Source organism: Rikenella microfusus DSM 15922 (assembly GCF_000427365.1).
Taxonomy (GTDB): Bacteria; Bacteroidota; Bacteroidia; order Bacteroidales; family Rikenellaceae; genus Rikenella; species Rikenella microfusus.
Genome location: NZ_KE386488.1, coordinates 2,260,623 through 2,375,965, shown reverse-complemented (window position 1 = coordinate 2,375,965; position 115,343 = coordinate 2,260,623). Strand labels below are relative to the sequence as shown.

Genomic DNA, 115,343 nt, shown 5'->3' with positions numbered 1-115,343 from the left:
TTGAGACCAATCTTAAGTTTAGTATCCAAGACCAGCTCTGGAACTGACAGTGCAAAAGATAAAAAATAGACTATATTCCTTTTACAAAGGATATCATCAAAGCCCGATTACATACTTTGATATACCCCAACCTATGCGGCGGTAATTTCCTCTCAACGCCGGTGAAAATAGTTGATAGATCAAAGTATATAATGGGACATCCAAGAATTGCAAAGTAAGTTTATTACACATGAAACTCCGACACTAGCCGAGCTTCGACTTCTACAGAAAGAAGAAAATGCATTATATAAATACGAATAAAAATTCCGCCTCCGGGGAGAAAACGAGCCGGATACGGCGGCGGACCCGACATGCAGCAAAATTCGGGACCGAAGCCTGACAGACCGGAACCGGTCTGTCAGGCAATTCATGTCTCCAGTCTCAAACCGTTCCCCGCCGCACAGCGTCCTCGCATGTTCCCGGCCTCACCGGGCTATAAATCATCCTTCAGCGCCGTACTTTTGGCATAAGCGGTGCTTTTGGCCTCGAAAAAATCGGTTTTGACCATATTGGCATTGGCATACTGCGATACCCACCGCATGCTTTCCGGTTCGGTACGGTTGTCCTCGAACAGGTCTCCGAATCCGAGGCTGTTCCAGCGCAAATTGCCCAGATAACGGATATAATCGGAGACCATCTGCCGCGTCAGCCCCGGTATGTCGTCCCCGATCACATACTGTCCCCATTCGATCTCCTGCCGGACCCCCTCGCGCATCATCTCCTCGTAAACCGCCACCCGGTCCGGCGTGAACAGTTCCGGCTCCTCCTTCTTCAACTCCAGGATCATATTGCGGAACAACCACAGGTGGGTATTCTCGTCCCGATTGATATAGCGGATCTCCTGCGCCGACCCCGGCATCTTTCCGTTGCGGCTCAGATTATAGAAAAACATGAAACCGCTGTAAAAATAGATCCCCTCCAGAATATAATTGGCGATGACCGTCTTCATCAGCGTGGAACCGGTCTGGTGCCGCTGGAAATCGTTGTAACAATCGCCGATAAACTGGTTGCGGCGCAGCAGATGCCCGTCCGTCTTCCACTGATACAGAATGTCGTTGCGCTCTTCAGGGCTGCATATCGTATCGAGCATATAGCTGTAACTCTGGCTGTGGACACACTCCTGGAAAGCCTGGATGTGCAGGCAGAGGTTCACCTCGTTGGCCGTCACGTATTCGCTCACGGTCGGCAGGTTGTTGCTTTGCAGGGAATCCAGAAAAACCAGAAAACTCAGAATCTTGTCGTAAGCCGTCCGTTCGGCCCGCGTGAGCAGCGGGTAATCCTTCGTGTCCTGCGTGAGGTTGATCTCTTCCGGTATCCAGAAATTATTCATCGCCTGACGGTACCAGTCGCTGACCCATTTGTACCGCATGTTGTTGAAATCGTTCAAATTGGTCGTATTGCCGCCGATCATGCGCCGCAACGCCAGGTCCGTATCGCCCTCCGGATTGAACAGGGCGTTTTTCTTCAATGTTTTCGTTTCCATTCTTGTCGATTTGTTGTCGTTACACGGAATGTCAGGAAGCGCAGCTCTCGCACTCTTCCACTTCAAGCGACTTGCTGCGGACATAATAGACCGTTTTCACGCCGCACTCCCAAGCCAGCAGATACAGATCGAGCACCTGCCGCATCGAGTAATCGTTGGTGATATACAGGTTCATGCTCTGCGCCTGGTCGATATGCCGCTGACGGATACCCGCCGCACGGACGCTCCACCGCTGGTCGATCAGATAAGCCCCTTTGTATTGCCAGAACGTCTTGTCCGACAGGGCCGGAGCCACGCGCGGAAGCATCGATCCCTTTTTCTCCTCCAGGAAAAAACGCTGCATGACCGGATCGACTCCGGCCGTAGTTCCCGCAATGATCCCCGTACTGCTGGTGGGCGCGACGGCCAGCAGGTAGGCGTTGCGCATCCCGCCGGTCCGGATTTTGTCCGCCAGTCGCTGCCACGCGGGCGAATCGTAGCCGCGTTTTGCGAAATAGGCTCCCGTCTGCCAGTCGCTGCCCTCGAAATAATCGTAACTTCCTTTCTCGGCAGAGAGTTCCGCACTGGCCTCGATAGCGGCATAATTGATCCGCTCGAACACTTCGTCCATAAAGCGCAGATGCTCTTCGCTCTCCCAGCGGATACCCCGCACGGCCAACGCATGATGATAACCACTCACACCCAATCCGATACTGCGGTAACGGCGGTTCGTGATGCGGGCATAGGGAATGGCGTAGAAATTCAGGTCGATCACATTGTCCAGCGCCCGCACGAGCGTGGCCACTTTTTCTTTCATCTGCGCTTCGTCTTCCAGCGGCAGATGGCCCAGCGACAGGCTGGCGAGGTTGCAGACCACGAAATCGCCGGGGCGGACGGTCTCCACCACCACCGTGTCGCCCTCTTCGGTACGGATTTCGGTCGAAAGGGTCTCGATGGGCGACATGTTCTGCGCGATTTCGGTACAGAGGTTCGAACAGTAAATCATTCCCCTGTGGCCGTTCGGATTGGCCCGGTTCACCGTATCGCGGTTGAAAGCGAACGGAGTGCCCGTTTCGACGGCGGAACGCAGCACCAGGCGCACGACGTCTTTGACACTGATCGTGCGCCGTGAAATCCGGGCATCGTTCACGCATTCCAGATAACGTTTCTCCCACTCCTCCCCGTAACAATCCTCCAGCGAATAACCCTTGACCGCCAGTATCTCGTTCGGACAGAACAGATGCCACGGTTGTTCCATGTCCTCGCGGGCCATACGCCAGAAAAGATCGGGATAACAGACGGCCGGAAAAATATCGTGGGCCTTCATGCGGTCGTCGCCGTTGTTGGTACGCAATTGCAGAAATTCGGGCAAGTCCTTGTGCCACGCATCCAGATAGACCGCCACGGCCCCCTGCCGCATCCCCAGCTGATCGACCGCCACGGCCGTATCGTTCACCAGCTTCATCCACCGGATGACGCCTCCGGCCACCCCTTTGAACCCCCTGATCGAACCGCCGGCCGCCCTCACTTTACCGAAATACAGCCCCATTCCGCCTCCGAATTTGCTCACCATCGCGAAATTGTCGATGCTGCGGTAAATCCCTTCGAGGCTGTCGGGCACCGTGTCGATGAAACAACTCGACAATTGGTGGTACGGTTTACGGGCATTGGCCAGCGTCGGCGTAGCCATAGTCGCCTCCAGACGGCTCAGCAGGTCGTAAAACCTCCGTACCCACCCCATACGGTCGTTTTTTTCCGGCATCGCCAGATGCAGGGCGATACCGAGAAACATCTCCTGTACCGACTCGACCGGTTCGTGCGAACGGTTGCGGATCAGGTAACGTTTCACGAGCAGGTCCAGCCCCGAATAGTTGAACAGCTTATCCCGTTCGGGACGGATGAAACCGGCCGCATCGTCGATCTCCCCGCGGGAATAGGAAGCGAGGATATAATCGCCGTACAACCCTTCGTCCGTCAGGTAACGCAACTTGTCGTAAAAGGTGTTCCACCCGGCCCTTTCGGCCTGGGCTTCGAGGCGCCGGGCCAGCCGGAATCCCGACAGACGGGCGGCGATGAATTCCCACTCGGGAGCCTCCTGGGTGGTCAGTTCGACGGCGGCCTTGATCAAGGCCGCAAGGCTTTCGTCCGGTTTCATGCCCGGTTTTCCGAAACCGGCGAATTTCTCGGCGAGTATCGACAGGCTGTATTCATTACGCGGAAAATCCTGCTGAATTTCGCGGAGGGTTTCGGCGATCGCCTCGTCGCCGACGTCGCGGACGATGCCTCCGATCACTCGGCGGCGTTCGGTACGCTGCCATCGGTAAAGGATGTAGTTTTTCGCTTCGGCATAAAAACCGTGCTCCATCAAGGTACGTTCCACTTCGTCCTGGATACGTTCCACATGGCGGTTGGACGGGTCGCTGTTCACGAAAAGCTCCACCTCGCCGACCATGGCGTAAATCGCTTCGTCGGGGGCTTCACGTCCGGTACTGGCGAAACTTTTCCTCACGGCGACGGCGATTTTCTCCCGGTCGTAAGGCTCGACAGACCCGTTCCTTTTGGTAATAACCATCGGGTGTATTTTAACGGTAACAATCGTTTCGAACCATCGCCCTAACCCACGAGCGGCGACGGCCTTTGATGAACGGCAGGTCTTCTGACTGACTCCCTTTCCCGACGCCTTCCCGGCTCATCGGGAGCCAGTGGCGAAAAGATCGGACGGAAAAGTCGAACGGAGTTTCACAGCAGCGGGACTGTCCGGGAGTCGCACCCGGTTCCCTTTTCATCCGTCGGGGACGAAATATCCCTTCCGGAACCAGTTCGGGTGCAAAGATAGGTAAAAAACATCGGCACCTGCCATACGATTTTACACAAAACTCGACCGGCCCCGCAAAACCGATCCGAGCGCGGCATCCGGCAACAGCCCCGACGGATCCCAGGCCGCAAAGGACACGACACCTAAAATCGCAGCAATCGCGGAAAAAGAACGCTCCGGCACGAAAACCGTACCGGAGCGACAGCCGAAAAGGAATACAGTCCGACGTTTTGTCCGGCGCAACGACCGCACCGAAACCGGCCCTTTAACCGATATTCGTCAGATCGACGAACTTGCCGCGCAGGCGCCTCTCTTCGATCATTTGCTTCAGTTGTTTCCGGCGTTTGGGCGTAATCCAGCGGCGGGCGAAAATATTCGGAATCGCCACGCCGATCGCGATGCAGAGAATCATCAGCGACGCCTGGATGGCATTGTTCATGGCCACGGTCACTTCGCCCACCACGCCGCGCATATCGATAAAAGCGAACAGCGCGCGGTACATCAGCACGCCGGGAATCATTGGGATGACGCTGGGGATGGACAGGCAATGGTGCGGCGTGCGGAACTGATGGACCAGCCGCGTCACGATGATACTGATCAGGGCCGAACCGACCAAAGAACCGATCACCGGCCCCCAGTCCAGGCCGATATTGTTGTTGCTGGGTCCGAGGTTCACGAAATTCCGCGTACAAACGGCGATGATCCCGCCGATGGCGACCACCCAGAGCAGACGTCGGGGGATATTGAATATCATGGAGAAACCCATGGCCGATATAGCGGCCGCCACAGCGAATTCGAGGTACGTATGATGAGGGGTGATGCTCAGGTCTTTCACGAAGTTGTCGATACCGCAGACCCGGATGGCCAACGCGATGCCGAAAGCCATCGCCACGACGATCAACAACGTATTGACCGCCCGCGTAATCCCCACCTGCACATAGTTGTCGAGCATGTCGCTGACGAAATTGATCAGCGGCACGCCGGGGACGATAAACAGGGCGCAGGCGAGCAACGGATGCCACGGCGTGTCGGAATGGAGCACAGCTCCCAGCGCTCCCGGCCACTGGGCCGTCGAGAGGAATGCCGAGGCCCATGCCAGCAGCGTGGCGACGAAAGCGGCGGCCGCGATATTCACATAATGGTTGGAACCCAAATCGTTGAGCACGGCCCGCACACGGAATCCCAGAATGGCGGCTATCGAAGCGTAAAAAAAGGCCGGCCAGTCGCAACCGAACTGGATGCAGAAACCGCCGCAGGCGAACCCGGCCCCGACCGCCACCTGCCACGGCGTATAGTTACGCTTGCGGGTACGGATATTTTCCAGCTCCTCTTCGTATCTTTCGAGCGAATAATCCTCGCGGATCGCCCTCCAGGAGAGTTTGCTGATCGCCGAGATGGCAGTCATGTTGATGCCGTGCTTCTCGCAACGCTGGAACTTGGAAAACGAGTGCTCCTCGTCCCCCAGATTGACCATCAGCATGTTGTAATTGATGTAGATATGCAGGTGTTCTTCCGGCAGACCCAGATAAGCGGCCGTGCGTTTCATGTTGCGCATGATGCGGCTCGTGTCCGCGGCGCTTTCCATCAACAGTTTGCCCGTCCTGAGCAACAGGTCGAGCTTGCGGTGCAGAAGTTTTTCGGAATCTTGTTGCGTAATCTCCATCGCCATCTCTTTTTATTCAGGCCCAAGGTACGGAGGCCGTACAGGCACCCGTTTCCGGAAAAGCCGGCGGACACGAACGGTACACCGGCGCTCCTCCGCCTCCGGTCTGTCTTTCTTTTTGCAAAACTGAAAATCAAATGTCTTCGCTCCGTCCCCGCTTAATCCACGAGCAAAGAACGGCCTTTGATGAACGGCAGGTCTTCTGACTGACTCCCTTTCCCGACGCCTTCCCGGCCCGTGCGGAAGCCAGTGGCGAAAAGACCGGACGGAAAAGTCGAACGGAGCTTCACAGCAGCGGGACTGTCCGGGAGTCGCACCCGGTTCCCTTTTCATCCGTCGGGGACGAATGTCCCTTCCGGAACCGATTCGGGCGCAAAGATAACAATTAATCGTTATCCGCTCCGATCAGCTTCCGTATCAGCAGCTGCTCGGCCGGAACAGATCCCGCGCATCGTACCGGTGATGAGCCGCAGACCGGAAAATCCCCAATAATGGGGATTGCCGGCGCCCGTGGCCCGCCATACATTTGTATCGATTAAAGAACAATGTTCGCCATAAGACATGCGGATGCTCAAAGACGATAAATACCAGGCGATCCTGCAAGCGGCGCGACGGGAATTCTCCGGACGGGGTTTCAAAGACGCCTCGATGCGGGGCATCGCCCGCAGGGCCGGCGTAGGCCTGAGCAACATATACAACTACTTCCGGAACAAAGACGAACTCTACCGGGCCGTCGTCATCCCCGCCCAGGAAGAGTTGTTCGATTTCATCGCCCGGCAGCACACCGAAGACAAAGTCGCCCTCAACCGCCTCTCCCCTTTCGGGCACGACGAAACGGTCATCGACCGGTATATCGACCTGATCGACCGGTACAGGACGGAACTGAAACTGTTGCTCTGCCATTCCGAAGGATCGTCGGCCGCCGGATTCCGCGACGCTTTCGCCGACTATCTGACCCGCGTAAGCCGCAACTACATGGAAATCGAGAAAAAACATTATCCCGGCGCCAACGACATTTCCCCCTTTTTCCTCCACGTCCTGTGTTCCTGGACGGTCAGCGTGCTGGGCGAGATCGTCACCCACGACCTCAGCCGGAAAGAAGTACGGGAGTTCTTCGGAGAATACTTCCGGTTCGAGTTCGCCGGCTGGCGGTGCCTGACCGGAACCTGAAAAAGAGGGAGGCGAACGCCTCCCTCTTTTTTTGAACAAACCCGAACATCGTTCGCTATTGAAACGCTTCAATTCAACCGATCATGAAAAAGAAATACACATTCGAAAACATCGTGGCCGAGACCCTCCTGATTCCGCTCTACATGCGGGCGAAAGAGAGCGGCCGCAAAGATGCCATCCTGCGCGACCCCGAAGCCGGACGGCTGGTGGAACGTATCGACTACGACTTCTCGCGTCTCGACGGCGCGAAGCTGAGCGCTGTCGGATGCGTCGTACGGGGGCGATATTTCGACGACGCCGTCCGCCGTTTCATCGCAGAGCGACGACGTCCCGTCGTCGTAAACGTCGGCTGCGGGCTGGATACCCGCTACCAGCGCATCGCGGAGCGCGGCAACGCGCTCTTCGTCGAAATGGATTTGCCGGAGGTGATCGACCTGCGCCGCGAGCTGCTCCCGGAACCCGACGCAGACCGCTATCTGGCCGGATCGCTGCTCGACACCGGATGGATGGACGATCTGCGGGAACAATACCCGGACGGCGAATTCATCTTCGTCATCGAAGGCGTGCTCATGTATTTCCGCGAAGAGCAGGTCTGGCAACTGCTCGGTCGGCTGGCCGACCGGTTCGGAGGCGGAGAGGTCTGGTTCGACGTCTGCGGCCCGATGCTCGCCCGCTCGAAACACCTCAAGCCCGACTCGCTGAGAGGGCACGAAGCCCGCATCCGCTCCGGCATCGGCGACGGGCACGATATCGAACGCCGCGAACCCCGGCTGACACTGATCGAACAGGGCATCTACCAAAGATTTTTCCCCCGGCGGTGGGGCATCGGCGGCAGACTGCTGGGCCTGCTGCCCGGTCTGAGCAAACAATTCAGTTCGATGCTGGGTTATCGAATACGGGAATGACCTTCTTCCCGGAACGCACTTGCCGAACCGGAACACCACTGGAATAACCCTAAAAAAACAAACCCATGTACACACTCAAACGATTACGGCAATACGCCGGCGAACGCCAGGCGCTCATTCCGTTGTCCATGTTCCTGTCGGCGCTCAGCGCGCTGACCGGTATGGCTCCGTTCGTCCTGATCTGGCTGATCGTGCGCGGACTGTTCGCCTCCGGCGGCCTGCCCGCCGATCCGGACTTGACCGTCAGGCTCGCCTGGTGGACGGCCGGGACTGCCGTCGGAAGCGTCGCTCTCTACTTCGCGGCGCTGATGTGCTCGCACCTGGCCGCCTTCCGAGTCGAATCGAACCTGCGGCGCGAAGCCATGCGGAAAATCGTGCGAATGCCGCTCGGATTCTTCGATACCGTTACCAGCGGCCGCATCCGCAAAGTCATCGACGACAACGCCGGCATCACGCACAGTTTCCTCGCCCACCAGATGCCCGACCTGGCCGCCGCTTTTCTCGTACCGCTGACGGCCCTCGTGCTGATCTTCGTATTCGACTGGCGGCTGGGCCTGGCCAGCCTCGTCCCGGTCATCGTCTCGATGGCGCTGATGGCCTTCATGATGGGAAACAAAGGACGGCAATTCATGAAAAGCTACATGACCGCCCTCGAAGAAATGAACACCGAAGCCGTCGAATACGTGCGGGGTATTCCGGTGGTCAAGGTATTCCAGCAGACCATCTTCTCGTTCAAGAATTTCCACCGGAGCATCATGAACTACAACGAAATGGTGTTCGGTTATACCCGTCTGTGGGAAAAGCCGATGTCCGCCTATACGGTCATTATCAATAGTTTCGTGTTCGTACTGGTCCCCGTGGCGATCCTCACGATCGGACGGTCGGGCGACTATGTGCCGGTGTTGCTCGACTTTTTCCTGTTCGTCCTCGTGACCCCCGTATTTTCGCAAAGCATCATGAAAAGCATGTATCTGAACCAGGCCCTCGGCCAGGCCGGCGAAGCGATCGGACGGCTCGACGAACTGACCGAATTCGCCGCACTGCCCTCCCCCTCCGTGCCGAAACCGGTATGCGGTTTCGACATCCGGTTCGACAACGTCTCGTTCCGCTATCCCGGCACTGCCCAGAAAGCGGTGGACGGGGTAAGTTTCAGTATCCCGCAAGGCGCCACCTTCGCTCTGGTCGGAGCCTCCGGCAGCGGCAAAACGACCATCGCCCGGCTCATCCCCCGTTTCTGGGACGCGGACGAAGGCACGGTGAGGATCGGCGGCACGGACGTACGCGACATCGACCCGCAGCAACTGATGCGGCACGTCTCTTTCGTATTCCAGAACACGAAACTCTTCAAAACCACCCTGTTCGAGAATATCCGTTACGGCAGCCCCGACGCTACCCTGGAAGCGGTAGAACGGGCCGCAGACCTCGCCCAGTGCCGGGAGATCATCGACAAACTGCCGCAAGGACTGAATACCCGCATCGGCACGGAGGGGATCTATCTGTCGGGAGGCGAACAGCAACGCATCGTCCTGGCGCGGGCCATTCTGAAAAACGCGCCGATCGTGGTGCTGGACGAGGCTACGGCTTTCGCCGATCCCGAAAACGAACACCTGCTCCACCGCGCCCTCAGCGAACTGACCAAGGGGAAAACCGTACTGATGATCGCGCACAGGCTGACAAGCGTCACCGATGCCGACCGCATCCTCGTGATCGACAAGGGACGCATCGCCGAACAGGGCACGCACAAAGAACTATCGCAGCGAAACGGAATTTACAGCCATATGTGGAACGAATACCGGCAATCGGCCCGCTGGACCATCGGAAAGGAGGCCTGTCATGCCTAAAACGATACAACGACGCTTCGCCCTTTCGGAAAAAGGGGCCAGGGATTTCTGCAAAGGGGTATTTTTCACCACCCTGCTCGACCTCGCGCTGATGCTGCCCGCCGTGTTCGTATTCCTTTTCCTGGACGACTACCTGCGCCCGGTATTTGACCCGGACGCTTCCGTCGTGCACGGCGCGGTCTTCTACCTGCTTCTCGGACTCGCGTTCATGCTGGTCATGTATGCCGCGGCCGTTCTCCAGTACCGCAGCACCTATACGACCGTGTACGACGAAAGCGCCGCACGGCGCATCTCGCTGGCCGAAAAGCTGCGCAAACTGCCGCTGGCCTTTTTCGGCGAAAAGAACCTTTCCGACCTCACGGCCACGATCATGGACGACTGTACCGACCTGGAGCACACCTTTTCGCACGCCGTTCCCCAATTGTTCGCCTCGCTGGCCGGCATCGCGCTGATCGCTGCCGGGATGTTCATCTACGACTGGCGGTTGTCTCTGGCCCTTTTCTGGGTCGTCCCGCTAGCTCTGGCGGCTATCCTGCTGTCGAAAAAGAAGATGCGCCGCGACGTGGACACGAACTACCGGAACAGACGCGCCGTGACCGAATGTATCCAGGAGGGGCTGGACACCGTACAGGAAATCAAATCCTACAATCGGGAAGAGGCTTTCCTGTCGGGACTGGACTCGGCCATCAACCGCTACGAAAAAGAGCTGACGCGCGGCGAATTGCTGACCGGCGTACTGGTGAACGGGGCGCAAAGTTTCCTGAAACTGGGCCTCGCCACGGTCGTTATCGTCGGCGCCGGACTGCTGGCCTCCGGGAAGACGGAGCTGTTCGTCTGGCTGGTTTTCATGGTGATCGGTTCGCGCATCTACGGCCCGGTAAACGAAGTGCTGAATAACCTGGCCGCGCTGTTCTACCTTGACAAACGCATCGACCGGATGAACGAAATGGAAGCGCTCCCCGCCCAGCAGGGAACGACAGAGTTCGCTCCGGACGGATTCGACATCGAATTCGACCATGTATCCTTTGCGTACGAGTCGGGCAAACAAGTGCTGAAAGACGTTTCGTTCACGGCCCGCCAGGGCGAAATCACCGCGCTGGTCGGCCCATCGGGAAGCGGCAAAAGCACGGCCGCCCGGCTGGCCGCCCGGTTCTGGGATATTCAGTCGGGACAAATCCGGCTCGGCGGCCGGGATATCGGCCGAACCGACCCGGAGACCCTGCTGAAAAATTATTCGGTCGTTTTTCAGGACGTGGTGCTATTCAACGCGTCGGTTAAGGACAACATCCGCATCGGCCGGCGGGACGCTTCCGACGAAGAGGTGGTGCGGGCAGCCCGACTGGCGCAATGCGACACGTTCGTGGAACGGATGCCGCAGGGGTACGATACGGTCATCGGCGAAAACGGCGAAACGCTGTCGGGCGGCGAACGCCAGCGCATCTCCATCGCCCGCGCCCTGCTGAAAGACGCCCCGATCGTACTGCTGGACGAAGCGACCGCTTCGCTCGACGTGGAGAACGAGACACGGATACAGGCGGCCATCGCCGAATTGGTACGCGACAAAACGGTGCTGATCATCGCCCACCGCATGAGGACGGTAGCCAATGCCGACAAAGTAATCGTACTGGAAAACGGCCGCGTAGCCGAAACGGGGACGCCCGAAGAGCTGAAAAGACGGAACGGCCTTTTCGCCCGCATGGTCGAACGGCAAACAGCGGAATAACCCGACGCGTCATGATCCATTACGGAACGGAAAAACGGCGGACGGCCGGTTTCAATTCGCCCGCATCCGGTATTCATTCGGGGTGTAACCCGTCACTTTCTTGAACAAACGGGTAAAATGCTGCGGATATTGGAATCCCATTTCGTAAGCCACCTGACTGATCGTCTTCTGCGGATCCATCACGCGCTCCTTGGCCATCCCGATCAGTTTGAGCTGGATGTATTCCTGGGCCGTCTTGCCCGTCTCTTTCTTGACCAGGTCGCCGAAATAGTTGGGCGACAGGCAGAGTTCGCCCGCGCAGTACCTCACGGTGGGCAATCCTTCGCGCTGCGCACGCTCGCCGGCGAAATAATCGTCGAGCAATCGCTCGAAACGGGTCAGCACGTCGCGATTGACCTCCGAACGGGTGACGAACTGCCGTTCATAGAACCGCAGACAGTAATCGAGCAGCATCTCGATATTGATCGTAATCAGCCGTTTGCTGTGGCGGTCGATGGCATGTTCCAGCTCATGGCGGATTTTGCGGAAGCATTCGATCACCATCTCGCGTTCCCGTTCGGAGAGGTGGAGCGCTTCGTTCGATTCATAAGAAAAGAAGGTGTACTCCTTGATATGCTGTCCGAGCGCGGTTCCCCGGATCAGGTCGGGGTGGAACAGCAACACCCATCCTTTGGGCTGGAACACTTCTCCGTTGTCTTCCACGCCCACCACCTGTCCGGGAGCGATGCAGACCACCGTGCCTTCCTGATAGTCGTAATAATGCCGTCCGTACCGCAGATCGCCGCACTTGACCTCTTTCAGAAAGACGGCGTAAAGGCCGAACGTATGGCGCATGTGGCGCATACGGGGCGCCTGGGACATGTCGATGACGCTCACCAGCGGATGAAGCGTCTCTACGCCGATCAGCTTGTTGTAAGCATCGACCGTAGCGATATCGAGTATTTTCTTTTCCATAACGCAGTTTTCATCGTTTCCTGCAAAAATAAACGCTTTCGGGCACCTTGCCGCATACCGTCCGCAAGAATCCGTAATCGAGGTAAAAGAACCCGTAATCCATATCCCCGCCGGGAGACTCCGTCGGACGTTTTGCGGGATAGTACGGTTCTCCGGGGGGAACGACAATCTGTAATTCGGGTAAAACAACCCGTAATCCGTCTATCGGCCCACCGGCCGCGGTCCGGTAATTTTGCCTTTGCAAACCGAACGGCACTCTTCGCAGGAAGCGGCTCCGGGCCGACAAAAAGAGACGGGTAGAAAATGTAGGGTTAATTTTATGGCCGGAGCCAGCGGAGCCGCAACAAGCACTGCGCAGTTGCAGGCCGCCGCCCGGGGTGGCTCCGGCCTGACATCGGAAGAACATTGTAATAAACTGTACGGTTAAAAAGTACTCCCGATGACTTACATTTGGTGTCGCAGTACGCGTAAAAACTGCTGGCCCGGGAATGTGCGATTTTCCGTTCCGACGGGAGGTAGGAACGGGGAATCGCATTCCCGGCGACTTTTTTGCTTACTTTTTTGGTCGCGCAAAAAAGTAAGTGCCCCGCCGGCATGAGGCGTCCAGAGAAGCCGGTGCCCTCGCGGCATGAGCGGGCGAAGAAAAACAAACGCCCGTCGGCGATAGACATTACAATTAAACCTAGGGTTAAAAATAAATTTCCGCGTAAGCGGTCAGCCCGGAGCCACCCCCGGCGAACCGACGCTGCCAGCGAGAGCCATCGGGCTCGCACGAATGGCCGAGCGGCGAGGAGGACAACGAGCGAAGCGAAGTTAACGGCTGCAACCTGCGGCCGCGCCTTCGCTGGCTCCGGCCTTAAGCCTGCAAATTAAAAGTACGGTTATTCGCCCAAAGGCGCAGGCCTGCGGAGAACGGGAACGCATCAACAGATTCCGTATCGCTTTCGGACAGAAACATACTTAACACCAAAAGAACAGTTATGAGCAAAAACGTATTGATCCTTTCGTCAAGCCCCCGCCGGGGCGGCAATTCCGACCGGTTGTGCGACCGGTTCATGGCCGGAGCCGCCGAAGCCGGACACCGGGTGGACAAAGTGTTCCTGAAAGATTTCACCGTCCGTTACTGTACGGGATGCGGCGTCTGCTACAACGGAGAAAAGCCCTGCCCGCAGCGCGACGACGCCGCAGCGATACTGGAAAAAATGGTCACGGCCGACGTAATCGTCATGGCCACACCCGTCTACTTTTATACCCTCTGCGCACAGATGAAAACCCTGATCGACCGTGCCTGCGCCCGCTATCTGGAGATGAAAGACAAAGAATTCTATTTCATCGTCTCGGCAGCCGAAAAACATATTCCGGCCATGGAACGCACCATAGACGCTTTCCGGGGATTCCTCGACTGCCTCGACCATCCCGTAGAAAAAGGCGTCATATACGGCGTAGGAGCATGGCGCATGGGCGAAATCGAAGGAACGCCCGCCATGGAACAGGCCTACCGCGCCGGACTGAACGTATAAAATTCACCACAGCGACATGAAATACAAAGAATTAGGAGCAAGCGGACCGGAAGTGTCCGCCATCGGGCTCGGATGTATGGGTATGAGCCACGGCTACGGCCCTGCCGCCGACAAAAAGGAGATGACCGCCCTGATCCGCCGGGCGTACGACCTCGGCGTAACCTTTTTCGACACGGCGGAGGTGTACGGCACGCCCGCCACTCCTCATGCCAACGAAGAGCTGCTCGGCGAGGCGCTCGCCCCGATCCGCGACCGGGTAGTTATTGCCTCCAAATTCGGCATTCTGACCGACAAGGAGGGCCGCCAAATATTGAACAGCCGTCCCGAACAGATCCGCAAGTCGGTCGAAGGCTCCTTAACGCGGTTGCGTACCGACCGGATCGACCTCTATTACCAGCACCGGGTCGATCCCGACGTGCCGATCGAAGAGGTAGCGGGCGTGGTCGGCGACCTGATACGCGAGGGGAAGGTGCTGTATTGGGGACTTTCGGAGGCCGGTATCCGTACCATTCGCCGCGCTCATGCCGCCCTGCCGCTCACGGCCGTGCAGAGCGAGTATTCGATGTTCTGGCGCGAACCCGAAAACGAATTGCTGCCCGTACTCGAAGAGCTGGGTATCGGCCTCGTGCCGTTCAGTCCGCTCGGCAAAGGATTCCTGACGGGGACGGTCGGCAAAGACTCCCGTTTCGGGAAAGGGGATTTCCGTTCGATCGTGCCGCGTTTCACTCCCGAAAATATCGCCGCCAACATGGCGCTGGCCGATTTCGTCAAGGAGATAGCCGCCGACAAAGGGATTACGCCGGCGCAGGTCGCTCTTTCGTGGCTGACGGCGCAGAAGCCGTGGATCGTACCGATTCCGGGAAGCCGCAGTCTGACGCACCTGACGGACAATATCGCAGCTGCGGAGGTGGAATATACCGCGGACGAAATGCAGGGCATCGATGAACGTCTGTCGAAAATCGCTCTTTCCGGAGAGCGTTATCCTGCGGAATTGCAGGCCCGCGTGGGACGCTGACGATCTCCGCGGGACAACGGTCTTAGACAGAGGCGATTCACGAAAAACCACATATCTTTACGAAACAGAACGACAATTCATAAAGGCAATTATATATTTACACTGTATGATTTTTCGGCTCGCGCCGCTCCCCGACGGCTGAAAGCCGTCCGGCGCCAAACCGAAACCAGGTTTGTGTAAAGTCGTATACAGTCGCCTTCATAAAAATCGGAATCATCCATGGAATACGTGAAATTAAGCAACGGAATCGAAATGCCGATCCTCGGATACGGCGTATATCAAATCGCTCCGTCGGAGTGCGAACGCTGCGTGCTGGACGCCATCGGCGTCGGCTACCGTTCGATAGACACGGCGCAGGCCTATTTCAACGAAGAAAGCGTAGGTCGGGCGATCCGCCGGTGCGGCGTGCCCCGTCAGGAACTGTTCGTCACCACCAAAGTATGGATCACCAACGCCGGAGAAAAACGGGCCGCGGCCTCCATCGACGACTCCCTGCGAAAACTGCAAAGCGATTATGCCGACCTGCTGCTGATCCACCAGCCGTTCGGCGACTATTACGGCACCTGGCGCGCGATGGAAAAGGCGTACCGGGCCGGAAAAGCCAGAGCCATCGGCGTCTCTAATTTCTATCCGGACCGTCTGACCGACCTGGCCGAATGCTGCGAAATCAAACCGATGGTAAACCAGGTCGAAACCCACGTTTTCAACCAGCAGACCGAGGCCCGCAAGACCATGGAGGCATACGGCGTCCGAATCATGTCGTGGGGGCCGTTCGCCGAAGGCCGCAACGATTTCTTCACGAACGAAACGTTGCTGGCCATCGGCGCCAAACATGGCAAATCGGTGGCCCAGACGGCTCTGCGGTTCCTGATCCAACGCGGCGTGGCGGTCATCCCGAAATCGACCCGTATCGAACGTATGAAAGAGAACTTCGACATCTTCGATTTCGTGTTGGAGGAGACGGACCTGGCTGCCATCGCCGCGCTCGACACCGGCAAAAGTCTCTTTTTGGACCATACCGACCCCGAAACGGTCAAATTTCTGCTCCGCATACACCAATAAATCGTCTTTTCGAACGTTAGTCTGCATAACCCCATAATTATATGCGCCCCGCGTTTTATTTCCGTGCCTGATCCTCGATTTTCGGTCCGCGCCCGCTCTATTCCGCGGAGATGATTCCCGGTCGGCGCGGCTCCGCCCGGACTTTTACAAGGATTCGGAAGGCGCTTTATCAGGCGCCGCCGCTGACCGGTTCGGGAAAGCATTCCCCGGTTTCAGGCAAAGCCTTATATATTTGCCCTCAATTTACATACTTTGAGATAAATGCCTGGGACATGTTTTGCGACCTTCAGGTCGCGCGGGCCGCAGCCTCCCGCAGCGGAGGCTCGGTGCCGCTCGGCACTCAAGCCGGCCTGTAAGTACCCTATTCCCCGCAGGCTGCGACCATTGGCAAATAACCGTACATTTAATTCCTAACGGTGTCGCCCGGAGCCAGCGAGGGCCAAACCGCAGGTTGCAGCCCTTCGCCGGGGGTGGCTCCGGGCTGACCGCTACGCGGATAAATAACCGTACAATTAACCTACAAATAAATGTCGCGATCGCAAATTATGCGGGCCGGACACCCTACCTACCCACGAGAGGAGCCGGGTACCCACCCGGCAGCCTAAAATCACGATAGAATTACCCCGACAAAAACGACCGAAATACGATGATCCTGTTCCTGATCTGTTTTATCCTGCTCCTGCTCTTGCCCGATCTCTATATCTGGTTCTCGTTCGTGCGCGGCACGGCACCCCTGCTCTGGAGCATCGCCTACTGGATACCGACGACGCTCGCGCTCTCCACGATGGGCCTCTGGCTGGCCGGCAGCCATCCCGACTGGATGATCCGGCTCTTTTTCGGCCTGCTGCTGTGCGTCTCCGTACCCAAACTGGTCTTCGCTGTCATCTCGCTGACCGGTCGCGGCATCGGACTGGCCGTTCCCCACGCCGCGACCGTGGGCCACGCAGCCGGAATCCTCGCAGCCGCAGTGGTCTGCGTCGCTTTCTTCTACGGCTTTACACGCGGCTGGAAACGGCTCGAAACAAAAGAGATCGAAATCGCATCGGCCGATCTCCCCGCCGCATTCGACGGTTACCGTATCGTGCAACTCTCCGACCTGCACGTAGGGACGTTCGGAAGCGACACGACCTATCTCCGGCAGCTGGTGGAACAAGTCAATGCCCTGCATCCCGATATGATCGTCTTCACGGGCGACCTGGTGAACGATTCGGCCGAAGAACTCGACCCCTATCTGGAAATCCTGCCCCGGCTTTCGGCTCCGGACGGGGTATTCTCCATTCTCGGCAACCACGACTACTGTACCTACCGGCATTACGACACGGCCGACGGCGCGGCACGGAACTTAGCAGAAGTAAAACGCCGCCAGCGTAACTTCGGCTGGGACCTGCTGCTGAACGAAAGCCGCATCGTCCGGCTCGGCGGCGACAGCATCGCCCTGATCGGCGTGGAAAACGACGGCCGCCCCCCGTTCCCCTCGCGCGGCGATTTGCCCCGAGCGATGCGCGAAGTGCCCGAAAACGCCTTCAAAATACTGTTGAGCCACGATCCGACCCACTGGCGGCGCGAAGTCCTCCCCCGGACAGACATCCAGCTCATGCTCGCCGGCCACACGCACGCCATGCAGCTGATGATCGGCGATTTCTCGCCCGCCGGCTGGAGCTATCCGGAATGGGGAGGAATCTACCGCGAAAACGGGCAGACCCTGTTCGTTTCGATCGGCGCAGGCGGGACGGTACCGTTCCGATTCGGCGCCTGGCCCGAAATCGACGTCATCACCCTGCGGCGCGGATTGCCGCAAAAACCGTAATTTAGTACCGGAAAACGAACGCAACGCATCCGGCTTATGGACATTTCACCGGCGCAGTCCGTATGGGAGCTGCTGAAAACGATCGCGGACAGCCCCGCCTACGGACGGCTGGCCGAAGTTTCGCGCATCGTTTCATTCAGCCCCTACGAGACCTACGGCCCGCACAGCCACCGCCGCATCGAAATCAATTACGTGAAAAAAGGGAACTGCATCCTGCGGTTAGACAACGAAAGCGCGAGTTTCAAACGGCACGAAACGATGATCATCGGTTCGGACACGAACCACCGGTTCGAAGCGGGGCCGGAAGGAGCCACCCTGATCCAGCTCGAATTCCAACCGGATATTTTCGCCCTGCCCGCCGCCCCTCCCGACGCGCACCCCGGCGACGGAAGCCGCCTGATCCGAATCACGAACAACGTCCGCATCATGCTCGCCGTACAGCGGATCGTCAACGAGCTGAACCAACACAAAGAACACTACCAACACCTCGTACTGCTCTATTATACCGAGCTGTTGATCCTGCTGCGCCGCTACCTGGACCGGACCTACCTTCCGCTCTGTTCCGATCCGGCCATGAAAGCGGCCCTTGCATTCATCCGCACGCATTTCGCAGACCGCATCGCCATGACGGAAGTAGCCGAAGCCGCAGGAGTCAGCGGCCGCTACCTGCGTAAGCTGTTCGACCGGTACCTGAACCTCTCCCCGCTCGAATACCTCACCCAGGTCCGGATCGACCGTGCGATCGAACTGCTCCGCAATACGGAACTGTCCGTCAAGGAGGTGTGCTTCGCCTGCGGTTTCCAGTCCCCCCAGTATTTTTCCAAAGTATTCCGACGGCAAACCGGAAGGCCGCCCAAAAGCATCGCCCGATAAGATAGTTCCGTTTCGTACACTTTTTTATCCGTTCTTCTTCCCAATCCGACCCGTATATCCCTTGCAAAAAGGCACATTGTCCGGGATTCGCTCCGTACCTTTGTCTATCGAAAAGATAAGACCGAATCCAAACCGAACGATCCATGAAAAGACTCGTATGCCTGATCGCGGCGGCCGCGGCCGCCCTGACCGCATTTTCACAAAACGGCCACCTGCCCCGACTCTCGCCCCGACCCCGCACTGTCGAAGGAGTGGCCGCCCCCGTCATGACGCTGAACGGCACCTGGACTTTCCGCACGGAAACCCTGCCCTCCGCCCCGATCGAAGTTCCCGGCGAATGGACGATGCAGGGATTCGAAGTGGGCGAAGGGGAAACCGCCGTTTATACCCGAACGTTCCGGCTACCCGACGACTGGCAAGGTAAACGGATCAAGCTCCGTTTAGACGGTGTCAGCTCGCACGCCGCCGTCCGTATCAACGACCGCCTCGTCGGCGAACATGAAGGCAGCATGGCCCCGTTCGAATTCGACATCACCGACGCCGTTGAACCGGGAACCAACACGCTGACCGTCGAAACGCAGGCCCTGACCGTCGGCGACCGGCTCAGCTGCCTGTCGCAATACGCCGCACACACGGTAGGGGGCATCCTGCGGAAAGCGACCCTCTTCGCCCTCCCGCAGACCAACATCGCCGCCACCGACCTCAACACCGCCATCGACCGCTCCGGCCGGCACGCCGTACTGGAAATCACCACCGCCCTGGAAAACGCTCCGGGACAGGAAGCGACCGTCGAATACCGGCTCAAAGACGCTGCCGGAAAGACAGTCGCCGCCACCCGCCAAAAGATAACCGGCAGCCATCCCGCCACGACCCGCCTCACGGTCAGGAACGCCGAGTTCTGGAACCCGGAATCGCCCTACCTGTACACCCTCTCCACCGAACTGAGAATCGACGGCGGCAGCGTCCAGACCAATGAACAGCGCGTCGGCCTGCGGCAGGTAGAAGTCCGGGGCAACCGGTTGCTCGTGAACGGCCGACCCGTCAAACTGCACGGCGTGAACCGCCACGAAGTGCATCCCCTGCGCGGCCGGAGCCTCACCCCGGAACTGTGCCGCCGCGATGCCGAAATATTCAAGGCCGGCAACTGCAATTACGTGCGCACGTCGCACTATCCGCCGTCGGAAGAGTTTCTCGACGCCTGCGACGAGCTGGGTCTCTTCGTGGAAAGCGAAGCGGCGCTCTGCTGGATGTCCCACGGATCGGCCCCGGTCTGGGGCAAATGGGACTACCGGGACGAACGTTTCCTGCCTTACATGCTCCGCGCCAATGTGGACAACATACTGGCCGGCCGCCGGCATCCGTCCGTCATCCTCTGGTCGCTGGGCAACGAATCCTACTGGTCTCCGTTGTGGCAGCAAGTGCTGGATTCCGTCAAAAAAATCGACGCGTCGCGCCCGTACAGCTTCCACGACCAGTGCTGGGGCGGTTACAACAACGGCGGGAACCGGGCCGACCTATGGAACTACCACTACCCGTCCATCGGTTCCGTCGCCGCCTGCGACACGATGTCGCGCCCCGTGCTGTTCGGCGAATACGCCCACCTGAGCTGCTACAACCGTACCGAACTGGTCGCCGACCCCGGCATCCGGGCCGCATTCGGCACTCCGCTGGTACAGCTCTACGATACGATGTACCGCCACCCGGGCTGTCTGGGCGGCGCGTTGTGGAGCGGTATCGACGACACCTTCCACCTGCCCGACGGGCAGATCGTCGGTTACGGCCCGTGGGGCCCCATCGACGGCTGGCGGCGCGAAAAACCGGAATATACGGCCATGAAACGGGCCTACTCGCCTTTCCGCATCGTGGAACAGAAACGCACGCCCGAAGGAATCGAACTGACCGTCGAAAATCGGTACGATTTCACCGGTTTCGACCGCGTGACCATCGAAGCGGGCGAGCCGGGCGGCACCCTCCGTCGCATATCTTCCCGCATCCCGGCACGCGGCGAAGGCCGCATCTTCATCCCTGCCGGAGAACAACAGGATATTTACCTGCGGGTAACCGGGCCGCAAGGCTACGTCTGCGCCGAAGAACTTTTCAAAGCGGAAAGCGAAGCGGCCCCGGCCTCCCGTCCGATCGAATGGACTGCCGAAGAGGCGCCCGACGCGCTGACCGTACGCGGCACCGCCGGCGACGGGCGACGCTATACGGTCGTCTTCAGCAAAATCACGGGCCTGATGACCAAAGCCGCATGCGACAGTACGTCGCTGCTGCTCCAGGGACCGGCCTTCAGCCTCGTCGCGATGGACGCCGACAACGGCGGCAAACCGAACGTGGCGAACGAAACATACCAGAACAATCTCTACCCGAAAAAGAGCTATCCGTACCTGGTACTCTTCGCCACGGCGTTCCGGCACGAACGCGACGCCGCCGGAAGCGTCCGGGTCGAGACCGAACTTTCGTATCAGGACGGTGACAAAGGCAAGATCGCCTACCGTTTCCTGCCGGACGGGAGAATAGAAACGACGTATGAAATCACCTCCGCTAAAGCTGCCGATCCGCGCCAGTACGGACTGGTGATGCAATTGCCCCGCGCGATGGAAAACCTGTCGTGGCGGCGGGATGCCGAATTTTCCGTCTATCCGGACGACGACATCGCCCGACCGGAAGGGACGGCCCGCCTGAACGCCCGCAAACAATACGAAGCGGAAGCATGGCGCGAAGTCCCGCAAGGGGCCTGGAAAGACGACGCCAACGCGATGGGGTCGGTCGATTTCCGTTCGACCCGCACGAATATCCTCTCCGCCGCGCTCGCCGACGCATCGGGACACGGCATCGTCCTGCACGGCGACGGCCGCCAGGCCCTGCGCTGCTGGCTCCAGGACGGCCGCGTCCAGATGCTCGTGGCCGACTACAACAACGGCGGTTCCGAACGTTTCTACTCCGCCCCCTTCACCGACGGCCGCATCCGGATCGAAAAGGGCGACACCCTCACCGGCAAACTGACTTTCGAACTCCGATAAGCTATGATTTTCAAAACGCTGTTCACCCTCTCGTTCGGGCTGGGCCTGGTTCTGGGCAGTTCCCTGCCCGGCCGGGCGAAATCCCTGAAAGCCGAGCCAGGCCCGCACGACCTGGTTTTCGACCGGCTGGCCCCCTCGTGGGACGAAGCGTTGCCTTTGGGCAACGCTTTCGTCGGTTCATTGATCTGGCAACGCGATTCGGTGCTGCGCATGTCGCTCGACCGGATCGACCTGTGGGATCTGCGCCCCACGGACAGCCTTTCGGGCGACCGGTTCAGTTTCGACTGGGTTTACCGGCAGTGGAAAAACGGGACTTACGATGCCGTACAGCGTAAATTCGATGCCCCGTACGACCGGCTTCCCGCCCCGTCGAAGATTCCCGGAGCCACCCTCGAATTCGACATCGGCAGACTCGGCCCGGTGCGTTCCGCCCGGCTGATCCTCTCGGGAGCGCTGGCCGAAGTGGAGTGGGAAAACGGGGCTTCGATGCAAAGTTTCGTCAGCGCAGTCGAACCCATCGGCTGGTTCGAGTTCAGCGGCGTGTCGGCCGACATGCTGCCTCGCCTGATTCCCCCCCGCTATCAATCGACCGGAGAGATTGCCGGAGCCGATCCGGTCAGCGGGCAGGATCTGCGCCGTCTGGGTTACGAACAGGGTCAGGTAGACCACCAGCGGCGTTCCGACGGCGGTACGATCACCTACCACCAGCCCGGTTACGGCGACTTCAGCTACGACGTAGCCATCGAGTACCGCGTCTCCAAAGGGCGGCTGTCCGGCGTATGGTCCGTCACCTCGTCGCTCGTGCCCGAAAAGGCACATGAACTCGCCGCGGCGGCCATTACCCGCTCCATGAACCGCGACTACAAGGAACACCGGCAATGGTGGCGGCAATACTGGGACCAATCATCGATCAGTCTGCCCGACAAGGTATTGGAACGGCAATACGATAACGAAATGTACAAATTCGGTTGCGTCACCCGCCGTCACTCGCCGATCATCCCGCTGCAAGGCGTCTGGACGGCCGACAACGGCCTGCTTCCCCCGTGGAAAGGGGACGTGCACCACGACCTGAACACCGAGCTGAGCTACTGGCCCTGTTACACGGGCAACCGCCTCGACGAAGGCTTCGGCTACCTGCAAACACTCTGGAACCAGCGCGAAACCAACCGGGAATACACCCGCCGGTATTTCGGCTGCGACGGAATCAACGTACCGGGCGTAGCGACCATAACGGGCGAACCGATGGGCGGCTGGATCCAGTACGCCATGTCGCAAACCGTATCGGCCTGGCTGGGCCACCACTTCTACCTGCACTGGAAATATTCGGCCGACCCCGATTTCCTGCGCGAAATGGGGTACCCCTACCTGAAAGAAGCGGCCACGTTCCTCGAACAGATCACCGTCCGAAACGGACAGGGCGAACGGACGCTGCGCATCAGTTCCAGCCCGGAAATTTACGACAACAGTCCGCAGGCCTGGTTCCCGACGATCACCAACTACGACCTGGCCCTGCTGAAAAGCGCTTTCAAAGAGGCCGCGGAGATGGCCGCCGCTCTGGAACTGGATGCGGAGGCCGACCATTGGAAACGGCTGGAGGACGAACTGCCCGCTTTCGACCTCGATTCCACCGGCGCCCTGACTTTCGCCCGGGGACACCCTTACGACCAATCCCACCGGCATTTTTCCAATGCCATGGCCCTTCACCCGCTTTCGTTGCTGGACGTGACGCAAGGCCCGGAACAGGCCCGTATCGTCCGGGCCACGATCGACCGGATCGACCGTTACGGCAGCGGCTGGTGGGTCGGCTATTCGTTCTGCTGGCTGGGCAACCTGAAAGCGCGGGCGCTGGACGGCGAAGGAGCGGCAGCGGCCCTGCGGGATTTCGCCGATTGTTTCTGCCTGCCCAACACGTTCCACGCCAACGGGCAGCAGAACGGCACCGGCAAGAGCAATTTCACTTATCGCCCGTTCACGCTCGAAGGCAATTTCGCTTTCGCAGCCGGCATCCAGGAGATGCTGCTCCAGAGCCACACCGGAACCGTCCGCATCTTCCCGGCCATCCCGGCCTCGTGGCACGACGTATCTTTCCGGCAGCTCCGGGCGCAGGGCGCTTTCCTAATCTCGGCCACCCGCGAACGGGGAAAAGTCACCGCAGTCAGAATCGACCCGACCCGGGGCGGCACCATCCGGCTCGCCGACCCTTTCCCGACCGACGCCGCGCCCAGGATCGCCGGAGCGGAATCGGTATCGCGGCTGGACGGCGTATGGGTCATCGCGACCCGCAAAGGCCGTCCGGTACGGATGACCCTGTAAACCTCCGCTCGTCTGATTCCCCCCAACGGCACGCGGGCCGACTGGAATATTCCAGTCGGCCCGCGTTGTATTTCAATACGCATTTAAGTAAGTATATACGACTTTACCCAAAATCGGGGAGCGATCTCCCTAAACGGCCCTGCGGTGCCGCTCGGCACAGGGGACCGGGGCTTTGCTCTGCTTAAGGAGGCGGACGCGGGCCGAAATATCCTGAAAATCAAATGTGCATTGCATATAATATAGGGTAAAGTCGTATATACTTACCCGAATTTATTTCAACTTCAACGCTACAAAATCCGTTCGATCAGCGGCACCAGCAAAGCCGTGATCAGCCCCATCAGGCCGATAGCCAGTCCGCTCACGGCCCCTTCCACGGCCCCCATCTCCATCGCTTTGGCCGTCCCCACGCCGTGCGCCGCCGAACCCAACGCCAATCCTTTGGCGATCCGGCTCGTGATTTTCAGTTTACGCAGCACGAACGGCCCCACGATGCTCCCGAAAATCCCCGTCAGGATCACCACGATGGCCGTCAGCGACCCGATACCGCCCGCACGTTCCGAAATCGACATCGCAATGGGCGTCGTGACCGATTTCGGCACCAACGACGCTTCGACGGTATGCCCCGCCCCGAACAGCCGGATAATCAGTATCACACTCACGATGCCGACCACGCTGCCCACCACGACCGACGTCACGATCGACACCGCATTGGCCCTGAGCTGTTCCACCTGCCGGTAGAGCGCATAACCCAGCGCCACCACCGACGGCCCCAGCATGAAATCGATCAGCGCCGTGGCGCTGTGGTACTGATCGTAGGAAATACCCGTCGCCAACAGAAAAACGATAATGACGGCCGCGGAAGTGATCAGCGGATGCAGCAGTCCGACCCGCGTACGCCGGAACAGCCATAAAGACAGCACATAAATACCGATGGTAAAAGTCAGCAGAAAAATTTGCGACCCGACCAATACCCCCAGCGCGTCCAGCGTATTATCGAGTTTCATGTCCGCCCTCCCGGATTTTGCGTTTGCGTTTGCGGATCTCCATCCGTTGCTGCGTCACGGCCACCGCCGCCACGATCAGCACGGTGCTCACCCCGGCGGCTACCAGAATCGCGACCAGGTTGGCCGAAATCAATCCGACGGAGGTGACCAGCCCCACAGCGGCGGGCAGGAAAAAAAGCACCATGTTGTCGATCAGCAGTTCCGACACCCGACTCACCTTTTCGGGCGAAAGCCATCCGAAAGCCAGCGCCATGAACAGCAACACCATACCCAGCACGCTGCCGGGAATGATCCCGCCGATAAGCACGCTCAGGCCGAGGCCCAACAGATAGAAAAACAGCAGCCAGAACGACTGCACCAAGAATTTCATGCCGCAAAGATACGGCAAAGCGGCATAACGGCGAACGACAAAATACGTGCGAATTTCGTCCGCAACGTTAAAAATCGTACAATTCGATTGCAGAACCCGCCGGGAATTTTATTTTTGCAACTTCCGAGACAGATTTTCAAACCGTAAACCAGCAAAACCGATGGAAAAGCAAGTACAGCAGTACATCAGCGACTTCATGTCGCGCATCGAAGCCAAAAACCCGAACGAGCCGGAATTCCACCAGGCCGTGCACGAAGTGGTCGAAAGCCTCGCTCCGTATATCATCGAAAACCCCGTACTGATGAAAATGAAAGTGCTGGAGCGCATCGCCGAACCGGAGCGTGTCATCATTTTCCGCGTGCCGTGGGTCAATGACAAAGGCGAAGTGGAAATCAACCGCGGTTTCCGCGTGCAGATGAACAGCGCCATCGGGCCTTACAAGGGGGGGCTTCGTTTCCATGCTTCGGTGAACCTCAGCATCCTCAAGTTCCTCGCTTTCGAACAGACTTTCAAAAACGCCCTGACGACACTGCCGATGGGCGGCGGCAAAGGCGGTTCCGACTTCAACCCCAAAGGAAAATCGGACAACGAAGTGATGCGCTTCTGCCAGAGCTTCGTGACCGAACTGCAACGCCATATCGGAGCCGATACGGACGTTCCGGCCGGCGATATCGGCGTGGGGGCACGCGAAATCGGATTCATGTTCGGCCAGTACAAACGGCTGCGCAATGAATTTACCGGCACCTTCACCGGTAAGGGTCTCGACTGGGGAGGCAGCCCGCTGCGTCCGGAGGCTACCGGTTACGGCGTAAGCTATTTCGCCCAGGAGATGCTCGCCACCCGCGGCGACACACCGGCAGGGAAGGTCGTGGCGATCTCCGGTTCCGGCAATGTGGCGCAATACGCCATCCAAAAAATGACCCAGCTGGGAGCCAAAGTGGTCACCGCCTCGGATTCGTCGGGCTATATCTACGATCCGGACGGAATCGACGCCGAAAAACTGGACTATATCTTCGAACTGAAAAACATCTACCGCGGGCGCATCAGCGAATACGCCGAACGCTACCCGACGGCGAAATACTATCCAGGGGAACGGCCGTGGGGCGTGAAATGCGACATCGCCATGCCGTGCGCCACCCAGAACGAGCTGAACGGCGAAGACGCCGCGAAACTGATCGCGAACGGCTGTATCTGCGTAGCCGAAGGGGCCAACATGCCTTCGACCCCGGAAGCGGTGCACGCTTTCCAGCAGCACAAGCTCCTTTACGCGCCGGGCAAGGCTTCGAACGCGGGCGGGGTGGCCACTTCGGGGCTGGAGATGACCCAAAACTCCGAACGGCTGAAATGGAGTCCCGAAGAGGTGGACGAGAAACTGCACTCGATCATGCGGAACATCCATTCGGTTTGCGTCGAGTACGGTACCGAACCGGACGGTTACGTGAACTACGTGAAAGGCGCCAACATCGCCGGTTTCCGGAAAGTGGCCAACGCCATGCTGGCGCAGGGTATCGTATAGCGTTTCCTTATTTTCCCTGCTGCATACGTCGCATCCGGCAGGTCATTTTTCCGTAATTCCCGCTCCTTTCCGGCGTCGGAGAGCTTTCAGCTGTCGGAAAGGCGATACGGATTACCTTTTCAGGGCCGGATTCCGCATAATGCGGAATCCGGCCCTATCGTTTTTCATGCCTTTCGTGCGATACGCTCTCTTTTCCGGAAACGGCCTGCGCTTTTCAGGACGCGTACTCATCCGCTTTTATCCCGAAACGCAAATACATACCCGAAGGCGATCCACGCAGGCACAGACAATCGCAAGGTATCTCCGCAAGGGGCGATGCCGTTGGGCATCCAACCGGGAATGTGCGATTTTCCGATCCGACAGGAGTCGGGAGCGGGGAATCGCATTCCCGGCGACTTTTTTGCTTACTTTTTTGGTCGCGCAACCGACGCAGCAGCCGAGAGCCATCGGGCTTGCACGAATGGCCGAGGCACCAGGAGGAAACCGTAGGTAAAAAAGTAAGTGCCCCGCCGACATGAGGCGTCCGGAGAAGCCGGTGCCCCGCGGCATGAGCGGGCGAAGGAAAAACAAATGCCCGGCGGCAACAGACAGTACATTTAAACCGTACTTATAATTTACAGGTTAAAGCCCGGAGCCAGCGAGGGCCAAACGAGCTTTGCGAGTTGCAGCCCTTCGCCGGGGGTGGCTCCGGGCTGACATCAGGAGAACATTGTAATAAACTGTATGATTAAAAACAAGTTTCCGCGCCAGCGGGCGGGCCGGACGCCTCCCCTCGGGAGGCCCGGTGCCGCTCGGCACTCGAGCCGGGCTGTAACTACCCGAACCCTCCCGGGCGTCCGATTTTTGTAACTAACCGTACGGTTTCTGTTCAGTTTTTCCAATACCAGCCCGAAACCCGTGAAAAGCAGCAACCCGGGTCGGTCACCTTCCCGGCCAACGCCCCATAACAGCCATTAGCCTGCATATCATCCAGCAAACCAATACCCTTTCGCGCGGTTTTCCACCCGAACCCCGCAAAAGCGTCAGAGGATTCCCCAGATATGCTTGATATTGCTCTTGGCCGTTTCCCACACCTCGTCGCCCCGACCTGCCAGAATCAGCTTGGCCATCGAAGTGGCAAAACCTTTCATCTGGTCGAACTCGATCTTCGGCGGCATCGCCAGCGCGTTAGGATCCGTACAAACCCGTACCAACACCGGCCCGTCCGCCGCCAATGCCTCCGACAGCACCCCTTCAACCCCCGCCGGGTCGCTCACCGAATACCCCTTGATCCCCATCGCCTCGGCCACCGCCGCAAAATCCGGATTGTACATGCCCGTCTGCCAGTCGGGCAGCCCGGCCACCTCCATCTCCAGCTTCACCATCCCCAAGGCCCGGTTGTCGAATACGATCAATTTGACCGGCAACTTATATTGAGCGATCGTCGCCAGGTCGCCCAGCAACATCGAAATTCCCCCGTCACCGCACAAGGCCACCACCTGCTGTCCCGGACGGGCGAACGCCGCACCGATCGCCATCGGCATCGCATTGGCCATCGAACCGTGGTTGAACGACCCCAGCATCTCGCGTTTTCCCGTAGCGTTCAGGAAACGCGCCCCCCAGACGCAGCACATCCCCGTATCGACCGTAAAGATCGCATCCTCCGCCGCCAGCCTGTCGATCAGCGAGGCCACATATTCCGGAGCGATCGTACATTCTCCGCCCCGTTTTTCCGCCACCGAAGCCATGTTCTCGCGTACTTTCCGGTACACCTGCAACTGTTTCATCAGGAAATCGTCGCCCGTTTTGGGCCGAATCAACGGGAACAACGCCTCCAACGTATCCCTCACATCGCCGCCCAACGCCAGATCGACTTTGGCCCGCCGCCCGATCCGTTCGGGCCGGATGTCCACCTGCGCTATCTTACACCGGTCCGGCATAAACGATTCGTACGGGAAATCGGTACCCAACAAAATCAACAGATCGGAATCGTGCATACTGGCGAACGCCGACGGCAACCCCAACAGGCCCGTCATCCCGATTTCATACGGATTATGATGCTGGATGGCCATCTTAGCCTTGAAACTGTACCCCACCGGCGCCTTGATCGTTTCGGCCAGCTTCACTACCTGGTCGTGCGCGTCGCGGGCACCGATACCGCAATAGATCGTGATCTTTTCCGCCTCTTCGATCATCCCGGCCAGGCGTTGCAATTCGGAATCCTGCGGCCGGTACACTCCCCGGGTCGGCAATGCGAAAGAGGCCGTCGGCCCCTCTTCGGCTTTTTCCGCCGCCAAATCACCCGGCAATCCGAGCACGGCCACCTCTTTCCGCTGAATCGTATGCTGCAATGCGGACTGGAGCATCCGGGAAAACTGCACCGGAGTTACCGCCAACTGGTTATAACCGCTGCAATCGGCAAACAACTTCATCGTATCGGTCTCCTGGAAATACTGCATACCGAACTCCGAAGAGGGACAGGTCGAAGCGATGGCCAACACCGAAGCGTTGCTCCGGTTGGCATCGTACAGCCCGTTTATCAGATGCACATGTCCCGGACCGCTGCTACCCGCGCAGCACGCGATACCGTTTAGCTCCGCTTCAGCCGCGGCGGCATAGGCCCCGACCTCTTCGTGCCGTACATGGACCCATTCCACGGTGCCGCGTCTGCGTACCGCGTCGTTCACTTCATTCAGGCTGTCGCCCGTAACCGCATAAATCCGTTTGATTCCTGCTTTTTCGATCGTTTCGACCAACTGGTCGGCCACTTTTTTCCCCATAACCGATAGATAATAATTTCCGCGGTTTAATTGCAAGATTAATGCCACATCTTATCCGGCCCAGTCTCTCCGACGACCTATTCGAATAGATTCTTATAAAAACAAATCGCATTTTATTAAAATACAAACTATCGCTTGCTACGATATCATAAATTAATTATATTTATCGAACTACTAACACCCGAGGGACAGCTGTCCCCATAAAGCGACATCACTATGGGAACACGAACCAGAACGCTCGCCATTCTGCTGGCCGGGCAAGCCGCACTTTTCGGTACGTGGGCGGCACATGCGCAATCTTCTCCCGTTACCGAAACCTCCCTGAACGAAACCCTCTACCGCACGGTCTGCGAACGGGTGCAGACTCCGCTGGTCTTCTCCACGCGCGACACGCTTTTCGCCCTCTCGCTGCCGGCCGACGAACCGGCGGAAATCTACCTGCAACTGACTGTCGGGAAAAACGGCAAGGTCAAAGACAAACTCACGAAAGTCCATGCCAACCACATAGCGAACTACGTCGCTCCGGCTTTCGCCGCGGCGACCGAAGAACTTCGTATCGACCGGGAGCTGCTGGCGGGGATGCAGGGCAAGGACACTTCCCTGATTCTTACTTTCCCGATGGAGTATCAGTGTGTGTTAGATACGGTAATGAGGGTATGGCCTGAATCGGGAGAAATCGGATTCGCTCCATTTTATCGATTGGACGATCGGTATACGAATGCAGGCATTGCCCAAGGGCCACAAACCATACAACAAAGAGAACGTAATTTATTTATAGGGTCTGGAGGAAGCATAGTTGGTGCTATTTGGGATTATTGGCACTCAGACCCTTCTCGCGTTTGGTACTATCTGGCTTTTATCCACGAACCGGAATAAGGGAATTTGAATCATCCCTTCAGTTTATTAACCCTAAAACTCAAGATTTATGCAACGAGCCTTATTTACCGTCGGGTGCCGCTTTATGTGGTTATGCCTGGCCGCCGTGGCCGCTGTCGGGTGGTCGTGCACCAAAGAGGATCATTTGTATGGAGACAGCAGTCCCCAGTCTGAAGGAGCAATCGCGCAGGCACGTTCGTTCTATGAACGCACCGCCGTTCCATTGACCAAAAGTATCGGCGGACAAAGCGTAGCTGTCAGGCCCCTGCCGGGCGAAATAACCCCGCTGTGGGACAAAGCCGCGGCGACCGTTCTTGCGGACGGAACGACGGCCTGGGTGGATGTGCCCATCGAAGCGACGGTCGTTTATACCGCCGTGCGTAACGGATTCCATGCCCATGAAGCAGGAGAGAGCTGCGGTCACGACCATTCTCCGGTACAGGCCGTACAGAAACTGACGGTCCATACCGATGCCGACGGTACGCAGCGATCGCTGATAGCTACGATCGTTCCGGAGACGGATTGCACGGCGGAATTGAACGGATTTTCCTCGGCGGAGGGTTTGGACGGCTTTTCGGGTTTCGTGTCGTGGCACGACCTGACGGGAAAACTGATACGGGTAGCGGAATACGAAAACGGGGTGCGGACCCGCAGTGCGGAACCTACCGGGGAGAATGAAAAGGATATTATCGATATAGTGGACGATGCGGTGCTGTATCCGGTAGAAACGGGAATCGACAAAAATGCGATTGAAACGAAAACAGCGAATAACAAATGTAAAATTTGCAATAAAGATGTTGAATGCCGTGCAAAAAACGTAAGTTCGTTGCATTGTCCAATTTGTCGTCAGTATGATAATCCCGGTTATACATATGATCCAGATTCTCAATGCAAATGCCGGCGATGCGGTAGTTGCGGACAACGGATTCCTGCAGGACAAGAAGAGTGTTCCAAATGCGGGGAAAAAATAGACATGCCTAAATTCTGCACGATTTGCGGCATGTATTTTTGTCCGCACCTGACCGGTTCAGGAGGTCCGAATATCGTTCCTGCCCCTACTCAAACAGAACATGAGGAGATGTTCAAGGCCGCTCTGAAATCCCTGCTGACCGAAGACCAATATGAAGATACGAAAAGCGGCAGTTATGCGATAGACATCAACTACCAGAGCGAGAATTACGAGTATATGCACGGGCTATACTTTACCGGCACCGATGATGATCGAAGAAAAGCCCACACCATCATGCGGAATCATTTTATCAGTTGGGCGCAGGCATTTATTTTCCACGGTTCGTACTATTGTTTAGGTAAGGCTTTGCATCCGATCGCCGATACTTACGTATTGGTACAAACACGGGTAGGCATGCTGGGTTTCTACTCTTACCGCTCGATGTGGAATATCGTGGACGGCAGCAATGTCACTCCTTATACGTCCGATATAGAGCCGGGTAAACGGGCTTTAGCTTATGTCTGCAACGCTCTTATCGGTTTGGACGATCCTACGACCGACGCTATCGGCGCCGTGTTCGACGGCTGGCTAAAGCTGACCGGCGGCGGGTATTGAGCCGGCCCGCGCGTTTTGTCATCCGATAGCGGAAACGATCCACATCCGGCTACACGATAAAAAATCCCTGCACGGTTTCGTACCGTGCAGGGATTTTAACATGCAGCCGAAGCGATACGGCCAAACGCCGCGCGGCGTTCCCTACCTGCTCTGCAACGTAAGTTCGGCACCCCTGACCCCCGGCGCCGTCGCTTCGAACACGATCTCGCCTGGCTCTTCCCCACTCTGCACGATCGCCGTCAGCTGACCGCTGAAAAGCTGCATATGCGGCAGGTGGAACAGTTCCAGCGATGCCGGATTGCCGTTCGCCGCCGCCCGGAACGTCCCGGCCCCCTTGACCGTAAACTTCACCTCGCGCGTATCGTCCGGACAGAGATTTCCCTCTTTGTCCACCACCCGGACATTGATAAACGAAAGGTCTTTGCCCGTCGCATTCAACACCGTACGGTCCGCCGTCAGTTCGATCCGATGCGGTTTGCCCGCCGTGCGGATCTCCCGCTCGGCCACCGGCCGGCCCGTCGAGTCGTAGGCCACGACCTTCAGCGTCCCCGGTTCGTACCGCGTATCCATCCACATCAGCCGGTAACGTTTCTGGCGTTCGAACGACTTTTGCGCCTCCTCGGTGTACGAGCCTTCGATCTCCACGTCTTTCGCTTTGGCCCGGATGCCCTGGCTCATGCCGTTGATGAACAGTTCGGCCATCGGATAGCTGGTATAGACGAATACCGGAATCGTATCGCCGATCCGCTCCTCAGGCCATGTCCAGTGCGGCAAAACGTGCAGCGTCTCCTCCGACGGGTTCCAATGGCTGCGGTAGAGCCAATACCGGTCTTTCGGAATCCCCGCCAGGTCCACGATGCCGAACAGCGAACTGTGGCTCGGCCAGTTGGTATAATACGGCGTCGGTTCGCCCAGATAATCGAATCCCGTCCAGACAAATTCGCCGATCGCATACGGCAAATCCTCGTGCTGAATGAAATCGTCCTCCGGCAGGTTCGACCACCCGCAATGCTCCACGTCGTACGAAGAGGCCTGATGGTCCGGATAGGTCTTCATGGCCGCCCGCTCCACCGGAAATTTGTACACCCCGCGCGAACTGACGGTCGAGGCCGTCTCGGTGCCCAAAATGATCTGCTGCGGCAGCTTGCGGTAATTCTCCGGATACATGAACGGCCGGTAATTGAATCCCGCCACATCCATGACCGCCGCGAAATTGTTGTTTATGACCGCTCCCGGATTGTCCATCCCCTGCGTGGCCGGGCGGGTCGGGTCTTCGCGGTGCACGATGTCCTGCAACCAGCGGGCGATCTTGGCCCCGTGCTCCATACCCTGTTCCGGCACCTCGTTGCCGATGCACCACATCACCACGCTGGGATTGTTGCGGAAATGGCGGATCACGTTCACCATATCCTTTTCCGCCCAGTCGTCGAACAGGCGGTTATAACCGTTCTGGCATTTCGGCGATTTCCACTCGTCGAACGTCTCGACCATCAGCATCATCCCCATCTCGTCGCAGGCCCGCACCAGCTCCGGCGCCGGCATATTGTGCGATGTGCGGATCGCATTGGCGCCCATCTCCTTCATGATTTTTATCTGCCGACGGATAGCCGCATCGTTCACGGCAGCCCCCAGCGGCCCCAGGTCGTGGTGGAGGCAGACGCCTTTGAAAACGGTTTTCTCCCCGTTCAGATAGAAACCGTCGTCCGGCCTGACCTCGATCGTCCGGATACCGAACGGCGTGCTGTATTCATCTTTCAGTTCATCGCCGTCGTATAACTTCGACACCGCCGTATAAAGCACCGGCGCGTCCAATTTCCACAATATGGGATTATTCACCGCCATCTCCTGCGTAAAGACTCCGCCATCGTACGGTCCGAGATCGGTCACCGACCTCGACACCGTGCGGCCGGCGCTATCCAGAATCTCAGTCGCCAACCGGTAACGGCCGGAGGCATTTCCCTCCGGCAACGACGTCTGCGTCCGGATTTTCACTTTGGCGAAACGCTCGTTCACCTCCGGCGTGGTCACATAGGTGCCCCATACCGGAATATGAGCGGCCTCATTGACGATCACATGCACGTTGCGGTAAAGCCCCGCCCCCGGATACCAGCGCGACGATTCGGGCAGATTTTCCAGACGGACGGCCAGCACATTGTCCCTGCCGTCGGCGTTCAGCAGCGGCGTCACGTCGAAATGGAACGAATTATAACCGTAGGGCCACTCCCCGGCTTTCCGGCCATTGACCCAGACCTGAGCGCCGCTCATCGCCCCGTCGAACAACAGCGTAACGCGTTTTTCCGCGTCGCCTCCGAACTCCGGCACGCTGAATTCGGTACGGTACCATCCCGTCCCCACGAACGGCAGGCCGCCGGTACGGCCGGCGTGTTCGCTCGGTTCCACCTGTCCGTCCTGGACGATGGCCACATGTTGTTTGTCGTTGTTCGGATTGAACGGCCCGTAAATCGCCCAGTCGTGCGGAACGGTGACCGACTGCCACTCCCGGTCGTCGTATCCGGGACTGCTGAAGAGCGAATCGTCCGTGCGGGTGAACTTCCAGCCTTTCTCGAGCAGGAACTCGCGCCGCACCTGCGCCGAAAGCGTGCCGAAGCACAGCAGGCCCAGCATCAGAAACAAATAAGTTTTCTTTCTCATATATCGGATTTATTCGGTTTTTCTGTTGGTAAAGATAATGATTTCAAACCAAAACGGCATTCCCCGGACCTGTTCCGATTCGGCGGCAGGCAACTATGCTTCGATTTATTTTTGGGGGTTCGGGGCGGAATCGTTATCTTCGCGGTCGGAGAAGCCGTGCTTCGGCCGGCTGTACCGCAGGCCCCGGTGGTGGAATGGTAGACACGAAGGACTTAAAATCCTTTGGCCATTTGGCTGTGCGGGTTCAAGTCCCGCCCGGGGTACGACACGAGTAGATAATCAATGGATTATCTACTCGTTTTTATTTTTAATAGGGCGCAATTTAGGGCGACTTGCCTGTGTGAGAAAAAATAAACACCCCCAATCGTAAAGTTGGGGATAATATAACCAACAAAGCCGCCCAAATAAGGCGGCCTTTGCTTCTGTATTTTTCCGGTAATACTTTCGATGGCGACGGTTACAACACAACAACCGCTTTGCGTATTTGGTCAAGAACCACCGAGAGGCCGGTATCGCGGTGGGCGGTCTGCATGTTGTAGGCAGATTGCATGTTAATCCAAATATAAGCCGGAATCCCCGTCGGTTTCGCCGTCGGTTTCAGCGCTGGAGTTGTCTGCCCCTTTTAGGGCCTCCGAAAACTCATGGAATAAAAAATGGGCGGATGTTAGGAATAAAAAAGGGACGGATGTTTCGCCCCTGTGGTTCCGGATTCTCGCCGGCATTGTACTAACCTTGCACTAATCTCATCCATACAAGTGCCTTCCGGATGGGGGATGCTAACAACGTCCCGCCGGATCGCCTTATAGCATTGCGGCGACTTTGCGTATCTGATTCAGACGCTCCGATAACTTGCTGTCTTTACGGGCGGTCTGCATATTGTATCGGATTTGCAGATTCACCCAAAACATAGCGTCGATGCCTAATGCCGCCTCCAGTATGATAGCAAAGTCGATCGAAACAGATCGTTTCCCGTTCACTATTTCATTCAATGCCGAAGACTGCATGCCGATTACCGCTGCGAATTTGCGTTGCGAAATCCCCCGGCTTTCCAGCTCCTCCCTCAACACCTCGCCTGGATGAGTAGGCTCAAAGGGGATAAGGTCGTTTGCGCGGTATATTCTGCGTGTCGTTTCCATAGTTTTAACGATAATGGTTGCTTATATCCAGTATCAGGCAGACCGTGATAAATTCCTGTCCCTGCGCCTCCTGCACTTTGAATTCGAGACGGTATTTATCATTGATACGCACGGACGAAATCCCCGCCTTATCGCCGGATAATACTTCATAATTCAAAGCGTGGATACGGTACAATGTCTCTATACCCGGAGCAGCAATCAACCGGTCGATGCACCGTTTGTAAGCCTTGATAATTTCGGGCTGGAAACGATGTTTTTTATCGTTGCTTTTGCCAATGAAGTATAAATCTTTCAAATACTCTTTGTCGAATACTATATCCATCGCACCCGAAATTCACAATGCAAAGATAATGCAATTTTCAATAATTCACAGAAAACGTGAATGCATTTATTTGCATACTGATTAGATGCCCTGTCCTGGATCGTCGATCTTTCCCAGACGTTCCCGTCCCGGGGTACAGAGAAGACAGGTAGTCAGCTGATTATCTGTCTTTTTTGTTTTTAGTAGGACATAGATATAAATGAAAAATCCTGTAAGTACCGTTATCGGGAAACGATTTGCTTCCGATATCTTAATACATGGTAATCCGACGTCTGCACAATGATCGCTCTCATCCCTGTACCTTTATACTATTCAGAAAACCTGATCGATATATCCGATCAAGCCTGTTTTCAATACGAGACCAGAGCGCACTCCTCCAATTAACCGGAACCGATAAGTTCTTATGGCACATTCATTGCAGTAAGCGAGGAAGAGCAATTAATTATCGAGGCTATCTATCATGAACAGAATTATTTTCCCCCTGCTGGCCGGCACAGTCCTTTTGCTGGCAGGATGCAAAAAAGACAACGGGAGCGGCTCCGGTACAAACCCCGGCCAACTGATCACGCCGCGACTGGTAGCCGCCGAACACGAAACGCCCTTCACCGGCGCACTCGAAGTTTTTCCCTGCAAACACGGAACCACGATCTATTTCGGCAACTATTTCAACGACCGGCTGTCGTTCTTCAACGCCCTCTACACGATATTCGAAGGGAACGTGTACAGCACTCCCCGCCCCATCACATTGCCGATCGGCGAATATAACCTGATTTACTGGGGCGTATCGCAGCTTCAGGAGCCGACCTACATCAGCGGAGCCATACATTCGCCGGGCATCGGGCTGAACAACGACCTGTCGCGGGAAAACTACAGCCTGCGGGAATACCCCGGAGCCGATACGACCTATTATCCGGTTTACGATTTCGTATTCGCCAAACAAGAAGTAGATATCGGAGCCGAAAGCATCTCCGTTTCCCTGCAACGCGTAGTCGCCGGACTGACTGTCCTGCTGCAAAAAGACGACCATACCGAACTCGACCCGGAAATCGCTTCGATCGACGTGCTGATCGGCAACATCGCCGAAGAACTCGATTTCGCCACCGGCGAACCGCAGAACCAGACCAAAACGGTGCGTTTCCCGATCACCATCGACGACAACAACATGAGCGCGGTCAATCCGATCGCCCTCGTATTCCCGTCGGCGCCCAATCCTCCACTGACCATCGTACTGAAATTGAAAGACGGGACCATACGAACCTTCCGCACCGTACTCAACAACGAACTGAAAGCCAACACCAAACTGACCGTAACCGTCAATATGGGCGAAATACTCGACTCGGAAACGACGGCCGGAGGATTCGAGGTGAACAAATGGGAAGAAAAGAGCGAAACCGTGAACGCCGAACCGGTCCCGTAAACGTTTTTTTCGTCCCCAGCTTTCCGCAACGCTTGTTTTTACAAGGATTTTACTACTTTTGAAATTCGAAAACTTAAATAAACCGTTATGGAAGAATTACTCAAGAAAATCAACGCCGAGATCGCGAACTTTCAGGAAAACGCTGCATTGCAGTGCGAAAAAGGCAACAAAGCAGCCGGTACCCGCGCCCGCAAAGCGACGCTGGAACTGACCAAACTGATGAAGGAATTCCGTCAGGTATCGCTCGAAGAGTCCAAGAAATAGTCCGTATCCTCGACGAATATGAAAAGCGGTCCGTTCCTCCGGCAAGGAGGGACGGACCGCTTTTTCGATGCCTCCGACGGACAATCCGCCGGTCCGCCTACGGCCTTATGGCCCGGTTCAGAAAATCGTTCAGCGGCTTCATCAATTCATAAAGCCTCAACGCCTCCGATATATAGTCGGGACCGGTCACCAGCGAATCCGGCAAAAGCCGCCAGACATAAAAATGGTTCAGTTTCAGATACTCCGCCGCAGGGGAATCAGCACGGAAACCGCGCGGCACCCGCTTGAGCACCCGGTCTTCCCGGCAAAGGTCGCCGATATACTCCCTGAATACCGGATCGTCCACGATCGCGCTGAACTCCTCCCAATCCGTATCGATCGCCCGGCGGATGGCGCCCAACGAGGCCGCTTTCTCTTCCGTGATGTAAATCCCGCACGAAACAGCCGACATACCGCCCGGTTCGATGTGCATGTAATACCCCGACAGGGGGCTGTGCCGATCGCCGTCGGCATTCATCACCAGCCCGAAATGGGTCTTATACGGCCTTTTGTCCGCCGAAAAACGCAGATTGCGGTTGATCCGGTAGAGCGATTTGGCCGCGTCCGGATAGCCCAGCGACGGGTCGAACCGATTGATCCCCTCGATCAGCCGCGCCGCGTTGTCCAGTACGTTTTCCCGCGCCGCATCGTAACGCGCCCGGTTCGCATGGAACCACTCCTTGTAATTGTTCCGCCGCAGATCGTCCAGAAACTCCAGCGTCGATTTTTCGATCATATCCTATTTCGTTTCGTTAGTCCGGACTTTTTCATAATACGCGGCACGCTTCGGATTCATCGGGAACCATCCCTTCAACACCCGCTCCTGCTGTTCGAAAATCTCTTTGATCGTCCAGAACGAAGAAAAAGCGAACACGCCCAGCAAGGCCGACACCAGCACATTGTCCGTCAGCAGCGAGCCGGCGACACCCAAGATTCCCAGCACAAGAAAAATCCACCAACAACGCGTTCCCCAATAATATTCCGCCTTGACCACCACCGGGTGGAACAGACCGATAATCAGAAACGTGCACACGCCGATCGCCAGCCCCAACAACCGGTAGTCCTGCAAAAATTCCATAAAATCCCTCTTTTTTAGTATCGTAAAAGTACAAAAATACCGCGGGACGGAACATCCTCCCCGCGGTAAATCATAAATTCGGTTCCAACCGACAATTACCGCGTCGCCGCCAACGCCTCTTTCAGATCGATGCCCAACGCGCGGGCCAGCCCTTCGCCATAGGCGGGATCGGCCTTGTAACAGTTCCGCACGTGACGCTGCTTGATGAACAGCTCGGTGTCCGGTCCCATATTGCGGGCCGTGTTCTCGCACAGCACCTGCTGCTGGGCAGGAGTCATCAGGCGGAACAGATCGCCCGGCTGGGTGTAGTAGTCATCGTCGTACTCCCGTTCGTTGTAATTGAACACCGCCCCCGCCGATTTCAGCGGCGGCTCCTTCTTTTCCGGAGAATCCTGCCACTCGCCGTAACTGTTCGGTTCGTATCCGATCGTCGAGCCGTAGTTGCCGTCCACGCGCATCGCCCCGTCGCGATGGTAGGCATGGAACGGGCAGCGCGGCCGATTGACCGGAATCTGCTCCGCATTGACTCCCAAACGGTAACGCTGCGCGTCGCCATACGAGAACAGACGCCCCTGCAACATCTTGTCCGGCGAGAAACCGATACCCTCGACGATATTCTGGGGGTTGAACGCCGCCTGCTCCACTTCGGCGAAATAATTCTCCGGATTCCGGTTCAACTCCAGCACCCCCACCTCGATCAACGGAAAATCCCTGTGCGGCCAGACCTTCGTCAGGTCGAACGGATGGATACGGTAGGTTTCGGCCTCCGCCTCCGTCATCACCTGGATACGCAACGTCCAGCGCGGAAACTCGCCCCGTTCGATAGCGTTGTAAAGATCACGCTGGTGAGAATCGCGGTCGTGCGCGATGATTTCGGCCGCTTCCTGGTCGGTCAGGTTCCTGATCCCCTGCTGCGTCTCGAAGTGGAACTTGACCCATACCCGCCGGTTATCCTTGTCGTAAAAACTGTACGTATGGCTGCCGAACCCGTGCATATGCCGGTACGAAGCCGGAATGCCCCGGTCGCTCATCGTGATGGTCACCTGGTGCAGCGCTTCGGGCAGCAGCGTCCAGAAGTCCCAGTTGGAGTTGGCGCTGTGCATGTTCGTCCGCGGATCGCGTTTGACGACATGGTTCAGGTCCGGAAACTTCAGCGGATCGCGCAGGAAAAAGACCGGCGTGTTGTTCCCCACCAGGTCCCAGTTCCCCTCGTCCGTGTAGAATTTGATCGCGAAACCGCGGATGTCGCGCTCCGCGTCGGCAGCCCCCCGTTCGCCGGCCACGGTCGAGAAACGGACGAAACAATCGGTCTTTTTCCCCACTTCGGCAAAAATCGAAGCCCGCGTGTATTTCGTAATGTCATGCGTGACGGTAAAGGTACCGTAGGCCCCGGAACCTTTGGCGTGCATGCGGCGCTCCGGAATCACCTCCCGGTCGAAATGGGCCAGTTTCTCGATGAACCACGGATCCTGGATCACCATCGGGCCGGGCTGTCCCGCCGTCTGGACATTCTGATTGTCGGCTACCGGACGCCCGTTGGCTGCGGTCAGTCTTTGTTCGTGTGTTTTCATAACGGTCGAAATTGATATGGAATGAATGATGCGACAAATGTAATAATATTTCTTAAATTAGAATAATTCTATTTTAAGAAACTTATTCCGTTTCGGAATGAAATCGCTATCTTTGAATGTCCGGCCGCACAGATCATGCCAAACGATCTTCGGAGGCAAGAAAAATAAACAAGATAAAAAACACCCCAAATCAATACTCCTATCATGAAATTCACCCTGATCGCGGCGGCGGCCCTCATACTGGCGGGGGCCTCGTCGGCATCCCGGGCCGAGAACGTCCCCGGCAAACTGCGTATCATGACCTACAACGTGCGCGGAGGCATGGGTATGGACGATAAACGCGATTACGACCGCGCATCGGCCGTCATCCGGGCACACCGCCCCGACATCTGCGCGCTCCAGGAACTGGACAGCGTAACGGGCCGCAACGGCAGAACGTACGCCTTGCAGGAATTCGCCGAACGCACGGACATGCACGGCACATTCGCCAAAGCCATCGACTACGACGGCGGGGCATACGGTATCGGGCTGCTTTACCGGGAAGAACCGCAGGCCGTGAAACGGATCGCCCTGCCGGGCCGCGAAGAGGCCCGCGCCCTGATTGTGGCCGAATTTCCGGACTACGTGTTCATGGCCACCCATTTCTCGCTGACCGAAGCCGACCAGCTGACCTCGGTACGCATCGCGGACAGCCTCGCCGCCCTCTACCCGGCGAAAGCCGTCTATCTGGCCGGCGACCTGAACTTCACGCCCGGTTCGGAACCGTACAAGGCGATGCGGAAAAGTTTCGTGCCGCTGACCGATACCGAACAGCCCAGCTTCCCGGCCGACAAGCCGCGCGAGACACTCGACTACATCTGGGGTTACATCGGCGGCGACCGCTATTACAAAGTACGCGGCAACGGAGTCATCGAAGCCCCCGTCCAGTCGGACCACAGGCCGGCTTTCGCGGACGTAACCTACGGCGATATTTTCCGCACCGCCCCGTACCTCCAGAATCCGACCGGGAACGGCATTACCGTAACCTGGCTGACCAACACCCCGGCATACAGCTGGGTGGAGTACGGAACCGACACGGCCCGCCTCGCGACGGCCCGCACGCTGGTGGACGGACAGGCGATGGCAGGCAACGAACTGAACAAGATCCGCCTCAGCGACCTTGAGCCGGGGAAAAAATACTATTACCGCATCCACTCGCGCGAGATGCTGTACTACGGCGGTTATGAAAAGATATTCGGCGGCACGGCCGTCAGCCCCCTCTACTCTTTCACGCTGCCCGAAGCCGACACCGAGGATTTCACGGCCGTGATTTTCAACGATCTGCACCAATATCTCGGTACGTTCGACGCCCTGTTGAAAGTCATCCGGGACAAAGGCGTGCGATACGATTTCGCCGTTTTCAACGGCGACTGCATCGACGACCCCGCCTCGCAACAGCAGGCGGTGGCCTCCCTGTCGCACTATACGGCCGGGATCGGAGCGGAAAATATTCCTGTCTTTTTCCTGCGCGGCAACCACGAAATACGCAACGCCTACTCGATCGGGCTGCGGGAGCTGTTCGACTACGTGGGGGACAAGACTTACGGGGCATTCAGCTGGGGCGATACCCGCTTCGTGATGCTCGACTGCGGCGAAGACAAACCGGACGACCATTGGGTCTATTACGGCCTCAACGATTTCGAGGGACTGCGCAAAGACCAGGTCGGGTTCCTTCAGGCGGAGCTGTCGTCCAAAGTTTTCAAAAAGTCGGGGAAAAAAGTGCTGATCCACCATATCCCGATCTACGGCAGTTCGGCCGAGTACAACCCCTGTCTGGAATTGTGGGACCCGTTGCTGAAAAAAGCCCCGTTCGACGTCGCGCTGAACGCCCACACCCATCAGTTCGCCTATCATCCCGCACACAGCGCGGGCAATAACTTCCCGCAAGTGGTCGGCGGCGGCTTCAAGCCGGAAGGGGCTACGGTCATGGTACTCGAACGCCGCGGAGAGGCGATGACGCTCACGGTGTACGGCACCCGGGGCGATGAAAAACTGAAACTGGATTTGTAAACATCTTCCCCCTGCACATCGACGGGCGGCGTATTTCCTGCAAAGGAAAATACGCCGCCCGTATATTTCGCCTCCGCCCCGCTCTATTCAACCTTCTTCGGAGCGGGAATAAAAAATGTATTCTTCAGGATTTTATTTTCCTTAGGAGGCGTGAAGACGATCCGCACGGCGCAACTGTCCGGATGCCGGCGGGCGAATTCCTGCAATTTCCGCTGGTATTTCGCCAAATGCTCCTTGAATCCCTGCCGCATCTCTTCTCGCTCGGCTTTTGTCATCAAAACTCCGTCGGTTCCATTTCTAAAAAACGCATCTGTTGCCTGGGCAACCTCCAGCCGCTGGAAATACCCTTCGACCGTAGCCCCTGCCCGCAAAGCCTTTTCCAACGGGATCGCCAGCACGAGCGTATCGCCGTGGAACTCCAGGAACGAGTCCAAAAAAAGATTTTCCGGCAGCGTCAACGCCTGCCCGTCATCGACGTTAAGCTGTTCCACATACCGGACGAAACGCTTGTAATCGTTCACCGTGAATCCCAGTTTGACCGCCTCGTCGCACGAGATCTCGGGGGCGTATTTCCCGTCGGCGATCGTCACGAAGCGCTTGAGTTTGGCGTCGAAATCCTGCGCATGCACAACCGGTCGCCAGGCGACGGACAGTATCGCGGCTGCCCAAAATATCCATGTTTTCATCTGTACGGCTATTTTAAAAGTGAAAAATCAATGGTACTCTACAAAACGTATCGTCACATCGTAACTATCGACAGTTTTCGTACAAAGAAACGAATAATGCCCGCCTTCCGGATATGTCAGGCACGCCTTGAACATCTTATGGGAAGAGAATCCCATATGATTCAAAGTCTGCAATGTATATAAATCTTGCACTATAGCTGAAGCAGCAAAACTGTTCCCTGTTACGGCGCATATAATCGAATCGGAGCCGTAAAAACTACAATTTCGTTGTCTGTCACCGTTCACGAGTTCGACCGTGGCATAAGTTTCCGGTGGTTCCTGGATTTCCGCTTTACTCACAGGCAACGACTTACCGGACTGCGACAAAATATACTCTCGTTTGGCATCGAAACACTCGCGGACATCGTCGCAATCATAGTCCCCCGCCTGCACCATCCGGTTCAAGTCCGCCACTCCGTCGAGCACCGCCCGATAGCCTTCGACAGTAGCTCCGCAAAGCACGGCCCTCTCTTCCGAGATTTTCAGGACAACCTCGCCATTCTCGACGTAAACGAAGTTTTCCAGAAACTTATCCCGGTCCAAAGTATTGTACTTGTCGTAAGTCCCCTCGAACGAAGCGTTCGTTTTAGTCGCGGACTGCTGTTGCCGCCCTGCCTGCTTCCAATAATCGTAAGACGCCGCATCATACCCGGCATTGATCCGGGCGACCTGCCGCTCCAAATCGGCATACCCCGCCGCCGTCGCCCCTGCGAACAAAGCCTCTTCGCGCGAAATCGCCACGGAAAGCCCCTCCGGCCCGGCTTCGACGAAATTCGCCAGAAACCGGTCTTCCTCCGACCGCAATTCGATTTTTTGCATTTCGACCGGATTTTTCACTTGCGTTTTACAGGACACGACACCAATGGGCGCCAAAATCGACACAATCCATAGTAATAATTTGTGCATGACATTATATTCTTAATGACTACCCTCAAATATAATAAAAATTAACACAAATTAAAACCTACAACTAAATAAAAATCCACACGAATACCCGATAAATTACAACAAACCGATACCTGTCCCCCCTCGGACGCCGGGCCGAAACAGCCTGAAAATCGAATACCGGAATAAAAACAAAAAGTAAACCCGATTATATCCTTTGATATACCATTAATCTTCATCGGCGTTTCTCGGCTCGCGCCGGACCCTCCGGGTCTTTTGCCCGGATTTGTACCGCCTCATGCCGTCCGGCGCGGAGCCGATAGAGGGAGATAATCACCGAATAGATTTGGTATACCAAAGTATATAACCGGGGAAGTAAATATATACGATTTGGTAAGTATATACGACATTACCCAAAATCGGGCAACGATCTCCCTAAACGGCCCTGCGGTGCCGCTCGGCACAGGGGATCGGGGCTTTCTCTGCTTAAGGGGATGGGTGCAGGCCGAAATATACTGAAAATCAGGCGTGCATATAATTATAGGGTAAAGTCGGATATACTTACCGAACGAAATACGATCGCATACAGCCGTCCCAATCATCCTCCCGCATGGTAAATCCGCCCGCACCCGCGCCGATTGCCCGATTTTTGATAACTTTATCGGACATACTTCCGGCCATGAAACAGCTATTCCAGAAAATAAAACAATTCGTCATCGACACGATCCGGTTCTTCACCTACGACATCTGGCGGATCAGCAGCATCGACAGCTCCGTCAAACGGGTCGGCCTCTACAACCTGTTGAAAAGCTTCATCCTCGCCATCCGCAACATCCGGGGGGCGCAACTCAACATACGCGCCGGAGCGCTGACATACAGCACCCTGCTCTCCATCGTACCCGTCCTCGCCGTCCTGTTCGCCATCGCCCGAGGCTTCGGATTCCAGAACATCGTCCAGAGCGAGCTGTTCCGCTATTTCGCCGGCCAGGAAGACCTGCTCCGCAAAGCCATGGGCTTCATCGACCAGTCGATCGAATACGCCAAAGGCGGCGTATTCTTAGGCGTCGGCATCGTACTGCTGCTCTACACGGTGTTCAGCCTGCTCAGCAAAATCGAGAGCAACTTCAACGACATCTGGCAAATCCGCCGGGGACGCCCCTATGTACGCCAATTCACCGACTACCTCGCCCTGGTGGTCATCACCCCCGTGTTCCTGATCTGCAACGCCGGTTTTTCGATCCTGCTCAGCACCGCCGCCGGACAGGAACATATCCTCGGCTGGGCCATCGCCCCGATAGCCAAATCCATACCTTACCTGATCACCATCCTGCTGTTCGTATTCCTGTACATGTACGTGCCGAACACCAAAGTCCGGTTCGGCAGCGCGTTGTTCGCCGGTCTGTTCACCGGCATCGCGTTCCAGATATTCCAGATGCTCTACATCGGCGGCCAGATATGGATATCGAAATACAACGCCATTTACGGAAGTTTCGCCGCGCTGCCGCTGCTGCTGCTCTGGCTGCAACTGTCGTGGTTCATCTGTCTGTTCGGCGCCGAGCTGGCCTTCGCCCACCAGAACGTCAGCAAATTCGACTTCGAACAAGAGACCAAAAATATCAGCCGCCGCTACCGGGACTTCACGCTGCTGACCGTCATGTACCTTATCGTCAAACGGTTCGAAACCGGCGAGACGCCCTACACGGCGGACGCCATCTCCGAACGGTACCGCATCCCGACGCAGCTCACCTCCGATACGCTCGACACGCTGCTGAAAATCGGCCTCGTCGCCGAAACCCCGGCCGAAGACGATAAAGTCGTCCCGGCCTATATCCCCGCCCGGGACATCGGCCGCCTCAGCGTCGGCGACCTGTTCGAACGGGTGGACACCTACGGTTCCGAAGATTTCCGCATCGACATCAAAAACGACTTCGCCCAAGAGTGGCAGACGATCCTGAACCTGCGCGAAACGGTCTATAACCGGAAAAATACGGTACTAATCAAAGATTTATAATCCCCCTCTACGTCATCGCCCTCCCGCCGGGAGAGGCGTTCCGCACCCGTCGCCCGTACCGGCGGAGATAACGCGACATTCCCGCCTGAAAACAGGCCGGCCCTGCGGAATTCCGATTCCGCAGGGCCGGTTCCATGCCCGGAAAGATACAGGCGCTAATATTCGATCGGCTTTTTGTCGATCCGGAAAGCCCGGACACGCAAACTTTCGGTACGGTTAGCCCAGCCTCCCGAAGGATATGCGTCGTCCGAATCGTAACTCTCGACATACTGATTGCCTTCGATCTTCGTAGCGCGGGCGCGAGAGGTATTCTGCGTATTAATAATACCATCGTTTCTCGCCACCGACGACGACCAATAAAAATCGGAAGCAAATTCACTATAAGCGGTATAATAAGCGCTCAGCGCATCTTCCATCTGACGGATACCGGGCAAAAACCATTTGGCATCGTTCTCGGTAATCCTCACATAATCGCTCCCCCATGGTGTTTCGTCCTCAAACGGGACAGTCCCGGAATCGTTACGGATATTTTTGTTATAACAATATTCGGGAGCCGAACGAGGCTGACCATTCAGGTTCATAACCAACTGACCGGCCTCTTTACATAAATAGGGCGTAAGATCGCGTCCGTGATAATAATTGAAAAAAATCTCAAAATACCTCCCATAAATACTACGCTCCATATTATCAGCGTTTTCCTCATGCAACGGTATGATACGCGCGTTGCCAAATCCGAGTCCGTTATTCCCCCATGTCCGTCCCGTATAGACGGCCGTCGTCGAATATTCGTCCAGCGGGTCGTAATGCTGCGCATACTCTTCGTACTGCTCCATATAAATAGTATGGATATGCTCTCGGGGGTTCTTACGGTTATACACTTTCACCTCCAGCAACGGCACCTGGCGGATTTCCAGCGTGCGGTGGGAAATCTCCGCGCCGTTCTCCTTATAGACCAGCGTCACGGTGGCCGTCCGGTCGTTATCGCCGAGATTTTCGTCCAGATAGAAATAGATCCGGTCGCGGTGGTGCATCACGCACGTTTTTCCGTTCGTTCCCCTCTCTTCCACCGTGTTGGCATCCAACTCTCTCAACAGCCCGGTGGTGAACCAGCGGCGCTTCCCCGTCCCGGCGTGCCACGGCAGCCCCCTGTTATCGAGCCATTTGCCGGAAGAGCTTACGTCGCTGTGCCTTTCGTTGTAATTCGGGTCGTCGGTAACGTTTCCGGACTCCATCAGGTTCGCCGGTATGCGCTCCATCCGTATCCACGGGTTGCCTTCGGCATCGTTCGCGTCATCGCCCAGAGTAACTTCCATCGTGGGTTCCACATCCGGATCGTCCTTCTCCTTGAACAGGTAAATATCCATCGGCGTGACGCAGAAATGGGCGTCGTGGTTCCGTTCCCTCAGTATGGAAACGAAATAGTTATTGTTTTCCAGAATATTCACGCGGGCGTCGAAGTTCACGTGGTCGGGATTCGTTCCCACCTGAGTGATCCCTTTGATAACGACATCGCTCCGGTACTGGCTGTTACGCCTCACGTTGAAATCATCGACGGGATCCGCGCCCGGATAGAGCGTATAAGTCACGTCGTAATACGCCGGTTGCCCGTCGGTGCTGTTATACGTATAATAATTGCAATGTATCTCCACGGCGGTCGCCCTCCCGTTCGACAGGCAGGGCTTGTAGCGTTGTTTCTCCGCGTCGGAAAGTTCGGTCGGGTTCTCGTCTTCGTCCAGAGGGCCGTCCGGATAATCTCCCGTCCAGTTCCACTTCTCTCCCTTTTCGCCGTCAGGATCCGCCTTATCGGCCGGTTGCAGATTTTCGAATACGTAAAACGAAATCTCGACCGTCCCGTTCCGGTTGTAAATCACATCCTGCCTCGGCACCGTAACCGATTCGTGCATCGATACGTCCGTTGGGGTGACGCCCGATTCGGGCGCGATAAAACAAACGGATTCCGGCAGGTTCACCGCGCTCCATTCGATCATGCTCAGGCGGGGCAGCCGGTCTTCGGTGGTCGTTTCGGAATCGATCCGCAGCGTCACGTCCACCCGCGCCATCAGCGCTTTCATCTCTATGGTGAGGGCGTTCGCCCGATCCTGGCTGAGGGTGATCTTGCCCATGCCCACCATCGGCATGCCCGACTCGGGAAGCCCGACGCCGACAGCCTCGGGGCTGTATTCGTACCCTTGCAACGCCGCAAGATCATCGATCCCGTCGCACCGGCCGTCCTTATCGCTATCCCGGAAAGTCCCCTCCTCCACGTTGGCCACGGCATAGACGGTGATTTCGCCTTGCAGCTGGGTCTGGTCGATCGCTTTGCTGTCGATATTCATCACGGAGGTACCCGGCTGCGATGTCTGGAACCCGAAGAAACGTTCTGCTTCGGTGCTCGACCTCAGATACTTTCCCTCCGCATCGAAAAAAAAGAGGTAAAACTGTTTGATCTCCTTCTCGGCGTCGCTTTTGGGATCGCCGACCCGGGTGGCTACCTCGGCCGGCAGCAGTTCTTCGCTCCGCACGGTGACGGCGAGCGTCCCCGGCTCCCCGCTCGCAGGGCCGTTTCCGAACTTGTCCTTCGTGCAGGAAAACGCCGCCAGCGCCGCCAGCAACGGCACGAGGCGCGAAACGTGTTTTATCGCTCTGGCTGTCATCATCTATACAATCCTCCTTGTCTTCGTTATCTTTATTGGAACGACACCTCGTCGTCGGAACCCTCTTCCCACACCTCGTCGTTGTCGCCCTGCACCATAACCACGAAAGCGTCGCCCACCCAGTTGATCTGCGCCGTATAACGCACGCCCGAACGGGGCGCGAAAGAACCCGGACGGGTCAGCTCCTCCGTTTTCCTCTCGCCGTCGCCGAACCTGTATTCCACCTGCAGTTTACCGTTATATTTCCCGTCGGGACCTACCGGCCCCAGGTAACCCTGCCCGGCGTCGTTGCCCGGCAGCAGACGGATATATTTCGTCGGCGCGAGCGTATTTTTCCCCTCCGAGGCATCCCAGGTAACCCGCGTGCCGTCCAGCTCCTCGCTCTGGTAAACCAGATAATAGCCCCGGTAAACATCCTTGGCATCGTATTCGACCGCCACGTCGGCATTCGACAAATCCACGCTGACGGAACGGTAGAAATCGCCGGTTAGCCGGATGGAATAGATATAGAGATCCTTGCCGGCGCCGCTCCCCGTCCCGCCGCTTTCGGCAGTCTGGCTGTAATTGTTTACCCGAAAGCCCAGTCCCGTCAGCAGGTGCGAGAAACTGAAACTGACCTGCCCCTCCGTTTTCCTGTGGTTGTAGTCCACGGCGAACATGGCATCGGGCGTCTGCGTATCGTCCAGTTTTTCGGAAAAATTCGTCGCTCCGCCGCTCTCGAAAGGCATGGAAAAACTGAACTTCGGGGCGCCCGCATCCGCATCGCTCGCCGGACGGGTGAACGCGAAAGGCCGGTAGGACGCTTCCTGACCGGCATAGGGATAATAGGCGAAGAACGAATACAAATAGTCGTCGGTACCGGACAATACGCCGTCCCCCGCTTCGTCGGCCGCGATACCCGTCTGCCCCTGGGCCGCGCCGTCGCGGTACCACTTCACGGGAGAATCATAAACGCATCCCGCGGCGGCTGTATAGGTCACCTCCACGTTGTTGAACACACGGGGACGGCACAGCTCGTTCTTGCTTCCCCACGGCGAACTTCCCGAGCTGAAATTGATTTTGTTTTTGTTTCCGTCGATGACCTCCTGCGCCAGACAATAACCGAACACGCCGAACGAACCGCCGTCGGGAAACCGGTCGTAAAAACCGTCGGTAGCCGCGCGCGTCTCCACGCTGACTCCGGGAACGCCGAAGACGACGCTGCGCGTCGCGTCGGGCGCCTCCGGGCCGCCCTCTTTCGTACAACCCGCCAGAAGCGCCGCAGAAACAGCGAACAACCGGGAAAAACGTCTCAAACCTTCCATGATATGCTTATCGGATTATTCCACTACGATAATGCCGCCCGTGGCATCCTGCCAGGCTTCGACGGCGGGCGGGGAAAACAGGATATGGTCGCCGTCCGCCACCGTGAAAGTGTAACGGTAACTGCGGCCGGGTTCCCATTCGGTTACGCCGAGCGAAGCGAGCGGTATGACCTCGGTATGCTCCACGCCCGTGTCATCGTCCGCCGACTTCACGACGTAATCCACCGCGAAATAGGCCCCCTCGTCCAACCGGCCGGGCAGAGGCAGGCAGGCTTTCCCCGTTTCGTTCGCCCCGATTACGGACGTGCCATTTTTATCCAGCACGATGCCCGTTCCCCCGTCGGGAACTGTATAACTGCTGAAAGGATTATCCGCATCGGTCATCGTTCCCGATATCCACTCCGCGTCTTTATATGCCCCTCCGGAGGGTATCCCGTACAGTCTGGCTCCGGTTACCTCCACCCGGAAATCCTTTATCATCTCCGCCGAGGCCGGGTCGGGTTTACCGACGAACTCCACGCGGGCGGTCAGGTGGCGGAACGAAAACGCGACGCGCCCCGGCCAGACCCCCTGCGTCACGGAAACGGTCCGTTCCGCCCGCATCAGATCGATGCCTTTCCTCGCATCGAAATTCCGCACGACGATATGGCCGTCGCGGTCGCCCTCGGCCGAAATTTCCTTGCCCGCCAATTGCTCCACCGACGGACAGAGGGCGTAAAAATCATACGTGTTGCCCGGACACCAGTATTCGTAATCGCCCTCGTAGGTCCAGCCCGCCGTGCCGTAGGTCACCTTCCTGCCGCCCCGAAACACCTCGCCGTACTCGCCGCCACCGCCGGAAGCGGCATACCTGCCCCATACGGTGAAAGCGCTGCCGAAGGTCTCCAGGTCGTCGGCATTCTCGATGGCGACACGCGTAAGGGCGGGCGAGGCGAAACGGATCGCCCCGGCCGCGTCCGGCCCGGCATCGTGCCGACAGGCCGCCAGTCCCATCGCGACCGGCACGAGCAGGAGCCTGATAGCATTTTTTCTTACCATACCTCTTGATTGCTGATATTTTTCCGTTTTGCGGTCTTTTCCCCCGGCTGCTCCGCTTCGTAGCCGGACGACCGGAATCGCGCGGGGCCGGCCGTTCCGGGAACGCCCGCCTTTCACCCGGCTTTTACCCGCCTTTTGCGCCCGGAAGGGGAACATTCAACCCCTCCCGGACCGAAACTGCGCCCCGGCGCGCATCCCCGTACGGAACGGAGCTGCGGCCTTCGGCGACAGCGTATCCGTCGGGCCTTTCTCCTGAAAAACGACCCGACGGAAACGAAGAGCTGCTTATTGGAGCGTCACGTCTCCCGGCGTTTCCGGCCCCCAGTCCGAAACGGTCGGAACGCCGAACTGAATCACATCCATCTGCTTCCCGGTAATGGAAGCCGTATAATTATAACAGTTACCTGCCTTCCAATCGACGGACGAAATCGTACCTTGTATACTCTTCTCTTCGCCCTCTTCGCCAAACTTGGCCTTAAAGGAAATGCTCAACGAACCGATTTCTTGCGGAATCACTACCAGTTCGTCGGACACGCTGGGAACGGTCGTTTGGGCTGTCTCAGTAAAATTAGCCCCCAACTGCCCCTTTGCTTTATCTTGAGTATCCCAGGTGCTAGTCGGGGTGTCGCTATTGGTGAACGTCAAATCCCCCGTCGTGCATATGTCGTTATTGGCACCCACCTTAAAGGCGGTAATGGTTATCGGGTTGTCGTCCCCCAGCTCGCTCTTAATGGTGAACTTGATCTTCGCCAAAGCATGGCTGAATGTGAATGCTACTTTCGCGTTGTTGTTACCAACCGCTGTAGCATTCGACGCGATGGATACGACCAGGTCGTTCTGCTTCTCATCGGAAACGGAATAATCGGAAATGCTCAGCTTCTCTTCGGTACTGTTCCAAACTACGTTGTTGTCTATTTTGTTATTGCCGTCAGAATAAGCCGCAAACGTATAAGTCTTACCCGTTTCCCACTCTACCAACGGAGAATAAACCCAGGAGTCACCCTGTTTTGTAACTTCCTGATTCGAGAACAAACTGTTATTCGAACTCGATGTACCATATACATACATCTTTTCGATCTTCTCATCATCGAGAGCCGTAATAGCCTTAGTCGCATTGCCGACAAAAGCGTTGTCGAATCGGATCCATTTGCCGTCGGCGCTGCCGACCGTTTCGCTTTTCGTACACCCCGCTGCGACCGCTGCGACCGCTGCGAGCAAAAACACTTGGTGTTTCATCATCTTATGCGTTTAAAAATTGGTTTTTCTTTTGCGGTAAGTTTGCCCGATTACGTACTTTACGCCAATCGCATATCAATGCGCATAATCGGATTTTCCATATCCATCGGCCGGTTTCCGACGCTTTTCACCGGCGCCGTTTTAATTCAACGGCATCTCGATATCCTCATACGCTCCCCAGCCGTCCACGTCCACATCGAAGCCGGAGCCGCCCCCGGCCTCCTCGCCGGAAACCACGATGCCGGAAACCACGATGACCCCGCCGCGCGGCTGCGCCGCCACCTGGTCGGTCACATCGAATTCAAAGGTCTTGTACGCGCCGTTCGACAAACGCACCTCCAGATTCAGCGTATAGCGGTTCGTCGCTTTCGCGTAATGATCGCCCGGATAGTCGGGCACGCCGAACGATTGCAGCCGGGCTTCCACGCCGAAATCCGTCAGCCGGCAGGCGTCGTCGTCGAACAGGATGGTGGCGGTTTCGCTGCCCGTGTGCCCGTCCTGCAAATAGACGCTCTCGGCCATGCCCGCCAGAGCGCCGCGCGCCAACGCCACGTATTCCAGACCCGCGTCGAATTCATAGCGTATCGCGTAGGTATAGGTCAGCGGCCGCATCGCGACCGGCAGTCGTTTCACTTCCGTATCTTTGGACGCCACGTACTCGTCGATATAAGCCCCGTAAAGCATATCCGGAGGATTGATCGTGCGCTCGTCCGCGTGCAGACCGCCGAAACCGCCGCGCGTGCGGGTGCGGGTGGTGGCGGTCGCCGTGCCCGATGCGGTAAGGTTATCGAATACGATATATTCGGTATCGTTGTTGTAAAACAGCAACGCATGGGCGCCCTCTTCGCTCAACGGCAGGCGGCCGCCTTCCGGAGGCAGATTGTTCGACGAATGGATACCGTCCGACTTGTAAACCACGCACCGGATACCGTCCGCCGCGTCGGGGCGCAGCGCATCGTAGGCGATCCAGCCGTCCCAGCCCCGGCCGGCCCACTCGCTCTCCCAATCGACGGCGTGGCTTCGCTCCCACTCCCGCTCCCACGAGGCGACGGCGTCCACTTTCACCGCGTAATTGTGCTCGTCGTGATCGTAACAGAGGTCTTTGCGGCAACCCGTGGGCAATACCGCCAGAGCGGCGAGGGCCATGCCCGCGACCGTATGCCGTATCGCTGTCTTCATCGCACGCCTCCTTTCTTGCTGTCGCCGGTATTCCACAAGCGCCATACGAGGGCGAATTTCAATTTCAGCGGCCCGAAATAGTCCATACGGCTCGTCTGTTGGTACACGTAGTGGCCGTCTATCGGCAGGTATTCTTCGTATTTGCTGTGCATATATCCCACGCCGACGCCCGCTTCGAACGAAAGCCTCCGTCCCACGGGGAACATATAGCCGTAGCTCAGGCCGACCATCTCCGCCTCGCCCTGATAGCCGCGGCCTCCGTTCTCCAGATCGTACCACGAGAAGCCTCCGAACAGCCCGACGTAATGCCCGTGCCACGGTTTTTTCGTCCCGAACCAGTAACGGCCTTCGGGACTGAGGGTGGCGAGCTGGTAATATTTGTGTTTGCCGTCGTTTTTCCACCAGGCCATCTCGCCTTCGAGGTTCACCGACCAGCGGTCGCCGATGCGGTATTCCGCTTCGAGCGAAGGCATCAGAAGAACGTCGTATATCAGGTTGGTTTTAAGGGCGAAACGCTGCACGGGTTCCGGCTCCGGCCCTGCGGCCGGTTCCGCGCCTGCGCGGACTTGTTCCGAACGGGCCGGGGACGGCGGCGGCGTATCGGCCGGCATGCCGGAAAGCGTATCCGGCAGCGGACGGCCCGCTCCGTCGCCTGAGGCCGTGCTGTCGGGCGGAGGCGCCTGTCCGGAATCGGCGGAAGACACGTAAAGCACCGCGCTCAGACCGGCACGGATGTCGGGAAAGATATGTTCGAACATATAACGGTAGGGAACGCCTCCCCGCAGATCCATCAACTCTTTCTTACGGCCGCTCACCACGCGTCCGTCGCCATCGAACACCCAGACGGGCGTATGGTCGAGAACAGCGAGCACTTCGTCCCGGTAACGCATGTCCGACGCCGCTACCAGAGCGCGGAGCGGCCCCCACCCGATCCCTTCGGGATATGTCCGGACGCGGTCGGCGGGGATACCCGCCGCACGTACGATATAGGCTTCGAGGGAGTCGGCCCTACGTGCGGACAACAGTTCGTTCGACCGGCTCGTCCCGTCGGGCGAGGCGTAGGAACGGATCACGACGCTTTCGAGACGGCCTGCCCCCGACGCTTCCCGGACGGCCCGGACGAAACGGTCCAATTCGGCGCGGTTGTTCCGAAAATGCGTATCGACTTGGCGGTGTCCCCGCCGGAAATATATCCGAGCCGAGTCGCCGGGGGTCTGCGCCGCCCCTCCGACCGCCAGAACGGCCAACAACCCTATCAAGGCCAATTTCCTCATGGACTATCGATTAAGCTGAAAATACGACTGACAAAAACCGGATGTAAGAATTCACGTTTGTTCTTTTAAACGTTCGGTTTTTTGCAAGGGAAAAATGGCAGTTCGACGTTATATATAAATATTCAATATATGTATCAACTACTCAACAATTTCCGGAACAATCGTGTTCACAAACGGATAAGTTTTCTACCTTTGCCTCAGGATATGACAAAAACCGAACGTTTAAAAGAACACCCTCCGTTACGGCATACATATTCCTATACATCAACTAATAAGCCCTCGAACAGCATGACAAAAACGCAATCCGGACACAGGCTTCCGTAGCGATACGACACAGCTAAAGAGCGCGGTTCCGGATAAGCCTGTTTCGGTTCGGTGCCGGACGATCTCCAGCCGCCGGAGAGAAACGGCGCGAGCCGGAAAAAAAGGCCGTATAAAACCGGGGTGCAGTCGCAAAGACCACGCGAAAAAAGATACGATTCACTGATTTTCAATATATATCACGCCGATCCGCGCAATAAAAAAAACCTCTCGACCGAGAGGTTTATAATCCTGAGAATTTCCAGCATCGACAGATATAGCCGTAAAATCCGTTGGATATTCCGCATTCAGCGGGACGCCGGCTGCGGTTCGTTTCCGGCTCGAACCGTTCCATACCTTAACGGCTGTCTGATTTCGACCTCCTTACGATCAGGAGACTCGCTTCATACAGCCCCCACATGGGTAATGCAATCAGCGAAAGCGTGAAGACGTCCGAGGTGGGCGTAATAACCGCGGCGATTACGAGGATAATCACAATGGCGTGTTTGCGGTAACGGCGCATGAAATCCGCCGACAGGAAACCCAACCGGGCGAACAGCCACGAAAGCATCGGAATCTCGAAGACGATCCCCATCGCCAGGCACATTGTCACCAGCGTCGAAATGTACGAGTCGAGCGCGATGAGGTTATCCACCTCGCCGCTCACCTGATAGGTTCCCAGAAAGCGGAACGTCAGCGGAAAAATCAGAAAGTAGCCGACCAGCACCCCCAGGGAGAACATCGCGTATCCCCCTGCGACTACCCGCACGGCGTACCGCCGTTCATTATCGTACAATGCCGGGGAGACGAACCGAAACAGCCGGTAAAGGATATAGGGCGAGGCGCACAGCACGCCGGCGCACAGGGCGGTCTTCATGTGAATGATAAACTGCTGCGCCAGCTCCGTATTGATCAGCCGGACGGAAAACGGTTCCACAGCACCTCCTGCCCACGCCGCTATCCGACCGAACAGACGGTAGGTAACGAACCCGTCGTCTTTCGGCGCCAGCACGACGGCGAACAGCTCTTCCTTGAAAAAGAACGCCGCGATGCCGAACACGGCGGCTACGGCGGCGCTCCTGACGATCGCCGCCCGCAGCACGTCCAAATGTTCCCGGAAAGATTGCGTATCCGCCTCGGCAGCCATCGGTTATGCTTTCCGTTCGGGTTCTTTAATCTCCTTAACTTCTTCAATCTCTTTCTCTACGTTGTTCATTCCCTCTTTGAAGGAACGGACGCCTTTGCCGATTCCCTTCATCAGTTCGGGAATCTTCCTGCCGCCGAAGAACAGCAGCACGACCAGGGCGATCAGCAGCACTTCCTGCATGCCGATTCCGCCGATAAACAGTGGGGTCATAAGCCGTTTTCGATTCGATCAATATCCCGATTCGTCGATCCATTTACGAATGTCGTCCCCGTCCATCCGGTTCAGCAGTTTCCCCGCCTTCCAATTCAGATCGGGATAACTCCGTTTCAACGCCGCCGCGCTGTTCGCGATGCCGCTGCTCCCCGACGTGGCGAACGGTATCACTGTCTTTCCTTTCAGATCGTGGCTCTCGATGAAGGTATCGACAATGCGCGGCGCAAGGTTCCACCAGATCGGATAACCGATAAAGATCACGTCGTAACTGTCCGTATTCAGCGGTTTGCCGCCGAGGGCCGGACGCGCCCCGGGGTCGTTCATCTCCACCGAACTGCGCGACCGCTTGTCGTTCCAGTCGAGGTCGGCAGCCGTATAAGGTCGGGCCGGGGTAATCTCGTACAATGTGCCGCCCGTTGCTTCCGCCAGTTTCCCGGCGGCCCGGGCGGTCGTTCCGCTCGCCGAAAAATAGGCCACGAGCGTTCTGCGGTTCTTGTCCATATCCTGTTTTTGTTGAGTGAATGCCGTCGCGGGTATGCCTGCCAATACCCATAGCGCAAAAAAGATTTTATACATCGGTTCCTATTTTTGAAGTTTATCGTATTCTTCGTCCGTCACGGGTTCGAGCCATTCGTTGGAGGCGTTCTCTCCGGGAACCTCGAACGCCAGATGCGCAAACCAGCTGTCGGCCGCCGCTCCGTGCCAGTGCTTCACGTTAGCCGGAATGTGGATGACCATACCGGGCAGAATCTCCTGCGCGGGCTTGCCTTCCTCCTGATACCAGCCGCGGCCGGCCACGCCGACCAACATCTGTCCGCCGCCTTTCGTCGCCTTGTGGATATGCCAGTTGTTGCGACAGCCTGGTTCGAAGGTCACGTTGGAAACATTCACCTGTTCGCGTGAAATCGGGGCAAGGTAACTGTTGCCGATGAAGTATCGGGCGTATGCCGTATTCGGTTCGCCGATCGGGAAAATCATCCCGCGCTGGAAAGCGGCTTTGGCGTCTTCGCCGGCCGTATCTTCCGCCCATACGCCTTTGGCGAGGTTGAACGCTGCCCAAGCCTTCGGCCAACCGGCATAGAAACCGATATGGGTGATAATCTCGGCGATCTCGGTGCGGGTGATGCCGTTCTTCTTAGCCGACTGGAGATGGTAGACGAGCGAGTTGTCCGTAATGCCCTGACTGATCAGGGAGGTAATGGTTACCAGACTGCGGTCGCGCAGACCGAGTTTGTCGGTGCGGCTCCACACTTCGCCGAAGAGCACGTCGTCGTTGAGTTCCGCAAACTTGGGGGCAAAATCGCCGAGCTGGTCGCGACCGGCCGTCTGTACGATCTTTTCCTGGGCCATAACGTTGAATGTTAGAATACTGAATGCAGAAATTAAAAGAATCTTGTTCATAGTCATTCTGTTTATTGCATGAAGTTATTGAGCTTGTTGGCCGGATCGAGCGGCGTTTGGTCGGACAATACCAACGATTTGACCATGTGCAACGTTCCCTGTTTATACTTCTGAAAATGTTCAGACGCGATGTGTTTCTCGTAAGCCTCGCGGCTCGCATACGTTTCGAGAATCGTTATCTTGCAGGGATTCTCCTTTTCGCCGACGGCGTACATGGTCAGCACGCCCGGTTCGGTGCGCAGGGAGATTTCGCCCACTTCGGTCGCATATCTCATATACTCGTCGAGATATTGCGGGTAGACCTCGATTTTGGAGAGACGCACGATGCCGTCGGCCGTCATCGGCTCTTTGGCGCACATGCCCGGCTGCTTATCTAAGTTCAGGCACTTACCGATCACCTCTCCCGTGGCGAGGTAGGAGTAAGTCGGAAACTCGAACAGCACGGGTTTCAGCTTTGTATAGTCGAGTTTGCCATCGTTGTCGAGCATGTCGGAAGCAGCGTATGTATTGACTATCGCACAAATGAAATTGTCGAAGCCGTCGGTTTCGTAAATGTCCGCCACCTCGCACTCCATCGTGAGCGGCGAAGCGTCTATAACGGGCGTACCGTGCTCTCCGATATGGTAAGCGAAAACTTCCGACTTATCGACCGCCGCACCGCTCACGCTTCCTACATAGTCGGCTTTGGGCAGCATTTCGCGGCTCACGAGATTGACGGACAGCCTTTTCGTCTTTTTTATGCCCTGATTGGTATAATGGCTTTTACTCATACTGACCAGTATCCGGTCGTGGCCGATAACGCCCGTATGTCCCACCACGAGCCAGTTCGCCTTTCCGTTCACTTCCGCTCCCACAACCGTCATCGGCTTGGGATAGAGGGCTATGAGCTTGCCGAGATTTTTCTTGTTCGTTTCCATCATATCGGGTTGGGCGGTGTTCTTCTTCACGGCCGTACTGCACGACAGCAGGACAAGCAGCGACAGAACACCCAGAATCGTTTTTACCATGATATTTCCTTATTTATCTATCTGACTTTCGGTAAACGGGTCGGCACGGTGTCCCCTCAGGTCGATTCGTGCGTATTCTTTGTCGAACGCTTCCATCTCCCAAGCCGAAAGACGGACTGTCCCGGCTCCGAGCAGTTCGTCCAGATGCGCCGGATCGGTCGTTCCGGGTATCGGAGCGATCCACGACTTGCGCGACAGCATCCACACGAGGGCGAACTGCGTCGGAGTAACCCCTTTCCGTTCCGCCCACTTTCGCACCAAAGCCACGAGCGGCATATTGTGCTTCAAGGCTTCGGGCGTGAACTGCGGCAGGTTCCAACGGCGGTCTCCCTCGTAGAACCGGCTGTTCTCGTCGATCGCGCCCGTGAGGAACGCCCGTCCCAACGGACAATAAGGCACGAAGCCGATACCCAATTCTTCGAGCGTCGGGAAGATTTTCATCTCCGGCTCCCGCCACCAGATAGCATACTCGCTCTGCACGGCCGAGAGGGGACAGACGGCGTGCGCCCGACGAATGGAGCGGGCGCTCGCTTCGGACAGTCCCCAGTGCAGCACTTTTCCTTCCTGCATCAAATCTTTGACCGTTCCGGCCACCTCTTCCATCGGCACGGCAGGATCGACACGGTGCTGGTACAGCAGGTCGATACGGTCGGTACGCAGGCGTTTAAGGGAGCCTTCCACCGCACGGCGAATATGGTCGGGGCGGCTGTTGAGCGCGGTAGGGTTCCCTTCCTCTACGCCGAAACCGAACTTCGTACCTATCTTTACTTTGTTACGGAACGGGGCGAGTGCTTCGCCGACCCACTCCTCGCTGGTGTAAGGACCGTAGACCTCCGCCGTATCGAAAAAAGTGACGCCTTTATCGTATGCCCGACGGATCAGGGCGATCATATCCCGTTTGTCGTACTTCCCGCCATAATAACCCACCATTGGCAGGCAGCCCAGACCGATAGCCGATACATCCAGTCCGCCGAATCTGCGGTATTCCATCTTCTTGTTCGCTCCGTCCGGTAATTTTCTTTCCGACGGAGATAAGGGCGTACCGGCAAATACACGGGAAACGCCCGTCGCTGTTCCTGCGGCAAGAATGAAGAAACCCGATGCCGCTTTCAAAAAATTCCTGCGTCCATTATGCGGTTCGATTTTATGTATGACAAAAGTAAGGCAGCCTCTTCGTCCCCTTAGTAGACAAATTACAGATTATATTACCTGATTTACCGATTCTTTACAGTCCGCCCGACACCGGTGTCCGGCATCGTAACGGTCTCCGACAACAGGAATGGCGACAACGGCTCCTCTGCTTTTGCCAACTCTTTCCACTCGTCGGATATTGGATCCTGGCGTATGTCCCGCGTATAGTCCCTGCTCCCGGCTTCGCACCCTTCTCCTTCACCCTGCCGGCGACGGTCGATGCCGCCTCTTTCCGCCGGAACATTCGGGCCGGACACGGTCGGACAGATATTTTTCAGCTGCCGTACAGGACCGCATGACGAAAGGCGAATGATTTATATCGTAATTGTTCTATTTTTGCTGCCGAATTTCAGAAGCGTTCAACGAATCGTAAAATGAACAGGAGTCTTATCGCATTGGCGTTCGGCACTTTCGCACTGGGAATCGCCGAATTTCTGATGATGGGCATTCTCGGCAATATCTCCTCCAGTCTCGACATATCCATTACGCAGGCCGGACATCTGATTTCGGCATACGCTCTCGGCGTATGCTGCGGAGCACCGGCGTTGCTGCTCGTCCGCAGGTTCCCGCTGAAACGGATCCTGCTGCTTCTGGCGGCGGTCATCGCAGCGGGAAACCTGATGGCGGCGGTCTCTCCCGATTTCTGGACTCTGTTTGCGGCACGGTTCATTTCGGGGCTGCCCCACGGGGCCTATTTCGGCGTGGGCGCTATCGTTGCGCGGAAACTCGCGAAACCGGGCCGTGAAGTGCAGGCCGTCTCGATCATGATCGCGGGGATGACCGTCGCCACGCTGCTCGGCGTGCCGGCCGGAACATGGCTGACGAACACCGTATCCTGGCGCGTGGCTTTCCTGATCGCCTCGCTGGCCGGACTGCTCACTTTCATTTTCATCCGCCATTGGGTGCCGCAGGTGGCGAGTTTGCCCGACACGGGATTCAAGGGGCAGTTCCGGTTTCTGAAAACGCTGCCCCCGTGGCTTATCTTCGGCGGCGTACTGATCGGGCAGAGCGGTATCTATTGCTGGTACAGTTATATAGACCCGCTGCTGACCGATGTGACGGGATTCCCGGCAGGAGCGCTCTCCTGGCTGATGGTCCTGGCCGGACTCGGCATGTTCGTCGGCAATCTGGCGGCCGGACGTATGTCGGACAGGCTAAAACCGAGCCTCGTAGCCGGAATCGTGCAGTCGAGTTCCATCGTCATTCTCCTGTTGGTCTTCTTTTTCGCCCGTATCCCGTGGCTGGCGGTCGTCCTGACGATGCTGGGCACGGCGTCGCTTTTCGGGTCGGGAAGTCCGCTCCAGTCGTCCATCGTGGTCTATTCGCGGGGCGGCGAGATGCTCGGAGCCGCCTGTATCCAGATTGCCTATAATGCGGGCAACGCCTTTGCCGCCTGGATCGGGGGAGTCGTAATCGGGGCGGGTTACGGCTACCGGTACCCGGCTTTGACCGGCATACCGCTGGTCGTCATCGGCTCGACTCTGATTTTTATCCTGTATTTCCGCAATGAGCGCGGTAAGGTCGGAAAAGAAAGAAGATAGCCAGTGCATCGGCATAACCCGCCATAACGACAAAGAATAAAGCAACGATGTCCTGAATGATGTCTCACCTTTTTAATGGGACATAAACGCAAGGTGAGAAACTCGGAAACAACAACACAACACACTGATATTCAGCGCGTTTTTCTCCAAACTGCAGGCCATTTTCCCGGCAGGTCGTTTTGGCCTACGATTTTGTTACGGGCGAAGGTGCCTCATTTGCATCGTTATGCATCCTCAGGCCCCGAACCCGCCGGCAGAAACCGGAGTCTTATAATCTGTAAAATAGTGATTTTCAACCTATATTGCGCCGATTTGCGCAATAAAAAAACCTCCCGTGAGAGAGGTTTTACTGAATCCATGTGATCCCGCTGGGGCTCGAACCCAGGACCCCAACATTAAAAGTGTTGTGCTCTACCAGCTGAGCTACGGAATCGATGCCGAAATCCTGGTGCTTCCCCAGGGGCTCGAACCCTGGACCCCAACATTAAGAGTGTCGTGCTCTACCAACTGAGCTAGAGAAGCATTTTTCCCTTTCGGCACTGCAAAGGTAGACATTATTTCCAAACGGACAAAGATTTCTTCGAAAAAATTCCCGACAAAAACCATAAAACAAAGATCATCAACGCATTACAGACCACTCATCCTCGACCGCGGTTCCCTTCACCAACCCATCCGCGCCATACATAAGCCTCCAAAAAAGCAAGAATAGCCCGAATCTTATTATAAATATTCGGCTTTTCCTCATATCCAAAATAAATCCGATGATTTTTGTAATATTTGTGCAAGCAAATACGGACATCGTATTTACCCGCAACCGACTCCCGCCATTCGCTTCCGGATACGGACGGCCACGGAAGGAACGAACTGTCCGAACCGGTATAACGCAACCCAGACACGGCATGAACGGACCGCTGATACTATCAGGCACCCTGTTGCTGATCCTCGCATTTTTCGCTTTGTGGGTCATCGTCACTTCCAACCAGCTCATCCTGAAACGCAACCGGGTGAAACAGTGCCGCAGCGGGATATGCGTGGCCCTCAAACAAAGGAACGACCTGATCCCGAATCTAGTGGCGACGGTAAAAACCTACATGCAATACGAAGACCAAACCCTGCGCCGGATTACCGAACTCCGCGCCGAGGCCGAAAACACGCCCGACGAGCAGGAACAGATCGAAGCAGGCAACAGATTATCGTCGCTGCTCCCGGAACTCCGGCTGACCGCCGAAGCCTATCCCGACCTGAAAGCCGACCGGCAGTTTCTCCGCCTGCAAGAGTCGCTGGAAGAGCTGGAACGCCAGTTGCAGGCCATCCGGCGGACATACAACGCCGCCGTGGTGGATTACAACAACTACGTCGAAATGTTCCCTTCCTCCTGGGTAGCACAGCGTAAGGGGCATCGGTGCGAAGCGTTGATCGACATTCCGGAGGCCGAACAGGAGGTCGCGGACGTAAACCGGTTTTTCAAATAAAATATGGCCGTACCCGAAGAACTCACGCAGCTCCGCCAGGAGCTGGCCTCGACCCTGCGGAGGGCCGAAAAGAACCGACGGATCATCCGCGCGACCCGAACGCCGATCTATCTGATCGCGGCCCTGTGGATGATCTTCGTCCTGGCCGGCACGTTCGCGGGCGGCATATTTCTGCCTGCGGACCAGGGCGCGGCGGCCGGCAGCCTCATGCAATGGATATTGCCCGCATTCATCCTCCTGATGATCCTGCAATTCGTATTCAGGCAGGCCTACGCTTCGTTCGCGCAACAAGAACGGAACGTCCTGTCGAAACTCATCGAGAACCTGTTCCCGGAGGCGAAATTCCATGCCACGGCGCACGACGTCCCAGCCTCCGTTTTCAGAAACAGCCTCTTCTTTCCCGGATTCCGTTCGGCCGCCGTTTTCGCTTCGCTCGACATCGAAACCGGAAACGGGAGGAGGCTCAACGTCGCCGACATCGGCCTCTTTTACGGCCAGGACAGCCCGGCCGGCGCCGGAGGATGGGCCGCCGTTTATAAAAAAAGTGTGTTCAAACCTCTGTTCTCGTCGCGGGCCGACCGCGCCCTGTACGATTTCCGGGGCATGTTCGCCTGGGCGCAACTGAACAGACGCGTACCGGGCAGCGTGGTGATCCTGCCCGACCGTCTGGAAGACCGGCTGGGTTATCTAGCCAAAAGCATCCAGAACCTGAAAAACACGGGCGACAGGAAACTCGTGCTGCTGGAAGATCCCGAATTCGAACGCCGTTTCGCCGTATATGCCACGGACGAAGTATTGGCCCGCTACATACTGACCCCGGCCCTGATGCGCGACCTGACCCGGCTCAAAGAACGGTACGGACGCGACATGATGGTCTCGTTCAACGCCGACAAGGTCTGCTTCGCCGTCCCGATGCCCGACGGTTTCCTGAGCCTGCGCAGCGACGCGCTCGACGACGGACGCATCGTGGAGGAGATCTACCGGGATATCGATACGACGCGCTCGATCCTGGCGGAACTCCGGCTGGAAAACGCCGTCGAAAAAGAATGAAAACCCTTTAACACCCCAAACCCTATGACTGAAAAACAGGAATTCCCCTACACGTTCGAAATCTACTGCCAGAATCACCCCGAAAAATTCGAAAAACGGACGCAACCGGCCAAAAAAGCGCTTTACGGACTCGGCGCCGTAGCCTGCATATTGCTCGTTATCTTTCCGCACGTCGTTCCTGTGCTTCCCCTCTGGCTGATCCGGGCGGCAGCCGTTCTGGGCGCGCTGTTCTGTCTGTTGGCTGCTTATGTCAGCGGAGAAAATTACTACAACAAACTGTCCGGCGGCAAAATCAAACGGATCGGGCTGAAAAAATTCGACCGCGTGAATACCGACGCGACGGAAATCGTCCAGGCATTCCACCGCCACGATTTCGATTTTTTGGCCGACGCCGCCGAAAGCGACAATGAACCCTTGCAGCTTTATGTTTACGAAGATGCCGCCGGCAAAGAATTTTATCTGCAACTGCGGGCCTACGTTTCGTCGTCGGAGTTCCGGGGCATCACCGACGTCGTCACCGTATCGGGCCGCGAATACGACGAATACAAAAGCGTCATCAAATCTATCCATCCGGTCAAAGAGTGACCGGATATCCGTAGCCGGAAAGAGACGGCACCTCCGGGCATTCCTGTCGGTCTGCCCCCTGCTGCTCCCGAACCCCGACCCGGAATCAAAATAATCGTACGGTTATTGATCCGCGTAGCGGCCAGCCCGGAGCCACCCCCAGCGAAGGGCTGCAACGCTCGCAAAGCCCGGTCTGACCCTCGCTGGCTCCGGGCTACACCGTATGAATTAACCGTACGATTTTTATTGATGCGATTCGAAAGAATCGCCGGCTTTGGCGCCCAAGCGGCTCCGCCGCTCCGGGGGGTGGGCGCAAAGCCGAAAAATGAGGTATTTTAACCGTACAATTAAATAAGTTTCCGCGTCATCGGAGGACCGGACGCCTCCTGCCAGACCGAAGAAGGAATACCCTCCGATCGCCGGTATCGGTACCGCCCGTTTTCCAATACGAACATACCCTGTCCCGGTACCGGACAACCGAATTACCAACCTCGAAAAAAACGAAACCATGGGAAAAATCGACAAACTCCTCCGGGCCTCCGACGACGTTCGACTACCCGCACAAGACACCTACGTACTGGCCGTAAACAAGACCTTCTACCTGCTGCAAACCGTCGTGGCATGGGGCGTCGCCGTCGTGCTGTTCCTGAGCGCCGGAGGCGGGGAAGCCGCCGGAGGCTGGAACACGTACTACTGGATACTGTGCGCCGTCATGGCCCTCTACGGACTGGCCGCACTCTACTGCGCCTTCACCCGCAAAGCGACCTTCGACAACGAACGGATCACCATTCCGGGCTTCTACCCTTTCATGACCGAAAAACTCGCATGGGACGACATCAACCGGGCCGAACTGACCGGCGTAATCACCTACCGTAGTTATATCGCTTTGATATTTAAGAAAATCTTCGCATCTTTCTTTGCCCATACCGAACTGCACGTCACCCGCCGCAGCGCGCCGGGAGTCGCCGCCGCGAACTTTCCGGTGCTCGAACGCGTAGCCGACCGCAAAACCGCCCTGCGGATCATCCGTGACAAACTGGGCAAACGTTTTACCGTTTACGAAGGAAAATACTGACCGACGACGGGCCGCCGAAAACTCGTTTCGCCCGCCGCGCCCTAACCCGACTAATCCCTGAACCATGAAACAGACGCTCACCTACCACGCACCGACCGTCGCCTCCACAGCGAGCCGGATCGACCCGGAAGCCTACGACCGGAGCCTCGAACATTTCGAACAAGGCGAATACGTAGCTGCGCTCCATGCCCTGCTCGACTACATCAATCCCGAACTGCGCGGCAAATACGGCAACCCGGAGGGAACCGAATTCAAAGTACCACACGGTTCGATCATCGTCGGCCTGAAAATCACCGGCGAGAGACTGGAAATCGACGCCCCGTTCCTCGCGCTGCCCGACAAAGGACGCATTCCGCTGCTCCGGCAGATCGCCGGGCTGAACACCAACGTGCTCGACCTACCCTGCATCAGACTGATCGACGGCCGGTTCCACTTCACTTACGATTGTCCGCTGGCGCTGACCCACCCGGCCAAAGTTTACGACGTGCTCTACGACATTTGCAGCACGGGCGACCGGTACGACGACGAATTCGCCGCCAAATTCGGTGCGCAACGCATCTACGAACCGGAGGTGAAACCCTACGACGCCGAAACCGTGGAACGCATTTACCGCGAAATCCGGCAGACCTGCGCCGAGTGCCTCGACGCCGTGAAAGGTTTCGAAACCGACCGGAAATACGGCTATGCCTGGAACGTGATCGCCAGCGCCCTGCTCGAAATCCTCTACTTCGCCCATCCGCAAGGACAACTGCTCAACGAACTGGACAAAGCCGTCCGCGAACACGACCGGGAGGATATCCCTGTTCAGGAAGTGATCGCCCGCGGCAAGGAAGCCATCCGAAAGATCGCCGCCGTCAGCCAGGAACAATTGAGCCAGGACCTCTATTTCGTCGAAACGTTCGTGTCGGACAAACGCCGCTCGAACCTGAAAAACATCCAGGACAATTTCGAAAAAACCTTCGACAACGCCACGGCCGCCCTCAACGCCGACGACGCGATGGCCTGTTGCGTAATGATCGTTTACAAGTTCTACGAAATGTATTACTACAACAACGTGCAGGACGACGTGAACGCCATAGTATCGAAAGCCCTGCGCCGGACCTCGGCCATGCCGTGGGACGAAGCGGCCCCCATCCTGCACGCCGCGATGGAACGAATCATGGAAGGCGATCTGGACGACGATGACGACGAGGCTGCCAATCCGTTCGCCGGCGCCGATATGGAAGCCGTCATGGCCCAGGCCCAGCAGATGCAACAGGCCGCCATGGCGCAAATGGCCCAGGCCATGCAAGGCGTCGATATGGGCGAATACATGAAAAACATCCAGAACATGATGGCCTCGATGATGGGCGGAACTGCGGACAAAGACGGGAAAGACAACCAATAACAGCGAAAAACATGGAACAGAACAATATCTATCAAGCCGTCTATAAAGTGAACCACTCCGGCGGTACCGGAAGTTGCTTTTACCTGAAAAAATACGACCTGTTCGTCACCAACTACCACGTCGTCGAAGGCTTCCGCACCGTGGCGGTGCAGGACAACGAACGGAACGCCTACCTGGCCCGCGTGGTGCTGGCCAATCCGGCCGCCGACATCGCCCTGCTCGCGGCCGAAGGCGACTTTTCCGCCGTTCCGGAAATCGTCCTGCCCGAAAACGGCGAAGTCTCCATCGGGCAGCGGATCAACGTGGCGGGCTACCCGTTCGGCATGCCGTTCACCGTCACCGAAGGCACTGTATCCTCGCCCCGGCAGCTGATGGACGACAGCTACTACATCCAGACCGACGCGGCGGTCAATCCCGGCAACAGCGGCGGGCCGATGCTCAACGACCGGAACGAACTGGTGGCCGTCACGGTCAGCAAATTCACCGATGCCGACAACATGGGATTCGGGATTCCCGTAGCCACGCTGCGGGCCGTTCTCGAAAATACCGACGGACTGGATACCGGCCGTTTCCACCTCCAGTGCGACAGCTGCGACGAACTGATCGCCGAAGAGGAAGAGTACTGCCCCTCGTGCGGCAACAAATTGCCGGAAAACATTTTCAAGGAACGGGCGCTGACCGACCTGGCCGTATTCTGCGAAGAGGCGATCGCCGACATGGGGATCAACCCGGTACTGGCCCGCGTCGGCCAGGAAGCGTGGAAATTCCACAAGGGCAGCTCCGAAATCCGGCTGTTCGTTTACCAGCGGAACTACCTGTTCTGCACCTCGCCGATCAACGTGCTGCCGAAAAAAGACCTCGAACCGATCCTGACCTACCTGGTGAGCGAAGACCTCAGGCCCTACAAACTGGGCATCGAGGGCAACCAGATCTACATCGCTTACCGGATCCACATTTCGGACGTCTTCTCCGACTACGCCGACCAGGTGAAAAAGCATATCACCGGCCTGGCGTTCAAGGCCGACGAGCTGGACAACTACCTGGCCGACACCTACGGTTGCGAATTTTCGGAATACGCCCGAAAAGACGCCATCTGAACACGGAAAGACAGCCGCCGTCCGGGCCGCCGAACGCCTGTCCGGGCCGGCGGCCCTTTTCATATTCCGATCCGTCCCGCACTTTCTCCGCCCGAACGGGAGCGAAGATTTACGAACCCGACGATATACATCAAGGCAACTATGTACGACTTTCTCCCGATCGAACAATGACCTCTCCCATCGGCCCTGCGTGCCGTTCGGCACAGGAGACCGGGAGTTTTTCCGGGCAAGGGGACGCAGGTCGAAATAAGTTGAAAACCCGGCATACGTATAAAACAGGATAAAGTCGGATATAGTTCCCGACATGAATATACCGACCATTTTCGCCGGTGTTTTTCGGCTCGCTCCGCCCTCTTCCCGACGGCCCGAATCCGTCCGACGCGGAGCCGATAGACAAGGAATTGCCGCCGAACATGTCCGACATGTCAAAACGTATATTCGGACTTCCGAAATGCCATACCCGATGAAACATCTGCTGCTCCCTCTTCACATCCTGCTCTTGCTCTGTCCGCCCCTCGCGGCCCACGGCACAAGACAGCCCGCATATCCGCCGCCGAAGCAGCCGGCCGCACGGCAACTGAAACATTACGATACGGCTCCGCGCGATTATATTTCTTACTTAGCGGCATCGTCGGCCAATCCGTTCGAACTCGAAACGGACGGCCATCCGATCGACTCCGCTACCCTGCCCTGGAACGAGACCTTTCGGCTGGCCCCGGGCGATTCGCTCCGTATCCGGCGGATGATCGACAGCCTCTACATCGCGGAACCCGGGCCTGGAGACGACTCCGGCTGTTTCCGGCTGTACAGCCGTTACCCGTATATACCGGCCGAACCGCAGGACGACGGTACGCAAACCAACGGATACACCGGTCTGTTCCCTTTCCGGCCGGGCAACGAGAAACTGAACGGCCTGCACACTTCCTCTCTTCCCGTACTCGGCAACGCCACGATGCGGATCGTCTACACTTTCCGCGACGACGAAGGAGAACCGATCCTGCTGACCGACGATTATGAAAATGCCTGGTTCCGTTCCGCTGTCGGCGACGGATGGGGCGAAAACAGTTTTCATTTCCGCTTCCGGGACAGTTCCCGCACATTCCAGGACATCCGGAACGGCTACATAGAGATCGAAATAACCACACCGGCACGATACGACCACGTTACCCTTTCGGCCGCGGAGGTCGGACAGACGTTTTTTCCGGGCGGACAACCGGTCCGGTTGCTCGCTTTCGGCCCCGGTTATTTTCATCTGAGTTATCCGAATCTCAGCCTGCGAACGTTACAACAGATACACCTCGCTTTTTTCCGCGCCGGCAAGGAACTTCCCCAACGTTTGCTGGCCGGCGGAGTCATCGGGCGGGATTTCTACGACTTTTCGCGCGCCCATCCCGGTCTCACGCCCCGGAAATTCACCGCCCGCCGGAAAAACATGGAACATCGGCCTGCCGGTGAATTCGCCGAAGTCTTCTGGACAGGCGTCGATGCCGACCGGATCGTTCTTTACTGCCCGCGCACCGATGCGGTCGTCGCTTCGCGGATCATCGTATTCAGCCGGGACGAAACGGGAGCCTACGGTTTCTCGCTGCTCCGCAAAGGCAACGACGGCGTATTGCGCCCTCTGGCTGGAGACCCGGAGGGCATGACGCCGCCGGAATATCGGGAAGGCCGGGAAGCGATGTTCCGGAAAATCGCCGCCTCGATCGTTTACCCGCCGGCAGCGGCCGCAAACGGAATCGAGGGCACGGTCTACGTCTCGGCCACGATCGGGAGGGACGGCCGCATGGTATCGACCAGGGTCCAGCAAGGCGTCGATCCGCAGCTCGATGCCGAAGCCTTACGGGTCGTCGCGTTGCTGAAAACATGGAAGCCGGCCACGAAACAGGGCCGCACGACCGAAATGAACGTACTGCTCCCCATCGTTTTTCGCATACGGTAAGCCTCCGTGGAACCGGATACGATATTTATCCGGTATTTTGGTAAATTTGGCGCCGTAAACCAACCGATACCACCCGTTATGATCGAGAATCAGACCGATACGCGCAATGAAACGTTGCGCCACGTGGCCGCCCTGATGATGAACGCGGCCCGCACGGCCCCCAAGGCACGCGGAATCGACAACCTCGAAATCGCCATGCTGACCGGAGACGCCATCGAACGGCTCGCCTCCAAACTCAAAGAGATGAGCGCGGAACCGGGCCGGGCTTTCTTTGCCCGCGATGCGGAAAACATCCTCCAGTCCGGCGCCGTTGTCCTGGTCGGCAGCCGATACGGCGTCATGGGACTGAACTGCGGCTGGTGCGGTTTTCCGACGTGCGCCGAAAAGACCGGACAGGCGCCGCTGGCCCCCTGTGCATTCAATACGAACGATTTGGGCATCGCGGTAGGTTCGGCCGTTTCCGTAGCCGCCGACCACCGTGCCGACTGCCGCGTGCTCTACTCCGGAGGCGTAGGCGCCCTGGCGCTGGATATGCTGCCGGGTTGCCGCGCAGCGTTGGCCATTCCGGTGAGCGCTACCGGCAAAAGCCCTTTTTTCGACCGCAAACCGCTCTGACCCCAACCGACGGCCGAAAACGAACGCCCGGGCCTCAATCGGCCCGGGCGTTCGTTTTCGTCTTGCGTCCTTTGGGACGCCGCACCACACGGAAACCCTGCTGGTCGAGATAACGGTAGAACGTCCGCTCGTTCAACCCTACTTTGCCGCAGATCTCGGCTACCGACAACTCCCTACGTTCGGTATAGAGTTGCAGGGCCGCGTCCAGTTTTTTGCGATATTCCGCCCGGATGCCTTTGGGCCGCCCCACAGGACGCCGCACGACAGGCTCGGCACGGGACGTGCGCGATTGCAGATGCACCGAAAGATCGTGCAGGCGGGCTATCAGTTCGTAAAGCGCCGGCCCCTGCATCGTTTCGCCCGTCAGCCGGAACCAAGGCTCGCCCAATGACTGCAACCCGACGCCGCGGAGCAGCAACCGACGCACCGTCCGGAACAATTCGTCTATATTCGTGCAAATATCGTCCAACCGCAACACGATCACCGTGTCTCCCGCTTCCGTCTGTGCGATCAGGCGTTCCAGTTCCGCATGTCCCTCCTGATCGAAAAACAGATTGCCGCTGCATACGCCCGCTTCTATCAATGCCGATATGCCGCTCTGAAGGTCGTACGTACCCTCCGACGGCCGGAAATATCCCCGAATCGTGCCCCTGTTATTCCTTTTCATAAAATACGACTGAAATACACTGACATACAACCGGTTATAATCCGAAACATGCCAAAAAAACGTTCGTTTAATTATAACTGGTTGAAACAAAGATAATCATAAAATATGAAACGTTCGTGATTTCTTGAATAAAATATTGATTTCCTGACAGATGTAACGGTGTTTCTGTCATAAACTTCCATTTGTGTCGATCCGTTTGCGGGGTGTTCTTTTAAAGGAACGTTTATAAAAACAGTTTAACCGTCATGGAAAAGACCTCAAGAGTTATATTATTATCTGTCATATTTCTTATTTCGAGCATTATTTACCATCTAATCCGACCGATCCATGCCCGTAATCGCTTATCTGAGAGTCAGTACCGAAAAACAACACATTGAAAACCAAAAAGAAGAAATCAGACGCTTCGCCGAAACGCGCGGCCTGACCATCGACCGCTGGGTCACCGAGACCGTCAGCGGGAAAACCCAAAACAAAGACCGCAAACTCGGCCCTCTGCTCCGGAAAATGAACAGCGGCGACACGCTGATCGTCACCGAAATATCCCGCCTGAGCCGTACGCTCACCGAAATCATGTCCATCATGGGCCATTGCCTCGAAAAAAATATCATTCTTTACAGCACCAAAGACGGATACGCATTCGACAACAGCATCAACAGCAAAGTGCTCGCATTCGCTTTCGGACTGGTAGCCGAAATCGAACACAACCTGATGTCCATGCGGACCAAAGAAGCCCTCGCCCTTCGCCGGGCCGAAGGCATCCATATCGGCCGACCGGCCGGCAGCAATGTCAAACTGCGCATCCTGATCGACAACCGAAAAGAGATAGCCGCCATGCTACGACAAGGGCGAACCGTGAACCACATCTGCCGGACGTTCAACGTTTCGCGCACGGTGTATTACACTTTCCGCAAAGAATACGGCCCCATTAAATAAGGCGACTATATACGACTTTACTCCGGCTCTGCGCCGGCCGGCATGAGGCGGTACAAACCCGGGCAAAAGACCCGGAGGGGCCGGCGAGAGCCGAAAGAATCATGCAGTGTCAGTATATAATTACCTTACCCGATTATATACTTCGATATGCCCATTCGTTTTCATCGATACCTTTTCGGCTCTCGCCCCCCCGACGGCTTCCAGCCGTCCGGCGCGGAGCCGACCGGGGAAACCTGTATCTTCCTATATTTGGTAGTACTCAGTATCGGGTTACTTAAACAAAACGTCCGGTTTTCGTCCTCATATGCCACCGGTTCTTTTCCGCTTTCGGACGGTGCAGGCCGTTTCCCGTACCAGGACATGCCTTTCGGTAACGATGCGGACGGACAGCAGGCGACGGTATGACGAGTGCCACGGATTACATACTCCCGCCCTCGGTACATGGCGGCCTGTCCGCCCACAAGGAATATTCTACAACCGCACGCTTTCCTGCATGGGGCCGCGGGCCCCTCATAAAGAAACGTACGATTTTTAATTTTCTCGATTCATGAGAATCGCCGGCCTTCGCGGTGCCTCCGGGCACTCCGACCGGGAGTTTGCTCCGATAAGGTGGGCGCAAAACCGAACGGGGAAAGTATTTTAACCGCACGATTATCTGGCCGGGTAGCGGCCGGCATAGAATCCCTCGGGGACAGGACCGGTGCTCTCGCGAGGGAGCCGTTCAGCCTGCCCGCTGACGCGGAAAATTATTTTACAACCATACAATTATTTGCCTGCCGGGCATCGTTTTACGGATCGAATGCCGGGAAGAAATGCGACGGTATCCGTAAATTGATTATCTTTGCAAGTCGGCAATTCCGGCAGGGATGCGCAATTTGCCATGTACGCATTCCGTTATATAAAACGTATTCCATCGGGGCTGACCGGTTTTGACAGCGGGTTTAGAGTCTTGAGGTAAGCATGCCGAGGGTTGTAAGGGACCTCGTAAAACGGAACTTTCAAACTACAAATGGCAATAATAGCTACGCACTCGCTGCGTAATTTTACCGAGTAAAATTACCTTAATCCGCCCGGTCAAGGAACCGGGCCGACGAGTACCCGCCGGAAGGGGACCGCTTTTAGCCTCGGTCGGCAATGGGTATCAATCAATTAAAAGATAGCTTTCCGGCAGTCCGGACCGGAAAGCGAAAATAAACGGACTACGGAACCGGTTCGGGTGTTTCCCCCCTGGCCTTTTCCCGACAATCAAGCGGAAACTAAGCATGTAGAAAGCTTCGGGGTTCCTCGTTTGGACGAGGGTTCGATTCCCTCCAGCTCCACAAATCGCTGTAAATTGCTAAATTATAGCGATTTATGAAAAATCATTCCGTGGTTAATCCGGTGCATTTTTGGATATCGCCGATTGACCGCTTCAGACGGCTTCTGTATTCATAAGTATGGGGATACTTCAAACACAGATGCCTTATGAGAATTCGGAATTTCAGAAAGGTGGAAGTTATCCTTCCCAAGGTTTCCACATTCAAGGGACGCTTGTGCGTCCTCTATTCGGTCTATAACCCACGTACGGATCGTATGGAACGATATCGAATCGTACGAGGTTTTAAAGCGTGTGCGGACAGACAGGAAGAGACCAAGCTGGCCGCCAAAATCATCAAAGAATATACACTCAAGCTCCGAGCCGGTTGGCGGCCGTGGGCGGATGATGCGGTTATCTGCTCCGACGAGACCGAGTATCATACTATTGCCGGTATGTTCGGGACGCAACGACGGGACGGTTCCCATATCCGGCGCCATGTCTCGAAATTCATTGAAGAGAAACGATTATCGGTGTCGAAAAAGTCAATGGAGAGCTATGTGTCCAAACTTCGAATCTTTGTGCTTTGGCTGGAGAAAAACGACCTGATCGATCGGCGGGTATATGAAATCGATGATGCCGTTATCAATCGTTTTATTACCTATCTGATTCAGGAACGGAAGCTGGATCGCCTGTCGATTGAGAAATACCAACAGAACCTGAATCAATTTTTCAAATACTGCTTGTCCAAAAAACTCATTGACCGCCTACCTACTACTACCATTCCGAAACCTCCGAAGCGTCAGGATATGGCCGCCCGACCGATCGCCGACGTCGATATGCAAAAGTTACTATCCTTGATTGCGAAAGAGGATTCGCAATTCTTCGTAGCCTGCATGTTCGAGTTCTTTCTGTGTTGCCGACCGGGGAACGAACTCCGGCTCTTGAAAGTGGAGGACATTAATCTATTCACCCAAACCGTCCACATCCGGACGGCGAACGGCAAAACGGGCGCCCGTAACATTACTATGCCGGCCGCTTTGATCGAGTTGTGCCAGAAGCACCGGATTACCGAGTATCCGGCTGCGCATTATGTATTCGGGAATAACCATGAACCGGGGCCGGTTCCGTGGGGTAAGAATTACTTCAGCCGTCGGTTCCGGGAGTTTCGAGAGCGCCTTCACTTGCCGTCGGGATACAAGTTTTATTCCCTGAAACATACGGCAGCCGGTAAACTGCTGGAGTCGGGCGCGTCGATCGTGGAGGTACGGAACCATCTCGGGCACAGGGACTTCGAGTCTACCATCCACTACATCCGCCGCCACTTCGGCGAACGATCGGAGAAGGTCGCGAACTTTCGACCGGACTTTTTGAAGGGGCTATAAAATGGCTTCGACCCATAAAAATACAGGCCAATGCCATTTTTATCACCTGCGTAACACCTCACAATAATGCACAAAGGAATTCATACCTATCTCATTAATATCCAATATCCGGAATCACCGACTTAGGCACAAAACAAACATGAATACATTTATGCAATTTATAGTTAAGACTATTACTATCTATACCATAATCTGAAGGATCTGAATTTCTGTAACCGATATAATATTTTTTTAAATTTATATAATATATATAGATTGAAATAGAAAACAAAAGCCAATCAAGTGAAAATAAATATGCCGTATAATAGGCGATTATGTTGTATTTAGGTCTTCTCTTGTTTTCTGTACTTGCAAGTGTTTAGTCCTTTTTCGGTACATTTTTGTTCCTCAATCTCGGCTCTATTTGTAGAAATAACGAGTAAAAGAGGAGGAACTATGCCACGAGTAAAAAAGCCTGCAAAAATCAAAGAGCCAATCCGTCTGCGGATGAAAGAACTGGCCAACGGAAGCAAAAGCCTGTATCTGGATATATACCGTGATGGTAAACGGACATATGAGTATCTGAAAATGTATCTTATTCCCGAAACAGATTATAATGCCCGCAGACAGAATCAAACGACAATGGCTGCAGCCAATGCCATCAAGTCGAAGCGCATTATCCAAATGACCAACGGAGAAGCCGGAATCGAAAACAGGGAAAAGGTCTTCCTTTTGGACTGGATGGAAACTTACAAAGAAAATCAGGCGAAGCGAGGTAAAAAGGACGGAGACCAAATAAGGGTAACTATCCGCATCTTGAAAGATTTTGCCGGAGAACGGGTAACGATGGATCAAATCGACAAGGCGTTCTGCCAAGAGTATATCGCGACTATCTATTGACTGAATATCGACCGAAGGGCAAACTTACGCTACACACCTACTACCGCATTCTGAACGGAGCTTTGAACGCTGCCGTGCGAGCGGAGATTATAAAGGTCAATCCTTTTACGAAGATCAACAATTCGGATAAAATCCGTCTGCCGGAGAGTAAGCGGTCGTATATGACCATAGAAGAGGTGCGGGCATTGATTGCTACTCCAATGAAAAACGAGGCTGTAAAACAGGCTTATTTGTTCTCCTGCTTCTGCGGACTGCGAATAAGCGATATTATCAGCTTGAAGTGGAAAGACGTGTTTGTCGATAGAGGACAATATCGTTTGGCTGTATCCATGCAGAAGACCAAAGAACCGATTTATCTGCCACTTTCCCCCGAAGCCTTGAAGTGGATGCCAGAACGTGGAGAGAAGACCTCGGAAGACCATGTATTCGATTTGCCGAGCCCAACGATGATAAACACGCTTCTCAAACCTTGGGCGAAAGCGGCAGGCATAGATAAGCGGTTTTCATTTCACACGAGCCGTCACACGTTTGCGACGATGATGCTGACGCTCGGTGCAGACCTCTACACGACCTCGAAATTACTCGGCCATGCAGATGTGAAGATGACGCAGGTGTACGCCAAAATCATCAATCAGAAAAAGGACGATACTATCGGACTGATTGACACGGAATTATCCTACACCCAAAACAACGCAAAAAATAAAAAGATTGTCGGACGATTTCAAGATAAATGTTCTGCTGCCCGGAGCGGTGTGGCTGCTGATTTCGGTACTTGCAGGGTTCGCAATCACAGCCAAGCTGGAGACGGATATCGTTACCGTCACCCTGTTTGCGGTGATAGCCCTTGTAGTGTTCATCGTTCCGATGGCTATTTACATGGAATATCGCGATTGAATCATGGAATGGCCCGGACGGAAAAAGAAAGGAACGGGAACAGGAACGGGAACAGGAACGGCATCCGGCATTCCACCCGTTTCCGAAAACAGCCGTAACAAAACCACCGCCATGACAATGCCTGTCGACGGAACAATCGTCCCGGTCTCGTTGCCGCCGGGTTCTCCGGATGCGTTGAGAGTCCGTATCGACTGAAAGGAGCTGAAAGAGTACTTGTCGGAAAAGGGTATCACAGTGGATATTACCAGTAAAACCGATGGGAGAATCAAGGGTGTGGTGTTTACCTGCGACAATATTTCTTTCGGCGGTTATCGGATTGACCGCACCATGACCTACAGAAGCCTTGACCGAAGGCTGAATACGGAGAGAGGGCTGGTATTTGCCGACAGTCCTGCTGTATCCGCATCATTATCTGATTGGATACGGCAACGGACTGACGATACAGACGGGAATATTCACCGACAAGGGGCAACAAATGAATCTACAAGCGGCCTTATCGGAACGGAGGGTTCATCGGACAGCGGATTTTCCCCTGCCACAAATATCGGAGAAGCGGTTGTGGAACTGGTTATGCAACCGCACATTGCACCCGCATCGGGCGGTGGAAGTGGCGGAAGCGATAACGACCGGGGATGGAGGGATGATGACCAAGAAAAAGAGCATATCCCTTATAAACGAAGAAAGTAAATTATAGCTTCTTTATGTAAATAGATACACTACCGTCCACAATTTTAGTGGACGGTAGAAAAACTGTCTATTAAATTAACGGTGGGATATTTTTTCTAACAACTCGATAAGCCGTAGTGCGTGTTTTTCCGATACAGACTTTTGCTGTTCAATAAGTTCGGGCGAGGTACGGTTGCCGTAGCTCACGCCGCCGGTATATACATATCCGGAAAACTCCATCTGGCAAAGACGGCAAGTAGCCTTGTAGCAGGGCAGGAACTCGTCAATGGTATATCCCATCGCACCCTCACGGCTGTACATCGCTTCGGGAGCTCCCGTCGTAAAAGAAAGGACGAGTTTCTTGCCTTTCAACTTATCGCCCGTGCTGCCGTGCGAGAATCCATGCCGGAAGGTTTCTTCCATCCAGCGTTCCAATAGTGAAGGTGCGGAATACCAAAAGACGGGAAATTGTAACACGATGATATCTGCCCGGAGTAGTTTCTGCTGCTCGGCTTCCACGTCGATTTTGAAGTCGGGATAGAGTTCGTCCAGTTTTACGATTTCGGCTTCCGGTAGCCGTTCATTCAAGGTTTCGAGAATCGTTTTATTGGCCACGGATGCGGCGAGGTCTGTATGTCCGCTGATAATCAATATATTCTTCATATTCATTCTTTTTATTGTTATTTTTATGCACCTACACCGCCGTCCACTTTATAGTCGGCTCCGGTTACGAAACTGGCTTCGTCGCTTGTCAGAAAAGCGACAACAGCGGCAACCTCTTCGGGTTGTCCCATTCGACCGAGAGGTACGCTTTTAGTTACCATATCCTTGTGGGCTTTCGCGGCTTCGTCCGAAAGCTCGGTCTTACCATAAATGGGCGTTTCGATAGGTCCTACGCCGAGTGAATTGACACGCACGCCATCTTTCGCCAACTCTTTTGCCCATGCACGTGTCATGGTATAGACGGCAGCTTTCGAGGCGGCGTAGTTCGCCATTGTCGCGATGGGATTGGTGGTCATCGTGGTGGTAATATTCAGGATATTGCCTTTCGTCTCTTTTAGCATCGGCAGGCAGGCTTGGGTAAGAATCACGACGGCTCGCACGTTGATGGCAAACACCTTGTCGTATTCCTCGATTTTCATCTCGGCAAACGGCGTGACGGGCGCCCATCCAGCATTGTTGACGAGTATGTCGAGACGGCCGTACCGCTCGCCGACGCTCCGGACCACCTCCCGTATTCCGGCCTCCGATTCGAGGTCGGCTATCAGATAAGTTATCCGTTTGTTGCAGGCGGCGGTTTTCTTCAAGGTGTTTTCCGTGCGGCCTACAATCATCACGTATGCGCCTTCATCAGCCAAACGCTGGGCTATAGCCTGCCCGATACCAGTTCCGGCACCGGTTACGAGGGCGACTTTGTTATTTAAGGATTCGTACATAGTTGCTGTTTTTTGTTATTTAATAGTTCGTTTACTTAATCACGTTCTTCAACCATTCATCCACCGCAGTTTTCCAGTCTCCCATATTGTCGGGAGTGTTAACTTTCGTTTCCACCTGGTAGCGGTTGTAGATGGAGAGACCATCGAGTACGGTAGCGCCCGTGCAAAGTTTCTTTACATCCTGCAACCGCTGCCGCTTGTCCCGTTGGTCACAAAAGGAATAACCATTTTGCCTTTGAACGAGTTGCTGCGCAGGAAAGTGCGCAGCGGATTTGCAATGGTTCCCCACCAGCAGGGCGCCCCCACAAAAATCACATCGTATTCTGCCACATTCGCCTGAATGGGTTTCAGTTCGGGGTCGTAGGTGCTGCCGTGCCGGTTGACCTCATTCACGCAAGCCTCATAGTCCGTGGGATATGCTTTGACAGGTTCTATCCGGCAGACATCCGCACCGGTTTTCTGTGCGATATAGTCACCCACGGCTTTCGTGTTGCCACTCCAAGAGTAGTAGGCGACGAATATTTTCTTTCCTTTCATATCTGTTTTGCCATTCTGTCCGTTGGCACAAGAGACAACGCCCAATAGTACCATGATTAAAACAAATAATCTGTTCATCCTTTATTGTTCGGGTTAAACTGTTTGTCGTAGTTCAATAGAAACTTCACCAATTCCGGATTGCGGTGCGACCAGCGGAAGTCGGCAGGTTTGTCGAGCGGACGGATGCTTTCCATATCCTCCGGCGTAAGCGAGAAGTCGAATACATCCAGATTCTGTTTCATACGCTCTATATGCGTGCTTTTCGGAACGGCGATAATACCGCGTTGCACCAAGTAACGCAAGGCGACCTGCTGCGCCGTTTTACCGTATTTTTCCGCAAGACCTACCATCACGGGATGAATGGTCAGATCGGGGTCTCCCTGCGCCAGCGGCCCCCAAGCCATGATACGGGTTCCGTAAGGATTCATCTCCGCTTCCGCATCCCACTGCTGGCTGAACACGTTCGTCTTCAACTGGTTCACGGCAGGTTTTATTTCAGCGTATTCCGCCATATCCACAAAACGGTCGGGATAGAAGTTCGAGAGTCCGATAGCAAGGACTTTTCCGGCCTTTACCGCTTTCTCCATAGCCTGCCACGTCCCCGGATAGTCGGCAAAAGGCTGGTGGATAAGCAGCAGGTCGATGTAATCGGTGCGCAACTTGCGGAGCGATTCGTCGATGCTGCGGGCGGCCTTCTCCTCTCCTGAATTGGTAATCCAGACTTTCGTCGTGAGAAAAAGTTCATCACGGGACACACCGCATTTTGCGACGGCATTACCTACGCCCTCTTCGTTATAATAAGCCTGCGCCGTATCTATCAACCGATAACCCGTGCCGATGGCATCGAGCACGCAACGCTCGCACTCTTCGGGCGATACCTGGAAAACACCATATCCTAATACCGGTATTTCGACGCCGTTGTTCAATTTTACAGTCTGCATATCATTCTGTTTTAAGGATTAATGTTAATATTCTATTTGAGCGATATCGGCGCTCTGTATATCGAAAGCCTCTTCCGCTTTTTCCGCGATGTCGGTGTGTGTCCGGCTCCGGATCAATACATCGAAAGCGGCCTTGTCTTTAAGGTCGATGACCATCATCACGGCATCGGGACGCCCGAACAGTCCGCGTGTCCGGCCTACCGTGATGTTGTCAATAACCGTTTCTTTCTCTTTCATGGCACGCATTTCGGCCATTTTCCGTTCTACCACATCATCGGAGATTCCTTCTTTGACGTTGATGATAAATACATGACGTAACATATTTCTTTTTTATAAATTATTCGTGTATGCGATGCAACCCGATACCTTTCACGGTAGGCAAGTCCATATCGTCGTAGATGGGGCTTTTCCCCGTCTCCAGCAGGGCGATAGTATCCATTTCCTCTTCGGACAGCGTAAAATCGAGGATGTTGAAGTTCTCTGCCATCCGTTCCTTGCGCACGGTCTTGGGTATAACCACGATGTTGCGCTGGTTGAGCCAGCGGAGGATGACCGCCCCCACGCCTTTGCCATGCCGTGCTGCGATTTCTTTCAGTACCGGATGGTTGAAAATGTCGTTCTGCCCCTCGGCGAAAGGTGCCCACGCCTCGTGCTGGATAGCCTCTTGCTGCAAGAATACATTGGCTGCCTGTTGCTGGAAGAACGGATGCGTCTCCAACTGGTTCACGGCAGGTTTTATTTCGTTGTGCAAAAAGAGGTCTTGCAACCGTTCGTTGGAAAAACTCGTTACGCCGATGGCGCGGATACGTCCCTCCTTGTAAAGTCGCTCCATAGCCCGCCATGCGGCGTAGTAATTCCCGTAGGGCTTGTGCATCAGGTAGAGGTCGAGGTAGTCCAGTCCGAGTTTCTTCATCGAAAGGTCGAACGCCCGCAGCGCATCGTCGTATTCATAGTCCTGCACCCACAATTTGGTGGTGATGAAGAACTCCGCACGCTTGATACCGCTTTGCCGGATAGCGTTGCCCACCTGTTCCTCATTGAAGTAGGCGGCTGCCGTATCTATCAACCGGTATCCCGTTTCGATGGCATCGGTTACGACCCGTTCCGTTTCGTTTTCAGGGATCTGGAAAACGCCGAAGCCGATGGCCGGCATCATCACCCCGTTGTTCAGTCTTACATCTTTCATATCTCATTGATTTGATTTTTCTATCGCAAAGTTACCGTGCTCTTGTTGTCCCACTGTTATGAAATTCGAGGAGGAATTTTCACTTTTCGTGGTTTCCAGTTATTTTTGCAACAAAAGAAAGGCAGTTATGGAGCAGACAGACTTCGATGGGATTGTTTTTGCCGACACGTTGCAGGATTTCAACGCCTTGCGCTATGCAAGACAGACCGTACACATTCTTTGTTGCTGCGGCAATATGGGATTTACCTTTCAGGATACGCGCTACAACATCGCAGTGGGCGATTACGTCATCCTGCCCAATGCGGAACTCGGTTCAGGTTTCTCCGCATCCGACAATTTCAGAGGCATTCTGATGAGCCTTTCGGAAGCGTTCGTCGCCTCGATCGCCATCCGCAGCAATTACGGTATCATCGGGCATCTGTCGCTCCTGCAGAATCCTGTGATGAAACTCTCTGCCCGCGACTTCCGGATATGCGAAGCCGCCCTACTGTATCTCCGTATGCGTATGGAAGAAAAGGAACATCTATTCCGCGAGGAATTATTGGGCAGCCTGTTAACTGCGCATATCCTCGACCTTTACGACATCCACGCACGTAGCCGGGACACCTCGCAACTCTCGGAACATATCGCTTCGCAGTTGCGTAAATTCATTGAATTGTTATACAACGGTGAATATATGCGAAACCGTGACCTTGATTTTTATGCTTCCCGTCTCTGTATTACCCCACATTACCTGTCGGAGATATGCCGGAAGGTAAGCGGCCGTCCGGCTACTTATTGGATAGACCGCTTTACAATTCAGGAGATTACCCGCCTGCTTCGTCAAAAGGAACTGCCGCTGACAACGATTGCCGAGCGGATGAACTTCTCGTCCGTTTCCTACTTCAGCCGTTACGTACAGAAACGGATAGGAATGCCGCCGTCGGAGTACAGGAATAATCTTACATCAAAGCAATTCAAATTTTGACTTCAGTTTTATCTTGTCAGAGCAATATCACATCTTATTAATAAAAACGGAAAAAGTCACCTGTCAACAATCAATCAAAATTAGGAGCAAAAACACACTATATCATACTTATTAAAATGATACTATTTTGTTATTCAAACGACATTATTACCCATACAATATATTGATAATAAAACATATAGAAAAAAATATCAGTATAAGCCTAATACCCTACCCCACCTGTCTAACGTCAGTAGGAAAGATGCCCGTTGGGGCAGCAAGCTGGTACGCGGGGATTGTCCGCAACACACGAAAACAGTATGGCAAATGTAAAACAGGTTCTCGACATTCGGGTATCGAAAGGCATAACCACCCGACAAGGTCGGCTGGAAACGGCCTATAGACACAAGTCCCTATGTCAGTCGTGACCGGCAGCTCGTCGATTATGCCAATGCCTTGTCGGAACAGAATAGCCGCTATGCGGGACAGCACGACAAAGACCGTCGGACATTGGCCTAACTGAAGAAGATACTGGGAATCGAGGGATCGCTCGACACGTACAGCCATCTTTTCGACGATGACGGCACTATCGGGCACAACGGTTATCCCAAAAACAATTACAGCGGGCTGAACTCCCTGCGGGCAAGGTTGAAGAACAGACATTAGGACGGGAAAACGCCCTTGAAAGGACAATCCCCGAATGGAAATACTCAGACAGACAGCCTGCTGCATAGGCAGGATAGCATACCCGGCTTCGGAACAGGACAGTCCGGCGTTCTTCCCGACAGTACCTTAACGAGATATGCCGCTTGGGCGCAGTCTGGGAGCGAATGTATCAGTGTTCCCATCTTCTTTTTTCGAACTCGGAACATCACGATTGACTGATGCTTCCCAGTTGGTCAATCTCGACGAACTGGTACGAGTGGCGAAGAAATACGATTTGTACGTGAAGGTTACGAGCGCGGCCGACAGCACCACCGGAACTACCAATATCAAGAATGCCCTGAGTGTTTTGCAGGCTGATTATATCGCCTCGGAACTGAATAAACGGGGATTGCCGACCGACCGTATTATAAAAAACAGTAAAGGTGGTATTTCTGATTACGTTCCCACGGAAACCAATCGGTACACGAAGGTGGAATTATTTTTTCGGAATTGAGAGAAAAGCAAGAATAGTATGTAATTTCCCATTCAAAAAGCAGACGGAGAGAGGGAAATGAACCCAACCCTCCAAAATATCTTGTAATCAAACACTTGCTACACTCTTTCTCGTGTCAGGCAACGATTTTGGATACTAACCTTATGATCTACTGTCCGGAATCGTCTTTGAAGAACCTGCTAACGGTACAAATGTACGTATTTTGCTGTGGATATGTAAGTTCAGAAAACTTGTCTTCTCTAAGATTATGTTTCTTTGTCTTGTAATTGGTTGTATTTGGCTAGTAGAAACTTTTTATTTAGCGATAAAAGAGAATGGCTGAAAGGATTCGGTATAAAAATTCATTTTTCGACTTTTAACTTTTATGTTTTGAACAGGGGTTATATATATGCATACATAACCCCTGTCACGACTTAAATCTTTTGATAACATCAAAAAAGATGTGACTTTATCCTGATAGAAAAGAACAAGCGGCGGCAGCTGCTGAAGAATTCCAATACCCACAACCTTGTCCGCTCGTCGGGCAGGTAGCCTGTGTACTTTGTCCACGCTTTGGAGTATCCACGCCGCATTCGTGGGTATCGGTGTCGAATACGGCATTCAGACTTTCAGCCTCTGCCGCCTCCTTACGATCGCCGGTGAAGCGGATCGTGTCGTAACCGCTTAAGGAGTTCTCGAAGACGAAATAGTCGGCGCTGGCGGCGTCCTCTTCCCGAAGCACATATCATGGTAGCTGCCCCATCGGGTCTGCGGCTGCCAGGTCAGGAAATTGCTCTTAAGAAAAAGCGGCGTGTCGATGCTTTGTGCGGCTACGCCGCCGGGGAGCATATAGAAGTTGCCGGCCTCTGCGCCGTCGAGGTAATAGGTATATGCGGTCAGGGGAAGACCCTCGTCGGGGATCTCGTCGATACCGGGGGCGTGCAGGTGGGCTTCGAAGAAAGCCCGTAGAGGAATGGCGATGCGTCCGTCGGAATCCGGATAATAAACCTCCTCCAGCAGCAGCTGGATGGAGAAAGTCACAGAACTCTCGCCGGTCAGGACTCTATGTCGGAGAGGTTTCCTGCGAAATTATATATGTTCGGTTTATGTATGACAATAGCCAGCCCAATGTTTTTTTACTAACAAGGTTACCGGGATGGACACGAGAAGAAAGGACAAAAAGAAAGTGGGAAATAATGCGGGTCTTAGAATGCTGTTTCTCGTTTTACATATACAATAAATTGTCAAAATAACTCATATCTTTGTTTAAGAACTTATTAACTCCTCACCAAACATTTTTCCATGAATCCTTGGTTGTACATTATTGGTCTTGTATGCACATTGTTTTCAGGCGTTGGAGGACAAATTCTTATTGAAACAATCAGACGTAAACGACGTGCTTCAAAACGTCATGTTTTCATCTCTTTTCCAATAAAAGCCATTCAAGATATTGAGCAAAGAGAACGTTTGCAGAATATTATTAATAAGGTACATAGCGATATTATCGATATTTATCCGGACATATCAGTGTTTGCATCTAAAGACGATAAAGAAGACAAGGAACTAATTAAACAAACTGATGATTTTGAAGCATTAAAGGAAAGCAGAGAGTATTTCTTAATTTATCCTGAAAAGTTAGCTTCAAGTGTATTAGTGGAATTAGGATGTGCCCTGTGCGAAAAAAAACCGACAACTATTTTCGTGAAGCATCAGGAGGACTTGCCATATCTTATAACAAGAAGGTGCGAAAAAAGAGATAAGACTATAAATATCATAAGATTTACTGACGAAAAATGCTTGATGAAAAAATTAAAAGAACAACTTATGATCAGTGCCAAAAACTATTTTTAAAACAAGTACAAATGAAAAAGCAATCCTACATTTTAATAACCGGGTGTACCGGAGTGGGAAAATCCACTGTAGCAACTTATTTGGCATCCGAATTCGGAATGGAATATTTCGACGATCCTTACGTCAATAATCCATTCCTCTCAAATGCATTGAATCGGGAAAAAAGTACAGCGTTTCAATCTCAGTTGTATTTCTTCACAGAATTTATAAAACTACATTTTGACATTTCCAAATACAACCACCCTGTTATTCAAGAGCGAAGCATTTATGAATCGGTACATATTTTTTGCGAAATGTATTATCACCTTGGAATATTCACTAAAGAAGAACTGTCTGTTTTTAAAGATCTGCTATCTGTAGTATCAAATATGTTAAAAGAACCAGATATAATCATCTATTTAAGGTCAACTCCTGCGACTATATATCACCGATTGAGACAAAGAAACAGAGATCTGGAAAAAGATATAAATGAGAAATATACAGAAACTCAATTAGCACTCTATGAGAAATGGATTAAGTTTATTAATCAAGAATCACATATCAATCTAATTGAGATTGATAATACACACCTGAGCATATCTCAGTGTAACGAACTTATAGGTCTGACTCTCCAAAAATTATTAAGACTTCCCAAAAACAAATATCTATAATGAACCTGTTCTTGGGAAGCCTTGTTAAACCTACCTGTAACGTAGGTGCTATTGAATAGCATTGCAAATATAATTCTATTTTTATTTTCACAAAAATTATTCCACTTCTACGAGTTCGATTTCTGCCGGTTCGATCCGGTTCTTTTTAAGCGAGACATTCATCGTGCGGATGGAAAAGCGGCGCCCCAGCGTACAATACTTATCCCATAAGTCGAATTCGTGCAGTTCCAATACCGTGAAGTGCGCCTTGCCCGTCACCACCAGCTTGTCCCGCTCGATCCACTCCCTGAATCTGGTGTGCAGTTTCGCCAGTCCAGACAGCGTATCGATGTCCAATGACAGCTCGCCCAGCTTTTCCCCGTAGGCATTGTAATTCGTAGAAACCATATAAGGATAGTGCCCTGTATCGCCATAATAGCGGACGCATTCTGCACTCCCTGGTATAACCCCAGCAGGATCGTGTCGGGTCGCTTGGATTCGATCCGGTCAATCTCCGGGATGTAAAACCGTTCGATGGTGGTCGATTCCGCGAGCTTGTCGTCGTTCAGCCACCACTGGCGGACATTGCACTGTACTGGTCGCGCTTGGATAGTCATATCGTAAGTCGATGCTTCATCGTCATCATCGTCTTCCGCCTCTTCCGCCCGATATGCCTTGACCACCGTCAGGTGCAGGACCGACTCGCTGTCCGCCTGCAAGGCTTGCGGCGGGCACCGGCTTCGGAATGCCATAACATAAGTGCTGCTATCCATTACTCGCAGTCCATCCACCACACTGACCGCCTCGCGAATCTCCGCGTCGGCCTGTTCGCCGTCCGAGGCCGAAGAGTAACGCAATACGTACTTTTGTCCCTCCTCCCGACTGATCGTGTATCCGTTCTCCAGCCTGAGATCGTGAAACACCTCCCGCTCAAGGATGGCGTCGTCATACTCTATCGAGAACCGGTCGTTGCCGGTGGCCGCCCGATCGGGGTTCCCGAATATCTCCCGGTTGCGCGGAGTCAGCGGCAGGTCGTAACTCAGGGAATAGGTCGCCGGGATGCGATCGGTGGTCAGCAGAGGGTTCTCGAAAACGAGATCCACGCTGATGTCGTCCGAAAAATCGATCAGTCGATTGTCGGTATATATCTGTAACATGGGTTTCGGTTATCTGCCGCCGATTCCTGCCCCGCGCTGTTGTTGTTTGAATTTGTTCTTGATGGTTTCGATGCCTTCCCGTCCGTAGATCGAGGTGTATACGGGAATTGATTCGTCGAGCTTTTTGCTGAGCTTTCCGATGGCCTCTTTTAATTCTCGGAATACCCCGTCGTCGTATCCTGCTGTGGCGATGGCTGTGCTGGCGGCATTGGACTCGGGAACCGGGGTGACGCTGCCTATATATCCACCCGTGCCTCGGCCGGAGATCACGCCTGAGGACTCGGTCATCGCATCGATTTCTCTCAACGCGTTCTCCAGGTTTTGTTGGGCGGCATCATCGCAGACTTTCATCTTGATCTGATCCATAGACATAGATGCCAAATCCAATGCTTCGACTCAATCTATGATTTTATCGGCGATCCAACTCAGAACACCTCCGCTGCTGGAACCCAACGTATTAGTATCTCCTATATTGGATATCTTACCTCCCAATATCTCAGATGCTTGAGCTATTCCGCCGGAGACTCCTTCCGCATCTCCCAGCGAAAAAATGTAATCCCGGATACTGTTAGCCGTAAAATCAACTTGTTGTTGAACACCTTTGAATGTACCTGCGACTTTGTACCCCTGTTTGCTGGTACGGATACCAAACTCTTTGAGCCGTTCGAATTCGCCGGTTTGGGCATCGATTATGACTTCCACCAATTGATCAAAACTTTTCCCCTGACTGGAAGCAAGATCACCCAGTTTGACCATTTCCGCTTCAGTAGGTTTGACCCCTTGATTCACTAATTTTACGAATCCGCCGACCAGTTCAGTGAGTACGTAGGGTGTTTTCGCGGCAAACTCTTTCAGCATGGTCATCGAATTCCGCATAAGGGTTTCGGAACCGAGTGTGTTTGTTAATACGGCTTCATATCTCTCGAACTCTTTGCGGACGTTGATCATATCTCCAAATATTTTCTTTAATCCGGATGATATCCCTTTCGATTTGCCTGTTTTTTACGATCCGGACGGCGCTTTCGAGCGAGCTAACCCTCAATTGCCGGAAAATCCGGTATTCCATACTTTTTTGTTAGATAAGGATAACCGGGTGGTGCTGGTCGGCTCGCCTATCGGCAATCCGAAGATGTGGGAGCTGTACAAATCCACGATCGACCGCCTGGTCGAAAACGGAGGCATATTGCCGAAGTGAGATACTTACGATACAGACTGTAAATATGTTTGCCGAGATATGATTGTTAAATCATTCTGATGATAAAAATACGTTTAGCAATATAAATTACATGCTAAATATTTGTTCCGCCAGATAATAATCGTAATTTTACAAAAAGGAAGTCCAAGGCGGACTGATCGATAAAACAAATATTAATATCTGATTCTTCGCCATAAAAAGTTTACCAAAATCATGCTGTCGGCAGGCGGAGCTTTGCTGATCGGCACCGGAGCAGTAATGAGTTACCTCAAAGCGCAACAACCGGAACAACAAATGTCCGATTTAACACTCGCCAACATGGAGGTTATTGCATTGGGGCTGGATCAACACACTGAGGTGATTTGCAGGGGATCCGGTAACTGTAAATTGAAATGCCCGAATTGTGGAAAGTTTGATTTTGGGCCAGGTCATTTTGCCGGAAGTCATAGTTGCGGCATCGGGTTTTAAATGAAACTTAACAGGAGCATACCTTTCGTATGTTCCTGTTAATTTAAAAGTTAAGATTATGATACGAACATTGTCCGTTTTATGGAGTATTCTTGTATTGGTCGCCTGTTCACCGAAGAAGACGGAGTCTTTACATTATGAACCTTTTCCCGAACCTTCCCGGCAACAAAGTTATCGAACTCAGATTTTCAACAATACATATGCTTTCACATATCCCAGCAACATGGTCTTGACCGATAGTTTATTGATTGTTCAAGACAACGTTAATCAGGAGTATGCATATCACGCCTTTTCGCGAAAAACGGGTGACTTCTTATATAGCTTCGGGCGTAAGGGAAGAGGTCCCGGCGAAATAATTACGCCGGGGGATATGGTTACGATCGATAACAGGAATCATTTGTTGGTTACGTGGGATGCTAATCAAAAAAAACAGGTACGGTACCGACTCCCCGGACATACCGGCGATTCTATCTTTTTTGACAGCGAATCGATAATTTTAAGTACGAAAGGGTATAATATCTCTGATATCATGGCAAATAATGGTGAATACTATGCCATTGGATATATATACCCCTTACGATTCGGCAAATTGGACAAAGACAGTATCCGTTTGTTATATTCCGACTATCCGCAATTAACAGAGGATGACGAAGCGAATCGGTCTGTATGGAATTATGTCTCCCTGGTTCGTATGTCGCCTAAAGGAGATCGTATTGTAGCGGCGACCTACGTAGGAACGGCATTGGAGATCTTATCGGTTCGGCAAGATTCCATACAATCTCAACGAATACGCGCCGTAAACCCGCCGATATTCCGCATTGTGGACGGTGTCAAGCCGAAGTGGGTCGGGTTGATTGACGAAACGATAATTGGGTTTATAGACATCCGGGTTTCTGACCGTTTTATTTATGCGAACCTTAGTAACCAACCGCTGACAGAGGAGGGGTGCGACGGATCTGAATCCATTTGGATATTCGACTGGGATGCTAATCCGGCAGGTAAGATGAATTTAGACCGGTATATCGAGACTTTCTGTGTCGATGAGGCCGATGGAACCGTTTACGCAGCCTCGATCGATCAGTCCAGCGGAGAATATGAACTTGTCAAATTCAGTTTCGACCCCAATGACTTTTCGGAATAAAATCGGATTGTTTTATCTGTTGGCGTGTTGTCTGCTCTTTAGTTGTCATACGCCGCGGGAAGATATCGGTCGGATTGTCGGTTCGACGATTGTATTTCCTCGGCAGCTGATTACGGTTTCGATCGGGGACGATACGTCGGTCCCGGACACTCTGGCTTTGATAAAACTCGTGACTTATATCGATTCGGACGGGTGCGACGATTGCAGTTTAAAAATTCTTCGAACATGGCGGGGATTCGTTGCCGAAATGGATTCTGTGCCGTCGAATATAGAATGCGTCTTTATTTTCGCTCCCAAACGCATCGAAAATCTAAAGTCGGGCTTACATGTGCACCGTTTCGATTTGCCTGTTTTTTACGATCCGGACGGCGCTTTCGAGCGGTCTAACCCTCAATTGCCGGCAAATCCGTTATTCCATACTTTTTTGTTGGATAGGGATAACCGGGTGGTGCTGGTCGGCTCGCCTATCGGCAATCCGAAGATGTGGGAACTGTACAAATCCACGATCGCCCGCCTGGTCGAAAACGGAGGCATATTGCCGAAGCGAGATACTTACGATACAAACTGTAAATATGTTTGCCGAGATATGATTGTTAAATCATTCGGACAACAAAAATACCATTATTGATATAAATTATGCATCAAAAGAGATATTTTGTCAGAAAATAATTATAATTTTACGAAAGAAAGGTCCGAGGTGACCGATCGATAAAACAAATATTAATGTTTATTTTTTTCACCATGAAAAAGTTTAGTAAAATCATGCTGTCGGCAGGCGGAGCTTTGCTGATCGGCACCGGAGCAATGACGAGCTACATCAAGGCTCAACAACCGAAAACCGCACAGGAGGAACTGACGCTGGCCAATCTGGAAGCAATGGCGTTGATGAATTCAGCTCTGGACGTGGATGGAGGCGGACAGTCTTATGTCATCTGCTATTCGGAATCTCGTGTTAAAAAAGGTTACACTTACTACGACTGCGGTAAATGTCCGGAAAAAATATATGATGAACAAGGTAAAGGCCGGTATTCCAAATGTTTTTTCTAATTAAAAAGCAGACTAACATCGGCAGACGGAACTCCGTCTGCCGATTGTCAAAGAATCGAATCAGGATATTATGAATTTATTTTCTTCTACCCCGAAAATTATAGGTATCTGCCTCATTCTGATGTCAACTGTGGTCTCTTGCGGACGACAAGAGATCAATTCCGACCATCGGGTCATATCGGAATTTCCACGAACGATTGCTTTGCCGGACGGTGATACATGCTTCGCTTTTGATTCCGATTACGGCTTGCTCGATCTCTCAGTTGCAGGTGGATATATGATTGGTACACTGAGAAAAAGAGAGCGTCAGTTCGTTGTGTACACAATGGATTCCATCCCTCGCCCTCGGAAAGTTGGCCTTTTCGGTACATCCGGGAAAGGGCCGACCGAAATGATGGCTCCGGCATATTATGGACAATGGAGTTGCGAAGACCAACAAACCAAGATATGGATATACGACCGTGTCAAAGCCGAATTCGTGAAGGTCAATATCGACTCTACCCTCCGGGACGGTCGTACTATAATAGAACAAAAATATGATTTTCATACCGGAGAAATCCCGGATATCCGAAACTTGTTTTACGTCTGCGATACTTTGTTGGTCGGTACAGTCGAGTCGGATCGTTGTCCGATGTTTCGATACAATCCGGTCAGCAGACGAATATCGTATCTTCCCGAGACGATGAATTTCGACCCCGGATTGGCTCCACAAACTTTACAGGAAATAACGCAGAATCTTTGTGCGTACAATCCTCAGAAAAGAACCGTTGTCTCCGTAGCATTCTCCTTTCCTCAGGTCGATTTCCGACCGATCGATTCGCTCGGATTCACTACCTTGTTTATCGATCGGATATTGATGCCGGAACAATGTATCGCCCAACCTCGGCGGACCTATTTCGCATCCGTATGCGGTGATTCGAAATATGTTTACGCACTGTGGCTCGATCAGGATGACGACGATTTCGGAGATATCGAGAAGCCAAGTTCGGTTCTTGTTTTCGATTGGGGAGGTAATCCTGTTGCCCGGCTGGAATTTGCTGAATATATTTTGGGGATTGCCATAGACCCGACTTCCGCTCGTTTATTCGCCTTAAATTATTATCACGACGAACATCCGGTTATGGTATACAATCTAAAAGGCATCTTGGCAAACGATGAGAAATAAAACATTATACATTTGCGTTCACGTCGGCATCGCTTGGTTGCTTTCCTGCTGTTCTTCTGCCCCGATGGAGAATATTCAAAAATTTATAGGAGAGTGTATCGTTTTGCCGAAAACTTTGGAGTTAGTTTCCGACTCCTTGCCCGACCGGTGGACAGATTCGGTAGGCATGTTGCATCCAAAGCTCATGCTGTACTATTCTGCGGAGGTTTGTTCTTCGTGTAAGATGAAAGAATTATATAGGTGGCAGGCTCGATTGACAGACTCTCTGGCAACAACGGTAAGTAAAGTTCGCTGTTTATGTATCATCCATACTTCCACTCATGATAAACGAGAAATGGTCCAACAGACTATAGCGGATTATCGGCTGCAATTTCCGGTTCTTTTGGACACTGCCGGGATATTCGAGCGGTCTAACCCTCAATTGCCGGAAAATCCGGTATTCCATACTTTTTTGTTGGATAGGGATAACCGGGTGGTGCTGGTCGGCTCGCCTATCGGCAATCCGAAGATGTGGGAGCTGTACAAATCCACGATCGACCGCCTGGTCGAAAACGGAGGCATATTGCCGAAGTGAGATACTTACGATACAGACTGTAAATATGTTTGCCGAGATATGATTGTTAAATCATTCGGATGACAAAAATACCATTATTAGCATAAATTATACATCAAAAGAAATGTTTTATCAGAAAATAATTATAATTTTACGGAAGAAAGGTCCGAGATGACCGATCGATAAAACAGTATTAATGTTTAAATTTTTTCACCATGAAAAGATTTACCAAAATCATGCTGTCGGCAGGCGGAGCTTTGCTGATCGGCACCGGGGCAGTGACGAGCTACCTCAAAGCGCAACAACCGGAACAACAAATGTCCGATCTCACGCTGGCCAATATCGAAGCCTTTGCGGCAGGAATGGATGTGATTGCATGGGCTAATGGTCCCGGACATGATGTGCCTTGCGATCGATGCAATTCCGTTCATGTCCATTGCGAAGGGCGTAAAAAAGACACACGGTGCATACAAACATCCTGCTTGTACTAATCCCAGAGAGTAAGAGGTAACACTTTTGTTACCTCTTTCGTCCTAAATATCTGAATCATGAGATTTCGAATAGTGTATTTGTCCTGCTGCGCGCTTTTGGTATTTTCATGCCAAACACAGCAACAGCCAGCTCCTGCGCCATTATTAACGACCATACAGTGGGATGACGACTCTGTAGACCGACTGGCAAATATCATAGCGCAACCGGAGATAATCCCATTGGAAAATTCCCGGGATGCGGCTTTTTCCGGAATAAACCAAATCCGCTATCACAAAGGGCATTATTATATTTTCGACAAATACGGAGCAAACAGCCTTTTGGTATTCGACAGTATCGGGAATTTTATCAGACGCATTGGTCGGAAAGGGCACGGTCCCGGCGAGTTCATTCAATTAAATGCTTTTACAATACAAAGAGATACAATTTTCGCTTTAGATGCGAATGGGCAAAAAATTTTAGCTTACAGTACGGAGGGCGTATATCTCAACGACAGGAAGACGGCCGGCTTGGACTACCCGGATGATTTGGCGTGGCTTTCGGATGGATTTTTATTTTACAGAGCTTTATATTCAGATGAACAACCGGATCAAGTATATGCCGTTTCTGCGACGAATCGGGATATGGAACCGCTGCAAACCGATTTTAAATACACCGAACAGTCGCCTCGAGTTTGTTTTGAGTTGTCTTTTTTCGAGTCCGATTCAAGTATTGTATTCTCTCGCTATCTCAATGACACGCTGATTGTTTTCGATCGTCAGGGCGGTATTCGGGAAACTCTCTTTTGGGACTTCGGAACCGCTGCGATACCTCGGCCATTACGTTCGGAAGTGAAAGCCGTATTGGAACGGAGCAAAGATTTTACCTATCTGGCTTCCGCCGCTGTACCGGCAGGTCCCTTTCTGACAGGTACCGTATCGGATCATGGTCAGCGGGGCGTTTTTCTCTATGATTCGCGAGACAAGCGAATCTATGCCGACCTGACCGGGGAGACGATACCGGCATTACCGTCCAATCTGGCCGCAAAAGATTCGACAGCTATCGTGTCATGGCTCAGCTATGGTGTGAAAGATAATTTTATTCCGTCGTTGGGAAAAGAACGCGTAGCCGAATTACTTCCCGCGCTCGAAAACGGACAAATATTTTTGGTCGTTTATCCTTTGAAAAAGAATGTACTATAGAATATTTTGGGGATTGTGCGCAGTCCTGCTGGCGACTGCTTGCGGTTCTGCGCACAAAACCGATTCGATCGTTTTATCACAATTCGTGCATTCCACGATTCGATTCCCTCAAGCTGCAACGGCACAGCCTAAAATCGTCGTTTATGTCGGTAAGGACGAATGCGGCCCGTGTTCGCTCCAACTGCCGGAATGGAGTGTGAAATTGAGTGAATTATACATATCCGGAGCCGATTCGGTACGTCTTTGGTTTGTGGTGTATTCGACAGAGCTGGAAAAAATGAATACGATTGTAGAGCAATCGCATATCCCACTACTTAAAAAACGCATTACTATCCTGGAAGATACCCATGAACAATTCGCCGAAATGAATCAGATACCTTCGGATTATCGGTTCCACACTTTCTTTTTGCGCTAACCGCTGTCGGGGGACTGGGCGGCAATCAAACTCGCAAGATACCATGAAAAAAAGTTTGCTTATGGCAGTTCTGTTCCTCGGCACGATGCTGACCGCTTCGGCCCAGGAAAAGAAGGTCGCGTTCGGCGTCCGCGCCGGGCTGAATCTCTCCAATGTGAACAGCAAGTACACCGGAGCGCTCGGCGAAGGCGAATCGGCCTCGGAATACGAACAGGATATGAACAATCGGGCCGGATTCCATCTGGGCGTGGTAATGGACTGGAACGTAGCCCGGAACTTCTACATCCAGCCCGGCCTCTATTTCACCACCCGCGGCGCGAAACTCGAAGACGGCGAAACCTACAACAGGGAATCGTACAGCTATACCGAAAAATGGAACGCCAACTACCTCCAGATTCCGATCCTGGCCTCTTACCGCATTCCGCTGGGCGAAAAAGTGAAGCTCGGCATCGACGTCGGCCCTTACCTGGCTGTCGGTCTGGGCGGCAAAGTCAAATGGGAGGATTCCTATACTTATGACGGGGAAACGGAAACCGACAAAGGCGATTACAAGATCTTCGGCACCGGCTCCGAGGGCGATCCGGACACCGGAGAAGGTTACGAAGAGCGGGGCGGTCTGAAACGTTTCGATGCGGGCCTGCGTTTCGGTCTGGGCGTCCATATCAGCAAGTTCTATGTCGGCGTGAATTACGATCTCGGCCTGGCGAACCTCGCCCTCAGCGACAACTGGGGCAAAGACATGAAACTGCGCAACCGGAACCTCGGCATATCGGTCGGTTTCACTTTTTAAGGAAGCGGAACGCCCTTTCCCACAGGAGTCCGGAAAAGGGCGCATATAAGGCGGCCGGATTTGCCGTTTTGCATAAAAACAGTTATTTTAGGAGCGGTCAGCCGGACTTTTCGGCGGGCCGCTTTTTCGTCCCATCAAAAAACTTTATAAACATGAAAAAACGGATTTTTACGAAAGCCGGGCTGCTGGCATTGACGGCAACCGTACTGACAGCCTGCGGCGGCAGCGCTCCGGAAACGATCGCGCTGACCCCGGAAGGGGTGGGTTGCCTGAAACAGGGCGCCCCCGTAACGTCGATTCCCGACCGGTGCGACGGGCTGTACGACAAAGTGGTCAAAACCACCGAAGAGGATATGGGCGACACTTATACCTTGTATGCGCTCTATGCCGGGGAGCAGAAAGTGGCCGAAATCCCGGCCTACGGCGAAACGATCGACCTGGTGATCGTTTATGCGCCTTCGGCGGCAACCCCCGACGGCGTGCATCCGGGGATGAAGGTGGCCGAACTGCAAAAGAAACCGGGCCTGAAGGCGGTCTATAACGACGGATTCGAATACGAGCTGAACGGATTCCGTTTCCGGGTGAACGGGATGACCGAGTCCGGGTTTCAGAAGATGGACAACGCTTATGCGGCAGGCTCCGAACTGGTACTCGACGCGACCGATTTCGAGCCGGACGCTTCCGTAGTGAGCGCTTACTACGTCGGCGAATAAGAAACGCCGGCCGGATATACGGAACCGGTTACGGGCCGGGCCTGCTCGTCGAGAAGCAGGCCCGGTCTGCATAATATCGGGCTGATCGTTCGGCGGGAAAGTCTGCGGCCCGATAAATCACATACGGCCAATTCCATATTTTTACGATGATTCCTCCGCTCAGCTCTCTCCGAGCCGTTCGAGCGTGCGGAGACTTAGGTTTTAACCATATATTTAAGACATTATCCCTTTTCGCGTTGTTGCAGGAAAGTTGCGCTCTTCGGGAGATTCCGAAAAGCGCCGGCCCGCAGCCGCCCGGTGCGGAGGGCTGCTCTGCTTGCGCTCGCTCGCGCCCTCCCCGCCGGCTACGGACCGACAATAACCTGCCTACATCAAAGGGAATGATTCCGTATATTTAATAAATTATATACGTTTATCCTATTTTACATGCATGTTTGATTTTCAGCACATTGTCCCGTACCCATCCCCTTAAGCGGAGAAAATGCCGAGCGGCACCGCGGAACCGTTTAGGGAGATTATTACCCGACTTTGGATAAAACCGTACATAGTTCCTGATATAACGGAAGTATCCCTTTTAGATCGGTGCTTTATATGGCTTCCGGCCTTCGATTTCCCGAACGCGGGCTTGCCCCGACCGGGCCAGCCATCCGGAAAGCCGAAACAAAGCGAACGGAGATGCTGTCGAAATAGTATCCATCCGATTTTCAGCGGGGTCCGACAATAGCCGCTATCTCCGAATCAGAAAAACAACTCCGGTTCCCGCCGGGCGCTGAAATGGCGGAACAGCTTCTCGGTATATGGCGTATCGAAGCGCCGGGCGTCTGCCGGGCAGAATTTCAGGCATGCGCAGCATTTGATACAGCCTTCGGCAGTGCTGACCGCCGTGCCCTCGTCCGTCAGTGAAATCACCCCCGTGGGGCACACTTCAACGCAAACGCCGCATCCGGTGCATAACCCGGGATCGGTCGTCGGCGTGGCGGGCGTCGCCGGGCCTTTCGTTTTATAAGGGACATTTCCCCTGACCGAAAGTTCTCCGCGGATTCCCTTTTCGTACCGGATTCTCGATTCGGCTCCGAAACGTTTCGCCGCGGCACGGTCCTCGGCGTCGGGCCGGCCGGCGGCGACGGGCATCCCTTCTTCCGGGCGGCTGTACGAATGTTCGCCGATAAACGCTCCGGCGGCAATCGGTACGAATCCTTGTCTTACGGCCATGTCGCGCAGTTCGATCAACGCATCTTCGTAATCGCGGTTTCCGTAAACTACGGTCAGAATCGCCGGCGTTCGCCCCGGTTCCCCGGCCCTTATGTCCGCGAACCGTTCGAGGGCGGTTTCGGCAACCCGGCCGCCGTAGACCGGCGCGGCGAATACGGCCACGTCCCCGACGGTCCGTTCGGCGGTCGTACCGGGCAAGGTCAGGTCGATATATCGCAAGGTGTCGGTTCCGGATGCGAAACCGGCGGCGACGTTTTCCGCAATCGTCCGTCCGGTATGGGTGGGAGAAAATACGATCAGATCGATATTCATTGCTTGTTATTTTTCAGTCGGCAGGTATATACGGCTTTACCTCTGTATTCGTTTTCAATGATTTCCGGTTTATTCATTTTCTTGTTCCGCATTCAGCCTTGCGCCTCCGACTTCCAAAACCACGGAACGGCCGGGGCGCATAAAACCGGGATGCTCGAATCGCATGAACAAAAATAGTACTAAAAATAGATTTCCGCATCAACGAATGGGCCGCAGGCTCCCTCGGCACCGGGTTTTCCGATGGAGGAGGTGTCCGATCCGCCCGCTGGCGCGGAAAGTTATGTTTAACTGTACGTTTTTCATTCGGGTCGGGCGCCCGGAAGGCCGCCCCGAGTGTGCGAGGGTTGCGGACCTCCCGAGGGGGAGGCGTCGGCCCGCCCGCTGGCGCGGAAATTTAGTTTTAACCGTACGATTTTTATGATTGGATCGGATATCCGGAAGAGACCCGTAACTTAAGGTAGTTACAGTTCGGCCGATCGGGAACATATTCCGCTTCCTGCTCGTGCGATACATTCAGGTATATCAATCGGGGGCGGAGACGTACATGCCGCCCGTTGCACGAAGCCTACCGGTGCGAGTAGGCTTCGTTGTTTTTGTGCCGTACCCAATGGCGCAGCGGAGGCATTTTCCGGACTACCGCCCGGATATGAGGACAGGCGTGCCGCGGATCGTACGCCCGATTCCGCGCCCGCGATACCGGGGGCAGACTGCGGACTCCGCCGGCGCGTACCGTCCGGCGTGTTTTCCCGGCCCGGCGGACCGGATGCGGAGCAGGACGCCTGACGACGAACGGCCTCAGGAGCATGAACGCGATGGTCGCGGCCAACAGGGACATGAGCAGTATCTCTTCGATATTCATGGTTTTCGCGGTGCTCTCCGACCGATCCGATAACGGCCCGTAAAGTCGGCGCTGACGATCGTGAAGTCGGGATTCTTAGTATTTGCAATTATCGTGCAAGACTCTATCGTGCAGTCTTTTTCAAAACCGTCGGCCGTTCGTCGGATCGTACCCTCGTACGACCATGTTCCCTCTGCTTCGTTCCGCTCCGGCGTATTACCGACCGTGATCCGGAACAACGGATTGATCCGTTCCTCGCCCCAGCGGTTCCACACCGTGACGGTCAGCATCCCGTTCGCGATTCTTATACGCGCCCAGGCATTTTGCGCCCTCCAGGTATTCGAAACGGTATCCATTTTCAGCACGGTCGGAAAAAGGCGGCTGCGGTCCGCCGGCGACTCGGGTCCGGCGGCGGAAGAAACGCCGAACGCCGACAGTAAAAACAACGATGGCAGTAGTTTCATAACGGAGAGCGGAACAGCAAAAGTATAACCCGGCTATATTCCGTAGAGACCGTTGTTCGGCAGTTCCGGACAGCCGGATATGACATTCATGACCCGGTAAGTTATAAGGTTATCATATATGATAACCTATTTGCAAAGATAAAGAAAAAACTTTGTTATCAAATATGATAACGGGGTAATGAACGACATTTTGTACCGTATCGGCCGACGGATCGTGCAGATCCGGACAGAGCGGGGGATCAGCCAGCAGGATCTCGCGGCGCGGTGCAATTTCGAGAAGTCGAACATGAGCCGGATCGAATACGGACGTACCAACATGACGTTAGTGACGCTGCTGACCATCAGCCGGGCGCTCGGCGTGAAACTCCGCGACCTGGTCGATGTGGAATGACCCCGGAAGGTACATTTTTTGCGGGCCGGCGTACAACGGAACCCCTTTTTGCATATTTTTGTCGAGGTATCATCTAACTGAATTCGAATTATGAAGAAAGTTCTGGTCTTAGCCGCCGCGGCGGCGTTGTTCGCCTCCTGCGGCCCGAAAGCCGAGAAACCGGATACGACGGCGATGGTCAATGACTCGCTCGCGCAGGTGGTCGCAGCGAAAGACTCGATCATCAACGATGCTTTCAACAGCATCGGAGAGATAGCGGCCAATATCAACCAGATCGCCGAACGCGAGAAACTGGTCACCAAGCAGACCTCGGCCGGCGGGGAGCTGACCAAACCGGTCAGGGAACAGATCGCCGAAAACATCACCGCCATCGGCGAATTGCTGGACAAGAACCGCGCGACGATCGCCCGGCTTCAGGTATCGGCCAATAAGTTACAGGCGGCCAATGTGAAGATCGACGCCCTGCAGACCCTGATCGCCCAGTTGCAGGAACAGTTGGACCAGAAGAACGCCCAGCTGGCCGCCCTGACCGATCAGGTCAAGGCGCTGAAAGTCGAAGTCCAGGCGTTGGGCCATACCATTTCCAACCTGGAAAACGACAAAGCCGAATTGCAGGGAACGGTAGCCGACCAGGATGCCCGACTGCATACGGTATATTACATCGTGGCCAGCGACAAAGAACTGAAAGAGAAAGAGATCGTGGATAAGAAAGGGTTGATCGGCCGAACCCGCGTGGTCAGCGACAACGCTTCGATGGACAATTTCACCAAGGCCGACGACCGGACGGTGGAACGCATCCCGATCGGCAAGGCGAAAGTGAAGATCGTCACTGCGCATCCGGAGAACAGCTATATGCTGGTCAAAGGGGCCAAAGACGTGGTCGAAGAACTGGTCATCACCGACAAGGACGCTTTCTGGAAAAATTCCAAAATGCTGGTGATTTCGCATAAATAGTTTCCGCCGGCCGGATACAGGGACACACAGCACGCGCAGCCCGACCGGGCTGCGCGTTTTTTATGCACGGACCGGAGCAGGCGCCGCCACCGGTTCTTTTTTGGTTCCGTGTCTCGCCGCACGGGACGGGACGAACCCGGCCTGCAGGACGCGCAGGATGAATTCGGCGCGGGCCGGAAGCGACCTCCACGCCGGCATAAGGACGGAACCGGACCAAGAGTCGGATATTATCCGGAGGGAATCCGACGTTGCCGGCCGAAAATATCGGAAAGCACCGCTTTTTTTACGACCTTTGCACCCATAACGAAGCGAACAGGCTACTATGGACTTCCGACTGAAAACATTCGTCAGCGTCGCCCGTCACCGCAGTTTCACCCGTGCCGCCCGCGAACTCTTCATCACCCAGCCCGCCGTCACGCGGCACATCAAAGAGCTGGAGGCACAGGCGGGGACGACCCTGTTCGACCGCAGCGGCGGCGGCATCGCACTGACCAAAGCCGGGGAAGCGATGCTTTTCCATGCCGAAAAGATCCTCGACAGCTACCGCCGCATGCAGTTCGACATGAACCTGCTCACGGGCAATTTCAGCGGCGAACTGCGGTTGGGGGCCAGCAGCACCATCGCGCAATACGTCCTGCCTCCCTGTCTGGCCCGTTTTTCGACCCGTTATCCCGAAATACGCCTTACGCTCGATACCGGCAACAGCCGCCAGATGGTGCAGGCCCTTTTCAGCCGCAGTATCGACCTGGCGCTGGTCGAAGGCGAGGCGCGGCATGCCGGCATCCGCTATGAACCCTTCATGCGCGACGAACTGGTGCTCGTGACCGGCAGCCGCAGCGCTTATGCCGCCCGCGAAACCGTTACGCCGCAGGAACTGACCGCACTGCCCATCGTACTGCGCGAGAACGGCTCCGGCACCCTCGAAGTGATCGAGCGCCGCCTCGGCGAACGCCAGATCAAACTGTCGTCCCTGAACGTCATCATGCAGATGGGCAGTACCGAAGGGATCAAATCGTTCCTGGCCAGCTACGACTGCGTGGCCCTGCTCTCCGTCCAGGCCGTGACGCGCGAACTGCTTTCCGACACGCTGACCGTGATCGACATCGACGGGCTGAACTTCGAACGGGAATTCGCGTTCGCCACCCTGCAAGGCGTACCGGGAACCGTGGCCGGAGATTTCATGCGTTTCGCCTCGGAGACCCTGCCCCATACCCGAAAAAACAACCGGAAATGAAAACTCTCGTCGCGATACTCACCGCAACCGAGCTGGAACAGAAGCCTTTGCGCGACCGTCTCGGCGACTCGTTCGCCGGGCGCGATCTGTCGTGGCACATCGGCGGCATGGGTGCAGGAGCGACGGCCGCGGCGACCCTCTGTCTCGTTCGCGATCTGCGGCCCGGTATCGTCATCCAGGCCGGAATCGCCGGGGCCTTGCCCCGCAAACGCCTCGCCGTGGGCGACACCGTGCTGATCGGCAGCGATTATCAGGCCGACCTGGGGGCCTGGCGACCCGAAACCGGGAAATTCGAACCGTTCTCCGCCCTGCCCGAAGCAAGCGCAACGGTATGCCCTTATGCCGAACCGTTCCGGGAACATTTCCGGATCGTCGGCGCACGTTCGGCCAACAGCGCGTGTTCGCCGTTGCCGCTACGCGGCGGCGAAGCGCTGGAATCCATGGAAGGCGCGGCGTTTTTCAGCGTTTGCCGGGCCGAAAAGGTCCCTTTTTTGCAGGTGCGTTCCGTTTCTAACCGTGTGGGCGACCCGCGCGGGGAATGGCGTATTCCGGAAGCACTGGAAGCATTGTCCGAAGCGCTTGCCCGTTTGTTGGAGACATTACCCGTTTATAACCTATAAAATTATGAAAGTATCGAAAACCAATGCCGCCCGGCTGCTCGACAAAGCCGGCATCGCTTATGAACTGATCCCTTACGAAGTGGACGAAGAACACCTCGACGCGGGGCATGTGGCCCGACAGCTGGGAGAAGACATCCGGCAGGTATTCAAGACGCTGGTCATGCGGGGCGACCGCAGCGGCGTCTTCGTCTGCATTATCCCCGGCGACCGCGAAGTGGATCTGAAGGCGGCGGCCAAAGCGTCCGGAAACAAAAGCGCGGCGATGATCCACCTGCGCGAACTGCTCGAAACCACGGGCTATATCCGCGGCGGCTGCTCGCCGATCGGCATGAAACGGACGTTCCCCTCTTATATCGACCTGACGTGCCGCGATTTCGACCGTATATACATCAGCGCCGGCGTGCGGGGCCTGCAAATCCGGATCGCGCCGGACGATCTGATCCGTTTCGCCCGGCTGAAAGTCGCCGCTCTGACCGAAACCGCCGAACCCTCCGAAACCAAATAACCGATGGACTTCGCCGCTCTGACCGACTGGTACGACCACAACCACCGCCGCCTGCCGTGGCGCGAAACGCGCGATCCGTACCGTATCTGGCTGTCGGAGGTGATTCTCCAGCAAACCCGCGTGGCGCAGGGGCTGGACTATTACGACCGTTTCGTCGGGCGTTTCCCGTCCGTAGCCGACCTCGCCGCGGCCGACGAGGACGAGGTGCTGAAACTGTGGCAGGGGCTGGGATATTACAGTCGCGCCCGCAACCTGCATGCGGCGGCGCGTCAGGTCGTCGAGCGGCACGGCGGGATATTTCCGACGGCGTATGCCGATGTCCGGGCGTTGAAAGGGATAGGCGATTATACGGCCGCCGCTGTCGTGTCGTTTTCGGCCGACGCTCCATATCCGGTCGTGGACGGGAACGTTTACCGCGTGCTGAGCCGTCTGCTGGACATCGATACTCCGATCGACACGACGGCGGGCAAAAAGGAATTTGCCGAGGCGGCATTCGCGTTGCTCGCCGAATACCTCGTCCGGAAAGGGCATCGGGGCGCGGGGCTGTACAATCAGGCGGTGATGGAGCTGGGGGCGCTGGTCTGCACGCCTCGTTCGCCGCAGTGCGCGGCCTGTCCGCTGGCCGGCGGTTGCCTCGCGCTGAAACGCGGGACGGTCGGCGAACGGCCCGTGAAACGGGGCAAAACAGCCCAGACGCCGCGCTTCTTCCATTACCTGCACATCACGGACGAACACGGTCGGACGGCGATCCGCCGCCGCGAAGGAAACGATATTTGGAAAGGGTTGTACGAATTTCCGCTGGTCGAGACGCCGACGGGGGCAGAGTTCGGGACTTTGCCGTTGCCTTTCGCGGATTTCGTCTGGCAGGGATCGGTACGGATGCCGAAACACGTGCTTTCCCACCGCATTATCCATGCGGTTTTCCACCGGATAACGGTGACGGATCTCACGGCCCTTTCGCTGCCGGACGACTGGCGGGTCATACCCTCCGGCCGGTTGGGCGATTACGCCGTGTCACGGCTGACGGAGCTTTACCTGACGCGCGACCGGTAGTCGCGGCGCAGGGAGGGACGGACCGTTCCGTTTCCCGGTTCGGCCACGGCCGGGCATCCGGTTCTTCCGGCCGATTCCGAGGGACTTCAATACCCTAAGTCTTCATTGACGAGTATCACCCGGATACGCTCTTTCGGGTAGCACCGTTCCATCGCCAGCCATGTATTGCAGATACGGTCGGGACTGGAGCAGTCGTGGCAGCGCGAAGTGATCTGGCACGGTGTCCTGAAATGCTCGTGCGCCCGCGCGTTCAGCGGCGCCGCGACCGTCCTGATCCGCCGCATCGCCTCCTCCAGGCTGCCCGTCAGTTTATTGCGGCCCGCCACGAGGATGACCTTCCGGGGGCCGAAAGCGACCCCTCCGATCCGGTTGCCCACCATATCGAGCCACACCAGCGTTCCCTGTTCCGTTATCGCGTTCACGCCCGTCAGGAACAGATCGGTCATCAACGCCTGCCGCCGCCGTTCGAGGTTTTCGGCCCGGGATTTCGAACGGTCGAAGCCGTCGATGAATTCCCAGCGGGGATCGGCACGCAGCATGTCGATCACGCCTGCGGCCCGCAGGGTCCGCGAATCGGCGTACCCTACCGACTTCGGCCTCATCTCTTCCGCCGCACGCCGTATGCGGTCGCGGGCGTCTGCGGCCGTAGCCGCCATTTCGGCCGCAAAACCGTGTTTTTCCAATATGCCGGCCAGGTCGTCCAGCCGGCGCTGCCAGTAGTCGAAAGTGTGGTCTGCCATAAGGATCGGAAATTGAAAAAGCGGTCGTCCAGGCCGGCCGCCGCTTACAAACTTACGAAAAGGCGATTACATACTTTAACGCATCAGCCGTTTTTCGCCTGTTTTCGGCTCGCTCCGCCCTCTCTTTTTTGCAGAAAGACCTCCCCGGCCGTTGTGTCCGGCGGCACCGCGGAGCCGAAAGGGGATGTTCTCCGGCAAGTTCGGTACATCGAAGTATATAATCGGGTACGAGAAACCGGAGAATCAACGGTCGTATCGCTTTCCGCCCGTCTCGACGGCCCGGCGGTTGGCGATCTCCTCTTCGAGTTGCGCGGCATATTTACGCAACATTTCCCGATGGCGCTCGCTCGGCACGAATCCCTCCATGTCGGCCCGCGGACGTCCTTTGAGCCGTCGTCCCCCTTCGGCGATAATCGCCACCGCACGTTCGTACTTCGCCGGGTCGTCCCGGACCACATCCAGACAAGGGCTTAGTTCCGGACGTTCGAACGCTACCTGCGCCTGCATGCCCCGCCAGTAGCTGTTCAGACTCCGGAAGTCGATGCCTGTCAGTGCCGACAGCGAATCGGTCTCGGCGAAAGTCAGCGGCGAGCGTCCCGCCATGTTTTCCCCATAGGCCGATTCATAGGCCGGGTAATAAACTCCGTTCACATCCATCCACGCATAGAGCGTCTGCCGTTCTTCCCCGGAAAGTTCCACCCCGTGGTGGCCGCCGTCGATGATCTTCGTCAGGACGCTGGCGTGCGATCCCCACGAGTACGGATCCTGGATCGCCGCCGGGCCGGCCCCGATCAGCGTTACCTTTTTGCCGACATAGAGATTGATGTAGGAAGCGTTGAAAAACGGGTTGCGGTCGCCCGCCAACACCAGCTTTTCCCGGTCGGAGGCATCGAAATCGTGGCATTTCAGGCAATGACGGTCGAAAATGGGCTGCACCTCGCGGGTATAGGAGAACGGGCGCGGTTCGCGCCCCATCCATCCGGTCAATTCGGCCGGGCCGCGTTGCAGGGCCAGCGGCATTTTGCCCGACGGTACGGGAATGCTCAGGCGGTCTTCATGGCAGCCGATGCAGCCGTTCACCTCGCCCGCCATCGCCATCGTGCCGCTGCGCATCGACTGGATCATCTTCTTGTCCTTGTCCAGCAGCTGGAAATAGACGAACTTTCCGGCCGGTACCTCGAAGCAGGCCGAACCGTCCTCGGCTACCGGCACTTCTCCCAGAATCTGTTTCAGTTCGAAACTCGACCAGTTCATCGCCGGAGCGTGTTCGCCCTGTCCCTGCCAGGCCTGCTCGGTCCACGTGCGCTTTTCCGGCGATTCGACCACCCGCAGCCATTTCACCGCCCCGCGCTCTACGCCGGTCATGTTCGTGCCCTCGTAAACATCCTGTACATAGAACATCCCCGGTTTTTCCGAGAAATCGCGGGCAAAAGGTATCGCAGAAGGTTTCCGCCTCGGCGCGATCGGCATCGGATCGAAAATCCCTTTTTCGCCTTCGTACAGCAGGGTTTCCGTCCCTGTCTGCCGGTCGATCCGGTAAAGTGCCATTTTGTAGTCGTTCAGCGTCGTGTCCCAGCGCACCGAACGGGAAACGAGGAGCGTATTTTCATCCAGCGGGCAGGGATCTTCGTATCGTACCGGAATTTTCATGAATTGGTCGTAATTGCCTTTGCCGATCAGCCCGCGGGCTTCGGCCGGCCAGATCTCCACGACCGGTTCGGCCCCGTCCACCCCTTTTTTACGGTCGATCAGCGCCAGCGCCCCCCACGGCCGGTCGTGGCAGCTGCCGAAAATACATGCGACCAGGTCGCTGCCCGGTACCTGCCGCGCGTCGATCACGCCGCCGGGCGAAGCGGTGTTGTTCCCGTAGTAGATCGCGTGTTTGGTCCCGTCCGGGTTCACCGTCCATAATCCCTGCGCGTCGCCGAAATTCCTGTCCACGTATTCCCAGCGGTCGTAGAGGATGCGCCCGTCGCCGAGCAGCGACGAGTGTCCCTCGAACAGCGTGCTGCCGCCGATCTGCACGATATTGGCCCCGTCGGCCTCCATGCGGTAGAGGTTGCCCATGATGTGGCGGTTGCACATGCAATATTTCGGTTCGCGCGTAGAGGTGAAGACGATGCCGCCGTCGGGCAGGTAGAGGGGGTCTATGTCCGAAACGCCTGCCGCGGAGGTCAGTTGCCGGAGGCCGCTGCCGTCGGTGCCGATTTCGTAAATGTGGTACCATCCTTCGCGCTGCGGCCGCATCGAGAAGATGATTTTCCGGCCGTCGAACGAAAGTTCGGGATCGCGGATCACTCCCTGTTCGGAAGCCAGCAATGTCCTGACTTGACCGGTCGCGATGTCCAGCGCTCGCAACGCCGAACCTCCGCGGAACTTTTCATCGTTGATTTCGCCCAGTTGGAACAGCGTTTCGGTGTTGTGATGATCGACCGCGTACTGGTCGCGTTCCACGAAAAGAATTTCGCGGAAATCTTCCTGCGCCTGCACTCCTGAGGTCGCGAGCAGCATGAGGCTCCAGATCGACAGTGTTCGTTTCATATCAGGGTCTGTTGTGGTAACGGTATCCGACTGTTTTCGGTTTACCTGGCACGGTCTGGTCTCGGGCCGGATGTCCGGGAAGTCGCGTCCCGTTCGTCGGCACGAGAATCGATCTTGAACCGTACCGATTTCGATGCGTGCGGTTCTTTCGAATCGCCGGCTTTGCGGCTCGAGTGCAGCCGAATAAGGAAAACAGTTTAAGCGTACTTTTAATTTGCAGGTTAAAGCCCGGAGCCAGCGAGGGCAAAACCGCAGGTTGCAGCCGTTAACTTCGCTACGCTCGTTTTCCTCCTCGCCGCTCGGCCATTCGTGCGAGCCCGATGGCTCTCGCTGGCAGCGTCGGTTCGCCGGGGGTGGCTCCGGGCCGGCCGCTACGCGGATAACTTAAAAGTACTCCCGACTTCTTACATTGGCATCAAAGTGCGGGTAGAGGCTGCTGACCCGGGAATGTGCGATTTTCCGTTCCGACGGGAGTCGGGAACGGGGAATCGCATTCCCGGCGACTTTTTTGCTTACTTTTTTGGTCGCGCAAAAAAGTAAGTGCCCCGCCGGCATGAGGCGTCCGGAGCAACCGGTACCCCCGCGGCATAAGCGGGCGAAGAAAAACAAACGCCCGTCGAAAACAGACATGACAATTAAACCTACGGTTAAAAACTAACCATCGCCGGCCATAAACCGCCGTGCACCCGTTATGGTAAAAACGCACGCCATTCCCTATCGCCTTCCGAACCCCAGTCGTGCCGAAACCGCGTCCGCAGCCTCGACCACCCGGCGGCCCATCTCCGCAAAATCGTCGCGGGTCAGCCGTCCGCTGGGACCCGACGTCCAGATCGTCGCCGCTATTTCGCCGAACGCATTGAAGACCGGGGCCGCCACGCAGTTCACCCCCTCCATCTCCTCTTCGGCATCCGTGGCGTAACCCTGCCTGCGGATCGTGTCCAGTTCCGCCTCCAGCGCTCTCCGGCTGCCGATCGTGCGCGGCGTGAAGATCCGGTAATCGACCGTAGCGAAAGCCGCCTCGCGTTCGTTTTCCGGCAGGAAAGCCAGGAACAGCTTGCCCGGAGCCGAAGCATGCAGGCAGAAATCGGTTCCCGGCTTGAGCATGAACGTAAAATTATGCGATCCTAACGCCTGTTCCAGCAGTACGACACGGTTATCCATAAAGACGCCCAGCATGACGCTTTCCCGGATTCGGTCGCGCAAAGCCCTCATCGGTTGCAGGGCGTATTCGACCAATCCGGCTTCACCCAGGGCCGCCAGCCCGAGACGCAGCAGGCGGCGCGAAAGCGTATAGCGTCCCGTCTCCCGATCGAGACAGATATATCCCTCCTCCGCCAAGGCTGTCAGTAGGCGATGCAGGGTCGTTTTCGGGAAATCGAGATCGGCCAGCGCTTCGGCCATCGTGCGCCCGCCGGGATAGCGGCCCAGGTATTCCATCAGGGCGAATCCCTTATGCAGAATGGGTACCAGATAACCCTCTTTGTGTTCCATGTCGTCGAACCGGTTTCGTACCGAACAAAGATAAATGAAAAATATTAATTTTTGGAACAATGTTCCAAAAATTACAAAAAAGGTATGGGGAACAGGATCTTGCAAACGGGCCGTTCGGGACTTCACTGTCTAAAAATTAGACGGCGAGTGTCAAAAAATTAGACATACAGAAAAATACAATTCAATATAATTCACTGTTTTACAATATATTACATCTTAAAGTACGATTCTTGCTATATCAAAGACAATCCGATTTATATTTTGATATGCCCATGATTCTCGTCGAGACTTTTTCAGCCCGCACCCACCCTTTTAAGCGGAGAAAGCCCCGGCTCTCCATGCCGAACGGCACCGCAAGGCCGTTCGGGGAAGTCATTGCCCGGCTTTGGGCAAAGGCGTATATACCTACCTGAACATAAAAGGCTTTGTTCTCGGCCAAGCGCATGTATGGCCGGGGATTCAGTCCTGCGCAAATACCGAGTCTTCACCCTCACACGTTTTTCGATATGATCGGGAACTACCTGCTGCTTGCTTTCCGGAATCTGGGACGCCACCGGCTTTTCGCCGTTGTCAATATCGTTTCGCTGGCCGTCGGCATGGCCGTCGCCCTGTTGATTCTCAATTACGTCGTCTTCGAACGGAGTTACGACACAATGCACCCGGCCGGAGAGCGGCTCTACCGGGTCGAAAGCCGGTTCTACGAAGGGAATACGCTCACCGACGACTGGGCCACCTCTTCGTACGGTTACGGGCCGGCCATGAAACGGGCGATACCGGAAGTGGAACAATTCGCCCGTTTCGACATCCACGAGACCGAGCAGATCGTCCGTTACGGCGAAAGGCAATACCGCGAGAACAGCGTGACGACGGTCGATCCGTCGATGTTCGAGCTGTTCGGCTTCCGGCTGAAAGAGGGCGACCCCGCCCATGCGCTCGACGGGCCGAACAAGGTGGTCGTCACCCCCTACGCGGCGGCCAAATATTTTCCCGGCGAAGACCCGATGGGCAAGACGCTGCGCTTTCTCTCGCAGAACGGCGAACTGAATTGCGAGGTGACGGGAGTGTTGGAAGAGATGCCGCGCAACTCTCAGATCCGGTTCGATTTTTTCATTTCGTGGCAAACGCTGCCCGAATGGTTGGATAATTACTGGTACCGGCACGAAGTTTACACTTATGTCCGGCTGGCACCGGGCGCCGATCCGCGGAAAGCGGAAGAGGCGTTCGAGACGCTGGCCGAGACGTACAAGACCGAACAGGCGCTCAAAAACAAAACCTGGAAAGTGGTGCTGAACCCGGCGGCGAAGGTACACCTCACCCCGTGGAAGAAATACGAACGGGAGGCGAAGGGCAACCGCACGACGATCGACGCCCTGGTACTGGTGGCGCTGGCGATCCTGTCGATCGCCTGGATCAATTACATCAACCTGACCACGGCGCGGTCGCTCGAACGGGCACGCGAAGTGGGAATCCGAAAGGTGTCCGGAAGCACGCGCCGCCAGCTGATCGGGCAGTTCATGCTGGAGTCCGCGGTAACCAATCTGATCGCACTGGTACTGGCAACCGGGCTGGTCTCGCTGTTCAGTCCGTTGTTCAACTCGCTGACCGGCAAAGAGATCGGTTTCGTAATGCTGGGCGAACCGGTTTTCTGGGCGGCCGCTGCGGGAACGTTCGCCGCCGGCGTGGCGCTGTCGGGCTTTTATCCGGCGTTCGTCATCTCGAATGTCCGGCCGTCGGAGGTGCTCAAAGGGAAATATTCCCATACGGGGCGGGCGGGATTCGTGCGCAAGTGCCTCGTAGTGCTTCAGTTCACGGCCGCGCTGGTGCTGATCGCGGGGACGTTCACGGTGGACAGGCAGTTGGCTTTCATGCGGCGCCAACCGTTGGGCATCGATATCCGGCGCGTGTTCGCGATCAAATATCCGGGAGCGACGGAGCGGATGCAGACCAAAATCGAGGCTTACAAGAAAGAGCTGGAGTCGCTCCGCGGCGTGGAGAGCGTGGCGACCTCCAATTCGGTACCGGGCATGGAGATAGCGACCTTCCTGTCCAACCACCGGATGGGCGACGCGACGAAGCAAAACCGGCTGTACGAAATGCTGGTGGCGGACTGCGATTATATCCGCACGTACGATCTGGAGTTGGCGGCCGGCCGCGGGTTCGGCAAATCGTTCACGGGCGACGAAAATCGGATGGTCATCAACGAGACCGCCGCCCGCTCGCTGGGATTCACGGCCGCGGAAGAGGCGATCGGACAGCGCGTGACGGTCGAGACGCGGGAGGAGAAGCCGATGGAGATCGTCGGGGTCGTGAAAGATTATCACCAGCAGGGGCTGGATAATACCTATACGCCGATTATGATGATCCGGGAGTCGGCGATCGACTGGATTCCGCAGAAATTCGTTTCGGTGAAATTTTCGGAAGGCGTCCCGATCGACGACCTGCTCCGCGAAGCAGAAGCGCGTTATCGGCGTTTCTTCCCCGGATCGACCTTCGACAGTTTCTTCGTGGATCGGTTCTACGACATGCAGTATAATGCCGACAGCCGTTTCGGGGCGGTTTTCGCGCTGTTTTCGGGGCTGGCGTTGTTCATCGCCGTAGTGGGGCTGTGGATACTGACGCTGTTCGCGGCAAATAACCGGCGTAAGGAGATGGGGGTGCGCAAGGTGTTCGGGGCGACGGGCCTCGATCTGTTCCGCGACCTGTCGGCGGGATTCGCCTGGCTGGTGCCGGCGGCGACGGCGATCGGGATTCCGGTGGCATGGTATATCATGGAGGGCTGGCTGAGCCGTTATCCTTTCCGGGTCGGGATGACATGGTGGCTGTTCGCTGTGCCGGTCGCGGTGATCGTGGCGGTAACGCTGGCGACGGTGGGCGGCCGTATTCTGATGACGCTCCGCGCGAATCCGATCCGGTCGTTGAAGGCGGAATAACGTTCGGGGCCGTGCCGGACGGGAACCGGCGGGAGAGGGCGGTTCAACGGTCGGCCGCGGCCTCTTCTGTCCGTTCTCCGCTGCGTGTCAGGCGTGCCGTCCCGTAGACCGCTGCGGAACATACGAAAAGGATCAGGGCGGTGGAATGGAGCATGTCTCCAAGCCCGGTCAGCGGTGAGAGCGCCCCGCCGGCAAAAAACATCAGGAAACCCAGCACGGCGGATGCCTTGCCGGCGCGGTCCCGTTCCAGCTCCAGCGCGAGCGTCGTGGAGGAAGGCAGAATCAAGCCGAGGAAAAAGAGCAGCGAGAGCAGCGAGATTTCGACCGACCACACCGAACCGGCAACGAATGCCGCCGCAGCCAGGCATCCGGTAGCCAGGAATCCGGCCGCGCCTGCCCTCAGGGCGCGGGAGGCCGAACGGAACCGGGCCGTCAGGAGGCTGCCGCCCATGATGGCCAGCGCGTTGGCTCCGAAGCAGAGGCTGTACGCGAAAGGCGAAAGACCGAAATGCTGCTGGAAAACGAAAGGCGAAGCGGCGATATAGGAGAACATCACGCCCATGGCGAAGGCTTGTACAAGTACGTAGAGCATGAAGCGGCGGTTGCGGAGTACCGGCACATAGCCTCGGAAGGTTTTACCTATGTTCCCGGTCGCACGGGCTTCGGGGGACAGCGATTCCCGGAATCGGAGCAGAATAACGGTCAGCATGGCTCCTATGGCCAGAAGCACGGCGAAAATGCCCCGCCAGTCGGTATATTCGAGCAGCAGGCCGCCCAAAACGGGAGCGCAGATCGGCGCGAGCCCCTGCACGATGCTGAGCATCGAGAAGAAACGGGCCAGTTCCTTTCCGCGGTAGAGGTCGGAGGCGATCGACCTCGAGATGACGACTCCGCCGGCGCCGGACAACCCCTGCACGAGCCGGAACAGCAGGAAAATACGGATGTCGGGCGACAGCAGGCAGCCGACGGTGGCCAGGCAGAAGAGTGCCATCGACCAGACCAACGGGCGTTTGCGGCCGTATCTGTCGCTCAGCGGACCGATGAAAAGCTGTCCGACGGCGAGGCCGATCATGGTGAAGGTCAGCGAAAGTTGTACGAGTGATGCCGTCGTCGAAAAGTAACCGGACAGGGCGGGGAGGCACGGCAGGTAAAAATCGGTGACGAAAGGGCCCATGGCCGATACGGTTCCGATGGACAGCAGGGTATAAATTCTGGAATTGCGTATCATCCGTTTTCAGTTGTTCGGGACAAATTTCCGGATAATTCCCGTAAATCCCGGTTCCGAAAAGAACAGTTTTCGTTCCGAAAGGCGCTTTTGCGCGGGGCCGGGGCGTGCCGGAATCTTACCGAAGCCGGAACAGGATGCCATATCGGTATTGTACGGTTAATTTTATGGCCGGAGCCAGCGGAGCCGCAACAAGCGCAGCGCAGTTGCAGGCCGCCGCCGGGGGTGGCTCCGGCCTGCGCGACCTGAAGGTCGCAAAGCATATCCCTGCCATTTAACTGTAGGTTTAATCGTGTGTCTTTCGCCGACAGGCGTTTGTTCTTTCTTTCCCGCTCATGCCGCGGGAGTCCCGGTTTCTCCCGACGCCTCATGCCGGCGGGGCACTTACTTTTTTGCGCGATCAAAAAAGTAAGCAAAGAAGTCGCCGGGAATGCGATTCCCCGTTCCCGACTTCCGTCGAATCGGAAAATCGCACATTCCCGGGTCAGCAGCCTCTACCCGTATTTCGACACCAAATTAAGAAGCCGGGAGTACTTTTTAAACCTACGGTTTAATTTTCCATTCGAGTTGAACACCCAGGAGATCTCGGGTAGTTACAGCCTGGCTGGAGTGCTAAGCGGCACCGGGCCTCCCGAGGGGAGGCGTCCAGCCTGCCCGCTGATGCGGAACCCTAAATTACAACCGTACTTTCAATTTGCAGATCAAGGCCAGAGCCAGCGAGAACAAAGGCGGCTACATACCGGTTCGAGTGCCAAGCAACACCAGCCCTGCGCCGGGAGTGGTTCCGGCTGGCTAAGGGAGAATATTGCAATAAACCGTACGGCTATGTTTCGTTCGGGTCGAGCCTTTAAGTAATTACAGCCCGGCTCGTATGCCGGGCGGCATCGGGCCTCCCGTAGGAAGACCCGATGCCGCCCGCTGGCGCGGAATATATCCTCGGATCGTACCAAAACAGGACGTGCCCTCCCGGACATCCGGGCTGAAATCGAATCGCGCAAAGCAAACCGAACACGGTCATATGTCGTTGCCTGTGCAGAATCCGGTTCGAATACCGAACGGCACCACAGGGCTGGCGGAGAGTATTATCCGGCACCGGATAACGTCGAATAAGTTACCAGAACAAAAAAGGCCTTACCGTTTTTTCGGTAAAGCCTTTTCGAAGCTCACCCCAATCTCGAAATATTGAACCTTTGGTTGGACTTCCTGAAAGTCATTGCTTACCTCAAGGAAGATGTTAAATCAAGATTGGCGATGATTACTTAATTAGAAGCAATCAGCTTTACGTTACAACGCAGGCATATATGTCTTGAGAGCCTTGATTATTTCTTCTTTCTTTTCTGTTTTGATAAGTCGCAACACTAAATCAGCATAATTACCAACACCAAAGAACCGAGAAATTTGCCTATGTATACTTTTTCTATTATACACCTTTAGCAAATTATTGTAGTTTTGGTCATTACGAATTTTATCGATTTTTTGTTTTTGGTCATTATAAATTTTGTCAATATCAATAGAGGCCGTTAGGGAGCTTAATCCATTTTTTAAGCCTTGAAGGGTATTTTCTCCTTTATTGTAACAATTTAGCTTATGCTTGATTTCCTTTTCGCACATAGAGGCAAGTTGTAAGTCATATTCCTTCTCAAATACCTCAAAAACAAAAGATTTTACTTTTTCGACCGTTTCTTTTTCGTTAAGGACTAAATAAGAGGCAACAATCCTCAATAGTTCTTCTATGCAATATAGATTCTCAACTTCAGCAACATCTAAAGTATAAATAGACTCTTTTTTATAACTCTCTATTTCGCCATCTGTCATATAATCTCTATCAATCAACCCTTTAATCTCTAAGTTATGTAGGGCTTTGATACCATTGAATGCTTTGGTTGATTCGATAACCGTTCTACAATTTTTACGAGGTATCACATAATAGTCTTTGTATACTTGCGCATACAGCTGATAGTCATAGCTACCTTTCTCTCCTTCAATGAATAGAACATTCTTTCTATTCCCAAGGACTTCTATTAATAAGC

At 55.2% G+C, this 115,343-nt stretch carries 99 protein-coding genes, 3 tRNA genes, 1 other RNA gene, 2 pseudogenes and 2 riboswitches (1 of these 107 only partly in view); of the genes and pseudogenes, 56 read left to right on the top strand and 49 right to left on the bottom strand.

The features are described from left to right. Positions 1-472: 472 nt before the first annotated feature. The 3 genes from RIKMI_RS0110920 to RIKMI_RS0110910 form a co-directional block, all read right to left on the bottom strand. Complete coding sequence (locus RIKMI_RS0110920; protein WP_027291634.1) at positions 473-1,522, bottom strand: ribonucleotide-diphosphate reductase subunit beta; 1,050 nt, start codon at positions 1,520-1,522, stop codon at positions 473-475. 31 nt (positions 1,523-1,553) lie between these two features. Beyond that, complete coding sequence (locus tag RIKMI_RS0110915; protein WP_027291633.1) at positions 1,554-4,073, bottom strand: ribonucleoside-diphosphate reductase subunit alpha; 2,520 nt, start codon at positions 4,071-4,073, stop codon at positions 1,554-1,556. Positions 4,074-4,130: 57 nt separating this feature from the next. Continuing rightward, positions 4,131-4,336, bottom strand: a riboswitch (cobalamin riboswitch). A gap of 245 nt (positions 4,337-4,581) precedes the next feature. Beyond that, positions 4,582-5,979 (bottom strand): threonine/serine exporter family protein, encoded by a 1,398-nt coding sequence (locus tag RIKMI_RS0110910; protein WP_370447808.1) that lies wholly within the window; start codon positions 5,977-5,979, stop codon positions 4,582-4,584. A 175-nt stretch (positions 5,980-6,154) separates the two neighbouring features. Next, positions 6,155-6,360: riboswitch (cobalamin riboswitch) on the bottom strand. 180 nt (positions 6,361-6,540) lie between these two features. Between RIKMI_RS0110910 and RIKMI_RS0110905 the strand changes: the two genes are divergently transcribed. The 4 genes from RIKMI_RS0110905 to RIKMI_RS0110890 all read left to right on the top strand — a co-directional run bounded on the left by RIKMI_RS0110905 (position 6,541) and on the right by RIKMI_RS0110890 (position 11,618). Continuing rightward, complete coding sequence (locus RIKMI_RS0110905) at positions 6,541-7,149, top strand: TetR/AcrR family transcriptional regulator (protein WP_051214514.1); 609 nt, start codon at positions 6,541-6,543, stop codon at positions 7,147-7,149. Positions 7,150-7,232: 83 nt separating this feature from the next. Beyond that, on the top strand, positions 7,233-8,054 hold the full coding sequence (locus RIKMI_RS0110900; protein ID WP_027291630.1) for a class I SAM-dependent methyltransferase: 822 nt from the start codon (positions 7,233-7,235) through the stop codon (positions 8,052-8,054). A gap of 65 nt (positions 8,055-8,119) precedes the next feature. After that, on the top strand, positions 8,120-9,895 hold the full coding sequence (locus tag RIKMI_RS0110895) for an ABC transporter ATP-binding protein (RefSeq protein WP_027291629.1): 1,776 nt from the start codon (positions 8,120-8,122) through the stop codon (positions 9,893-9,895). Continuing rightward, entirely contained in the window at positions 9,888-11,618 is a 1,731-nt protein-coding gene (locus RIKMI_RS0110890; RefSeq protein ID WP_027291628.1) for an ABC transporter ATP-binding protein, read from the top strand. Before RIKMI_RS0110895 ends, RIKMI_RS0110890 begins: the two co-directional genes overlap by 8 nt. A gap of 51 nt (positions 11,619-11,669) precedes the next feature. On the opposite strand, the gene RIKMI_RS0110885 is transcribed toward RIKMI_RS0110890, so the two are convergent. Continuing rightward, a complete protein-coding gene (locus tag RIKMI_RS0110885) occupies positions 11,670-12,572 on the bottom strand; it encodes a helix-turn-helix domain-containing protein (protein WP_027291627.1) in 903 nt (300 codons plus the stop codon). A gap of 980 nt (positions 12,573-13,552) precedes the next feature. On the opposite strand from RIKMI_RS0110885, the gene RIKMI_RS0110875 reads away from it, so the two are divergent. The 7 genes from RIKMI_RS0110875 (at position 13,553) to RIKMI_RS13990 (ending at position 24,185) form a co-directional block, all read left to right on the top strand. Further along, positions 13,553-14,092 carry a flavodoxin family protein gene (locus RIKMI_RS0110875; RefSeq protein ID WP_027291626.1) on the top strand — a complete coding sequence of 180 codons (540 nt, stop codon included), beginning with the start codon at positions 13,553-13,555 and terminating at the stop codon, positions 14,090-14,092. A 16-nt stretch (positions 14,093-14,108) separates the two neighbouring features. Then, the gene (locus tag RIKMI_RS0110870) at positions 14,109-15,107 is read left to right on the top strand and encodes an aldo/keto reductase (protein WP_027291625.1); all 999 of its coding nucleotides are present in this window, start codon (positions 14,109-14,111) and stop codon (positions 15,105-15,107) included. A gap of 219 nt (positions 15,108-15,326) precedes the next feature. Continuing rightward, entirely contained in the window at positions 15,327-16,169 is an 843-nt protein-coding gene (locus RIKMI_RS0110865; RefSeq protein ID WP_027291624.1) for an aldo/keto reductase, read from the top strand. A 646-nt stretch (positions 16,170-16,815) separates the two neighbouring features. Further along, positions 16,816-17,976 (top strand): metallophosphoesterase, encoded by a 1,161-nt coding sequence (locus RIKMI_RS0110860; RefSeq protein WP_027291623.1) that lies wholly within the window; start codon positions 16,816-16,818, stop codon positions 17,974-17,976. Between the two features lie 36 nt (positions 17,977-18,012). Beyond that, positions 18,013-18,849: an AraC family transcriptional regulator gene (locus RIKMI_RS0110855; protein WP_027291622.1), complete on the top strand. Its 837-nt coding sequence runs from the start codon at positions 18,013-18,015 to the stop codon at positions 18,847-18,849. Between the two features lie 143 nt (positions 18,850-18,992). After that, on the top strand, positions 18,993-21,872 hold the full coding sequence (locus RIKMI_RS0110850) for a glycoside hydrolase family 2 (protein WP_037291901.1): 2,880 nt from the start codon (positions 18,993-18,995) through the stop codon (positions 21,870-21,872). Between the two features lie 3 nt (positions 21,873-21,875). Beyond that, positions 21,876-24,185 carry a glycosyl hydrolase family 95 catalytic domain-containing protein gene (locus RIKMI_RS13990; RefSeq protein WP_051214513.1) on the top strand — a complete coding sequence of 770 codons (2,310 nt, stop codon included), beginning with the start codon at positions 21,876-21,878 and terminating at the stop codon, positions 24,183-24,185. Positions 24,186-24,472: 287 nt separating this feature from the next. On the opposite strand, the gene RIKMI_RS0110840 is transcribed toward RIKMI_RS13990, so the two are convergent. Together RIKMI_RS0110840 and RIKMI_RS13985 are read right to left on the bottom strand one after the other, a co-directional pair. Beyond that, positions 24,473-25,162, bottom strand: a complete 690-nt coding sequence (locus tag RIKMI_RS0110840; protein ID WP_027291620.1) for an LrgB family protein — start codon at positions 25,160-25,162, stop codon at positions 24,473-24,475. A 13-nt stretch (positions 25,163-25,175) separates the two neighbouring features. Beyond that, positions 25,176-25,559 carry a CidA/LrgA family protein gene (locus RIKMI_RS13985; protein ID WP_037291899.1) on the bottom strand — a complete coding sequence of 128 codons (384 nt, stop codon included), beginning with the start codon at positions 25,557-25,559 and terminating at the stop codon, positions 25,176-25,178. Positions 25,560-25,719: 160 nt separating this feature from the next. Here RIKMI_RS13985 and gdhA point away from each other — a divergent pair, with 160 nt between their 5' ends. Next, positions 25,720-27,075, top strand: a complete 1,356-nt coding sequence (gene gdhA / locus RIKMI_RS0110830; protein WP_027291619.1) for an NADP-specific glutamate dehydrogenase — start codon at positions 25,720-25,722, stop codon at positions 27,073-27,075. Between the two features lie 1,022 nt (positions 27,076-28,097). On the opposite strand, the gene RIKMI_RS0110825 is transcribed toward gdhA, so the two are convergent. Continuing rightward, on the bottom strand, positions 28,098-29,834 hold the full coding sequence (locus tag RIKMI_RS0110825; protein WP_027291618.1) for a thiamine pyrophosphate-dependent enzyme: 1,737 nt from the start codon (positions 29,832-29,834) through the stop codon (positions 28,098-28,100). 216 nt (positions 29,835-30,050) lie between these two features. Between RIKMI_RS0110825 and RIKMI_RS0110820 the strand changes: the two genes are divergently transcribed. Next, the gene (locus tag RIKMI_RS0110820; protein WP_027291617.1) at positions 30,051-30,710 is read left to right on the top strand and encodes a hypothetical protein; all 660 of its coding nucleotides are present in this window, start codon (positions 30,051-30,053) and stop codon (positions 30,708-30,710) included. Between the two features lie 49 nt (positions 30,711-30,759). Further along, positions 30,760-32,274, top strand: coding sequence for a hypothetical protein (locus RIKMI_RS0110815; protein WP_147288472.1), 1,515 nt, complete (start codon positions 30,760-30,762; stop codon positions 32,272-32,274). Between the two features lie 141 nt (positions 32,275-32,415). Here RIKMI_RS0110815 and RIKMI_RS0110810 read toward each other — a convergent pair whose 3' ends face one another. Next, a complete protein-coding gene (locus RIKMI_RS0110810) occupies positions 32,416-34,926 on the bottom strand; it encodes a glycoside hydrolase family 2 TIM barrel-domain containing protein (RefSeq protein WP_037291897.1) in 2,511 nt (836 codons plus the stop codon). A gap of 180 nt (positions 34,927-35,106) precedes the next feature. Here RIKMI_RS0110810 and RIKMI_RS0110805 point away from each other — a divergent pair. Then, positions 35,107-35,189: transfer RNA gene (locus tag RIKMI_RS0110805), tRNA-Leu, on the top strand. Between the two features lie 537 nt (positions 35,190-35,726). On the opposite strand, the gene RIKMI_RS0110800 is transcribed toward RIKMI_RS0110805, so the two are convergent. Next, on the bottom strand, positions 35,727-36,062 hold the full coding sequence (locus RIKMI_RS0110800; RefSeq protein WP_027291614.1) for a HigA family addiction module antitoxin: 336 nt from the start codon (positions 36,060-36,062) through the stop codon (positions 35,727-35,729). Between the two features lie 4 nt (positions 36,063-36,066). Then, the gene (locus tag RIKMI_RS0110795; protein ID WP_027291613.1) at positions 36,067-36,384 is read right to left on the bottom strand and encodes a type II toxin-antitoxin system RelE/ParE family toxin; all 318 of its coding nucleotides are present in this window, start codon (positions 36,382-36,384) and stop codon (positions 36,067-36,069) included. Between the two features lie 460 nt (positions 36,385-36,844). On the opposite strand from RIKMI_RS0110795, the gene RIKMI_RS0110790 reads away from it, so the two are divergent. Continuing rightward, the gene (locus tag RIKMI_RS0110790; protein WP_027291612.1) at positions 36,845-37,801 is read left to right on the top strand and encodes a FimB/Mfa2 family fimbrial subunit; all 957 of its coding nucleotides are present in this window, start codon (positions 36,845-36,847) and stop codon (positions 37,799-37,801) included. An 87-nt stretch (positions 37,802-37,888) separates the two neighbouring features. Beyond that, positions 37,889-38,065, top strand: coding sequence for a histone H1 (locus RIKMI_RS0110785; protein ID WP_027291611.1), 177 nt, complete (start codon positions 37,889-37,891; stop codon positions 38,063-38,065). Positions 38,066-38,162: 97 nt separating this feature from the next. On the opposite strand, the gene RIKMI_RS0110780 is transcribed toward RIKMI_RS0110785, so the two are convergent. From RIKMI_RS0110780 to RIKMI_RS0110770, 3 genes are all read right to left on the bottom strand, one after another. Then, complete coding sequence (locus RIKMI_RS0110780) at positions 38,163-38,840, bottom strand: DUF2461 domain-containing protein (RefSeq protein WP_027291610.1); 678 nt, start codon at positions 38,838-38,840, stop codon at positions 38,163-38,165. 3 nt (positions 38,841-38,843) lie between these two features. After that, on the bottom strand, positions 38,844-39,182 hold the full coding sequence (locus RIKMI_RS0110775; RefSeq protein ID WP_027291609.1) for a DUF4491 family protein: 339 nt from the start codon (positions 39,180-39,182) through the stop codon (positions 38,844-38,846). Positions 39,183-39,277: 95 nt separating this feature from the next. After that, positions 39,278-40,753 (bottom strand): catalase, encoded by a 1,476-nt coding sequence (locus RIKMI_RS0110770; protein ID WP_037291894.1) that lies wholly within the window; start codon positions 40,751-40,753, stop codon positions 39,278-39,280. Between the two features lie 204 nt (positions 40,754-40,957). On the opposite strand from RIKMI_RS0110770, the gene RIKMI_RS0110765 reads away from it, so the two are divergent. After that, positions 40,958-42,802: an endonuclease/exonuclease/phosphatase family protein gene (locus tag RIKMI_RS0110765; RefSeq protein ID WP_115356426.1), complete on the top strand. Its 1,845-nt coding sequence runs from the start codon at positions 40,958-40,960 to the stop codon at positions 42,800-42,802. 83 nt (positions 42,803-42,885) lie between these two features. Here the strand turns inward: RIKMI_RS0110765 and RIKMI_RS0110760 are convergent, their stop codons facing one another. Then, on the bottom strand, positions 42,886-43,488 hold the full coding sequence (locus RIKMI_RS0110760; protein ID WP_027291606.1) for a hypothetical protein: 603 nt from the start codon (positions 43,486-43,488) through the stop codon (positions 42,886-42,888). A 27-nt stretch (positions 43,489-43,515) separates the two neighbouring features. Beyond that, on the bottom strand, positions 43,516-44,346 hold the full coding sequence (locus tag RIKMI_RS0110755; RefSeq protein ID WP_147288473.1) for a hypothetical protein: 831 nt from the start codon (positions 44,344-44,346) through the stop codon (positions 43,516-43,518). A gap of 745 nt (positions 44,347-45,091) precedes the next feature. On the opposite strand from RIKMI_RS0110755, the gene RIKMI_RS0110745 reads away from it, so the two are divergent. Further along, positions 45,092-46,423 carry a YihY/virulence factor BrkB family protein gene (locus tag RIKMI_RS0110745; RefSeq protein ID WP_037291893.1) on the top strand — a complete coding sequence of 444 codons (1,332 nt, stop codon included), beginning with the start codon at positions 45,092-45,094 and terminating at the stop codon, positions 46,421-46,423. Positions 46,424-46,578: 155 nt separating this feature from the next. On the opposite strand, the gene RIKMI_RS0110735 is transcribed toward RIKMI_RS0110745, so the two are convergent. The 12 genes from RIKMI_RS0110735 to RIKMI_RS0110680 all read right to left on the bottom strand — a co-directional run bounded on the left by RIKMI_RS0110735 (position 46,579) and on the right by RIKMI_RS0110680 (position 60,166). Next, positions 46,579-49,080 carry a DUF4906 domain-containing protein gene (locus tag RIKMI_RS0110735; protein ID WP_027291603.1) on the bottom strand — a complete coding sequence of 834 codons (2,502 nt, stop codon included), beginning with the start codon at positions 49,078-49,080 and terminating at the stop codon, positions 46,579-46,581. A gap of 29 nt (positions 49,081-49,109) precedes the next feature. Continuing rightward, a complete protein-coding gene (locus tag RIKMI_RS0110730; RefSeq protein ID WP_027291602.1) occupies positions 49,110-50,381 on the bottom strand; it encodes a fimbrillin family protein in 1,272 nt (423 codons plus the stop codon). Positions 50,382-50,396: 15 nt separating this feature from the next. Then, positions 50,397-51,419 (bottom strand): fimbrillin family protein, encoded by a 1,023-nt coding sequence (locus RIKMI_RS14430; RefSeq protein WP_051214511.1) that lies wholly within the window; start codon positions 51,417-51,419, stop codon positions 50,397-50,399. Between the two features lie 285 nt (positions 51,420-51,704). Next, the gene (locus RIKMI_RS0110720; protein WP_169715523.1) at positions 51,705-52,655 is read right to left on the bottom strand and encodes a fimbrillin family protein; all 951 of its coding nucleotides are present in this window, start codon (positions 52,653-52,655) and stop codon (positions 51,705-51,707) included. A gap of 141 nt (positions 52,656-52,796) precedes the next feature. Further along, a complete protein-coding gene (locus RIKMI_RS0110715; RefSeq protein WP_037291891.1) occupies positions 52,797-53,834 on the bottom strand; it encodes a DUF5119 domain-containing protein in 1,038 nt (345 codons plus the stop codon). Next, on the bottom strand, positions 53,831-55,108 hold the full coding sequence (locus tag RIKMI_RS0110710; protein WP_027291599.1) for a DUF3575 domain-containing protein: 1,278 nt from the start codon (positions 55,106-55,108) through the stop codon (positions 53,831-53,833). The genes RIKMI_RS0110715 and RIKMI_RS0110710 overlap by 4 nt, the downstream gene beginning before the upstream one ends. 658 nt (positions 55,109-55,766) lie before the next feature. Then, positions 55,767-56,555: a twin-arginine translocase subunit TatC gene (tatC, locus tag RIKMI_RS0110705; protein WP_027291598.1), complete on the bottom strand. Its 789-nt coding sequence runs from the start codon at positions 56,553-56,555 to the stop codon at positions 55,767-55,769. A gap of 3 nt (positions 56,556-56,558) precedes the next feature. Then, positions 56,559-56,765: a twin-arginine translocase TatA/TatE family subunit gene (gene tatA, locus RIKMI_RS0110700; protein WP_027291597.1), complete on the bottom strand. Its 207-nt coding sequence runs from the start codon at positions 56,763-56,765 to the stop codon at positions 56,559-56,561. A gap of 18 nt (positions 56,766-56,783) precedes the next feature. Further along, the gene (locus tag RIKMI_RS0110695; RefSeq protein WP_027291596.1) at positions 56,784-57,344 is read right to left on the bottom strand and encodes a flavodoxin; all 561 of its coding nucleotides are present in this window, start codon (positions 57,342-57,344) and stop codon (positions 56,784-56,786) included. Between the two features lie 6 nt (positions 57,345-57,350). Then, positions 57,351-58,169, bottom strand: a complete 819-nt coding sequence (locus RIKMI_RS0110690; RefSeq protein ID WP_084135277.1) for a carboxymuconolactone decarboxylase family protein — start codon at positions 58,167-58,169, stop codon at positions 57,351-57,353. A gap of 11 nt (positions 58,170-58,180) precedes the next feature. Next, on the bottom strand, positions 58,181-59,176 hold the full coding sequence (locus RIKMI_RS0110685) for a flavin reductase (RefSeq protein ID WP_027291594.1): 996 nt from the start codon (positions 59,174-59,176) through the stop codon (positions 58,181-58,183). A gap of 9 nt (positions 59,177-59,185) precedes the next feature. Further along, positions 59,186-60,166, bottom strand: a complete 981-nt coding sequence (locus RIKMI_RS0110680) for an aldo/keto reductase (protein ID WP_245584960.1) — start codon at positions 60,164-60,166, stop codon at positions 59,186-59,188. 575 nt (positions 60,167-60,741) lie between these two features. On the opposite strand from RIKMI_RS0110680, the gene RIKMI_RS0110675 reads away from it, so the two are divergent. Next, complete coding sequence (locus tag RIKMI_RS0110675; RefSeq protein WP_027291592.1) at positions 60,742-61,908, top strand: MFS transporter; 1,167 nt, start codon at positions 60,742-60,744, stop codon at positions 61,906-61,908. 360 nt (positions 61,909-62,268) lie between these two features. Here RIKMI_RS0110675 and RIKMI_RS0110670 read toward each other — a convergent pair. Next, a tRNA-Lys gene (locus RIKMI_RS0110670) sits at positions 62,269-62,341 on the bottom strand. A 13-nt stretch (positions 62,342-62,354) separates the two neighbouring features. After that, positions 62,355-62,430 (bottom strand) — tRNA-Lys (locus tag RIKMI_RS0110665). Between the two features lie 377 nt (positions 62,431-62,807). Here RIKMI_RS0110665 and RIKMI_RS0110655 point away from each other — a divergent pair. From RIKMI_RS0110655 to RIKMI_RS0110620, 8 genes are all read left to right on the top strand, one after another. Next, on the top strand, positions 62,808-63,380 hold the full coding sequence (locus RIKMI_RS0110655; RefSeq protein ID WP_027291590.1) for a LemA family protein: 573 nt from the start codon (positions 62,808-62,810) through the stop codon (positions 63,378-63,380). Positions 63,381-63,383: 3 nt separating this feature from the next. Further along, on the top strand, positions 63,384-64,430 hold the full coding sequence (locus RIKMI_RS13975; RefSeq protein ID WP_051214510.1) for a DUF3137 domain-containing protein: 1,047 nt from the start codon (positions 63,384-63,386) through the stop codon (positions 64,428-64,430). A gap of 24 nt (positions 64,431-64,454) precedes the next feature. Further along, positions 64,455-65,015, top strand: coding sequence for a hypothetical protein (locus tag RIKMI_RS0110645; RefSeq protein WP_027291589.1), 561 nt, complete (start codon positions 64,455-64,457; stop codon positions 65,013-65,015). 487 nt (positions 65,016-65,502) lie between these two features. After that, positions 65,503-66,069 (top strand): hypothetical protein, encoded by a 567-nt coding sequence (locus RIKMI_RS0110640; RefSeq protein ID WP_027291588.1) that lies wholly within the window; start codon positions 65,503-65,505, stop codon positions 66,067-66,069. 64 nt (positions 66,070-66,133) lie between these two features. Beyond that, complete coding sequence (locus tag RIKMI_RS13970) at positions 66,134-67,456, top strand: hypothetical protein (protein WP_051214509.1); 1,323 nt, start codon at positions 66,134-66,136, stop codon at positions 67,454-67,456. Between the two features lie 11 nt (positions 67,457-67,467). Then, the gene (locus RIKMI_RS0110630; protein ID WP_027291587.1) at positions 67,468-68,553 is read left to right on the top strand and encodes a serine protease; all 1,086 of its coding nucleotides are present in this window, start codon (positions 67,468-67,470) and stop codon (positions 68,551-68,553) included. Positions 68,554-69,016: 463 nt separating this feature from the next. Beyond that, entirely contained in the window at positions 69,017-70,492 is a 1,476-nt protein-coding gene (locus RIKMI_RS14425; RefSeq protein WP_051214508.1) for an energy transducer TonB, read from the top strand. Positions 70,493-70,570: 78 nt separating this feature from the next. After that, a complete protein-coding gene (locus RIKMI_RS0110620; RefSeq protein WP_027291586.1) occupies positions 70,571-71,107 on the top strand; it encodes a ferredoxin domain-containing protein in 537 nt (178 codons plus the stop codon). A 34-nt stretch (positions 71,108-71,141) separates the two neighbouring features. Here RIKMI_RS0110620 and RIKMI_RS0110615 read toward each other — a convergent pair whose 3' ends face one another. Beyond that, positions 71,142-71,774, bottom strand: a complete 633-nt coding sequence (locus RIKMI_RS0110615; protein ID WP_027291585.1) for a recombinase family protein — start codon at positions 71,772-71,774, stop codon at positions 71,142-71,144. A 327-nt stretch (positions 71,775-72,101) separates the two neighbouring features. Between RIKMI_RS0110615 and RIKMI_RS0110610 the strand changes: the two genes are divergently transcribed. The 5 genes and pseudogenes from RIKMI_RS0110610 (at position 72,102) to RIKMI_RS0110595 (ending at position 77,846) form a co-directional block, all read left to right on the top strand. Beyond that, positions 72,102-72,707: a recombinase family protein gene (locus RIKMI_RS0110610; protein ID WP_027291584.1), complete on the top strand. Its 606-nt coding sequence runs from the start codon at positions 72,102-72,104 to the stop codon at positions 72,705-72,707. A gap of 915 nt (positions 72,708-73,622) precedes the next feature. Beyond that, positions 73,623-74,029: a transfer-messenger RNA gene (gene ssrA / locus RIKMI_RS14680) on the top strand. Between the two features lie 142 nt (positions 74,030-74,171). Then, positions 74,172-75,386 carry a tyrosine-type recombinase/integrase gene (locus RIKMI_RS0110605; protein ID WP_084135275.1) on the top strand — a complete coding sequence of 405 codons (1,215 nt, stop codon included), beginning with the start codon at positions 74,172-74,174 and terminating at the stop codon, positions 75,384-75,386. 435 nt (positions 75,387-75,821) lie between these two features. Beyond that, positions 75,822-76,924: pseudogene (locus RIKMI_RS13960) on the top strand (tyrosine-type recombinase/integrase); the annotation flags it as partial. Between the two features lie 469 nt (positions 76,925-77,393). Continuing rightward, a complete protein-coding gene (locus RIKMI_RS0110595; RefSeq protein WP_147288474.1) occupies positions 77,394-77,846 on the top strand; it encodes a hypothetical protein in 453 nt (150 codons plus the stop codon). Positions 77,847-77,921: 75 nt separating this feature from the next. On the opposite strand, the gene RIKMI_RS0110590 is transcribed toward RIKMI_RS0110595, so the two are convergent. The 6 genes from RIKMI_RS0110590 to RIKMI_RS0110565 all read right to left on the bottom strand — a co-directional run bounded on the left by RIKMI_RS0110590 (position 77,922) and on the right by RIKMI_RS0110565 (position 81,925). Further along, positions 77,922-78,488, bottom strand: coding sequence for an NAD(P)H-dependent oxidoreductase (locus RIKMI_RS0110590; RefSeq protein ID WP_027291581.1), 567 nt, complete (start codon positions 78,486-78,488; stop codon positions 77,922-77,924). Positions 78,489-78,511: 23 nt separating this feature from the next. Continuing rightward, complete coding sequence (locus RIKMI_RS0110585) at positions 78,512-79,261, bottom strand: SDR family NAD(P)-dependent oxidoreductase (RefSeq protein WP_027291580.1); 750 nt, start codon at positions 79,259-79,261, stop codon at positions 78,512-78,514. Between the two features lie 174 nt (positions 79,262-79,435). Continuing rightward, on the bottom strand, positions 79,436-79,876 hold the full coding sequence (locus RIKMI_RS14420) for a flavodoxin (protein ID WP_084135274.1): 441 nt from the start codon (positions 79,874-79,876) through the stop codon (positions 79,436-79,438). Continuing rightward, positions 79,873-80,739 (bottom strand): aldo/keto reductase, encoded by an 867-nt coding sequence (locus RIKMI_RS0110575; RefSeq protein ID WP_027291579.1) that lies wholly within the window; start codon positions 80,737-80,739, stop codon positions 79,873-79,875. Before RIKMI_RS0110575 ends, RIKMI_RS14420 begins: the two co-directional genes overlap by 4 nt. A 24-nt stretch (positions 80,740-80,763) precedes the next feature. Then, positions 80,764-81,060: an antibiotic biosynthesis monooxygenase family protein gene (locus tag RIKMI_RS0110570; RefSeq protein WP_027291578.1), complete on the bottom strand. Its 297-nt coding sequence runs from the start codon at positions 81,058-81,060 to the stop codon at positions 80,764-80,766. A gap of 16 nt (positions 81,061-81,076) precedes the next feature. After that, the gene (locus RIKMI_RS0110565; protein ID WP_027291577.1) at positions 81,077-81,925 is read right to left on the bottom strand and encodes an aldo/keto reductase; all 849 of its coding nucleotides are present in this window, start codon (positions 81,923-81,925) and stop codon (positions 81,077-81,079) included. Between the two features lie 58 nt (positions 81,926-81,983). Between RIKMI_RS0110565 and RIKMI_RS0110560 the strand changes: the two genes are divergently transcribed. Next, entirely contained in the window at positions 81,984-82,892 is a 909-nt protein-coding gene (locus RIKMI_RS0110560) for a helix-turn-helix domain-containing protein (protein ID WP_245584959.1), read from the top strand. Between the two features lie 357 nt (positions 82,893-83,249). Then, a pseudogene (locus tag RIKMI_RS15185) lies at positions 83,250-84,030 on the top strand (OmpA family protein); the annotation flags it as partial. Positions 84,031-84,693: 663 nt separating this feature from the next. Here the strand turns inward: RIKMI_RS15185 and RIKMI_RS0110545 are convergent. Then, entirely contained in the window at positions 84,694-85,050 is a 357-nt protein-coding gene (locus tag RIKMI_RS0110545; protein ID WP_027291573.1) for a hypothetical protein, read from the bottom strand. 261 nt (positions 85,051-85,311) lie between these two features. On the opposite strand from RIKMI_RS0110545, the gene RIKMI_RS14925 reads away from it, so the two are divergent. Together RIKMI_RS14925 and RIKMI_RS0110535 are read left to right on the top strand one after the other, a co-directional pair. Further along, positions 85,312-85,860, top strand: a complete 549-nt coding sequence (locus RIKMI_RS14925; protein WP_027291572.1) for a hypothetical protein — start codon at positions 85,312-85,314, stop codon at positions 85,858-85,860. A gap of 11 nt (positions 85,861-85,871) precedes the next feature. Beyond that, entirely contained in the window at positions 85,872-86,510 is a 639-nt protein-coding gene (locus RIKMI_RS0110535; RefSeq protein ID WP_037291883.1) for a deoxynucleoside kinase, read from the top strand. A 96-nt stretch (positions 86,511-86,606) separates the two neighbouring features. Here RIKMI_RS0110535 and RIKMI_RS14920 read toward each other — a convergent pair whose 3' ends face one another. From RIKMI_RS14920 to RIKMI_RS0110515, 4 genes are read right to left on the bottom strand one after another with little or no spacing between them, the layout of a single operon-like run. Then, complete coding sequence (locus RIKMI_RS14920; protein WP_156877465.1) at positions 86,607-86,846, bottom strand: hypothetical protein; 240 nt, start codon at positions 86,844-86,846, stop codon at positions 86,607-86,609. Next, positions 86,765-87,646, bottom strand: coding sequence for a hypothetical protein (locus RIKMI_RS0110525; protein WP_027291570.1), 882 nt, complete (start codon positions 87,644-87,646; stop codon positions 86,765-86,767). Before RIKMI_RS0110525 ends, RIKMI_RS14920 begins: the two co-directional genes overlap by 82 nt. A 9-nt stretch (positions 87,647-87,655) precedes the next feature. Next, on the bottom strand, positions 87,656-88,012 hold the full coding sequence (locus RIKMI_RS0110520; protein ID WP_027291569.1) for a hypothetical protein: 357 nt from the start codon (positions 88,010-88,012) through the stop codon (positions 87,656-87,658). Positions 88,013-88,042: 30 nt separating this feature from the next. Further along, positions 88,043-88,594, bottom strand: a complete 552-nt coding sequence (locus RIKMI_RS0110515; protein ID WP_027291568.1) for a hypothetical protein — start codon at positions 88,592-88,594, stop codon at positions 88,043-88,045. 124 nt (positions 88,595-88,718) lie between these two features. Here RIKMI_RS0110515 and RIKMI_RS15245 point away from each other — a divergent pair, with 124 nt between their 5' ends. The 12 genes from RIKMI_RS15245 to RIKMI_RS0110465 all read left to right on the top strand — a co-directional run bounded on the left by RIKMI_RS15245 (position 88,719) and on the right by RIKMI_RS0110465 (position 96,803). Next, entirely contained in the window at positions 88,719-88,841 is a 123-nt protein-coding gene (locus RIKMI_RS15245; RefSeq protein ID WP_256620806.1) for a hypothetical protein, read from the top strand. Positions 88,842-89,054: 213 nt separating this feature from the next. Beyond that, entirely contained in the window at positions 89,055-89,309 is a 255-nt protein-coding gene (locus RIKMI_RS13935; RefSeq protein ID WP_037291876.1) for a hypothetical protein, read from the top strand. Positions 89,310-89,367: 58 nt separating this feature from the next. Next, positions 89,368-90,450 (top strand): BF3164 family lipoprotein, encoded by a 1,083-nt coding sequence (locus RIKMI_RS0110505; RefSeq protein ID WP_084135272.1) that lies wholly within the window; start codon positions 89,368-89,370, stop codon positions 90,448-90,450. A gap of 7 nt (positions 90,451-90,457) precedes the next feature. After that, positions 90,458-91,078 carry a hypothetical protein gene (locus RIKMI_RS13930; protein ID WP_147288475.1) on the top strand — a complete coding sequence of 207 codons (621 nt, stop codon included), beginning with the start codon at positions 90,458-90,460 and terminating at the stop codon, positions 91,076-91,078. A gap of 113 nt (positions 91,079-91,191) precedes the next feature. Continuing rightward, positions 91,192-91,497, top strand: a complete 306-nt coding sequence (locus tag RIKMI_RS0110495) for a hypothetical protein (RefSeq protein WP_156877464.1) — start codon at positions 91,192-91,194, stop codon at positions 91,495-91,497. Positions 91,498-91,567: 70 nt separating this feature from the next. After that, on the top strand, positions 91,568-92,662 hold the full coding sequence (locus tag RIKMI_RS0110490; protein ID WP_027291565.1) for a TolB-like 6-bladed beta-propeller domain-containing protein: 1,095 nt from the start codon (positions 91,568-91,570) through the stop codon (positions 92,660-92,662). Positions 92,663-93,113: 451 nt separating this feature from the next. Beyond that, on the top strand, positions 93,114-93,236 hold the full coding sequence (locus RIKMI_RS15240; RefSeq protein ID WP_256620807.1) for a hypothetical protein: 123 nt from the start codon (positions 93,114-93,116) through the stop codon (positions 93,234-93,236). Positions 93,237-93,430: 194 nt separating this feature from the next. Continuing rightward, positions 93,431-93,706: an NVEALA domain-containing protein gene (locus tag RIKMI_RS14670; RefSeq protein WP_084135271.1), complete on the top strand. Its 276-nt coding sequence runs from the start codon at positions 93,431-93,433 to the stop codon at positions 93,704-93,706. Between the two features lie 57 nt (positions 93,707-93,763). Then, a complete protein-coding gene (locus tag RIKMI_RS0110480; RefSeq protein ID WP_084135270.1) occupies positions 93,764-94,885 on the top strand; it encodes a 6-bladed beta-propeller in 1,122 nt (373 codons plus the stop codon). Then, on the top strand, positions 94,875-95,300 hold the full coding sequence (locus RIKMI_RS0110475) for a hypothetical protein (RefSeq protein ID WP_027291563.1): 426 nt from the start codon (positions 94,875-94,877) through the stop codon (positions 95,298-95,300). The genes RIKMI_RS0110480 and RIKMI_RS0110475 overlap by 11 nt, the downstream gene beginning before the upstream one ends. A gap of 61 nt (positions 95,301-95,361) precedes the next feature. Further along, complete coding sequence (locus RIKMI_RS0110470; RefSeq protein ID WP_169715522.1) at positions 95,362-96,090, top strand: porin family protein; 729 nt, start codon at positions 95,362-95,364, stop codon at positions 96,088-96,090. A 152-nt stretch (positions 96,091-96,242) separates the two neighbouring features. Beyond that, positions 96,243-96,803 (top strand): hypothetical protein, encoded by a 561-nt coding sequence (locus RIKMI_RS0110465; RefSeq protein WP_027291561.1) that lies wholly within the window; start codon positions 96,243-96,245, stop codon positions 96,801-96,803. 738 nt (positions 96,804-97,541) lie between these two features. On the opposite strand, the gene RIKMI_RS0110460 is transcribed toward RIKMI_RS0110465, so the two are convergent. The 3 genes from RIKMI_RS0110460 to RIKMI_RS0110445 all read right to left on the bottom strand — a co-directional run bounded on the left by RIKMI_RS0110460 (position 97,542) and on the right by RIKMI_RS0110445 (position 99,521). Beyond that, the gene (locus RIKMI_RS0110460) at positions 97,542-98,327 is read right to left on the bottom strand and encodes a 4Fe-4S binding protein (protein ID WP_027291560.1); all 786 of its coding nucleotides are present in this window, start codon (positions 98,325-98,327) and stop codon (positions 97,542-97,544) included. A 565-nt stretch (positions 98,328-98,892) separates the two neighbouring features. After that, positions 98,893-99,186 (bottom strand): hypothetical protein, encoded by a 294-nt coding sequence (locus RIKMI_RS0110450; protein ID WP_027291559.1) that lies wholly within the window; start codon positions 99,184-99,186, stop codon positions 98,893-98,895. Next, complete coding sequence (locus tag RIKMI_RS0110445) at positions 99,183-99,521, bottom strand: hypothetical protein (protein WP_156877463.1); 339 nt, start codon at positions 99,519-99,521, stop codon at positions 99,183-99,185. The genes RIKMI_RS0110450 and RIKMI_RS0110445 overlap by 4 nt, the downstream gene beginning before the upstream one ends. Before the next feature lie 286 nt (positions 99,522-99,807). Between RIKMI_RS0110445 and RIKMI_RS0110440 the strand changes: the two genes are divergently transcribed. From RIKMI_RS0110440 to mutY, 6 genes are all read left to right on the top strand, one after another. Next, positions 99,808-100,020 (top strand): helix-turn-helix domain-containing protein, encoded by a 213-nt coding sequence (locus tag RIKMI_RS0110440; RefSeq protein WP_027291557.1) that lies wholly within the window; start codon positions 99,808-99,810, stop codon positions 100,018-100,020. Between the two features lie 90 nt (positions 100,021-100,110). Continuing rightward, the gene (locus tag RIKMI_RS0110435) at positions 100,111-100,974 is read left to right on the top strand and encodes a Cbp1 family collagen-binding glycoprotein adhesin (RefSeq protein ID WP_027291556.1); all 864 of its coding nucleotides are present in this window, start codon (positions 100,111-100,113) and stop codon (positions 100,972-100,974) included. A 322-nt stretch (positions 100,975-101,296) separates the two neighbouring features. Next, positions 101,297-102,208 (top strand): LysR family transcriptional regulator, encoded by a 912-nt coding sequence (locus RIKMI_RS0110425; RefSeq protein WP_027291555.1) that lies wholly within the window; start codon positions 101,297-101,299, stop codon positions 102,206-102,208. Then, the gene (locus RIKMI_RS0110420) at positions 102,205-102,828 is read left to right on the top strand and encodes a phosphorylase family protein (RefSeq protein WP_027291554.1); all 624 of its coding nucleotides are present in this window, start codon (positions 102,205-102,207) and stop codon (positions 102,826-102,828) included. Before RIKMI_RS0110425 ends, RIKMI_RS0110420 begins: the two co-directional genes overlap by 4 nt. Positions 102,829-102,832: 4 nt before the next feature. Next, the gene (gene ybaK, locus RIKMI_RS0110415) at positions 102,833-103,333 is read left to right on the top strand and encodes a Cys-tRNA(Pro) deacylase (RefSeq protein WP_027291553.1); all 501 of its coding nucleotides are present in this window, start codon (positions 102,833-102,835) and stop codon (positions 103,331-103,333) included. Positions 103,334-103,336: 3 nt separating this feature from the next. After that, complete coding sequence (mutY, locus tag RIKMI_RS0110410; RefSeq protein WP_027291552.1) at positions 103,337-104,386, top strand: A/G-specific adenine glycosylase; 1,050 nt, start codon at positions 103,337-103,339, stop codon at positions 104,384-104,386. A gap of 86 nt (positions 104,387-104,472) precedes the next feature. Here mutY and RIKMI_RS0110405 read toward each other — a convergent pair whose 3' ends face one another. The 3 genes from RIKMI_RS0110405 to RIKMI_RS0110395 form a co-directional block, all read right to left on the bottom strand. Then, positions 104,473-105,126 (bottom strand): lactate utilization protein, encoded by a 654-nt coding sequence (locus RIKMI_RS0110405; RefSeq protein WP_027291551.1) that lies wholly within the window; start codon positions 105,124-105,126, stop codon positions 104,473-104,475. A 243-nt stretch (positions 105,127-105,369) separates the two neighbouring features. Then, positions 105,370-107,667: an HzsA-related protein gene (locus tag RIKMI_RS13920; protein ID WP_051214505.1), complete on the bottom strand. Its 2,298-nt coding sequence runs from the start codon at positions 107,665-107,667 to the stop codon at positions 105,370-105,372. A 714-nt stretch (positions 107,668-108,381) separates the two neighbouring features. Continuing rightward, the gene (locus RIKMI_RS0110395) at positions 108,382-109,158 is read right to left on the bottom strand and encodes an IclR family transcriptional regulator (RefSeq protein ID WP_027291550.1); all 777 of its coding nucleotides are present in this window, start codon (positions 109,156-109,158) and stop codon (positions 108,382-108,384) included. Positions 109,159-109,664: 506 nt separating this feature from the next. Between RIKMI_RS0110395 and RIKMI_RS0110385 the strand changes: the two genes are divergently transcribed. Continuing rightward, a complete protein-coding gene (locus RIKMI_RS0110385; protein ID WP_027291548.1) occupies positions 109,665-112,088 on the top strand; it encodes an ABC transporter permease in 2,424 nt (807 codons plus the stop codon). 43 nt (positions 112,089-112,131) lie between these two features. On the opposite strand, the gene RIKMI_RS13915 is transcribed toward RIKMI_RS0110385, so the two are convergent. Continuing rightward, the gene (locus tag RIKMI_RS13915) at positions 112,132-113,316 is read right to left on the bottom strand and encodes a multidrug effflux MFS transporter (protein ID WP_084135268.1); all 1,185 of its coding nucleotides are present in this window, start codon (positions 113,314-113,316) and stop codon (positions 112,132-112,134) included. A 1,281-nt stretch (positions 113,317-114,597) separates the two neighbouring features. Beyond that, positions 114,598-115,343, bottom strand: the 3' portion of a protein-coding gene (locus tag RIKMI_RS0110365) for a DUF4435 domain-containing protein (RefSeq protein WP_051214584.1). Its footprint extends 835 nt past the window's final position; the window shows 746 of its 1,581 coding nt (coding positions 836-1,581); the start codon falls outside the window, past its right edge; its stop codon occupies positions 114,598-114,600.

Bases quoted from the DNA above. Each gene is read 5' to 3' on its own strand.
- RIKMI_RS0110920 (WP_027291634.1), bottom strand. From the start codon at position 1,522: ATGGAAACGAAAACATTGAAGAAAAACGCCCTGTTCAATCCGGAGGGC.
- RIKMI_RS0110915 (WP_027291633.1), bottom strand. From the start codon at position 4,073: ATGGTTATTACCAAAAGGAACGGGTCTGTCGAGCCTTACGACCGGGAG.
- RIKMI_RS0110910 (WP_370447808.1), bottom strand. From the start codon at position 5,979: ATGGAGATTACGCAACAAGATTCCGAAAAACTTCTGCACCGCAAGCTC.
- RIKMI_RS0110905 (WP_051214514.1), top strand. From the start codon at position 6,541: ATGCGGATGCTCAAAGACGATAAATACCAGGCGATCCTGCAAGCGGCG.
- RIKMI_RS0110900 (WP_027291630.1), top strand. From the start codon at position 7,233: ATGAAAAAGAAATACACATTCGAAAACATCGTGGCCGAGACCCTCCTG.
- RIKMI_RS0110895 (WP_027291629.1), top strand. From the start codon at position 8,120: ATGTACACACTCAAACGATTACGGCAATACGCCGGCGAACGCCAGGCG.
- RIKMI_RS0110890 (WP_027291628.1), top strand. From the start codon at position 9,888: ATGCCTAAAACGATACAACGACGCTTCGCCCTTTCGGAAAAAGGGGCC.
- RIKMI_RS0110885 (WP_027291627.1), bottom strand. From the start codon at position 12,572: ATGGAAAAGAAAATACTCGATATCGCTACGGTCGATGCTTACAACAAG.
- RIKMI_RS0110875 (WP_027291626.1), top strand. From the start codon at position 13,553: ATGAGCAAAAACGTATTGATCCTTTCGTCAAGCCCCCGCCGGGGCGGC.
- RIKMI_RS0110870 (WP_027291625.1), top strand. From the start codon at position 14,109: ATGAAATACAAAGAATTAGGAGCAAGCGGACCGGAAGTGTCCGCCATC.
- RIKMI_RS0110865 (WP_027291624.1), top strand. From the start codon at position 15,327: ATGGAATACGTGAAATTAAGCAACGGAATCGAAATGCCGATCCTCGGA.
- RIKMI_RS0110860 (WP_027291623.1), top strand. From the start codon at position 16,816: ATGATCCTGTTCCTGATCTGTTTTATCCTGCTCCTGCTCTTGCCCGAT.
- RIKMI_RS0110855 (WP_027291622.1), top strand. From the start codon at position 18,013: ATGGACATTTCACCGGCGCAGTCCGTATGGGAGCTGCTGAAAACGATC.
- RIKMI_RS0110850 (WP_037291901.1), top strand. From the start codon at position 18,993: ATGAAAAGACTCGTATGCCTGATCGCGGCGGCCGCGGCCGCCCTGACC.
- RIKMI_RS13990 (WP_051214513.1), top strand. From the start codon at position 21,876: ATGATTTTCAAAACGCTGTTCACCCTCTCGTTCGGGCTGGGCCTGGTT.
- RIKMI_RS13985 (WP_037291899.1), bottom strand. From the start codon at position 25,559: ATGAAATTCTTGGTGCAGTCGTTCTGGCTGCTGTTTTTCTATCTGTTG.
- gdhA (WP_027291619.1), top strand. From the start codon at position 25,720: ATGGAAAAGCAAGTACAGCAGTACATCAGCGACTTCATGTCGCGCATC.
- RIKMI_RS0110825 (WP_027291618.1), bottom strand. From the start codon at position 29,834: ATGGGGAAAAAAGTGGCCGACCAGTTGGTCGAAACGATCGAAAAAGCA.
- RIKMI_RS0110820 (WP_027291617.1), top strand. From the start codon at position 30,051: ATGGGAACACGAACCAGAACGCTCGCCATTCTGCTGGCCGGGCAAGCC.
- RIKMI_RS0110815 (WP_147288472.1), top strand. From the start codon at position 30,760: ATGCAACGAGCCTTATTTACCGTCGGGTGCCGCTTTATGTGGTTATGC.
- RIKMI_RS0110810 (WP_037291897.1), bottom strand. From the start codon at position 34,926: ATGAGAAAGAAAACTTATTTGTTTCTGATGCTGGGCCTGCTGTGCTTC.
- RIKMI_RS0110800 (WP_027291614.1), bottom strand. From the start codon at position 36,062: ATGGAAACGACACGCAGAATATACCGCGCAAACGACCTTATCCCCTTT.
- RIKMI_RS0110795 (WP_027291613.1), bottom strand. From the start codon at position 36,384: ATGGATATAGTATTCGACAAAGAGTATTTGAAAGATTTATACTTCATT.
- RIKMI_RS0110790 (WP_027291612.1), top strand. From the start codon at position 36,845: ATGAACAGAATTATTTTCCCCCTGCTGGCCGGCACAGTCCTTTTGCTG.
- RIKMI_RS0110785 (WP_027291611.1), top strand. From the start codon at position 37,889: ATGGAAGAATTACTCAAGAAAATCAACGCCGAGATCGCGAACTTTCAG.
- RIKMI_RS0110780 (WP_027291610.1), bottom strand. From the start codon at position 38,840: ATGATCGAAAAATCGACGCTGGAGTTTCTGGACGATCTGCGGCGGAAC.
- RIKMI_RS0110775 (WP_027291609.1), bottom strand. From the start codon at position 39,182: ATGGAATTTTTGCAGGACTACCGGTTGTTGGGGCTGGCGATCGGCGTG.
- RIKMI_RS0110770 (WP_037291894.1), bottom strand. From the start codon at position 40,753: ATGAAAACACACGAACAAAGACTGACCGCAGCCAACGGGCGTCCGGTA.
- RIKMI_RS0110765 (WP_115356426.1), top strand. From the start codon at position 40,958: ATGAAATTCACCCTGATCGCGGCGGCGGCCCTCATACTGGCGGGGGCC.
- RIKMI_RS0110760 (WP_027291606.1), bottom strand. From the start codon at position 43,488: ATGAAAACATGGATATTTTGGGCAGCCGCGATACTGTCCGTCGCCTGG.
- RIKMI_RS0110755 (WP_147288473.1), bottom strand. From the start codon at position 44,346: ATGCAAAAAATCGAATTGCGGTCGGAGGAAGACCGGTTTCTGGCGAAT.
- RIKMI_RS0110745 (WP_037291893.1), top strand. From the start codon at position 45,092: ATGAAACAGCTATTCCAGAAAATAAAACAATTCGTCATCGACACGATC.
- RIKMI_RS0110735 (WP_027291603.1), bottom strand. From the start codon at position 49,080: ATGATGACAGCCAGAGCGATAAAACACGTTTCGCGCCTCGTGCCGTTG.
- RIKMI_RS0110730 (WP_027291602.1), bottom strand. From the start codon at position 50,381: ATGGAAGGTTTGAGACGTTTTTCCCGGTTGTTCGCTGTTTCTGCGGCG.
- RIKMI_RS14430 (WP_051214511.1), bottom strand. From the start codon at position 51,419: ATGGTAAGAAAAAATGCTATCAGGCTCCTGCTCGTGCCGGTCGCGATG.
- RIKMI_RS0110720 (WP_169715523.1), bottom strand. From the start codon at position 52,655: ATGAAACACCAAGTGTTTTTGCTCGCAGCGGTCGCAGCGGTCGCAGCG.
- RIKMI_RS0110715 (WP_037291891.1), bottom strand. From the start codon at position 53,834: ATGAAGACAGCGATACGGCATACGGTCGCGGGCATGGCCCTCGCCGCT.
- RIKMI_RS0110710 (WP_027291599.1), bottom strand. From the start codon at position 55,108: ATGAGGAAATTGGCCTTGATAGGGTTGTTGGCCGTTCTGGCGGTCGGA.
- tatC (WP_027291598.1), bottom strand. From the start codon at position 56,555: ATGGCTGCCGAGGCGGATACGCAATCTTTCCGGGAACATTTGGACGTG.
- tatA (WP_027291597.1), bottom strand. From the start codon at position 56,765: ATGACCCCACTGTTTATCGGCGGAATCGGCATGCAGGAAGTGCTGCTG.
- RIKMI_RS0110695 (WP_027291596.1), bottom strand. From the start codon at position 57,344: ATGTATAAAATCTTTTTTGCGCTATGGGTATTGGCAGGCATACCCGCG.
- RIKMI_RS0110690 (WP_084135277.1), bottom strand. From the start codon at position 58,169: ATGAACAAGATTCTTTTAATTTCTGCATTCAGTATTCTAACATTCAAC.
- RIKMI_RS0110685 (WP_027291594.1), bottom strand. From the start codon at position 59,176: ATGGTAAAAACGATTCTGGGTGTTCTGTCGCTGCTTGTCCTGCTGTCG.
- RIKMI_RS0110680 (WP_245584960.1), bottom strand. From the start codon at position 60,166: ATGGAATACCGCAGATTCGGCGGACTGGATGTATCGGCTATCGGTCTG.
- RIKMI_RS0110675 (WP_027291592.1), top strand. From the start codon at position 60,742: ATGAACAGGAGTCTTATCGCATTGGCGTTCGGCACTTTCGCACTGGGA.
- RIKMI_RS0110655 (WP_027291590.1), top strand. From the start codon at position 62,808: ATGAACGGACCGCTGATACTATCAGGCACCCTGTTGCTGATCCTCGCA.
- RIKMI_RS13975 (WP_051214510.1), top strand. From the start codon at position 63,384: ATGGCCGTACCCGAAGAACTCACGCAGCTCCGCCAGGAGCTGGCCTCG.
- RIKMI_RS0110645 (WP_027291589.1), top strand. From the start codon at position 64,455: ATGACTGAAAAACAGGAATTCCCCTACACGTTCGAAATCTACTGCCAG.
- RIKMI_RS0110640 (WP_027291588.1), top strand. From the start codon at position 65,503: ATGGGAAAAATCGACAAACTCCTCCGGGCCTCCGACGACGTTCGACTA.
- RIKMI_RS13970 (WP_051214509.1), top strand. From the start codon at position 66,134: ATGAAACAGACGCTCACCTACCACGCACCGACCGTCGCCTCCACAGCG.
- RIKMI_RS0110630 (WP_027291587.1), top strand. From the start codon at position 67,468: ATGGAACAGAACAATATCTATCAAGCCGTCTATAAAGTGAACCACTCC.
- RIKMI_RS14425 (WP_051214508.1), top strand. From the start codon at position 69,017: ATGAAACATCTGCTGCTCCCTCTTCACATCCTGCTCTTGCTCTGTCCG.
- RIKMI_RS0110620 (WP_027291586.1), top strand. From the start codon at position 70,571: ATGATCGAGAATCAGACCGATACGCGCAATGAAACGTTGCGCCACGTG.
- RIKMI_RS0110615 (WP_027291585.1), bottom strand. From the start codon at position 71,774: ATGAAAAGGAATAACAGGGGCACGATTCGGGGATATTTCCGGCCGTCG.
- RIKMI_RS0110610 (WP_027291584.1), top strand. From the start codon at position 72,102: ATGCCCGTAATCGCTTATCTGAGAGTCAGTACCGAAAAACAACACATT.
- RIKMI_RS0110605 (WP_084135275.1), top strand. From the start codon at position 74,172: ATGAGAATTCGGAATTTCAGAAAGGTGGAAGTTATCCTTCCCAAGGTT.
- RIKMI_RS0110590 (WP_027291581.1), bottom strand. From the start codon at position 78,488: ATGAAGAATATATTGATTATCAGCGGACATACAGACCTCGCCGCATCC.
- RIKMI_RS0110585 (WP_027291580.1), bottom strand. From the start codon at position 79,261: ATGTACGAATCCTTAAATAACAAAGTCGCCCTCGTAACCGGTGCCGGA.
- RIKMI_RS14420 (WP_084135274.1), bottom strand. From the start codon at position 79,876: ATGAACAGATTATTTGTTTTAATCATGGTACTATTGGGCGTTGTCTCT.
- RIKMI_RS0110575 (WP_027291579.1), bottom strand. From the start codon at position 80,739: ATGCAGACTGTAAAATTGAACAACGGCGTCGAAATACCGGTATTAGGA.
- RIKMI_RS0110570 (WP_027291578.1), bottom strand. From the start codon at position 81,060: ATGTTACGTCATGTATTTATCATCAACGTCAAAGAAGGAATCTCCGAT.
- RIKMI_RS0110565 (WP_027291577.1), bottom strand. From the start codon at position 81,925: ATGAAAGATGTAAGACTGAACAACGGGGTGATGATGCCGGCCATCGGC.
- RIKMI_RS0110560 (WP_245584959.1), top strand. From the start codon at position 81,984: ATGAAATTCGAGGAGGAATTTTCACTTTTCGTGGTTTCCAGTTATTTT.
- RIKMI_RS14925 (WP_027291572.1), top strand. From the start codon at position 85,312: ATGAATCCTTGGTTGTACATTATTGGTCTTGTATGCACATTGTTTTCA.
- RIKMI_RS0110535 (WP_037291883.1), top strand. From the start codon at position 85,872: ATGAAAAAGCAATCCTACATTTTAATAACCGGGTGTACCGGAGTGGGA.
- RIKMI_RS0110525 (WP_027291570.1), bottom strand. From the start codon at position 87,646: ATGTTACAGATATATACCGACAATCGACTGATCGATTTTTCGGACGAC.
- RIKMI_RS0110520 (WP_027291569.1), bottom strand. From the start codon at position 88,012: ATGGATCAGATCAAGATGAAAGTCTGCGATGATGCCGCCCAACAAAAC.
- RIKMI_RS0110515 (WP_027291568.1), bottom strand. From the start codon at position 88,594: ATGATCAACGTCCGCAAAGAGTTCGAGAGATATGAAGCCGTATTAACA.
- RIKMI_RS13935 (WP_037291876.1), top strand. From the start codon at position 89,055: ATGCTGTCGGCAGGCGGAGCTTTGCTGATCGGCACCGGAGCAGTAATG.
- RIKMI_RS0110505 (WP_084135272.1), top strand. From the start codon at position 89,368: ATGATACGAACATTGTCCGTTTTATGGAGTATTCTTGTATTGGTCGCC.
- RIKMI_RS0110495 (WP_156877464.1), top strand. From the start codon at position 91,192: ATGAAAAAGTTTAGTAAAATCATGCTGTCGGCAGGCGGAGCTTTGCTG.
- RIKMI_RS0110490 (WP_027291565.1), top strand. From the start codon at position 91,568: ATGAATTTATTTTCTTCTACCCCGAAAATTATAGGTATCTGCCTCATT.
- RIKMI_RS14670 (WP_084135271.1), top strand. From the start codon at position 93,431: ATGAAAAGATTTACCAAAATCATGCTGTCGGCAGGCGGAGCTTTGCTG.
- RIKMI_RS0110480 (WP_084135270.1), top strand. From the start codon at position 93,764: ATGAGATTTCGAATAGTGTATTTGTCCTGCTGCGCGCTTTTGGTATTT.
- RIKMI_RS0110475 (WP_027291563.1), top strand. From the start codon at position 94,875: ATGTACTATAGAATATTTTGGGGATTGTGCGCAGTCCTGCTGGCGACT.
- RIKMI_RS0110470 (WP_169715522.1), top strand. From the start codon at position 95,362: ATGGCAGTTCTGTTCCTCGGCACGATGCTGACCGCTTCGGCCCAGGAA.
- RIKMI_RS0110465 (WP_027291561.1), top strand. From the start codon at position 96,243: ATGAAAAAACGGATTTTTACGAAAGCCGGGCTGCTGGCATTGACGGCA.
- RIKMI_RS0110460 (WP_027291560.1), bottom strand. From the start codon at position 98,327: ATGAATATCGATCTGATCGTATTTTCTCCCACCCATACCGGACGGACG.
- RIKMI_RS0110450 (WP_027291559.1), bottom strand. From the start codon at position 99,186: ATGAATATCGAAGAGATACTGCTCATGTCCCTGTTGGCCGCGACCATC.
- RIKMI_RS0110445 (WP_156877463.1), bottom strand. From the start codon at position 99,521: ATGGATACCGTTTCGAATACCTGGAGGGCGCAAAATGCCTGGGCGCGT.
- RIKMI_RS0110440 (WP_027291557.1), top strand. From the start codon at position 99,808: ATGAACGACATTTTGTACCGTATCGGCCGACGGATCGTGCAGATCCGG.
- RIKMI_RS0110435 (WP_027291556.1), top strand. From the start codon at position 100,111: ATGAAGAAAGTTCTGGTCTTAGCCGCCGCGGCGGCGTTGTTCGCCTCC.
- RIKMI_RS0110425 (WP_027291555.1), top strand. From the start codon at position 101,297: ATGGACTTCCGACTGAAAACATTCGTCAGCGTCGCCCGTCACCGCAGT.
- RIKMI_RS0110420 (WP_027291554.1), top strand. From the start codon at position 102,205: ATGAAAACTCTCGTCGCGATACTCACCGCAACCGAGCTGGAACAGAAG.
- ybaK (WP_027291553.1), top strand. From the start codon at position 102,833: ATGAAAGTATCGAAAACCAATGCCGCCCGGCTGCTCGACAAAGCCGGC.
- mutY (WP_027291552.1), top strand. From the start codon at position 103,337: ATGGACTTCGCCGCTCTGACCGACTGGTACGACCACAACCACCGCCGC.
- RIKMI_RS0110405 (WP_027291551.1), bottom strand. From the start codon at position 105,126: ATGGCAGACCACACTTTCGACTACTGGCAGCGCCGGCTGGACGACCTG.
- RIKMI_RS13920 (WP_051214505.1), bottom strand. From the start codon at position 107,667: ATGAAACGAACACTGTCGATCTGGAGCCTCATGCTGCTCGCGACCTCA.
- RIKMI_RS0110395 (WP_027291550.1), bottom strand. From the start codon at position 109,158: ATGGAACACAAAGAGGGTTATCTGGTACCCATTCTGCATAAGGGATTC.
- RIKMI_RS0110385 (WP_027291548.1), top strand. From the start codon at position 109,665: ATGATCGGGAACTACCTGCTGCTTGCTTTCCGGAATCTGGGACGCCAC.
- RIKMI_RS13915 (WP_084135268.1), bottom strand. From the start codon at position 113,316: ATGATACGCAATTCCAGAATTTATACCCTGCTGTCCATCGGAACCGTA.